Raw genomic sequence first — 115,343 nt, 5'->3', positions numbered from 1 at the left:
AAGAATGACTTTTGCCTCGTGGAAGTTAGAGACTGTCCAGCGCTGCTCAGCTTTGAGCCAGCCGATATCAATATTGGATTGCACGCCGGTATCTTTGATCACTAACTGTAAATACTGTGCCAGTAGTTTATCGTCTTCAATTGTGCCTAAGTCTGCGAGTGGGTGACTTGGATGACAGACGAGGTAGAGTTCTTGTTCACATAAGGGTTCGGATAAATACCCTTTAGGCGGTACCCCTGCACAGATTGCAATATCGACTTTACCCTGCAGAATGAGCTCTTGGGTGCCAGTGATCACAGAATCAAGCATGATGATGCGTGTGCCACGGCTGTGGGGCAGAAATGCATTGAGGGCACACACTAAACTTTCCATCGGATAGATAATTTCGCGGGCAAGCGTGAGTGTAGGTTCCCACCCTTGTTCGAGGTTACTCGCGAGCTGTTCTAACTCGTTGACGGCTTGGGTGACATGCCGTGAGCGGCGCAGCAGTACTTCGCCTTGCTGGGTGAGATAGGCTTTACGGCCTTTGACTTCGAGTAGTTCTATACCTAACTGATGCTGTAATTTGGCAACGGCATGGTTAAGTGACGATTGACTCTTGTTGAGTCTTTCGGCCGCTTGGGCATAGCCGCCATAATCGACCACAGCTTGCAAAATACGCCATTGTTCTAAGGTAGATTTAGCTCGAGTCATTATAATCTCAAAAAAACGATAGATTGAGGCTTATAGTGGCCACTTCTTACGACTTTTTCAATTAAATATCATAGAGTCAGTCATTCTCACGACATACTGCTAGCTATGTCGCGCTAAGTGACTGAGGGGATAGAGAGGCAAATCATGACGATTTGCTGTGTTTGCGCCCGACCGAGTCACAAACACATCCTAAGTATTAACACTTAAAACGCACAAGAGCCTGTGGACTCGAAAGCTTGATCGTCAGAATTACTAGCATGTTCCGAATCGCTATCTGAGAGCCTTTGGATCAGCGAAGCGCTGTCAACGGGCGCACCAATAATGGCATTCAATTGTTCACTTAGGTTTAAAGCGTCTTCATTGACGACTAACAAATTGAATAATTGAAGTTTGTCTTGGCAGCCTAATGTGGCTTGATCAATCAGCTGGGCTAACGATGCTTGCCAGAGTGATTGGTAGTAAAGCGGTCCTTCGTTGGCGATAGCATTAAAGCTATAGGGATAATCCTTGGTTTGCGGCCAATCTTGGCCAAAGCTGGCACTAAACTCTGCACCGATATCAGGATAGACTTGTGAATTTGTGACTTGGTAAAAGTTAACTGCAACCTTAGCTCGAAAAACTTTGAGCTGTTTCGAATAAGCTTTAGCTAATGTTTCACGCTCGTGTAAATAATCTTGTTCAAACTGCGGAAAGAGTTGATGGCGCAGCACTTCAGCTAACCAGAGACTCGCTACAAAATAGCTATCCTGACTCTGCCCCATGGCATTGTTGAGGTAGAAATGGCTCGCTTTAGCAAGGGATGCCACTGCTTCTGCGATGGATTCGGTTAACTGTTCAATGTCTTTGTAGTTACTCAGATGCGGCTTAAGATCCAACGCCTGTTGTCCAAATTGCTGGCCGAGTACACTTTGGCGCAATGTCTGCTGTTGACTACTTTGCTGTGGATTTTGGTTGTACGCCACATAGATTTCACCCAGCAATCTTTGCTGGTGGTAGACCCTGACAATATGCGGCCGATTAGGATCGGTTGGTGTTTTCTCGGCGTTGGCGGTTGCTATGGTCTCAAACTGTAAACCAAACACTTGCAGATAAGTAAAGCTGCGACTCAAGACGTCTGAGGTCTGCCATGTGGGGCCCTTGGCTGATGCTTGTTGTGACAGGGTACGTCCAATATCCCAGGGAGCCACTTGCAAATCTTGGGTTTGGCTATCGAGAAAGGCTTTGACCAACTCAGGGGATGATAACTGCTGCGAACTAAGCGCTAAGGCGCTGTAATCGGTAAAGCCTGCCGCAGTGGCGGCTTGTTGGCGCTGCTCTGCAATTCGCTGTAATGCCGTTTGATTGGTTTCACTCGCTCTGGCTTGGTAGGCTTGCCATACGTTTTGGCGGCATAGGGCGTTTTCCTGTGTCAGTAAGTAGCTGACGATAGTGTCCGAAAAATCGCTTTGCTTTTCACTGCTACGCTTCAGCTCGTCATTTTTATCCTCTTCTTTATGCAGATAATGTTGCTGCTGAGTCGGTTCGGGTTGGCATTGGCTGTCATTGAAGGCAAGACTAAATTGTTGACTGCCTAACCCTTGGCCTATGCTGGCCTGCGCTGTATGCAATTTCGCTTTTTCCTCGGCACTCCAATGCTGTTGTAGTAACTGTTTAAGCTGTTGGCTCAACAGTATTTGTTCTGCATTACCTTGGGCTAAGGCGTAAGCCAGTTGGCTAAATTCTGCTTGGTTGAGAAGTTGCGACAGGGTATCGGCGAGGTGTAACTGGCATTGGAGTAAGCCTTCGCGTTCTTCACTCGGTAAGTTAAACCCACGGTAATAGTTGAGCCTGTCGTTGATATTATTAAGCCCAATCGTCTGTTGCTCAAAAATAAGCGCGCGCTGGGCTAAGGTTAATTGCGCTGTTGTTAAGCGTGCGTTGGCGAAGGCAGATGCAAGCTCAATGTTTGGCAAACGCAGACATTGCTCCACTAAGAGGGGGACAGGACTTGGCGCCGCGTAGGCGGCATTTGTAGCATAAAGGCTCAAGCCAAGCAGGCTAACCAGTAAAGTGGGTTTTAACATGGGTTATGTGTTCTGCATTTGTGATTGAATGAGTTAACTTTGGCTTAGTATCTAATTGAGCTAGCTTCAAGTCATTGTTATGCATGAAACCCTGTTCCGTTATCGATGTCAACGGTAAGGGTGAGAGTCGCAAATGTATTGCTATTCAGGAAGGAGTCACAATGAGCGGCTGAACACTTCTATATTCCAGATAAACGAGAGGAATAGTGATCTTTCGGCAATTGATATCAGCCATTACCCACTCGAACATTGAGGACGCTATGGCTGATATTTGCTGGCTTCAGACTGAAAATGTCAGGTTAAATCTTGATTAGGTTGATTTTTCACTGCGATAATCGTGGCACGTTTGGGCGCAGGATAACCTTCAACTGTTTTGGTGATATCGTTAGGATCTAAGTATTCAACCAGTGACTCGTTGGGCATCCAGTCGGTACGGCGTTGCTCAGCAAGGGCGGTGACATCGGTATCGACACAACGTATGTCGGTAAAATCACACTTCTTTAACCAGAGCATGAGCGCGGCAACTGACGGAATGAACCATACATTATTCATTTTGCCATATCTATCTTGAGGCACGAGTACGGCATTTTCGTCTCCATCTATCACTAAGGTTTCTAGCACGAGCTCACCACCGGTGCGCAATTGATCACGCAGCTGTAACAAGTGATCTATAGGCGAACGTCTGTGATACAAAACACCCATGGAGAAAACTGTGTCAAATGCATCGAGCGGTGGCAGCTCTTCAATGCCAAGAGGTAACAAGTGCACAGGGTGATGTGTGCCCGCTAAACGTTTGACTGCTTCAAACTGACATAAAAACAACGGCGAAGGGTCGATACCGACGACACGTTTGGCACCTGAGCCCAACATGCGCCACATGTGGTAACCACTGCCGCAACCGACATCGAGCACAGTGCGGTTTTTCAGCGGCGAAATATGTTGCTTAACGCGGTCCCATTTCCAGTCACTGCGCCATTCGGTATCGATATGGATGCCATGAATGTGGAAAGGGCCTTTACGCCATGGCATAAACAGACGCAGTAGGTTTTCTAGCTTCTCTTTTTCACCAGGGCTGAGTTGCTCGCCGCTACCGACGGTCACGCTATCGATAAAATCTATTTGATCTGGTGCAGGATAGTGCAGCTTGTTGAGCACTTTTTCCCACTTTGGCAGGTTACCGTGTTTATGCTCCCGTTGCCATTGACCTAAAATGCTCGGTAGGGTTTCGAGCCAGTGTTGTAGATTCGAATCGGCGATTTGTTGGTAAAACGAGCTAAAGCTGATCACTTGATGGCCACCATAGAAGCAAAGTTAAAGCATTGGAACCAGAGACTAAAGTGACTGAAGCCTTGGCTGGTTAGGCGTTGTTGATGCGTGGTTAAGGTGTCAGGCTTCATGACATTTTCCAGCGCACTGCGTTTTTGGCTGATCTCAAGTTCGCTGTAACCATTGGCGCGTTTAAAGTCTAAATGTTGCTCTTCCAATAGGGTTTGGATCGGGGCATCTTCAAAGCGAATTTTTTCCGACAGCACTAAAATTCCGCCGGGATTCAGGCCTTGATAAATCTTGGCTATCAGGGTTTCTCTGTCTTCTGGCGGTAAAAACTGCAAGGTAAAGTTGAGTACCACCAGTGAGGCATTTTGAATATCGATATCGCGAATGTCACCGCAAACCAGATCGACGTCCGTATCGCTGACATAGGCATTCAGGTTCTCTTGGCAGCGTGCAACCATAGATTCGCTGTTATCAACGGCGATAATGCGGCATTGACGGCCTTGGATTTGGCGACGAATACTTAAGGTCGCGGCGCCGAGTGAGCAACCCAAATCGTAAATTTGAGTATTTGGCATGACGAAACGATCTGCAAAATCGCCTATGGTATTGATAATTTGCGTATATCCAGGCACGGAGCGGCGGATCATGTCACTGAACACGCCTGCTACACGGTTATCAAACTGGAAATCGCTAATATGCTCGCTCGCTTGAGCGTAGATAGTGTCTTGAGAAACGTTCATCTGAGATTTTTCATGGGAATTCAACCCAGCATTTTAACGAATCCGATCGATTAGCGGCAAGTCTCATACTGGTAATTTGCGATAAATTTTTGTCTAATACGCCATAGATAACAAAATCGTTACATGTACATCAAGTACTAAGGGCTCAACTTGAAGTTTGTGATCCACTTAATCGTGATCTTGTGCAGCTGTTTTTTGAGCATAACAGGGCAGGCAAGTCCATTGCCCGACGAGCCATTAATTGTGGTTATGGGGGAGGATAGCTTTCCCTATCAATATGTCGACAACGATGGTGAGCCGACCGGACTACTGGTCGATTTATGGAAAGAGTGGGCGAAACAAAGCCATACCCAAGTGGTTTTTGTGGCGCGCCACTGGCACGAGTCCCTTGATCAACTGCGGCAAGGTAAGGCGCAAGTGCATATCGGCATGGGGAAAACCCCAGAGCGTGAGCAAGAGTTCGACTTTGCTGTGCCCATCGCCGATGTTGGTACCTTTTTGTATCTGCATAAATCCCTGCAGGGCAAAAAGTCCATTAAAGAACTCATTCCCTTTCAAATTGGTGTGGTGGCGGCTTCATCCCACGAAGCGGAATTGCACCGTATCGAACCGCAGCTCGTGTTTAAACGTTACGAAAGTCGTGAGAAATTACTCGCTGGGGTTGCTGCTGGTGAGATTATGGTGTTTGCGGGCTTAGAAGGTTATTTGAAAGATCCCGCTTCGACCCAAGAGATTGCCGCGAATTATCCCAATACGGCGCGTATCCAAATTAAGGCGATGCAATTTGTTCCTGCGGTCAAAAAAGGCAATCTCGATTTAGTTGATAGGATCAATAAAGGTTTCACCGCGCTCGATCCGCACTTTATCCAGCAAACGGAGCGACGATGGCTTGGCTATCAACGTCAACAAGCTGGGATTGTTATTTCCATGCAACTGGGCGTCGAGCCTTTTGTGGACTTAGGGGTCGATGGTTTACCCCATGGCTTGTATGTGGACATGTGGCAACTGTGGTCCGAGAAGACCGGTATCGCCGTTGATTTTATTTCTGGCGATATGAACTCCAGTGTGGATGAGGTTCGCCGAGGTCTTGCCGATGCGCACATTGGTTATCCAGAGAGTGATGATGTCAAAACGGGGCTTAATCGGGCTTGGCACTTATATACAGTTAAGAGCCGCTTGTTTCTCTTTCAGCAGCAGTTGACCGATTTAGACAGCTTAAAAGGTAAACGTATTGGGGTGGTGCCGACGGCGCCTTATCTGGTGGAGTTACGTAAAGCCTTACCCCAAATGGCACTGCGCTATTACGACAATATGGATGCCATGGTCGCGGGCGCAAGATCGGGCGAGATTGTTGGCTTTGTGGCTTCGGGTGCATGGACATCCCATTATTTACTGCTCAATAAAGGCTGGTCTGACTTTAGCCAGTATCCCAATCTCGAATTTAGCACCAACATTTATGTGCTGACTCGCAGTGATGATCCTGGCCTGACGCAGCGGATCGCCAATGGCTTTAACAATATTAGCAATCAAGAGTTTGCCGATATTGAAAATAAATGGATGCTCAATCCCAAAGATCATGTTTTTACCCAAGCTGAGCGCCATGTCAGCCTAAGCCCTGCAGAACAGGCCTATGTGGAAAGTGTAGGCGAGCTTAAAGTGGGCTATTTAAAGCAGTGGCCGCCGATGGAGTTTATGGATGAGCAGGGCGAGTTTGCGGGGATCAATAGCGATATCGTCAAATTACTCAAGGAACAGCTCAAACTTAAGCTCACGCCCGTTGCCTTTGATGATTGGCATTCGTTAATCGACGCACTGCAAAAGGGCGAGGTAAGTTTAGCTGGTAGTGTCGCCCAAACGGCGGAGCGCCAGCAGCGTTTAGCGTTTAGTGAGGCATATTGGCCATCGCCGTGGGCATTAGTGTCGCAATTGGAGCAAGTCTCGGTATTCAATATTGCCCAGCTCGCAGGACAAAGGGTAGCTGTGGTCGAAGGCTATCATTTGGTGGCGCAATTGATGAGTCTTGAACCTTCACTCAAGTTAGTGATAGTGCCAAATACGCAGGCGGGATTGGCGGCGGTGACGAATGGCAATGCGGATGTGTTTATCGATAAAGTGGTGACGTTGGCGTCTGAACTTAAAACCAGCCACTACCCGACGCTGAAAATGTCATTGCTGAGTGATCTTGCCGATCAGCATAGCCATATTGGTGTTTATCCTCAGTTTGCGCCGCTGGTGCCACTGATTAACAAAGCCTTAGCCTTGATTGATGCTCAGCATCAGCAGCAAATTTATGCGCGTTGGGTGTCATTTTCTGTCGCGACAGAGAGCGCTAAATATCTGCAATGGCTGCGTTATATCGTATTTGGCGTGATCATTTTGTGCTTAGTGATGGTGGCAGTGTTGTTAGTGAATCGCCGCTTAAATCGTGAAATCACCCAGCGACTCGTCGCTGAAAAACGTTTGCTGCATGTGGCGAACCACGATGCTTTGACTCAGTTACCTAACCGCGCCTTGCTCGATGACAGATTAGCCCAAGCTTTGCTGTCCCATCAGCGCGAGCAAGCCCATTTTGCCTTGCTATTTGTCGATCTGGATGGGTTTAAACAAATCAATGATCAACATGGTCATCCCATTGGCGATGAATTGCTGATACAAGTTGCCCAAAAGTTAACCAAGGTTATCCGTGGCTCAGATACCGTGGCGCGATTTGGCGGCGATGAGTTTGTTATCCTGCTAAATCGTGTGCAAGATCTCGATGCTGCAACCCAAGTTGCTGATAATATTCTACAGGCACTGTCGAGCCCTTTGCTTATTCAAGGCGTCAGTGTCAGCATAGCGGTCAGTACGGGCGTGGTGATTTACCCCCGCGATGGTGATACTGCGATAGGCTTATTGAAAAAAGCCGATCAGCTGATGTACCAAGCCAAAAGTTGCGGCGGGCGTTGTTATCGCTCTGTTTGATGTTTTTTTGAACGCTCATGCTCAGATAGTGCGTTCGCCTCTAGTCAAGGGCGTAAAACTGTTTGATACTTCACCGCCTAAGTGTGAAGTACTTTGGTAATCGGCATTATTTTACTATAATGCCGCTTTTATCTCGTTTTGATTATTTCCAAAGCACCGGTTTCCGGATAAAGGATAGAGTTAGATGCGCAGTCATTATTGTGGAGACGTCAATAAGTCTCACGTTGGACAAGAAGTTACCTTGGTAGGTTGGGTTAATCGTAGCCGTGATTTGGGTGGCGTTGTCTTTTTAGATTTAAGAGACAGAGAAGGTCTGATCCAAGTGGTCTATGATCCAGACTTACCTGAGGTGTTCAATGTCGCCAGCACGCTGCGCGCCGAATTTTGCGTTCAGGTTAAAGGCCTCGTTCGCGCCCGTCCTGATAGCCAAGTCAATGGTCAAATGAAGACAGGTGAGATTGAAGTCTTAGGCCAAGCCTTGACGATCATCAACGCTGCCGATCCACTGCCATTGAGCATGGATAACTACCAGAATAACAGCGAAGAGCAACGTCTTAAGTATCGTTATTTAGATTTACGTCGCCCAGAAATGGCGCAGCGATTAATTTTCCGCGCTAAAGTCACCAGTTCTGTGCGTCGTTTCCTCGACTCAAACGGTTTCTTAGACATAGAAACACCGATCCTGACCAAGGCAACCCCAGAAGGTGCCCGCGATTATTTAGTACCAAGCCGGACTTATAAAGGTCAGTTCTTTGCCTTGCCACAATCGCCACAGCTGTTTAAACAGCTGCTGATGATGTCAGGCTTTGATCGTTACTACCAAATCGTAAAATGCTTCCGTGATGAAGACTTACGTGCCGACCGTCAGCCAGAATTTACCCAAATCGATATCGAAACGTCTTTCATGAGCTCTGAGCAAGTGATGGCGAAAACCGAAGAGATGATGCGTGGTCTGTTCCTTGAAATGCTGAACGTCGATCTCGGCGAATTCCCACGCATGACCTACAACGAAGCGATGCGTCGTTTCGGTTCAGATAAGCCAGATTTACGTAACCCATTAGAGTTGGTGGACATTGCCGATTTACTCAAAGAAGTCGAATTTGCGGTATTCTCTGGCCCTGCTAACGATGAAGAAGGTCGTGTTGCCGCACTGCGTATTCCAGGCGGCGCTGCACTGTCTCGTAAGCAAATCGATGATTACACTAAGTTTGTTGGCATCTATGGTGCTAAAGGCTTAGCGTGGATGAAGATTAATGACCTAAGCCTTGGCTTAGAGGGCATTCAATCACCTGTGCTGAAGTTCTTGAATGAGAGCATTGTTAACGAAATTATCAGCCGTACTGGCGCGCAAACCGGCGACATTATCCTGTTTGGTGCAGATCAGGCGACTGTGGTTGCTGAATCCATGGGCGCACTGCGTCTTAAAGCGGGCGAAGATTTTAACTTATTGCAAGGCGAATGGCGTCCACTGTGGGTGGTTGACTTCCCAATGTTTGAGAAAATCAACGGCAATTTCCACGCTGTTCACCATCCGTTTACCGCTCCGCGCGGCGTAACGGCGGCAGAACTTGAAGCTAACCCAGCAAATCGCGTTTCTGATGCTTACGATATGGTATTAAACGGCTGCGAATTAGGCGGTGGTTCAGTGCGTATCCACAACCAAGAAATGCAGTCTGCGGTATTCCGTATTCTGGGTATTACCGACGAAGAAGCTAAAGAGAAGTTCGGCTTCCTGTTAGAAGCGCTGCGTTACGGCACTCCGCCACATGCAGGTTTAGCGTTTGGTTTAGACCGCATCATCATGCTGATGACGGGCGCAAGCTCAATCCGCGATGTGATGGCGTTCCCGAAAACGACAACAGCCGCTTGTCCGCTGACTAACGCACCAGGATTTGCTAATCCGCAGCAGTTAGCTGAACTTGGCATTGCCGTGGTTGAGAAAGCCGTTAAAACCGAAGACTGATCTTTCGTAAGAGGGCTTTTGTAAATCGATCTTATGCAAATCGACCTTATTCAAGTCGACGTTATGTAACTCGTTTTGTGAAAGGCGATTGGCATTAGTCGATTGGCGTTAGTCTATTAGCATTAGTCCTTATCAGTTATTTTTAGTCGTACCGAAAACCGAGGCGCAAGCCTCGGTCTGTTTTAGTGAACCGTCATTTCTTTGCTTATCATATCTGTTAGTTCAATTCTAAATAGCCGTTATTCAATCCATTACACCTCGGCTCTTGATAAGCTATGCGATGACACCTCGTTAAGGAGACTTCCCATGGCAGGTCACAGTAAATGGGCCAACATTAAGCACCGTAAAGCAGCTCAAGATGCTAAACGCGGTAAACTCTTTACTAAATTCATTCGCGAATTAACCGTCGCAGCCCGTGAAGGCGGCTCAGATCCCGATTCCAATCCACGATTACGTGTCGCCATTGATAAAGCACTTGGCGGCAATATGACCCGCGATACGGTTGAGCGCGCGATTAAACGCGGCGCCGGTGAGTTGGAAGGTCAGCAACTCGAAACCATTCTCTATGAAGGTTATGGCCCAGGCGGCACCGCTGTGATGGTCGAAACCATGACGGACAATCGTAATCGGACTGTGAGCGGTGTGCGCAATGCGTTTAGTAAATCGGGCGGTAACTTAGGCACGGATGGGTCGGTTTCTTATCTGTTCACTAAGCGTGGGGTGTTATCCTATGCGCCGGGAACCGATGAAGATGCATTGATGGAAGCGGCGCTTGAAGCGGGCGCGGAAGATATCGTCAGCTATGATGATGGCGCGACTGACGTCTTCACCGATCCCGTTGATTTCTATATGGTGAAAGATGCGCTCGATAAAGCGAGTTTTGTGGCAGATAACGCTGAAATCGCTATGATAGCCTCGACGAAAGCTGAGCTTGATCTAGACACAGCCGAAAAATTTATGCGCCTTATTGATACCCTTGAAGATCATGACGATGTGCAAGAAGTGTATCATAATGCAGAAATCTCCGATGACGTGATGGCAAGCCTAGGTTAGATTGACTGTGAGCTGGATTTGGGCGTCAATCTAGACCAATTTCTGCTCGCACACGCTGACCTAGAACACTCGCTAATCCAGGAACTGAGACGAACATTCAGATCCCATATAAGGCATGTAATGGCAATTATTTTAGGTGTTGACCCAGGTTCACGGATCACAGGCTACGGCGTGATCCAATGTCAGGGGCGGCATCAGATTTACCTCGGCAGTGGCTGTATTCGCACTTCGTCTGAAGAGCTTCCTGGTAGGCTCAAGCAAATTTTTGATGGGATCACTGAAATTATTCGTCAGTATCAACCGGACGAATTTGCGATTGAACGGGTATTTATGGCAAAAAATGCCGATTCTGCGCTCAAGCTTGGCCAAGCACGTGGAGCGGCCATTGTCGCCGCCACGGTTGCCAATTTACCTGTGGCGGAATACAGTGCGACTCAAATTAAAAGTGCAGTCGTTGGCACGGGGCGAGCACAGAAAGCTCAAGTACAACACATGATCCAACAACTACTTAAATTACCCGCAGCCCCACAAGCTGACGCCGCAGATGCACTCGGTGTTGCTGTGTGTCATTATCACACCAGCCAGAGTTTAATCGCATTGAGTGGCCGGGCAACGGCAAGAACATACGGACGGTACAGATGATAGGTCGTTTACGGGGCGTGTTAGTTGAGAAACAAGCGCCAGAAATTTTGATCGATGTGAATGGTGTGGGTTACGAGTTGCAGATGCCGCTCACCAGCTTTTATGAGCTGCCTGAAGTTAATCACGAAGCTATGGTCTACACCCATTTTGTGGTGCGTGAAGATGCACAGCTTCTCTATGGTTTTATCACTAAGCAGGAAAGGGCGTTATTTCGCTTACTGATCAAGACCAATGGTGTCGGTCCCAAGCTCGCGCTGACCATTTTATCAGGCATGACAGCCGCAGAATTTGTGGGTTGCGTTGAGCGCGATGACATAGTGACCTTAGTGAAATTACCGGGTGTGGGCAAGAAAACCGCTGAGCGGTTACTGGTTGAAATGCGCGATAAGCTCAAGAGCTTGATGGAAGCCTCCGCAGGCTCAGAGCGTGAGTTTGTGCTGCAATCTAATTACTCTCCTGCGCCGACAGTCAATAGCGCAGAAGAAGATGCTATTTCAGCTTTAATTTCGCTGGGTTATAAACCACCGCAGGCGAGCAAATCGGTTTCTGCAGCCTACAAAGAGGGCATGGATTCAGAAACACTGATCAAAGCTGCCCTTAAGTCGATGCTTTAATTGAATGATGATAATTAAGATGAAAGCTGCGAGAAGGAATAATAATGATTGAGGCAGATAGACTCATCCAGCCGCAGATCCAAGCTCAAGATGAATCCATCGACAGGGCAATGCGCCCTAAAATGCTCGATGAATACACGGGCCAAGATGACACTCGGGCGCAACTTAAGGTGTTTATTCAAGCGGCAAAGAATCGTAATGAAGCCTTAGATCATATGTTGATCTACGGTCCGCCAGGACTGGGTAAAACCACCTTGGCTATGATTGTGGCGAACGAGATGGGAGTGAATATTAAGTCCACCTCGGGCCCCGTGCTTGAAAAAGCGGGCGATCTTGCAGCCCTCTTGACCAATCTTGAATCCGGTGATGTGTTGTTCATCGATGAAATCCATCGATTAAGCCCTGTGGTAGAAGAGATTTTGTATCCGGCGATGGAAGATTATCAGCTGGATATCATGATAGGTGAAGGGCCAGCAGCGCGTTCTATTAAGCTTGATTTACCGCCGTTCACTCTAGTAGGCGCTACAACACGGGCAGGTGCGTTAACCTCACCACTTCGGGCGCGTTTTGGGATCCCGCTGCGGCTTGAGTTTTATAACATCAAAGATTTAAGCACCATAGTCACGCGTTCGGCGCAGGTAATGGAATTAGATATTGATGCAGAAGGCGCATTTGAAATTGCGCGCCGTTCACGCGGCACACCGCGAATAGCCAACCGATTGCTGCGCCGCGTGCGGGATTACGCGCAGGTGAAGCATGACGGTGCAGTCACCAAGTTTGTGGCCGAACACGCTTTAGACTTATTAGATGTGGATAGTGAAGGTTTCGATTATATGGATCGCAAGCTATTACTGGCCATTATTGACAAGTTTATGGGCGGACCCGTTGGGCTAGATAACTTAGCCGCGGCCATAGGCGAAGAACGTGAAACCATCGAAGATGTGTTAGAACCTTTCTTGATCCAACAAGGGTTTATCCAACGTACGCCCCGCGGCCGAATTGCAACCGCACGGGCATACCAGCATTTTGAGTTGATCAAACCCGAATAGCCATCTGCTTGATAATACCGATAATGAAAGGCGACCTAAGTGGTCGCTTTTTTATGGGTGAAATTTACCTTTGCGTACAATTTGGGTGAAGTAAAAGCGACTCTTGAACAAAAAAGACTATGTTTTAAGAGACGTTCATTGTAGAGGATGTAAGGATTTTTGTGAGTATATATATATCGCTTTGTCATTATTAAGTTGTATCAATTGATGCAAGTATTACAGCCATTTTTAGGTTTTTCTTAATACAGAAATAATGATATCTACATAAATACTGATTATTTATAGCTAATTAGCTAAACCGATATTTATTAACAAATGCATCTGCTCGAAGTGTTTTTTGCACTATAAAAGGCCGATTTACTTATTGGAACTGCTTTTTACTGAGATTAACTTAACTTTACAAATAGGGTTTAGCTTATTAAATCCTCAAAATAAATAATCGATTTAGTTATCTTTTTAACAGACGCGTTATGCGGAATTGTTTGTAGCTATATTGTTTCCATTCAGTGTGTCGTAATGTTTATTTGCATAAATATTACAATTGATACTGGCTGTATCTTTCCTTAAGTGCTGATTTAGCACATTTATCTTAGGGTTTTAAGTGCCAGGTTAGCTAGTCATGTCTATAGCTATGCATTTTCAGCAATATTTAATCAACATTCTGTTCTAATTTGTGGTTATGGCTATTTTCGAAAGTGTGATCTGTATCACATTTATTGATACTCGATATGTTGCTGTGTTGTTATTTGTTAACAGTATTAGAAGCTGTTTATTTGTAATTACTAAGTCTTAATCCCTAGTAAAATGTATAACTTAAGTATTATAAAAAATAACATCTATAAAATTAAACATAATGCATCATATTTCTTAACAATAGCTTTCCGTTGGTTAATATTTTGAGCGTTGACGGAATTAAAGTGAATCCTCAGTATCGACTGCAACACTAGTACAGCAATAGTTGTACAAGCTGTAAGCATAAAAATAATAGTAAGACTAGGGAGCATTCATACATGATCAAAAGAACCAAAGTTGCGTCGGCTATTAACTTAGCTATCGTTGCATCTATCACTTCAGGTGCATTTGTTACGACAAGCGTATTTGCAGCGGAAGAAAAAGCAAAAGTTGAACGTATTGAAGTCACGGGTTCACGCATCCAACGCCAAGATATGGAAACAGCTTCTCCTGTGACCGTTATTGATGCAGCCGCGATTAAAGCAGAAGGTTTCACTTCTGTAGACCAAATGCTACAAGTACAAACCTCAATGGCAGGCGCTGCCGTTGGGTCGAGCACTAACAACGGTGCTGATGGCGTTGCGCAAGTTGATTTACGTGGTATGGGTTCACAACGAACGCTTGTATTACTGAATGGCCGTCGTATGGTGAACTCAGGTTCTGGTGCCGATAGTTCAGTCGATTTGAACTCAATCCCAGTGGCTATGATTGCCCGTGTTGAAATTCTGAAAGATGGCGCTTCTGCGGTTTACGGTTCAGATGCGATTGCTGGTGTAGTGAACATTATCACTAAGAAAGACTTTGAGGGTTTCCAATTAGACTTCAACGGTAGTGGCACTGATAAAGGCGATGGCCGTAATGGCGACGTAAGTGCATTATACGGTTTCAATACTGATGGCGGTAACTACACTATTGGTGCTGCGTTCTCTGATCGTCGTAGCGTCATTCAAGGTGATCGTGATTGGACTGAACCAGGTGCAAGTTCATTTATTCCAACGGGTACTTTAGGTGGCAAGGTTCAAGACGCTAATGGTAATTGGGTAGCACGAAGTACTGGTTATGACTTCACACAAGATAGTTATTATCAAACACCGAGTGAACGTCGTAGTTTATTTGCAAATATGACTCAAGAGCTAGGTAACGATGTTGTATTAACTGCAGATGCTATTTATACCAACCGTCGATCTAACCAGCAAATGGCTGCTCAACCTGCTGACATTATGCTAAATGTTTGTGGTGCAGCTGGCGTCGCAGCTGGTGCACCATGTGTAACACTTGATAGTGCGATGCTTGCTGCAGGTATTAAAGCCGATGATAAAGGTTTAGTGAACTATCGTCGTCGTACTAACGATGTTGGTCCTCGTATTTATACTCAAGATACCGACACTTGGCGTTTATCTGGTGGTTTAGCAGGTACCTTAGATGTTCATACTGGTATGAACTGGGATCTAACTTACACCTATGGTAAAAACCAAGCTAAAACAGCGGTAGATAACTCTATCAATGCATCAGACATGACGGCGTCAATTTACGCAAATCCAGATGCATGGTTTAGCGGTGCACCGCTAACGCAGCAAATGATTAATGAAGTTGGTTATTCTGAAAAAGCCAATGGTGGTAACGAGCAACAAACACTTTCTGCAGGTTTAAATGGTGAATTGTTTGACTTGAAAGCGGGTGCAGTTGGCTTTGCTATTGGTGCAGAATACCGTCGCGAAAGTGGTTTCTATAATCCAGATCCAGTTGTTGTTGCTGGGGAAAGTACTGCGGCGCAACAGGATCCTACAGATGGTAACTACAACGTTATCTCTATTTTCCAAGAAGTGAGCGTGCCTTTCACTGAAAAATTAACGGGTGAATTTGCGCTGCGTTTAGACGATTACTCTACTTTCGGTAAAGCGACGACTTGGAAGATTGGTTTAACCTACACAGCAACAGATGATTTAATGATACGTGGTGTGGCTGCTACTGGTTTCCGTGCACCAAGTGTGAGTGAATTATACGGCGGTAACTCTGGTTCATTTGATTACTTAGATGATCCATGGGGAAATGCTCAAGATCCACAAATCTTAGTAAATCGTACATCAGATTCAAATCTAAAACCTGAAGAATCAGAGTCTTACACCGCCGGCCTAGTCTATTCTCCAAGCTATGTTGATGGCATGTCAGTGACTCTTGATTATTGGCGTTTCAAAGTGGACAACGCAATTGCGCGTATGGACACACAAGCTGGATTAGATGCATGTCATAGATTCCAAACAACTGGTGATACTACTGGTGCTGCATCTTGTGAAATTTTCAATATTGGTGCGAATGGTGATTTAGATAACCTAACCAATGCATTAACCAACGTCGGAACACAAGATACGAGTGGTGTTGATTTCAATTTAGCCTATAGCTTCGAGCTGATTGGTTTAGATTGGAAAGTTAACAATGATACAACTTATTTAGTCAACTTCGAGCAGGATGGTAAGAAATATACTGGCACTATCGATGGTAACTTCGGTGCTTATGCTCGCGTTCGTAACAACTTTAGTCTTTCAGCTGGTCAAGATGACTGGAGTGTTATGTACTTCAACCGTTATATCGGCGGTATGACTGATTTAGCTGAAGGTACTGATGTAGATTCAATTTTGTACCATAACATTTCTGGTTCTTATCATATCAATGACATGACGACTGTCAGTTTAGGTGTTAAGAACTTTACAGATGAAAAACCAGTTACTGTATCTAATGGTAGTGATGGTGGTACAGTTCCAGAAGTGTACGACACTATCGGCCGTGTAATATACGGTGGTGTAACGGTTAAGTTCTAAGCTAAGTTAATACTCTTAGTGTTTAAAAAGCGCCTTAGGGCGCTTTTTTATTGCAGAGTAGAGCCAGATCAGATTCTTCAGTGGCTTACCATTATTTGACTCGTCATTTTTCAATAGCCATTCTTCGTTTAATCTTCCCCTAATGTCGTATTTTGTTCACAGTTTTCAACATCACATTTCTTAACGAATGTAATAGGCCTAGAGTCATTTCGATTCGCATGGTAATATAAATGATATAGATTCTCGTTTGGGTTTTAAGGATGAGTAAAATACTCTTAGTCGATGATGATCCCTTGTTTAGTGCTTGGTTGGCCGATGCCCTGGGCACGCAAGGACATGAAGTTGCATGTGCGGTGAATGGTGTCGATGGTCTGGCATGCATTGATCGTTTTGTACCCGACATCATAGTGCTCGATTTGGTCATGCCGAAAATGAATGGTTTTGAGCTGCTAAAAGCGCGGGAATGCTCAACGCCAGTATTGATGGTCTCTGCACGGGATAATGAAGACGATCGTATCACTGGCTATGAATTAGGTGCCGATGATTTTTTGAGTAAACCATTTAGCATCAAAGAGCTTTTTGTGCGCTTACGCGCCTTAGAACGCCGTCTTTGTATTAGTCAATCTCATCAGCCTCAAATGGCGACTGTGGCGGCGAAAGTGATTAACTTTGATGATATGAGTTATAGGATCACTATTGGCAGCCGTTATGTCGATTTGACTCAAACCGAATTTAAATTATTTAAATATCTGTTTGAAAGGAAAGGCCAAGTCATCACGAAACAAGAGTTGCAACGCTCAGTATTACAAAAAGATCTGGGCCGATTTGACCGCAATCTTGATATGCACATTAGTAACACTCGCCGTAAATTAGCCAACATAAGCTTGCCGCGTAACTTAATCAATACAGTGCGAGGCCAAGGTTATAGTTTTATGGCTTAACACCATCGTTTACTACCTTGTTAACGGCTAAGTTTGACGGATGTTTGGCGTGAAACTTGGTCAATAAAAGGTCGACTGCAACTGCCTTGACTGAATTTACTGGCTTTCGTTTTCCCCTTGGGATGTTTTGGTTTATCCTATCGGCCATATAATAAAATATGCCGCGTGCTATCAGTCGCGTGCCATTAACAGCCCTTAGCTTTAACAACCTATTAGGAATCATTATGCGGATCAGTGCCAACTTTGATGGCGGAAATATCCAAGTCGTCAATCTTGATAATAAAGACGATATTCAACTGGCTATTCGTCCCGATGCGGGCGGCGAGTTTTATCAATGGTTCAATTTTCGATTCGAAGGTGAGGTGGGTAACCATTACACCTTAAATATTATTAACGCGGGCACTGCTTCTTATACCAAGGGTTGGGATGGTTATCAGGCGGTGGCCAGTTACGACCGTCAACATTGGTTCCGTATTCCTACACAGTACAAAGACGGCAAACTGAGCATTAGCTTAGAGCTGGATTGCGATGCGATTCAAATCGCTTATTTTGCGCCATACAGCTATGAGCGTCACTTAGATTTACTCAGCAGCGCCCAGTTACACCCAGATGTCAATTTAGAGCATTTGGGCCTGACCTTAGATGGCCGCGATATTACCCTGATGAAAGTAGGGAATGGCGATCCTTCTAAACGCAATATTTGGATCACCGCCAGACAACATCCGGGCGAAACCATGGCTGAATGGTTAGTCGAAGGTCTAGTGAATCGTTTACTCGATAATGATTGTCCAACAGCGAAAGCGCTGCTCGACAAAGCCAATTTCTATATAGTGCCGAACATGAATCCCGATGGCAGTGTCAGAGGCCATCTGCGCACCAATGCGATTGGTATTAACCTTAATCGCGAGTGGCAAACGCCGAGTTTAGAAAAGAGTCCAGAGGTGTACCACGTCGTCAACAAGATGCAGCAAACCGGTGTCGACTTGTTCTATGATGTCCACGGCGATGAAGGCTTACCTTATGTGTTCCTCGCAGGTTGTGAGGGCGTGCCTGCCTACAATGATAAGCTGGCGCAGCTGCAAGCGGACTTCAGTCAAGCATTAACCTTAGCCAGTGCCGATTTCCAAACTCAGTTTGGCTATGACAAAGACGAGCCTGGCCAAGCGAATCTAACGGTTGCGTCTAATTGGGTCGCTCAGACCTTCGAGTGTTTATCCAATACCCTCGAAATGCCTTTTAAAGACAATAACAATCTGGCCGATCCTTTTGTGGGTTGGTCGCCAGAGCGCAGTATTTATTTAGGTGAAGCATCGCTTATCGCCATGCTCGCCGTTGTTGATAAATTACGTTAGGGCGAGGCTGATATGGCATTAATTGAATGTCCAGTGTGTCGCAAGCGGATGTCGAGTAAGGCGCCTTCATGTCCCCATTGTCAAGCGAGCACCAATGGTGACAATGAGTCTTTATCGCGCATTAGTCATATTCAAAAGTCCAGCAGCTTAATGAATCAGAGTTTTGTAGCTATGACCTTGTTTATTGCTGGTGTGGTGATTTGGTTTTGGGGTGGTGAACCTGCCGAAGGTATGCGGGCGAATATCGCTGGAATATGCTTTGTGTTTGGTTTTGTGGGTTATCTCATCACACGAGTCAGAATCGTGTTACATAAGCGGAAAAGTGTATGACAGATATTAATCAAGTGATCGATCAAATGCCCATTGAAGTCTATGAAAGGCTTCGTAGTGCAGCAGAACTGGGTAAGTGGGAAGATGGCACTGTGTTAAGTGAAGCGCAGCGTGAATCGACCTTGCAGGTCGTGATGTTGTATCAAGCTCGCAAGCTTGAGCAAACTGAGCATTTCACTATTGCCCCCGACGGTAAAATCAATGAACTGTCCAAAGCTGAGCTGAAAAAGCAATTCCGCGGTGAGTCAATTGCCGAGTTTAAAGTACAAGATTTGTAACTTACTCATTAGTTTGACGCCGTTTAATCTGAGTTAAAATCAAAAAGCCCATATTAAATGGGCTTTTTTGTTACTAGTGATTGAGCAATAAGGGAAATATTTAAAGACTATGGCGTTAATCTATGCTCAGTTCACCGACTAGATTTTGCAACATGGCCGCTTTTATCTCGGCTGGCTGCAAATTTTTAGATAGTAAATAATGCAGTTTTGCTAAGGCTGCTTCTATGGTCATATCGGCGCCACTGATCACACCCGCTTTAGCGAGCGCATTACCCGTGGCATAGCCGCCCATATTCACCTTACCTTGGAAACACTGGGTAAGATTCACCAGCACTATGCCACGTTCATCCGCTTGCCTTAAGGTTTTGAGTAAGGCAGCATCCTGCGGTGCGTTACCCACACCAAATGTCAGTAGTATGAGGGCTTTAACCGGCTGCTGCAGAATGTTCTCAAAAATCTGGGTCGAGATCCCCGGATACAAGGTCACTACACCGACAGGCTGCGGACTGATATGCGCCACTTCCAATGGGGTATCGTTGGCTACCGTGATTTTGCCTGCGCGTAGATTGATTTTGATCCCCGCCTCAAGCAGTAGCGGGAAGTTGGGTGAAGCGAAAGCATCGAAACCGTCGGCATGGGCCTTAGTCGAGCGATTGCCCCTAAAGAGTTTGTTATTGAAGAATAAACACACTTCCGCAACTGGATAATTCGCCGCTATGTAGAGTGAATTCAATAAATTGGTTTGGCCGTCTGAGCGTAGCTGGGCGAGGGGAATTTGTGAGCCCGTTACTATCACAGGTTTTGACAAGCCTTGCAGCATAAATGAAAGCGCTGAAGCCGTGTACGCCATGGTATCTGTGCCGTGAAGGATCACAAAGCCATCGTACTTATCGTAATTGGCTTGTATATCGTCGGCGATCATCTGCCAATCGGTTGGTGCCATATTGGAAGAGTCGATAAGCGGGCAGTATTCGTGGATGATGAATCTCGGCATTTCTTCATGGTAAAACTCAGGCATAGATTGCACGCACTGAGTTAGGAATCCCGCGACGGGAACAAAGCCGTTATCGGTCTTTTGCATACCTATGGTGCCGCCAGTATAGGCAACATAAATGGAGCGTTTAGTCATTCTTGTCGTTTTCTTAGCTTCAAGTGGCCGAATTATACGATTTTACTGACATAAACCCAATAAAAAAGCCCGGAGATCCGGGCTTTGTCTTTGTCATCATCTTGAAGTTGCGAGCTGCAACCTAGACGCTAGCAGATTTAGTTCATCATGTTGCAAGTATCACAGTAGATGTAGACGTTATTTGGATCATCAAAAGAGGTTAACGTTTTCAAACTGCTAGTCCACTGTTGTAGCATTTGCTCTAACATCGATGACTGACTTAGTGAGGCGGGCAGGTAGCTCGATACTGAGGCAAACATCTGCTGCATGAATTTTTGTTCGGGTGTCAGCTCTTGCTCGATGACGCGGGTATCAAATAGCGTCATATCCGCGAGTTTAGCGGCTTTAGCAATCGCCTCATCTAAATCACCCAGTTCATCGACTAAGCCAAGCTCAAGGGCTTTTTTACCGCTCCAAACACGGCCTTGGGCAATCTTATCGACTTGTTCTATGGTCATCTTACGTTCTTTGGCGACCAGCGAGATAAAGTCTAAATAGCCACGTTCAATATGACGTTGGATAATCGCTTCAACTTGCGGTGACAGCGTGCGCGTCACAGACAATCCCGCCCATTCCGACGTTGATACGCCATCGGTATGCACGCCTATGCTGGCCAGAGAATCTTCGAAGGTGGTGATCATGCCGAAGATCCCAATTGAGCCCGTGAGCGTGGTTGGCGTTGCGAAGATGTAGTCGGCACTGGCCGAAATCCAGTAACCGCCCGATGCGGCCAAACTGCCCATGCTGACGACAACAGGTTTACCAGCCGCTTTAAGTGCCAGTAATTCTTGACGAATTTGCTCTGAGGCAAAGGCGCTACCGCCAGGGCTATCGACGCGCAGCACTAAGGCTTTAACGTGTTTATCAAAACGTGCCTTACGTAACAGCTCGGCAGTGCTTTCGCCGCCAATTTGGCCAGCAGGTTGAGTGCCGTTCAGAATCGTACCGCTCGCCACAATTATGCCGACACTGTCTTGCTCAACAAAGCTTGGCAATGGCGTCACTAAGGTTAAATAATCATAAAAACTCACTTGCTTGAAACTGTCACCGCTGCTGGCCTTGCCCACGGTTTCTAACATGGTTTGACGAAAATCTTCCGTGGTCGCTAAGCTATCAACCCATTTCATGTTGATGGCCATTGCCGCAGAGTCACCATTGGCTTTATCGAGCTCGGCCAAATAAGTGGTTGCATCGGGTACCAGTGAGTTAGGCTCAATATTGCGATTGCCTGCGACAGTCTGGGTGTAGCTTTGCCATACATCCGCTAAAAGCGCACTGCTGGCTTCGCGAGCGGCGTCGGACATATCGTCACGCATGTAGGGTTCAACCGCAGATTTAAAAGTCCCTACGCGGAAAATATGCGCTTTAACTTTGAGTTTATCTAAGGCCGATTTGAAGTACTGGTTGTACATACTCAGGCCATCAAGCGACACGCCGCCTTGGGGATTGAGGTAAATAGTGTCGGCAAAGCTGGCGAGGAAATATTGATTCTGCTCGTAGTAATTACCGATGGCGACCACTTTTTTACCGCTTTCTTTAAAGCGGTTAAGTGCATCACCGATAGATTGCAGCTTGCTGATCCCGGCACGTTTCAAATCGGCTAGATCAAGTACTAGGGTACTAATCCTTTGATCTTGCGCGGCATTGTCAATTACATACAGCACATCGGCGAGCAGGATTTCCCCATCTGCGTTGGCATTTTGGCCTTGCTTGAATGCGGCTTCTAAGGGATCGACCTGTTGTTTCTGATCGACAATCGAGCCGGCCAGATTAAGCACCAGCGCTGAGTTGTCTTCTACTTGGATATCTTCGCTGCTGCCAATAGAAATAATGATGGCGGCTAAGATGCCAAAAAAGATCAGATTGAGGATCAGTTTACGCGTCCCGTTGAGGGTGTGCCAAATAAACAAACATATTCTCTTGAAAAACGATGGGTTAGCGGACATCTGTCACTCCTTTATAAGTCCAATCTGCCCATGCTAACTGAAAATGGCGCTACAGGCTAAACACAATTGTAAAGGATTTTGACTAATGGCCTCGATCCAACGGTTGAGCTTAGATTTGACTCAAGGTATGCTGATTTAAATCACTTGTTTTAAAAGGATGTTTGAATGTCGTTTCCCCATTTATTAGAACCCTTAGATCTGGGATTTACCCAGCTCAAAAACCGCGTGCTTATGGGCTCAATGCACACAGGTTTGGAAGAAGAAAAGGGCGGATTTGAGAAACTGGCAGCGTTCTACAAAGAACGCGCTCTGGGCGGCGTGGGTTTGATTGTAACGGGCGGTATTTCCCCCAATCTTCGCGGCCGCCTTACGCCCCATGCCTGTCAGCTGAGTTTTCCTTGGCAAGTCGGTAAGCATCGCGTGGTCACGCAGGCTGTACATGAGGCCGGCGGTAAGATCTGCATGCAAATTTTGCATGCGGGCCGCTACGGTTATCATCCTTTTTCCCAAGCACCGAGCAAAATTAAATCACCCATTACACCTTTTACGCCGTCTGCTATGTCTAGTCGCCAAGTGCGCTCGACCATTAAGGATTACGCCAGCTCAGCCGCTCTTGCCAAGAAAGCCGGTTACGATGGCGTTGAGGTGATGGGATCTGAAGGCTATTTGATCAATCAGTTTGTCAGTGCGCGCACCAACACCCGCACCGATGAATGGGGTGGTGCGTTTGAAAAGCGGGCGCAATTCCCGATTGAGATTGTTAACGCGATACGGGCAAAAGTCGGTAAAGACTTCATCATTATCTTCCGTTTATCTATGCTCGATCTGGTGGATAACGGCTCAACTTGGGATGAAGTGGTGCAGCTCGCCCAGTGGTTAGAGCAAGCTGGCGTGTCCATTCTAAATACCGGCATCGGCTGGCATGAAGCGCGCGTACCGACCATTGCGACGAGTGTGCCCCGCGGCGCTTTTGCGTGGGTAACTGAAAAGCTCAAACAATCTGTCTCTGTACCTTTAATTGCGACTAACCGCATTAATACCCCTGAAATCGGCGAGCAGATTATTGCTTCTGGTCAAGCTGACATGGTGTCGATGGCAAGGCCTTTTCTCGCCGATCCTGAGTTTGTCAATAAAGCTGCGGCGAACACACCAGAGCTGATTAACACTTGTATTGGCTGTAACCAAGCATGTCTTGATCATACTTTTTCCCTCAAGCGCGCAACCTGTTTAGTGAATCCTCGTGCCTGTTATGAGACTGAAATCAACTTCTTACCCACAGCCAATAAAAAGCGTATTGCGGTGATGGGCGCAGGTCCTGCGGGCATGGCATTTTCTGTTTATGCCGCCATGCGAGGCCATGATGTTGTCTTGTTTGAAGCGAAATCCGAGGTGGGTGGACAGTTTAATCTCGCCCGTAAAATCCCTGGAAAGGAAGAGTTTAACGAGACTATCCGTTACTTCATCAATCAAATTAAGCTGCATAAGGTGGAGCTGAGATTAAACACTCGCCTCGATGCCAGCGTATTGGCGACCGAAAAATTTGATGAAGTAGTGATAGCGTCAGGTGTTGTGCCGCGTGATTTAGTCTTACCCGGCTTTGATGACCCACGGGTGGTCGATTATCAAAAAGTGCTCTCGGGTGAAGTGACTGTCGGTAATACAGTAGCCTTGATTGGTGCTGGCGGTATCGGATTTGATATGGCGCATTACTTATGTGAGCGCCAATCTAGCACCTTGGACCCAGATAAATGGCTGCAACAGTGGGGCATAGATAAAACTTACCAGCATGCAGGCGGCCTAACTGAACCTCATTCCGACAATACTGATCATCGTAAGGTGTTTTTACTGCAACGTAAAACGTCGAAGATGGGCAAGGGCTTAGGTAAAACTACCGGCTGGATCCACCGTCTTGTGCTTAAGCAACATGATGTGAAGATGAAAACGGGCGTGAGTTACGACAAGTTTGATGATGCAGGACTGCATATTCGCGTGGGTGAAACCGCTGAAGTGCTGGCCGTCGATAACGTCGTTTTGTGTGCTGGGCAAGAATCGAATCGCACGTTAGTGGATGAGATGAAAGCGACGGGCCTGCCTGTGCATTTAATTGGCGGTGTCGATGTCGCCGCAGAACTTGATGCTAAACGGGCGATTCGCCAAGGTGCCGAACTGGCGATGCGTTTATAGAAAGTCGATAAGCCTTACGTTTTAAGCGTTAAGTATTCAATTTTAGATCCTGAAAGCCTGAACCTGTGTTCAGGCTTTTTTGTTTTAGTTTGTTTTAGGTTTTTTAGTGTGAATGTATTGAAAATAGAGGGAAGGGAAAATAGTGGGTTTTAAAACGTTTGGTATCTAATGGCGCGGATTGAATAAGGCTGTATTGAAAGGGGCTGTTTGTCTTAAAGCTACTCTTTGTTTAAAAGCTCATTTTTGTTTTAAAGCGATTTTGGGTTTTAACGCCACATCTTGTTTAAAGCAGCTTATTGAACAATCGAGTTTTGCCGTTATGAGTCTTCAAACACTGCCTGTTTTTGCGTGCGTGTGTCACTTGCTACATTTTGTGTTTGCTTTGGCTTAGCCAAACTGGCTTTATTCTGATGAGATTGACACGCATAGGTGACCACAGCTGTCCCTTCAGGTGATAGATCCAGCTCTAAATCTTCGATTGGTACACAGCAGCAGGGCAAACATTCATCATGTTTGAGTTCGGCTAAGGGTTCGTTTAAGTAGCTGACTTTTCCGCTGATGACGCGAGTTTTGCAGGCACCGCAGAAACCGTTGCGACATTCTGAGAAGATTTTGACTTTTTTGGCTTCGAGCGCTTGCAACAAGGTGCCTTGTTGCTCGGTAAAGAGCAACACAGGTTGACCTTGAAGGCGCACAATTGGCGCCTTCGCGAACAGATTTTGTGGCCGTTTTTTCGATGTCACTGTTGTAATGCCATTATTAACGTCACTGTTGAGCGTCTTAGAGATCGAAGTCGAGGAATTCATCGCCATCAACCGCTGAGTCGATTTGACCGACAAGGTATGAAGACACTTCCACTTCCTGAGGCGCGACTTGCACTGCATCGCTTTCTAACCAGTTTTTCATCCAAGGTAATGGATTGGTTATTTCAGGATAAGGTTGCGGCAGGTTCACCGACTTCATCCGTTGGTTCGTAATAAACTCAACGTATTGGCAGAGGATCTGTTCATTCAAACCTATCATAGAGCCGTCTTTGAACAGGTATTTTGCCCATTCTTTCTCTTGCTCTGCGGCCTTGAAGAATAAATCGAAGGCTTCCTGTTGGCATTCTGCAGCAATTTCACCCATTTCTGGATCGTCTTTACCGCCTTGCATGATGCTTAAAATATGCTGAGTGCTGTTTAAGTGCAGTGCTTCATCACGGGCAATCAGGCGAATGATTTTCGCGTTACCTTCCATTAGCTTACGTTCAGCAAAGGCAAATGAGCAGGCAAAGCTAACATAGAAACGAATCGCTTCTAGGGCGTTGACTGACATCATGCACAGGTACAAGGCTTTTTTCAGGGTACGAGTGTTGACTATGACTTCTTTGCCATCGATAACATGGGTACCCGCGCCGAGTAGATGGAACACTTGAGTCAGTTGGATCAAGTGATCGTAGTAAGCGGCGATATCGGTCGCACGGCTTAATATTTCTTTGTTCACGACGATATCGTCGAAGATCACTGAAGGATCGTTAACGATATTGCGAATAATATGGGTGTATGAGCGCGAGTGAATCGTCTCAGAGAAAGACCAAGTCTCAATCCAAGTCTCTAGTTCAGGTAGCGACACCAGTGGTAAAAAGGCCACATTGGGTGAGCGACCTTGAATCGAGTCGAGTAAGGTTTGGTATTTCAGGTTAGAAATAAAGATGTGTTTTTCATGATCGGGCAATGCACCGTAGTCAATTTTATCGCGACTGACGTCTACTTCTTCCGGGCGCCAAAAGAAAGATAACTGCTTTTCTATCAGTTTTTCGAACACTTCATATTTTTGTTGATCGTAACGAGCCACGTTGACCGATTGACCTAAAAACATAGGTTCACGGGTGGCATCGTTGGGTGTTTGACAGAAGGTAGAGTAGGCCATGGTGCTATTTTCCAATGGATAGGGATCCACTCAATCGGGATCCCTATACTTTTTATTTGTAAGAGCCGCGTTAACGTTAAAGACTAGATTTTACACGCGCCGCCGGCGCAACCGTCATCTTCTTTCTCTAAATTGGTGATGTCATCGTGTGAATCCGATGCACCATCGCGAGTGTTATGGTAGTAAAGCGTTTTCACACCTAACTTGTAAGCATTGAGCAAATCTTTCAGCAGGGTTTGCATCGGTACTTTACGGCCTTCAAAACGTGAAGGATCGTAGTTAGTGTTGGCTGAAATCGCTTGGTCAACGAACTTCTGCATGATGCCCACTAGCTGTAAGTAACCATCATTACTTGGCATTTTCCATAGTAATTCATAGCTATCTTTCAGCGTATCGAAATCAGGTACCACTTGTTTTAGCTGACCGTCTTTGCTCGATTTCACGCTGATAAGGCCACGCGGTGGTTCGATACCATTGGTCGCATTGGAGATTTGCGACGAGGTTTCTGATGGCATTAATGCCGACAGCGTCGAGTTACGCAGGCCATATTGCTTGATATCGCTACGCAGTGATTCCCAGTCTAAGTGCAATGGTTCGGCACAAATTTTATCTAGGTCACGTTTATAAGTATCGATTGGCAAAATACCTTGAGCGTACGTGGTCTCGTGGAATAACGGACACGCACCTTGCTCTTTGGCTAAGTTCATCGAGGCTTTCAGTAAATAAAACTGAATGGCTTCAAAGGTTCTGTGGGTCAGATCGTTCGCGCTGCCATCGGAATACTTCATGCCATTTTTCGCTAAGTAGTTAGCGAAGTTAATTACGCCTATACCTAAGGTACGGCGATTCATCGAGGCAAGTTGTGCTGCCTTGATAGGATAATCTTGATAATCCAGCAGATTATCCAGTGCGCGTACCGCGAGGTCGGCTAATGGCTCAATATCAGATAATTCTTTGATTGAACCTAAGTTGAGTGCTGACAGCGTACAAAGCGCGATTTCACCATTAGGATCATCGATGTTGTTCAATGGTTTTGTCGGCAGGGCGATTTCAAGACACAGGTTAGATTGTCTGATCGGCGCGACTTTAGAATCGAACGGGCTATGGGTGTTGCAGTGATCCACGTTCTGAATGTAGATACGGCCGGTTGAGGCGCGCTCTTGCATCATCAGTGAAAACAGCTCAACTGCCTTTATAGTTTTCTTACGAATACTGCTGTCTTGCTCGTATTGCACATATAAACGTTCGAATTCGTTTTGATCTTCAAAGAACGCATCGTACAAACCAGGTACATCTGATGGGCTAAACAGGCTGATGTTTTCGCCCTTGATCAGACGTTGATACATGACTTTGTTCAACTGCACACCGTAGTCTAAGTGACGGATACGGTTATCTTCAACGCCGCGGTTATTTTTCAATACCAGCAGAGATTCGACTTCTAAGTGCCAAATCGGGTAGAACAGGGTCGCAGCACCGCCACGCACGCCGCCTTGAGAACAAGACTTAACTGCGGTTTGGAAATACTTATAGAAAGGTAAACAACCTGTGTGGAAGGCTTCACCACCACGGATTGGGCTACCTAAGGCGCGAATACGACCGGCGTTAATACCGATACCCGCACGTTGACTGACGTATTTCACTATCGACGAAGCTGTCGCGTTGATTGAATCTAAGCTGTCACCACATTCGATCAGTACACAAGAGCTGAACTGACGTGTTGGCGTGCGCACCCCAGCCATGATTGGCGTTGGCAGCGAAATCTTAAAGGTCGATACCGCGTCATAGAAATCTTTAACGTATTTCAGGCGCGTTTCTTTTGGATAACGGGCAAACAAACAGGCCGCGACCAAAATGTAGAGGAACTGCGCGCTCTCGTAGATTTCGTGTGTCACACGGTTTTGAACTAAATATTTGCCTTCAAGCTGCTTTACCGCTGCGTAAGAGAAGTCCATATCGCGCCAATGGTCGATATAGGTATCCATCACGTCGAGTTCTTCGCGGCTGTAATCCTGCAGAATGTGCATGTCATACTTGCCAAGCTCAACTAACTTAGTCACGTGAGTATACAGTGCTGGCGGCTCGAATTGACCGAAGGCCTTCTTACGCAAATGAAACACCGCTAAACGGGCGGCGAGGAACTGATAGTCCGGTGATTCTGGAGAAATTAAATCCGCCGCTGCTTTGATAATGGTTTCATGGATGGCTTCGGTTGGGATGCCATCGAAAAACTGTAGGTGCGAGCGAAGTTCAACTTCAGAAACAGAAACGTTTTTTAATCCCTTGGCTGCCCAAGTAATTACGCGGTGTATTTTTTCGAGATCGATATTCTCACGATCGCCACAGCGTTTTGTGACTGTCATAGTGCTATTCATTTGGAGATAGGCCTTGGTTCTTATATCTATTTAGGTGAGCAAGTTCACCGTACGTATCCTTGTAAAACAATCAATAACCGTCCCTTAAATACAGCTGACTGGTGGAAAATAAGTCAATTAAGCGGCGAACTTCTAGTGTGTCTGATTGCTACCTATACACAAGATATGGTGTTTTAAATTATCTGGGATACAAGATAGTGAGGTTTGCCCCTATTTGCAAGTCTGAATTCAGGGGACATCTTGTGGATAAGTTGAGGATAAGCCTTAGCGTTAGTAACGACTAACCTTGAAGCTCAATTTCAGGTTAGCATGTCGCACTCATGGGGGATTTTTAGGCGATCTTTTCTTTAGATCGCGATCGCGCACAAGTGCCGATCTTTTATCCGCCGACCTTTCGCAGCCTGATTTTATTCGCAGGTAAAAAATCAAGCAAACACACATATGTGCGTCTGCATAGTCACTTTAGTAAAAGGTGTATCTTCGAGTGCAAAAGTGAAGTTTGTTAACCATTTTATGGGCGAGTTTTCAGGCGAATGCGTCGGCTAATGCCTGATGTAACTCAGTAGGGCTGGCAAAGTGCGCGTAGGCAGGCCACTGCGATGGCTTGTCGTTGACCCCCAGATAACCCCATAGGGCAACGCCACCTAACATGCCCGCTGCCTTGGCTGCGAGCAAATCTCGCTCAGCATCCCCAAGATACAAAATGTGCTCTGGAGCGCAGTTCAGTTGCTGAGCCCCTAATAACATAGGTGCTGTGTGGGGTTTTGGGTGTTTGGTCGAATCACCACTGATAATCACTGGCATACGCAAGTGTAAATTCAGTTTTCGCAATAAGGGACGGGTAAAGCGCGCTGGCTTATTGGTGATCACCCCAAACGGCAGCTGCATTAACTCGAGCCAGTCGAGTAATGCTGCAATACCTGCGAATAGCGCACAGTGATCGCCATTAATGCGCTGATAGTGGGCGAGCAGCCCTTGTTGAACTTGAGTGCGAAGATCATTCGCTGCATTGGGTATCGCCGCATCGACTAAGGCAAAACTGCCGTGGGATGCGGCGTAGCGCATGGCCGCTAACGGCTGCGCGGCGATGCCGACGTCTTGAAGACTTAAATTAAGGGCCTGCACCAGATCCGGCGCGGTATCGGCTAAGGTGCCGTCGAGATCGAACAGTACGCCTTTGATCTGTGCCAGACTCATATTAATCAACCTTACGCGTCGCTATCATGTAATTGACATCAACTTTAGGCGTGTATTTAAAAATGCCCGTCAGCGGGTTGTAGCTGATGCCTAATGCATCGGTACAGATCAGATCGGTATTGTCCACAAGTTCAATCAATTCCGAAGGCTTAATGAATTTTTTATGCTCATGGGTACCAACTGGCAGCATCTTCAGTAAATATTCTGCGCCCAGAATCGTGTGCACATAGGATTTAATGTTGCGGTTGATGGTGGAGAAAAACACAAAGCCACCGGGTTTAACCATGTCACAGCAAGCCTTGATCACAGATTGTGGATCGGGCACATGCTCCAGCATTTCCATACAGGTCACCACATCGTAATAGGCTTGATGATCTTGGCTGTGGGTCTCGGCGGTATTTTTTACATAATTAATGCTTACGCCGGTTTCGAGGGCATGTAGGCGGGCGACTTCTAAGGGCTCATCACCCATGTCAAGACCATCAACCTCGGCACCGATACGGGCCATGCTTTCAGATAAAATCCCGCCACCGCAACCAACGTCGAGCACTTTCTTACCGAAAATGCCGCCAGCAGTTTGATCGATATAATTTAAGCGCAGCGGGTTTAATAGATGCAGCGGCTTAAATTCACCGTTGAGATCCCACCACGTTTCGGCCATACGTTCAAACTTTGCGATTTCCTGTGGGTCCACATTGGTATTCTGATGCATGCTATTACCTGAAGTAGCTGTATTGTGCGGCTATTATAACGACTATGTTTGATAAACAAAGTGTTCGACTGAGCTAAGCCCTTGTGGTTGAGTGAATTTTCAGCAGTTTTCTGCTTTTATGTTAATTGTTGTGCTCCGTATCGACCTTTTACTTTATCCCTTTGACGATTTTTTCTCATCCTAAGCCACGAATTTCAACGCTTGTTTATCGCTCAAACGACCAAATTGACAGTGTTTTCATCTATTAAGCCACCAGACTCTCAATTCGATAATGATAGGTCTGGCGACATTAAATAACTGTGTTAGAATGCCAAATCACGTTTTTGGGCTAGGCAATGATACGGATTATACGTTGTCGGCTATTTTTCAGGGGAACGAGCAGTTTATGACTGATCTGGCATCATCTATTTCGCCAATTAATATCGAAGACGAACTAAAGAATTCGTACCTTGATTACGCCATGAGCGTTATCGTGGGACGTGCATTACCAGACGTGCGCGACGGCTTAAAGCCGGTTCATCGCCGCGTTCTGTTTGCCATGAGTGAATTGAAGAACGATTGGAACAAGCCTTACAAAAAATCTGCCCGTGTGGTCGGTGACGTCATCGGTAAATATCATCCCCATGGTGATTCTGCTGTTTATGACACTATCGTCCGTATGGCCCAGCCATTCTCACTGCGTTACACCTTAGTAGACGGCCAAGGTAACTTCGGTTCGGTCGACGGTGACTCAGCGGCGGCAATGCGTTATACCGAAATCCGTATGGATAAGTTAGCGCATCAATTACTCGCCGATCTTGAAAAAGAGACAGTGGATTTCGTCCCTAACTACGACGGCACTGAACAAATTCCCGCCGTACTACCCACACGCGTACCTAACCTGTTAATTAACGGTTCATCGGGTATTGCGGTCGGTATGGCAACCAACATCCCACCACACAACCTAACGGAAGTCGTGAAAGGCTGTTTGGCACTGATTGAAGAACCTTCACTGTCAATTGAACAGTTGATGGAATACATTCCTGGTCCGGATTTCCCAACTGCGGCAATTATCAATGGCCGTAAAGGCATTATTGATGCCTATAAAACCGGCCGTGGCCGCGCGATCATGCGTGCACTGGCGGATGTGGAAACCGAAGATAATGGCCGTGAACGCATTATCGTCACTGAAATCCCGTATCAAGTGAACAAAGCCCGTTTAATCGAGAAGATTGCCGAGCTGGTTAAAGATAAAAAACTTGAAGGGATCAGCGGTCTACGCGACGAGTCTGATAAAGACGGTATGCGTATCGTTATCGAAATCAAGCGCGGTGAAGTGGGCGAGGTGGTATTAAACAACCTGTATGCTCAAACGCAAATGCAGTGTTCTTTCGGGATTAACATGGTGGCCCTGACCAATGGTCAGCCTAAACTGTTTAACCTTAAAGAAATGCTCGAATGCTTTATTCTGCATCGCCGTGAAGTGGTAACGCGCCGTACCGTATTCGAACTGCGTAAAGCCCGTGAACGCGCCCATATTTTGGAAGCCTTAGCGGTTGCTCTGGCTAACATCGACCCGATTATTGCACTGATCAAAGCCTCACCCACGCCTGCGGATGCCAAAGTGAAATTGGTGGAGCAAGGTTGGGAATTAGGCCACGTTCAAGGCATGCTGGAAAAAGCGGGGGACGACGCCGCACGCCCTGAGTGGTTAGAGCCACAATATGGCATCCGCGACGGTCAATACTTCCTGACTGAGCAACAAGCTCAGGCGATTCTGGAACTGCGTTTACACCGTTTAACTGGTCTTGAACACGATAAGATCATCGCCGAATACGAAGAACTGCTCGAATTTATTGCGGGGCTACTGTTTATTCTGCGTAGCCCTGAGCGTTTGATGGAAGTCATCAAGGAAGAGTTAGAACTCATTCTTGAAGAATACGGTGATGCACGCCGTACCGTGATCAATGCTAACGAAGTCGATATGAGTCTTGAAGATCTTATCAACGAAGAAGACGTTGTGGTGACACTGTCGCATTTAGGTTATGCCAAGTATCAACCGTTAACCGATTACCAAGCTCAGCGCCGTGGTGGTAAAGGAAAAGCGGCAACTAAGGTAAAAGACGAAGATTTCGTTGAAAAACTGTTAGTTGCCAATACCCATGACACCATTTTGTGCTTCTCTGACTTTGGTAAAATGTACTGGCTTAAAGTGTATCAATTGCCATTAGCGAGCCGTACGGCACGTGGTCGTCCAATTGTTAACTTGCTACCTTTGGCTGAAGGTGAACGCATTACGGCGATTCTGCCAGTACGTGAATACGCCGCTGATAAATACATCATCATGGCGACTTCACACGGTACTGTGAAGAAAACCGCACTGACTGCTTATAGCAACCCACGTGCAAACGGTATTATCGCCGTTAACCTCAAAGACGGTGACCAACTGATCGGTGTCGATATCACGAACGGTGATGACGAAATCATGTTGTTCTCGAACGAAGGTAAAGTGGTTCGCTTTGGTGAGAAAGTCCGTGATTCTGAAACAGGCGAAGTGAAACTCGATCCTGAAACCGGCGAAGAAGTCTTGTCCTTACGTCCTATGGGCCGTACTGCAACGGGCGTTCGTGGTATCCGTTTAGAAGAAGGTCAAAAAGTTGTGTCGCTTATCGTACCTAAAGGTGATGGCGCGATTCTGACTGTGACTGAAAACGGTTACGGTAAACGGACGCAACTGTCGGAATACCCAGCGAAGAGCCGTGCGACTAAAGGTGTGGTTTCAATCAAAGTGAGCGAGCGTAACGGCGCTGTTGTTGGCGCAGTACAAGTGGGTCTGAATGACGAACTGATGCTCATCAGTGATAAAGGCACCTTAGTGCGTACACCAGCGGGCGGCGTGTCTATCATTGGCCGTAACACCCAAGGTGTGACCATTATCCGCACCGCGGGCGACGAGAAAGTGGTTGGCCTGCAACGTATCGACGAAATCCAAACTGATGAAGATGAAGTCGAGCTGGATGAAAACGGTTTACCGATTGTTCCTGTCATTGTCGAAGGCGAATTAGCCGACGAGGCGCTTGATGAAGAGCTGGATGACGAAGAAGAGTTGGACGAAGATGAAGACGAGCTTGCTGATGATGAGCAAGACGAAGAGTAATTAAGTGTCATATTAGCGAGCGTCCAATTGGACGCTCGTTTTTTTAATGGCGTTGTTAGTTGGTTGCATTGTTCGTTTTAAACATTGTTCGTTTGAAAATAGTGTCGTTTTATCAATACCTACATCATGGTTGGGATTAAGGAGAGTGTCAGTGAGCGCGATTTATAATTTCTGTGCTGGACCTGCAATGTTACCCGCAGCGGTAATGAAAAAAGCACAACAGGAATTACTTGATTGGAATGGCCAAGGCGTTTCCGTGATGGAAATCAGCCACCGAAGTAAAGAGTTCATCGCGCTGACCGAGCAAGCCGAGTCCGATTTACGTGAGCTGATGCAGATCCCTGCAAATTACCATGTGCTATTTATGCACGGCGGTGGTCGTGGGCAGTTCTCTGCTGTCGTGAATAATTTTCTCGGTGATCAGGGAAAAGCCCTGTATTTAGTCAGTGGCCAATGGTCATCTGCCGCGTTAGCAGAAGCGCAGAAACTGGCGGGTGAAGCACAGATTGATAGCTTGAATATTGTTGAAAAACACAATGGACTCAATGCGGTTGTCTTGCCTGATTTACATAAAATCGATGCCGATTATCGCTATGTTCACTACTGCCCTAATGAGACAGTGGATGGTATCGAAATTTTTGATGAATTAGACTCACCTTGGCCAATTGTTGCCGATTTATCGTCAACCATTATGTCACGTGAAATCGACGTCAGCCGCTACGGTTTGATTTACGCTGGCGCACAAAAGAACATAGGTCCATCGGGTCTGTCGATAGTGATAGTGCGCGATGACATGTTAAAACTGCCGAGTTTACCGCAGTCGTCCATTATGGACTACCGCCTAGCCGTCGAGCATGATTCAATGTTCAACACGCCACCAACCTTTGCTTGGTATCTCGCCGCTGAAGTCTTTGCTTGGCTGAAATCGACTGGCGGTATTTCGAGTATTGCGAAAATTAATCAACAAAAAGCGCAGATGTTGTATCAATGCATTGATGGTAATGCTTTCTACCGTAATGGTGTTGTTGCAGCGAATCGCTCACAAATGAACGTGACTTTCCAATTAGTCAACGAAGCGCTCGATAGTGAGTTCCTAAAGCAAGCCCAAATAGCTGGACTCGTTGCCCTCAAGGGCCATCGTATCGTAGGTGGCATGCGTGCTAGCCTTTACAATGCGATGCCACTCGATGGCATAGTTGCCTTGGTCAAGTTTATGAACGAGTTTGCGGCTAAACATAGCTAGGCTTAGCTATATAGTCACTCACTAGCTTGCGGCGCTTAGCGCCTAGGTTTTGCTGCCTGCACATAAACGTTATGTTTATTGAATGTTTATCATCTGCTAGCCATTCCAAGTTAGCTATCCAAAGTTAGACATCCCAAAGCGAATGCTCAAATGCATTCGCTTTTTTGTTGGCTGTAATTTATCGATTATTGGCGTTAAGCAAGATGACCTTGGGAAGAACCTTATATTAAAGATAACTTGGATTAGAGATGGCTGGGATTAGAGAGGGCGGTGTGCAAGCCTGTGAGCTGGCGCGCATTACTGGGGAATATTCTCAGCAATATGTTTGGTTGGTTGCATGCTATTGTTTATCATGCTTAAAAGTACGCGTTTGAGTGTGCATAGAAGATAAACCAATAGGATGTCACCGATGGATTTGGCCAAGCTTTCGCGCATTAGTATGAAGCATTTGATCACTTTGCATGTGATGCTCGATACCTTGAGCGTAACCGCCAGCGCCGAACGTTTATATTTAAGTCCCTCATCCGTCAGTAAAACCTTAAGCCAGCTCAGGGACAGCTTGAACGATGAACTGTTCTATCGTAACGGCAACTCACTGGTAGCAACCCCATTGGCAAGACGATTAGGGCCTAGCGTGCAGCAAATGATCAATGATATGAATCAGATCATGAGTCAGGATGCGTTTAACCCTGCACATTTTGAGGGGCGTTTTTCGCTTGCGATGCGCGAAAGTACCTTTGAGCTGCTGGCCGCCAAGCTCAGCGCCCATATTCTGAGCTTGGCTCCTAATATCCGCCTCGATATTTACAGCAAAGACAATATTGGTTTTGATGGATTGCTTAAAGGTACATTAGACTTTGTGCTGTTACCCCATGATCTGAGTCAACCTAATCCTCTTCAAGACGATCTGGTGTGGGAAACCTTGTTTAGCGATGAAATGATCTGCCTGATGAATTCATCCCATCCCTTGGCTAAACAGCCGCATATCAGCTTCGATGATTACCTGAGTTTTAGCCATATTGGCATTACAGACACAGATCTGAGCACGCCTTTTTTTGATATTTTGCTCGCCCAGCAATCTAAAAAACGGGCCGTACCCATTTCGGTCCCAGACTTTGGCAGTGCGGCGTTAATGTGCCATCACAGTGAGTTGCTCTTTACCTGCTCGCGCCGCTGGGCATCCATCGCTAGCCAAGCCAAAGGCTTAACGATTAAATCTTTACCCATAGAATATGGCAAAGTGGCTTACAGCCTAGTTTGGCATAAACAAAGCATGAAAGATCCCGCACTGCGCTGGCTTTATGAGCAAATTTTGCTTTGCAGTCGTTAAATATAGCAAGAGGGTAAGATTAGATTCATGACGCCTCGCTTTGCAAGCTTTGCGGCCAAGCGTTCAATATCGGTTTGTGTGCAGCTTGGCCAGGTTAACGCGCCATCGACGACGCCATGGTGGTGAAAGGCGTTTAACTTGACCCGTGTATCCGCACCTAGCTGAAGCAAATAGGTCGCCAGCGCTTCTATCTCTTGTTCATAATCCGTGATGCTCGGAATATGCAGCAATCTCACTTCATACAGTTTTTGCTGCTGCGCCAATAGCTGAATGGATTTGAACACGGCATGGTTGTCGCGACCAGTAATGTATCTATGGGTATCTTGCTGCCACGCTTTGAGATCCACCATGGCGCCATCTAAAAAGGGCAGCAGTTTATGCCAACCAGTTAGACTCAAACTGCCATTGGTATCGAGCATACAACTCAAGTGTGATAAAGATTCAGAGGCCTTAATCCCTTGAAACAACTCAATAATAAACGGTAGTTGCAGGCTCGCTTCGCCGCCGCTCACCGTAATGCCATTAATAAAGTGACGCTGTCTGTGCAGAATCCCTAGTATTTCTTCAACTGTGTAATGCGTGACCTTAGGGCTCGCTTGTTTCGGACACACTGCAAGACAGGTATCGCATTGGCTACAACGCTCACTATCCCAGCGAATGCGGGGCTTGTTATTGAGGTTTATCAATGTCAGCGCATTGTCAGGGCAGGTGGCGACACAATCGCCACAGGCATCGCACAATCCTATGGTATGTGGGTTATGGCAGTTTTTGCATTGATAGTTGCAGCCCTGCAGGAATAACACGAGCCTGCTGCCAGGCCCGTCAACGCAGGAAAAGGGCAATAGCTGACTGACTATTGCCTGTTTATTTATGGGCGGTTCATTTAACAACACAGGGGGGAGTGCTCATGGGCTATGACTCGTGCTTGGCGCTGCAATATCCCCGTATTAACTGCCGCTTCTGCGGCTAAGCCTGTGGTATTGAGGCGTGAGCCGCACTGCTTAAACGCTTCAATATCCGAGCGTTTTACCATATAGCCGGTCACGCGCATTAAATCATTAGAGGTAACATTGGCGGTAAATTCCCTAAAACCTAACTCAAGCGCGGCTTTACACAGCTGGAACATGGCTTGAGGATTGGATTTTACGGTTTCATCGATAGTCAAAATATCGCTAATCCCCGCCGTATAATACTGATGATGTTGCGCTAAAGCTTGAATGTGAGCGATGGGATTGGGCTCAGTACCATAGGGAATGCGAACGCCTGGGGTCACGTCTTTATCGATACTGATGCCGCCCTGTGAATGCAGCAGTGCTCGCCCATGGTAACCATGCGCGACGGGTGTGGATTTCACTATGGCATCGAGCGTGGCAGAAATACGATAGCCCAGCTGATTTGCATCCGTTTCATGGCCATATTCAAGACCATTGCTAGCTCGTTTAGTTTGCTTAACTTCTCCACTGGCTGTTAATGATTGCAGAATATTTACCGCTTCCGCCATACCGTAAATGCCAAACATGGGCGCAAAACGCGACTCATCAATCAATTGTTCTTTAACTAAAAAACTGTCAAAGAAGTGTGACTCTTGATGCAAAAATACCGAGCGCGCCTCGATAAGTTCAAAGGTGAGTGAGCAGTAATTTGGCAAGACAGCATCAAAAAAATCACTGATTGAAGTGGCCTTTAACGCGACCTCTTTAAGATTGAGCCGAACTAAGGTATTGGCGCCACCCGCTAACGGCAAGGCATTGTAGCAACTGACAATACCAAACCCACGTGCATCAAACGCGCTGGCATGCAGTGGATAATTCGCGATATGCGGCTTACTGCACTGACAAATATTGGTGGTGGCGAGCAGCAACAGTTCATCTGGCGTGATGCTTGGGTCGTACATAAAGGTCAAATTGGGGGCAACTTGTTGTAATTCGGCATCAATGCGCAGTAGGGTGCGGCAAACGATGTTATCGGTCGGACCAATATTCACGTGCATAAAGGCGTCTGGTAGCGTTCTGTCGAGCATGATCCAGAACAGTTTAAGTTTACGATATAGTACCTCTGCATCCATTCCCTCGGTGAAAGGCATTAATATTTCATCCAGCTGACCTAGATACACTGGAATGTTAGTCACCGATGGCACGTGGTGATAAAGGATGGTTAAAGCATTGAGGGCTTCATCTAAATCCTGCGCCGGTGAAAGCTCTAAATATTCTGAACCTTGCTTTAGATAGCGGGCATAATCTGGCAACACATAGCGTGGTTTAAAAGGCGCATGGCCTTCAAAAATATCGCAAATAATACCGTCATTCATCGCGGCTTTTACTTCAGTCGATATCGGCATGTAGGGCAAGCTCGCCTCAGCCTCCAACGCCAAATAGTTGGATTTTTGCTTAGGTGAAAGCTGCGGGTTGGTGACGATTTGCACTAATTTATCTTGTAATAACATGGCGGAATATCCACAAGTTCTATGATGACCACTAATCTACTGGGCAGGTCTGGCTTTAAAAAGTGAAAATAGCCGCAGCCCTGATTGATGAAATGGAAATCCGCCGACCGAGGTCACAACTTGCGATTTATTGCATTAAACGACTGTTTTTTTTAAACGCGAGAAAGTAGTTTTTACCATTGAAAATAAAAGCTTGAACAGTGAGATTTGGCGTTGCTTGATAAGGTTTTGGGAATTTAGAACCGAAGGGAAGGTTTGTTAGCTCTGATGCAGTGGGATAATTGCAAAGCTTTAAGTTTGTAAGGGGGAAATAAACTCTGCTGAATCGTAGCAATACAGCAGAGTGGACTGTTCAGATAAACTCAGCCGTGCTTAGAGCACTTTAGCGATCGATTGGGCTAAGTAATCGACGTTATCTTCACTGATCCCAGCAATACTGATGCGGCTTGAACCGACCATATAAATGCTGAATTCTTTTTGCAGGCGCGCCACTTGCTCTGGATTCACCCCGAGGAAGGAGAACATGCCTTTTTGGCGGGCGATAAAGCTAAAGTCACGGTCTACGCCATTGGCTTTAAGTTTATCCACTAAAATGGCGCGGTTGCCGTTAATGCGATCGCGCATTACTTTCAGCTCATCTAGCCATTCTTGGGTTAATTCTGCCGATCCTAAAATCGTCTCAACAATCGCGGCACCGTGGGCAGGTGGCATAGAGTAGAGGCAGCGAACCACATAAAGCAGCACAGATTGCGCGACATTGGCGGTATTGGCATCTTTGGCAATCACAGAACACGAACCGATACGCTCACGGTATAAACCGAAGTTTTTCGAGCATGAGCTGCAAAGGATCATATTATCGACCGCTGCCGCCATTTGACGCACGCCGTAGGCATCAATATCAACGCCATCACCAAAGCCTTGGTATGCCATGTCAATCAGTGGGGTAAAGCCTTGCTCTTTTGTCAGGGCAACCACTTTATCCCATTGTTCTGTGGTTAAATCCATTCCGCTCGGGTTATGGCAACAGGCGTGGAATAACACCACATCATCTGGACTCACTTGCGATAGGGCAGCAAGCATCTCATCAAATTTCAATGATTTGCTATCGTAGTCATAATACGGATAGGTTTTAACGGTAATGCCAGCCGCTTCGAACAAACCGACATGGTTAGCCCAAGTTGGGTCGCTTACCCATAACACCGCATTCGGGTTGCAGCGCTTGATAAAGTCGCCGGCCACGCGCAGTGCACCAGTACCACCGGGTGTCGATACAGTGCGGATACGATTGGCTATTATGGCACTGTGACCAGCACCAAAGGCGAGTTCAGTCATCAAGGTGTTGAATTGTGGCGAGCCGGTTGGACCGATATACACTTTGGTGGTTTCGGTATCGAGACGGAATTTCTCGGCTTTTTTCACGCAGCTCAGGATCGGGGTCACGCCTGTAGGGTCTTTATAAACGCCCACACCTAAATCAACTTTTTGTGGGTGGGTGTCTTCGCGGTACTGAGTCAACAAGCCAAGGATGGGATCTGCTGGCATTGCGATGAGTGAGTTAAACATAGCTCCATCTACCTTTCTGGTTATAGTGCAAACGTGATTGTTTGTATCAGATATGCGTTATTTATCGTTTGGGGCTTAGAATAGCGCGGAAAGGTAACGTATTTAAAGTGAAAACTGTGATTACACGCCAGTTATCTTGGCAAAAAAGCCTGCCAAAAATACGATTAAATCCTAAATTAACCGCTTAAATTTTGCGTTTTTGTTATTTTTACACTGAACTCAGTAAATAATCTGACCAAAATGCCATTTTTCTCGAAAAAACGGTTGAATCCTTAGCGACAATCGGTAATTTTATAACGACGAAGCACCAACAAGGCCCCAATCTCCTTTTATTTGTAATCTTAACTTGACGCTGTGTAGCGTGAAGTTGCCATTTTGCGTATTCAGTCCGCGTGATCGTGATGATGACGCCCTATAGAGAAAGAAGATTTATTCATGAAGCAATTACGTCTTGAACCTGTTGTGCAAGTCCGCGGTGAGATCAATATTCCGGGCTCAAAAAGTATTTCAAATCGTGCCTTATTATTGGCCACCTTAGCCCAAGGCACGACCACGCTTACCAATCTGCTCGACTCAGATGATATTCGCCACATGCTGGCATCCCTCAAGCAGTTAGGGGTGAACTACCGTTTATCGCAAGATAATACTGTGTGTGAACTCGATGGCTTAGGCGGTGTGATTTCCTCAGAATCCGCACAGGAATTATTTTTAGGTAATGCGGGCACGGCAATGCGCCCCTTGTGCGCCGCCTTAACCTTAGGCCAAGGCGAATTTACCCTAACAGGCGAGCCGCGCATGGAAGAGCGCCCGATTGGCGACTTAGTCGATGCCTTAAGGCAACTCGGTGCCAATGTCGTTTATCTTAAAAATGACGGTTTCCCACCGCTGACGATTAATGCAACGGGTCTTAATGGCGGCGATGTTGAGATTGCGGGTGATTTATCGAGCCAATTTTTAACCGCCCTATTGATGGTGGCGCCGCTTGCAAAGGGCAGCGTGAATATCCATGTCAAAGGCGAATTAGTTTCTAAGCCGTATATCGATATTACGTTGGCCCTGATGGCGCAATTTGGCGTAACTGTCATCAACCATGACTATGCCCGTTTTGAGATTGTTGCAGGCCAGCGTTATGTATCACCGGGTAAAGTGCTGGTCGAAGGTGATGCGTCATCGGCATCGTATTTCCTCGCCGCTGGAGCGATTAAGGGCGGTGAAGTCAAAGTCACCGGTGTGGGCCGTTTAAGTATTCAAGGCGATGTGAAATTTGCCGATGTGCTTGAAAAAATGGGCGCTGATATTGAGTGGGGCGATGACTATATTATCGCGCGTGGATCTCAATTAACGGCGGTTGATTTGGACATGAACCACATTCCCGATGCGGCCATGACCATAGCTACGGCCGCGTTATTTGCTAAAGGCACTACGGTTATCCGCAATATCTACAACTGGCGTATTAAAGAAACCGACCGTTTAGCGGCTATGGCGACGGAATTACGTAAAGTAGGCGCCGAGGTGGAAGAGGGGAACGATTACATTAAAATCATCCCGCCTGCAGTGATTAACACCGCCGAAATTGATACCTACAATGATCACCGCATGGCTATGTGCTTTTCGATGCTGGCCTTTGCTGATTGCGGTATTACCATCAATGATCCTGATTGCACTTCTAAAACATTCCCCGACTACTTTAAGCAGTTTGCGAGTCTGCAAGGCTAAGTCCGTTTGTTTCGTTATTGTAACAACAAGCGATGTCAAGAATAGTCAGCCGTATTTGCGCGGCTGCTAATCTTCATAAAAAATCCACGGATTTTGTTTGTCTTTTGTTGTACAATGCTGCGCGCTCATTTTCGGGGGCTCACTTGATGAACTCACGGATGATGGTTATTTTTTGCGGAGGAATGTATGTCTGAACGGGCTCCTGTAGTCACAATCGACGGCCCAAGTGGTGCTGGCAAAGGTACAATTAGTCAATTATTGGCTCAGCATCTAGGTTGGCAACTACTTGATAGTGGTGCTATTTACCGAGTTCTTGCGCTCGCAGCAATTCATCATAACGTTGAACTGGAAAATGAAGAATCGATCACGCTGTTAGCGGCACATCTCGATGTGAAGTTTTTAACAGGCAATGATACCGATCCGGTTCAAGTGATATTGGAAGGTGAAGACGTCACCACCGACATTCGCACTCAAGAGTGCTCGAATGCCGCTTCGAAAGTCGCCGCGTTTCCACGGGTGAGAGAAGCCTTATTACGACGTCAACGGGCCTTTAAAACGGCGCCAGGATTAATTGCCGATGGTCGCGACATGGGAACTGTGGTTTTCCCAAGTGCGCCGGCAAAATTATATTTAACCGCCTCAGCTGAAGAGCGTGCCCAAAGACGCTATAATCAGTTGCAGGACAAGGGCTTCGATGTTAATATCGAGCGCCTTTTAAGTGAAATTATCGAACGTGATGACCGCGATATGAATCGTCCGGTGGCTCCTTTAGTCCCCGCCGAGGACGCGCTCATTATCGATACAAGCGGAAAGGGTATTGATGAAGTGTTAGCGCTTGCGCTTAACTTTATCAACCAAAAATTATCCGACACTAACTAAGTTAGCCCACCGGATAGGTATTCGTATTATGGATGATACGGATAATTTGACTGACTCCACGTCTAGGACGGACAGTGGTTTAATAAAGAAAGTAACCTAAACATGACTGAATCTTTTGCTGATCTATTTGAACAATCCCTTCAAACTCTGGAATTCCGTCCAGGTTCTATCGTTCGTGGTACTGTTGTATCAATCAAAAACGGTATGGTACTGGTTGACGCGGGTCTGAAGTCTGAAAGCCCAATCCCAGCTGAACAATTCAAAAACGCTCAAGGTGTTTTAGAAATCGCTGTTGGTGATGAAGTTGACGTAGCTCTTGACTCTGTTGAAGACGGCTTCGGTGAGACTCAACTGTCTCGCGAAAAAGCGAAACGTCATGAAGCTTGGATCGTTCTGGAAAAAGCTTATGAAGATGCTGAAACTGTAATCGGTATCATCAATGGTAAAGTTAAAGGCGGTTTCACTGTTGAATTAAACGGTATCCGTGCCTTCTTACCAGGTTCTCTAGTTGACGTGCGCCCAGTTCGCGACACCGCTCACTTAGAGTACAAAGAATTAGAATTCAAAGTTATCAAGCTAGACCAGAAGCGTAACAACGTTGTTGTTTCTCGTCGTGCAGTTATCGAATCAGAAAGCAGCGCTGAGCGTGATGCACTGTTAGAAAACCTGCAAGAAGGTCAAGCAGTTAAGGGTATCGTTAAGAACCTGACTGACTACGGTGCATTCGTAGATTTAGGTGGTGTTGACGGTCTGCTACATATCACTGATATGGCGTGGAAACGTGTTAAACACCCATCAGAAATCGTCAATGTTGGCGATGAAATCAACGTTAAAGTACTGAAGTACGATCGTGAGCGCACTCGTGTGTCTCTAGGTCTGAAACAACTTGGCGAAGATCCATGGTTAGAAATCAGCAAACGCTACCCAGAAAACACACGTTTAACTGGTCGCGTTACTAACCTAACTGACTACGGTTGCTTCGTAGAAATCGAAGAAGGCGTTGAAGGTCTGGTTCACGTTTCTGAAATGGATTGGACTAACAAGAACATTCACCCATCTAAAGTGGTTAACTTAGGTGATGAAGTTGAAGTTCTGGTTCTGGACATCGATGAAGAGCGTCGTCGTATTTCTCTAGGTCTGAAACAATGTAAGACCAATCCATGGGATGACTTCGCAACTCGTTACAACAAAGGCGACAAGGTTTCTGGTAAGATCAAGTCAATCACTGACTTCGGTATCTTTATCGGTCTTGACGGCGGTATCGATGGTCTAGTTCACCTGTCTGACATTTCTTGGAACGGTACTGGCGAAGACGCAGTTTCTGAATACAAGAAAGGCGATGAAATCCATGCAGTGGTTCTGTCTGTAGATCCAGAGCGTGAGCGCATCAGCTTAGGTGTTAAGCAAACTGAAGATGATCCATTTAACGCATACTTGGCTGACAAGAAGAAAGGTACTATCGTAAACGGTACTGTTTCTGCTGTTGATGCTAAAGGTGTGACTGTTGAACTGGCTGACACTGTTGAAGGTTACATCCGTGTAGCTGACATTTCACGTGAGCGTATCGAAGATGCATCTACTGTCTATAATGTAGGTGATGCAATCGAAGCTAAGTTCATGGGTGTTGACCGTAAGAACCGCTCTATCAGCCTGTCAATCAAAGCGAAAGACGAAGCTGAAGAGAAAGAAGTAATGGCGACTCTGAACAAACAAGATGACGCTGTTATTAGCAATGCAATGGCTGAAGCGTTTAAAGCAGCTCGTAAATAATCGCCTGTTGTTTGGGGAGACTTCTCTCCCCATTAGGCGACTGTGTTTGGCTTGATAATAGGGGATAGCTAGGATGACGAAATCTGAACTTATCGAAAAACTCGCCACCAGGCAGTCGCAGCTGTCGGCGAAAGAGGTTGAAGGCGCAATCAAAGAAATGTTGGAGCAAATGGCAACAACATTAGAAAGCGGTGATCGTATTGAGATCCGTGGCTTTGGTAGTTTCTCGCTTCACTATCGTGCACCGCGGACTGGCCGTAATCCAAAGACTGGTTCATCAGTCGATTTGGAAGGTAAATACGTCCCGCACTTTAAGCCAGGCAAAGAACTGCGCGAGCGTGTTGACGCCGTTAATGTGTGATTGACCGCATAGTAAAAAGCCTCCGTTAGGAGGCTTTTTTGTATCTATTGCAAGGCAATGCTGGTCAGCTTAGTGAATTTCTTGGATAATCATTAAATTGAAACGCGTTTAGGGAGTGCAGCGTGAAATCATTTGTAGCAACTGTGCTTGTGGCACTGTTATTTATTCTGGCGTTGATCTTTGGCGCGCGTAACGAACAAGTGGTGACCATCAGCTATTTTGTCGCACAGGGTGAATATCGTTTACCTGTTGTGCTAGCGATCGTCTTTTTTGCTGGTTTCATCTTGAGCTGGTTAGTTGCAAGCTACTATATCGTGCGCTTGAAATTGAGCTTAGCGACAACGAGAAAGAAACTAAACCAAGTGATGGCTAAAGCCCCTCAGGATGTAGACGCCTAATATGCTTGAGATACTCTTTCTGTTGCTTCCCATTGCCGCCGCCTACGGTTGGTATATGGGGCGACGGAGCATAAGGCAGAATCAAAGCAATCAACGTAAACAATTGAGCCGGGACTACTTTACTGGCCTCAATTTCTTACTGTCGAACGAATCGGATAAAGCCGTTGATTTGTTTATCAGTATGCTAGATGTTGACGATGAAACCATAGATACCCATCTGTCACTCGGTTCGCTGTTTCGTAAGCGAGGCGAGGTCGACCGCTCCATTCGTATCCATCAGAATTTAATTGCCCGTCCAAACTTAGCCAATGAGCAGCGCGACATCGCTATGATGGAGCTGGGTAAAGATTATCTGGCCGCAGGATTTTACGATAGGGCCGAAGAAATCTTTATCAACTTGGTTAGCCAAGACGATCACAGTGAAGAGTCAGAAACTCAGCTCATTGCTATCTATCAAGTGATTAAAGAGTGGCAAAAAGCCATTGATATCACTAAGCGTCTAAGTCGTAAACGTCAGCAAGTCTTAAAGCCGTTAACGGCGCATTTCTATTGCCAGTTAGCCGATGAAGCCAGCGACGATGCACAGAAGATTAAACTGCTGCAACAGGCGCTGAAGCAAGATCCCCAATGCGGCCGAGCGTTATTGACCTTAGCGAAAAAATACCTCGATATTCAAGATTATGCCCAGTGCAAGCAAATGCTGCTGCAACTGAAAAAAGCCGATATCGAGCTTTTTGCCGATGCAATCCCCACGGCCAAACAAGTTTATCGCGACACACAAGACAAAGAAGGCTTCCAAGAGTTACTGGCGGGCGCCATGGCCGATGGCGCGGGTGCTTCTGTAGTTGTCGCCTTAGCGCAGCACATGATAAGTCTGGATGAGATTAAAGCGGCAGAGACCATGGTGCTCGATGCCCTATATCGCCATCCGACCATGAAAGGTTTTCAGCACTTGATGCAAATGCATTTGCGTCAAGCAGAGGAAGGGCAAGCCAAGCAAAGTTTAACTATGCTAGAGCAGCTCGTTGAGCAACAAATTAAATTCCGTCCAAGCTACCGTTGTAAAGAGTGTGGTTTCCCTTCCCATGCACTTTACTGGCATTGTCCTTCCTGTAAAAACTGGGGCAGTATCAAGCGGATCAGAGGCTTAGACGGCGAGTAAATAAGATAATATCTATAGTTAGTGTAACTCTGTTGGAGAGATGATGACGACTAAACCTATCCTCGTAGCGCTTGATTACGATAACAAAAACCACGCTTTACAACTGATAGAAAAACTCGATCCCAACATGTGCCGCCTTAAAGTCGGCAAAGAAATGTTTACCCTGTTTGGCCCGCAACTGGTGAAAGATATCCATGATCGTGGCTTTGATTTGTTCCTTGATTTGAAATTTCACGATATTCCCAATACTGTCGCTAAAGCCGTGGCCGCAGCCGCAGAGCTGGGTGTATGGATGACGAACGTGCATGCCAGCGGTGGTTTAGCCATGATGGAAGCGGCCAAAAAGGCCTTGCTGCCATACGGCGACAAAGCGCCTATGCTGATCGCTGTGACGGTATTAACCTCCATGAGTGATGATGATCTTAAATTACTCGGCATCAATGTGCCTGCATTTGAACATGTTCAGCGTTTGGCGAAGCTCACGCAGCAAGCGGGACTTGATGGTGTGGTGTGTTCCGCCCAAGAAGCGACAGCGTTGAAATCGCTGTTAGGTCAGGATTTCAAACTCGTTACGCCGGGGATCCGCCCAGTAGGTAGTGATGCTGGCGATCAACACCGGGTGATGACGCCACCTCAAGCGATAGCAGCGGGCTCAGATTACCTAGTGATAGGCCGTCCGATCACCAAAGCCGCCGATCCATTAGCGGCATTGCAAGCGATTCACCAATCATTGGCATAGACGTTTCAATAGTAGTCTCAATCGCGGTTTGACCGTCGTTTGAATAAAAAAGCTTGGAATCGCTCGTTAGTAACCTTGATATGATGGATAAAAATTGAAATAGTATCTTGAATGACAATATAACATAATTAATCACACCCTGAGTGCATATCTCACAGTTCACGGAGAACGCCCATGTTTAACTATCAAGGTAAGAATGTTGTCGTTGTTGGTGGTACCAGTGGGATAAATCTCGCCATTGCAGTGGCGTTCGCACAGGCTGGCGCCAATGTCGCAGTCGCGAGTCGCAGCCAAGATAAAGTTGATGCTGCGGTATTGCAGCTGCAGCAGGCCAATCCTGACGGTATTCATTTAGGTGTGAGTTTTGATGTGCGCGATCTTAGCGCCCTTGAAGTCGGTTTTGATAAAGTCGCTTCTGAGTTTGGTTTTATCGATGTGCTGGTAAGCGGCGCGGCGGGGAATTTCCCCGCCAGCGCCGCAAAGCTTTCGGCTAATGGTTTTAAGTCGGTAATGGACATTGATTTGCTCGGCAGTTTTCAAGTGCTAAAGCAGGCTTATCCTTTGCTGCGTCGCCCCAATGGCAATATTATCCAGATTTCGGCGCCGCAGGCTTCAATTGCTATGCCCATGCAAGTTCATGTGTGCGCGGCAAAAGCGGGCGTGGATATGCTGACGCGAACCTTAGCGTTAGAGTGGGGCAGTGAGGGGCTGAGAATTAATTCGATTATGCCAGGCCCCATAGCTAACACTGAAGGCTTTAATCGCCTCGCACCCAGCGCCGCATTACAGCAGAAGGTTGCCCAATCCGTTCCATTAAAACGCAACGGCGCAGGTCAGGATATCGCCAATGCAGCATTATTCTTAGGCTCTGAATTGGCGTCCTATATTACGGGAGTTGTGCTGCCGGTTGATGGCGGTTGGTCACTTGGCGGCGCCAGTATTGCGATGACAGAGCTTGGCGAATTGGCCGCAAAAATGTAGTTTGGTTTTAGATGTTTGATATTCAAAATCGAGAACTTTGATTTTATATAGATTAAGTAGGTAATGATCCATGGCTAATGCATTACAAGAGCAGCTACTCAAAGCAGGGCTTGCCAGTAAACAAAAGGTTCGCGACGTTAAGACCCAAAAACGCCGTGATAAAAAATCACGAATAGATGATGGCTCCAGTGCTTTTAAGCAAGAAGTGGCCGAGCAAAAACGTCTGCAGGCGCTAAAAGATAAAGCGCTGAACGAGCAACGTTTTGCAGAGGCATCAGAGCGTGGACAGGTGCGCGGTTTAATCACAGAGTTCACTAAGTCTGCGATTAAGATCCCAGCTTATGCTGAAGTGAAATTTAACTATACTCTTGATAATAAAATCTATTCTTTATACATAGATGAAAAACTGCAGGCAGAATTGCTCAAAGGGCAGTTAGGCATAGTGCGTTACGAAGATAAGAGTTACTTAGTGCCACATAAGTTAGCCGAGCGAGTGAAACTGCTGGTGCCGCAGTGGTGTGGTTATCTGTGGCAACAGGATGAATCTAAAGCTGTGGTGGTTGAAGATGATCCCTATGCGGATTATGCGATCCCAGATGATTTAATGTGGTAATAAGCACAAGCTTGTGAGCTAACGCTGCGACAATCCTGTGGTAAAGCTTATAAAATAGAGACCCTTAAGTTCAAGCTTAAGGTTTTTTTTATGGGTTGAATTTATACTTTGCTCACGTACCTCCATATTATTCGCGGCTGTATTTGTAATGAGATTGTTTTCTACAGTGAACTGGTATAAATTAAAACAACTGTTTTAATCCTACGTTTAAGAGTCTACCAATGAACCCTTATCAAGCCCCGTTGACGGATATGCGTTTCCTACTGGAACAGGTATTTGATGCCCCAAACACTTGGGCACAATTGCCTGAGATTGCTGAAATGGTCGATATTGACACGGCCAATGCCATTCTTGAAGAAGCAGCCAAGATCAGCAGTCAGTTGATCCATCCGCTGAACCGGACGGGCGATGAGCAGGGCGTGTTACATCAAGATAATCAAGTGATTACCCCTGATGGCTACAAAGCCGTTTATGAACAGTACTCGCAGGGCGGTTGGATTGGTTTGTGTGGCGATCCTGAATTTGGTGGCATGGGCATGCCAAAGATGCTGGGGATCTTAGTCGACGAAATGGCTTACAGTGCCTGTAATGCATTTACGCTTTATGGCTCGTTAACTGCGGGTGCGGCTTTATGTATCAATGCCCACGGCAGCGAAGCATTAAAACAAGCTTATTTGCCTAAGTTATATTCCGGCGAATGGGCGGGTGCTATGGATATGACAGAGCCGCAAGCGGGTTCTGATCTGCGTAATATTCGCACTCGAGCTTTACCGCAGGATGATGGTAGTTATGCCATTACGGGCAGCAAGATTTTCATTACGGGTGGCGATCACGATTTAACTGAAAACGTCATCCACTTAGTGCTTGCCAAGCTACCGGATAGCAAAGGGATTTCACTCTTCCTAGTGCCTAAAATATCGGTAAATACCGATGGCAGCTTAGCGAATGCGAATGGTGTATCAGTCGGTTCTATCGAGCACAAGATGGGCCTTAAAGGTTCAGCAACGTGTGTGATGAACTTTGATAATGCACAAGGTTTCTTGATTGGTGAACCCAATCGCGGTCTCGTATGCATGTTCACTATGATGAACTACGAGCGTTTAGCGATTGGTATACAAGGTCTGGGCAGTGCTCAGGCGGCGTATCAGATGGCAGCTGATTATGCTAAAGAGCGTAATCAAGGCGTTGCCGCTGGCGGCTCGCCGACGGGCAGTGAATCTGATCCTATTATCGTCCACGGCGATGTGCGCCGTATGTTGTTGACCATTCGAGCGATGACAGAAGCGGGCCGTGCTTTGTCTGTGTTTACTGGGCAACAGCTAGATTTGGCCAAATATGCTCAAGATGAAGTTAAAGCCAAAGCAGCGCGTTATGTGGGTTTATTAACGCCAGTCGCTAAAGCCTTTTTAACCGATCGCGGTCTTGATGCGACGATCATGGCGCAGCAAGTCTTTGGTGGACATGGTTATATTCGTGAAACGGGTATTGAGCAATTAGTCCGTGATACCCGTATCGCACAGATTTATGAAGGCACCAATGGCATTCAAGCCATCGATTTCCTCGGCCGTAAAGTCACGGGCGATAATCTTGCCGCATTAAACGAATTTGTCGCTGACTTGAAAGCACAAATGCGCGCATTTACTCACGTTGATGCGGTGAAAGTGGCCGCAGTATGCGCACGTTTAGATGCATTAGTCATAGTCGCTGAGTCGATTAATGAGCACAAAGTCGCTCAACCTGCGCTTATCAATGCTTGCGCGGTCGACTTCTTAGATGCCTTTGGTTACACCCTTTATGGTTTCTACTGGTTGGCTATGGTCGATAAGGTCACGGACCATGAAGATAAAGCGTTCGCCGAGCAGAAAGCCTATTTAGCTAAGTTCTATTTTGATAAGTTACTGCCTAAAGCGGATTACCATATCGCTCAAGTTAGATCCGGTGATGCGACCACTATGGCGATGCCTGCAGAGTTGTTTTAATTATGCTTCGATAGATTCGTTTAAATAGAAACGAAATAAAAACGAGAAAAGCACTGATGACTCAGTGCTTTTTTGTTTTATGTCATGCTATTTCTACTCGGCAGTTTTTAATCTTGGACCGAGTGAGCTGCGGTACTAAGCGCTGCTGTGGTGGGGGATGGCACTTGCAGCACTGAAATCAATTGCTTGAGAAACTCGGCATTAAACGATGGTTTATGCTGATGTTTAAGCTCGGGACTCATGCCATTCTCAAGCACCACAAACAGGGTGTCACTGTGCTCAGGCAAACGGATAAAGCCCGCTAAGTTAGACACGCCTTGCATCGAGCCTGTTTTAGCAAAAATTTGCTGTTTCAGCGGCGACTTGTTGTAACCCATGCGATACCTTAAGGTGCCGCTTATTCCTGCTTGCGGCAGACTGGTCATTAACGAGCTAAAGCGACTGTCCTTATGGATGAGTGCCAATACCGCCGCTAACTGCTGGGCATTGAGCAAGTTATAGCGTGACAGCCCTGAACCATCGACAATGTTAGCGTTACTCAGATCGACGCCTAACTCCGTTAAAATCCGCTGCATGGCTGCCGCGCCATTAGTAAAGCTACCTTGGGCATTGAAATAACTTTTGCCAAGCTGTTTAAACAGGCTATCAGCAATCAAATTATCCGACTTGAGCAGCATAGTATCGAGCAGTTCAGGCAGTGGCGCCGAGCTATGGCTGGCAATCAATTTTGCCTTTTTGGGCAAGCTAGTGCCGAGCTTAACTTTACCCGCCAGTGACATTTCGCCTTTGAGCAGCGAGGTGAGGTTATCTTGGGCAAATTTGAACGGATCGCTGACCGCAATCGCCAGTCCAATCGCTTCACCGCCCGGATAACAACCACGCAGATGATAGTTGTTTTGGCCTAGTCGCACCAAATCGAGTTGGCAAAACTCACGACTCGCCTTTGGATCAAATACCGCATCGCTGCTGACTTTTATCCCATAACTTCCCGTGCGCAGATTTACCCGCGAAGGTGTATTGGCCGTGCTAGGGTTAAACTGACCGTAGACGCAGTTCTGATTGATGATATAACTCGACACAGGCGCGGCAAAACAAATGCCTAAGTCATCCCAAACCCAACCAGGGGCCTGCATTTGCTCTTGTTTATCGCCGAGCAAATACAGATGTCCATCAATGCGATTAATGCCTTGTTTCACGAGACTGGCAAAAATGGCCTTGAGATCGGCTTGGGTCAGCGTCGGATCGCCACTAAAACGCAGGTATGCACTGCCAGCGATATGGCCCTTGTGTATTGGTGCATCCGTCCATAATTCAGTGATATAACGAAAATCAGGCCCAAGCTGAGCCATGGCACTCACAGCTGTAAGTAGCTTCTGCGTGCTGGCAGGAATAAACAGCGTCTCAGCCTGTTGGCTAAAGATCACTTGATTGTTAGACATGTCCATTGCCAGCAGTGCAATTTGCGAGTGACGAGGGCTGATTTTGCTGACCGCTTGGCTAAGCGAAGTGGTTCGGGTCTCTATCGCTCCAGCGTCGATGTATTCAGCGCGGGCGAGATTGTGGCTCGCCGTTAGAAGTAGGCTGGCATACAGAGTGGTTTTCAGTAACGTTTCCATGTTAGCGATTGACCATTTTTATTAAGAACATCATGGGCCTTCTGGTTAAGTTCGATGCAATGTGGGGCTAATCCTCACTGCTGCTGTCATCCTTTTCCATCAAGCGATATAAACGTAGGGTAACAAACAATACCAGTCCGATAAACAGTGGCAGGATCAGTAATCCCAACTGGGCTTTAAAATGGAAAATACCCCAAGCAAACAGCAGTGTCAGCGCTAACGTCAGCAGAATTTTTTTGTTCATGGTCTTCGTCTTTTATCGTGTTGGTTTCATCGCAAATAGGCGTTTTAGTTTACGCTAAATCACTGGGTTCGGGGTAAACGAAATAGGTTTGAAGATTATTTTGTGATTTGGCAGACATTTTAGCGGATCTTCAGTAAAACCTGCGATGGTTTGTATGGGCTTGTCACGTTAAACATCACTTAATCCACGGACAGTCCGATTAATATCGAACCGTTAATATTCACACTTTTACATTGCCCTTAACATGATATGTGTGCCGAAAAACAGCCCTTAAATGTGGTTGTAATCCTAGCCTAAAAGATGCGATTTTTAGCTAAATAGTGGCGCTACGGCGGGATTACATCGCGTGAGGTCAAATTACCAGCAAAACCGCGAGGTTTCAGGAGGCTTTTGGGAGAAAAGTCTTGCCGAGACGAGGTGAAGTCGGTAATTTCTACCCCTTACGATTTTAGGTTCTTAGGTAACAACTAAACCATGCCACATATTAGTATGCGCGGCTTACCACAAGCGGTCGTTGCAGCGTTCAGCCAAACATTACTGCAGTCATTGGCGGATATATGTAAAGGTAATGCAGAGAGTTTCACGTTAGATTGGATCCCAAGCATCAGTTTTCGAAATGGAAAAATTGATCAACGCTTCGTCCAAGTTGAGTTACTCTGGTTCCCTAAGGACCCTGATATCCATCTTAAAGTAGAACAAACGATCAGGCAGGCAGTGACAGAGGCCTATCCAGAGTTAACACATATTGCTGTGATGTTTTTATCATTGAACCCCAGTGCTTCCTATCGGGGTGGTCAGCATGATTAAAGGAGGATGCCTTGCTAGATAAGCTTGGTGGAATAGCCGTTCAACCCGAGGCTTTAACGTGGTTGCTCACGCCATGCCGTTTCAAGGCAGAATTACTCGCTCGTATCGCGAGCGCCAAGCACAGTATTTATATTGCGGCGCTGTATTTAGAAGATGACGAAGCTGGCCGTGAAGTATTACAAGCGTTGATGGATGCTAAAGCGGCAAATCCAGCGCTTGATGTCAAAGTATTAGTGGACTTTCACCGCGCAAGACGCGGCTTGATTGGCCATAAAGGCGATAGCGGTAACTATTTGATGTACCGCAGAGTGATGGCTGAAGCCGAACATCCCATCGATATCTTAGGTGTCCCCGTTAAGTCCCGTGAATTTATGGGCGTACTGCATCTTAAGGGCTTTATTATCGATGATGCGGTGATCTATAGCGGTGCCAGTCTCAATAATATCTATTTACAACAAAATGATAAGTACCGTTTCGACCGTTATCACTTGATTGAGTCGGCCGAATTAGCCCGCAGTATGCGCGCGATGATCCAGAAAAACATCATTGCTGATCCTGCTGTGTGTTCGTTAACCCAAGACGCTGAACAAGAAGTACTGCCGCCTAAGACGGACATGCGCAGCTTTAAGCTGAGATTGTCTGACGCTGAATATCAGTTTAAGGAAACCCGTGATGGCAATCGCATCACGCCGTTACTTGGGTTAGGCCGCAAGAAAAACTTGCTCAATAAAGTGGTTGTCGCCTTGGTGGAAGAGTCAAAAGACTCTCTGTTTATCTGCACGCCCTATTTTAATCCGCCTTATATTTTAGTGCGCGCCTTGGCTAAGCATTTGCGCAATGGCAAACGCATTGACATCGTAGTGGGCGACAAGACGGCTAACGATTTTTATATTCCGCCTGAGCAGGATTTCTCCACTATAGGTGCCTTGCCCTATATGTATGAGCAATCATTGCGTAAGTTTGCTAAACGCCAACAGTGGGCGATTGATAATGGCCAGCTGAATATCCATCTGTGGAAACACGGCATCAACAGTTATCACCTCAAGGGCATCAGTGCCGACGGCAATAAGCATTTGATCACAGGCTCTAACCTGAATCCAAGAGCTTGGGCGCTGGATCTTGAGAATGGTTTGTTGATCCAAGATGAAATTGGTTGCTGGAAAGCTCAGTTTGAAGCCGAGCAGGCGCATATTCTTGAGCACACACAGCGGTTATATCACTACAGCCAAGTGGATACCTTGCAGAGTTATCCTGCACCTGTGAAGAAGATCATGACCCGAATTCGTCGCCTTAAAGCCGACTTTTTACTGCGCCGCATTCTGTAACGCTGGGTTCTATAGCACAACGTATTTGCCAATATTTCTGTTTAAGTACAGTTTGTTACCGATTAAAAAAGCCCACGTCAATGTGGGCTTTTTTGTTAAATTGCGATAATAGATTTTGCTTAAGCTAAGAACGCTATCGCTTCAATATTTCGGCATTAAATCTATGGTTCTAAATCTATGGTTTTAAATCTAGGATCTTAAATTTAGGGTATTAAATCTGTGGCATCAAATTGTGGTGAGTGTCATTTTGATCTCTGGCGTAATACAAAGACAAAATCACTAACACCACCATGACAGCGCTTAATAAACCTATGCTCAACTGGCCGCCCATAGGCACTAAAGACATAGTCAATGCGGCAAGTCCGGCACCAAAATTTTGTAATCCTCCCAGTAATGCCCCTGCAATTCCTGCTTGACGTGGAAATGGCTCTAAAGCCGCCGAGGTCAGGGTAGGGAATAGCATACCAGCGCCACTGAAGAATAAAATCGATCCAACCAGTAAACTCCAACCGACGACTAAATTGAAAAGCCCCGGGATCAACATGAATAAGGCGCCAGCGCCAAGCAGCGCAACACCTTGATAGATAACTCTTTGCGGCTTATTTTGTCGACCTGCGATCAGCGCGCCCAATAAATAGCCTGGAATCGGCGCCACAAAATAACAACTGACCATGAAAGGCGTCAGCCCAAGATATTGGCCATAGAGAACGCCGGCAATGGCTTCAAACGCCGCAATACCCGCAAAGGTTGCGATCAATGAAAATAGATAAGCTCGAAATGCTCTATGGCGCAGGACATGCCGATAGGATGCGATAACGGCTTGATGTTCCCGCTGCGCCTTAGGTAACGATTCTTTAAAGGCGAATATCAATAACAGCCAGACCACGGCACCGAATCCTGCTAACACCCAGTACACGGCTTGCCAGTCGAAGTAGGCCGCACTGGCGCTACCGATAAATGGTGCCAGTAAAGGTAAAAACACTACGGCCATAGAAACATAACTATTAAATTTAACCAGTCGGTCGCCAAAGTAATGATCGCGGGGAATACTTCGGCACAATGCGCCCGCGCTGGCTGTGCCTAGTCCTTGAATAAGGCTCGCGACAATCAGTTGGTTAAAGCTTGTGGCGTTAGCCGCAAACACTGCACCTATAATAAAAATTGCGATACCCACGACGAGTGGCATTTTACGGCCAACGCGGTCTGACACTGGGCCATATACAAATTGAAAAATTCCGTAGGAGAGTAAGTAACAAGCCATCACTGCTTGTAGCTGACTAGCGTCTACATTGAGCCCGAGTGCAATTTGCGGAAGGGCAGGCACAAAAATCGTCTGCGCCATTTGGCCGCAGGCGACCATAAAGACAATCATTAACAGTAAACTAGACTGACTCGCCGCTGGAGCGATATCGTGATGAATAGGAGAGTGTGGCATGCCTGACATGATAGTTCCGAAAAAGGTCACTTTAGGTATTTGCGCGCATCTTACTCCCTAAAAGCGTAACTTCAAGTGTCAATCATATTGATTTGATGAAATATTTTTTAATGCGACGCATAAGTTTTTCTCTTCATTTTTAGCTGTAAAGCTAAACTTACGTAGGGTTATTTGTCTGTTAATTAGGTCGAATAATTGCAAATGGATTAATACTCAGATTAACCCTGCACTGCCTATTTTCTTACATGGGAGTTTGCTTAAAAATAGTGGCTATTAAGAGATTGGAGGTAAGCAAGTGGATAAGGTGCCTAATGTAAGGAAGTCACGCTAAAAATATATTGGTAAGAAACAAATAAAAAGGAGATAGCGAATCGGGCTATCCCCTTATTTCCCTTAATGCTAGATAGTCGCTACCAGCATGATGCTATTTTTGTAATTTCTCTATGCCAGTTAAAATCTGATACCCCACAGTCACCCGAGGCGGTACAGGATAATTTTTATTGCTTAACAATACTATGCCAAGCTTTTGTGCGGGAATAAATGCTGCATAAGCGGCAAAACCGCCGGTTGAGCCGGTTTTATTGATCCACACATTTTGCTGCGGCGCGAGGGGCGGCACTATGGGTTTAACGGGTGTGCTGCCAAACACGACTTCCTGAGTATGACCCATAAGTATTTTTTCAAGATCAATAGGATAAGAGTAATGCTCCCAAATCATATCCTGAGTCATCATGCCCACATCAAAGTATCCCGTGTGGGTCTCATCGAGTGCCGTTTGCAGTGGCTTAGCTAGCGGGTGCATTTGCATATTGGCCTCCACAAAATGCAGCAGATCCGTGGCTGTGGTTTTTACGCCATAGGCTTCATCTGCTAATACACCAGGATTGACCCGCACTGGCATGTCTTGCTTATTGTAGCCTTGGGCATAATCAGCCATTTTGCTGCTCGGAACTTGGATATAGCTGCTGGTCATACCTAATTGTGGAAATAGTGTTTGCTCAAGAGCTTGTTGAAACGTTTTATCTAAACTCTGTGCGGCAATCATGCCGAGCAGGCCAATGCTCGGATTGGCGTAATTCCTGTGCGTCCCTGGGGCAAATGACGGTTGCCAATGCTTAAGATAATCCATTAATTCCGCGTTATTCGTGACCTTGTCGGGCACTTGCATCGGCAGATCTCCCACAGTGTGAGTCGCTAAATTGATGAGACTAATCTCGTCAAAATGGCTGCCTTTTAATGCAGGAACATAATCACTGGTCATATCCGTGAGTAATAACTTGCCTTCGATTTGTGCGTAGTTCGCCAGTGTCGCGGTAAAGGTTTTACTGATAGAGCCAATCTCGAACAGAGTATGTTCAGTCACACTTTGCCCTGTGGTTATAGAACTGACGCCATATTGGTAAAAATACTGTTTACCATCAAGGGTAATACCAATCACAGCGCCGGGAATGCCGTATTCGGCCATCAGAGGTTTAACTGCGGCATCTACAATTGACTGGATGTCTGTGGTATGAACTGTTTGTGCTGCTGCGATATTGGAAAATAGCGTTGCAGTGAGCAGTACAACGCTTAATAACGGCATGGAAGCGAGCAGGGGATGTCGTTGCATAATGGGCCTTTCATCGAAATTGCATTTATAGAGTCGAGATTGAACTCGATATTACGGCAATTCCTCATAAAGTTAAGCCCTTACTGATATTTAGCATTATTTTCCCTCTGAAGGTAACTAAAGCGTTAACTTCGCTAACCCTGTGTTAAAAGCGATGTGGTGACATTGAGTTTGGCATTACAGCTGTTGCGCCCTTTACGGCCAAGGGATAAACTGCGCCACCGCGAGAGAAAAGTGCTGAATAACTTAGCTGCAATCCCTAATAAGTTTGAAAGAGAATCGGTTTTATGGCTTTAGCCCCACATGCAGTGCACCATTTATATCAGTACCGTAAGTCTCTATCGACTAAGCCCTTTGGTGCCCGTGGTAAAAAACTGATCCGCTGTCCATTATGTCTTTTAGGTGAGCAGTTCTGTACCTGCGCGCTGCGCCGTCAGTTACAGACTCAAGCGAGTTTTCTGCTGATCATGTACAACGATGAAGTACTAAAACCAACTAACAGTGGGCGCTTGATTGCGGATCTTATCCCAGATACACACGCCTATATTTGGTCGCGCACTGAACCTGAAGCGGCATTACTTACCTTACTCAATTCGCCGCAATATCAACCCTATTTAGTGTTTCCTGCCCAATATGCGGAGCAAGGACAAACGGTACTAAATCAGGTACCTATGTCGATGTTAGCCGAAGGCAAACGGCCGTTGTTAATCATGCTCGATGGCAGTTGGCGTGAAGCGATTAAAATGTTCCGTAAGAGTCCATACTTGCATTCTTTACCACTGCTTTCCTTTGACCCAGATACGCTGGCAACCTATGCATTGCGTAAAGGCAGCCATGACTTTCAACTTGGCACCGCCGAGGTGGCATCATTAGCTTTAGGGGCGATTGGTGAAGCGGCTAATGGCAAAGCCTTAAGTACATGGTTTGATTTGTTTGTCGAATCATCATTACTGGGTCGTAATCGTCGTTGCCGCGAAGATCTTCTGCCAATCACAGATTTTACCGATGCCTTTGAACTAGCTTTTGAACAGGCCAATAACGGCAAGCGTTAATTCATCTTCGAAATGAATGTGTATTTAAGTATTTAAGTCAGCTATTATCTTAAATAAAAAAACTCCCCTCAGGTAAGGGGAGTTTATATAAGCGTATATATTCTTTGGCAATAACGTTTTATTTACGCTTCGACCAATGCCGATATATCCACAGATAACGACTTATACAGCGACTTCTTTACCATCTAATTTTCGAATAACCACAGTGGCGGCGCGAGGCCGTAATGTGATTCCGGCTGGTGTTTGTTCAGCGGCATTAGACGAATAAGGCCAGTTACCTGGGTGCTGAATGTTAGCAAATACCGAAGTGTAATCTGGGCTAATGGCAAAACCTGTCACTTCACAGTCGTTGGGGCCGACAAAGAAACGCTTTAATTCCATTTGATTATCGGCGGTTACGCCTACTTGTTTCTCTTGGCCATCTACCAGTGTTGAAGGCACTATTGCGAGCATTTGATCGTTAGTTTCTTCGGCAACTTCCTTGGCGCCGTTGTCGGTTTGAACCCACAAGATACCGCGTTTATCAAAGGCTAAACCATCTGGGCTGGCAAATTGATTGAGATCGGTTAAGCCTGACAAGTTGGTCTCAGCATTGCCATCGCTGGGAGAGCCAAAAACAAAAATATCCCATGTAAATTCAGTCGCTTTGTCACCTTCATCCCAACGGATAATATGGCCGAAATAGTTTTTCAATCTTGGGTTGGCAGGATTCGCTTCGGTACGTTTTGAGTTGTTGGTCAGGGTCAAATAAGCAGAGCCTGTGAACGGATCGACCGCGCACCACTCAGGTCGGTCCATAGGTGTTGCGCCGACTAAATCCGCTGCGCCCGCGGTGTTTAAAATAATCTCGGCCAAAGTTGCGAAGCTATCGCCTAGGGTTTTGCCGTCAGTGGTTTGGCTATCTAACGTCAAAGGTAACCAAATACCGCCACCATTTTCATTGAATTTAGCCGCGTATAAAGTACCTTCATTCATGTACTTATCGCCTGTTTGCAGGCGGTTGCTGCTGTCAGCATCCTTTGCATCCCAGGCCGCATTTGAAACAAATTTATAGAGGTATTCGAATTGCGAATCGTGGCCAGAATAGAAAACGACTGGCTTGCCTTCGGTTAATTTACCAAAGGTACAACCCTCATGGCGGAAACGACCAAGAGCGGTACGTTTTACCGCGCGAGATGTGGCATTGTACGGGTCAATTTCGACAATATAACCGTGGCCGTTTGCTTCATTACGGTAGTCATCCTGAGCACTTGCGCCCTTTGGCGTGACATCAAAACGGGCAAATTCATCGAGGCGTTCTTCATCATGACCCGCAAGATCGTCCCAACCATAACGAGTGCTGGTTTTACTGATCCCGATACGACTCTGATCGGCGGTTAAGCTACCACGGTTAGCAAAATAACCAGGCCAATTTTCTTCACAGGTCAGGTAAGTACCCCAAGGCGTGTAGCCATTGCCGCAGTTATTTAAGGTGCCACGTGCTTGGCTGCCATCGGGAGAGTAGCGGGTTTCGAGTAGCGAAGAGTAGGCCAGAGGGCCGCTGATATCCATCATAGTTGCGCCAGTGAATCGACGGTTATGACCATCATTACTGACGACTTCCCATTGATTATTCAGCAGTTTTATACGTACAACCGATACGCCGTGAGCGTTAATCTCTTTGCGTACTTCATCAATAATAGTGCGAAGACCAGAAGTGGGGTCAAACGTCTGGCCCGTAGGATGCAAAGCATCTTCATCAATGTATTCGTGGTTAATGCAGAGTAGGCCGTCATCACCCGCATCGTTTAATGGGAAGAAATGCATACCATCGTGGTGCATGCCCACTGAGTTCGCTTGGTCATCGGCCGTGTTACTGCCATCACTTTTCCATGGCGACGCTTTTGCGTTTAATGGCGTGCCCCAAGGTGCTAACACCTGCGCTGTGTAACCTTCTGGCACGACAACCGCATCTAAGCGAGAACCCGCAACCGATGTAAAGTTAAGCTTGTCACTACTTTTAGTCGGTGGCACTGGCGTGACTGGATCGACAGGTGTAGGAACAGCTTCATTGTCTGAACCACAAGCGGTTAAGCCAACACTGGCAAAAGCAGTCATAGCGCTAATGCCTAGACCACTTTTTACGAAATTACGGCGAGATAAATGCTTATCCAACACTTGATTAAAGGGTTCATTATTACTTTTATTATAAAGTGTAGGATCAAAGGTGGCCTTACTCATATTTTACTCCGGCTAGTACGATGAATTAAATTTCGTGCCTAAGGCTAAAGTACCAATATGACAATAAAGCTTATTTTATATTACAGGAATAATTTAAAGAGAATCCAATCGATATGTTTGAATAATGTTAGAACTGGCGTGATGTGTTTTTTAAGATAACAAGGCATAAAACTTAAAATAACATTAATTAGACTTATTGCTCTAATTTGAAGCTTGAAATAAATATAAAATATGAGTTGATAGTGAAATCATTATCAACTCATAGGATTTTCTCAGGTTAATATTCTTAAAATAAAAAGTTTAAATTATTTATATGCTTAGAAAACGATATTTATGCGGTTAGTTTTCCGATGAGTCGATGCTGTTGACACTTAATCTTTAACAGTTAAGTGTTAATCTTTAGGTTTTAAATAATGACGAAGTGAACGCGGATCGGTATGTCCGGTTCTGGCCATGATGTACAAATGATCTTTATTATTTTCATGGAGTTGTGTCACGCAACCACTACGCAAACTGTGGGCACCATAAAATCTGGCGGGCAATCCTGCTTTAGTACAATATTTTTTTATGATGCGATAAATATCATCGCCAGTAAGGAAACCACTATTTTTATTCAATAATGAACTCGCTCCGGAATGTCGGTCCTTCATTTGATACGGCCGTAAATTTTTTCCATCACGGGAAAGCGATCTAAATAAATGTCCGTCTTCAATATTGGCTAGCGATAACCAATTTTTTACTGCATCGAGTGCTGCAAAGGGTTCATGATCTGGCAGGTCTTTCCATTCACGTTGGCCTTGCTGATTACTCTTCGAATAGGGCAGGCGCACTTTTAATTTGTTACGCAGAAAACTGACATACTGAACTTTTATATCTGCCAGTTCAGAACGACGAAACCCACCTTGTAATCCTAATTGAATAATCGCTTTGTCCCGCGCTCGGGTTAATGGCTGCACTTGTTCATCGATAGCTTGGATCAACATTTCCACTTCATCATACATAATGGGTTGTTGATCATAGTCACTCACATGGCGAGATTGATTTCTGCTCAAACCGCGCATTACTCTCATCACCAGTGGATGTTCGGTGGGCGAGTGAAATCCCGCTTGAATATGATGATAGCGAATTGCTGCTAACCTTGTGGTTAATGTTTGCATTGAAAGTTGAACGCCAGTGCTTTCTTGGATCAATTCTTTTTGATGACCAATAAATGAAATTATGCTTCGTGGATCTGCGGGCAGAACCTGAAGTTGGTGCTCAGCACAATAACGGCTAAATACACTGAAGCTCGTATTATAAACACGGCGAGTGTTAACTGAAATTTCGTATTCAGTTTCTTCGGCGGCGCTTAAATAATCACTTCGAACCGATTGTGGTAGGAAAGACTCTTCAAAAAAACGTGGCTGTTCAGCACGGTTATTATGGTGATGATCTGATCCTGTCACTCTTTCATTCGATACATTGGTGTTATTTTGAGCATTACTATTTGTCCGGATCATTTTAGACATGCCGTTGAAGTCACCTGATATTGAATTAAGAAGGCGTAATTATACGCAAATTATAGCTATATCTACCAGTGATAATCGTCATTATCACTGGTAGAGTACTTATTTGTTTAAATAATCCTCTTTTATCAGAGAAGGGGGAATTAAATAACATTAAGCTGGATTGTTTGGTTTAAAAAATAACCAAGACAAACCCGTTATTACAATGGTGATTAATTCAGCAGAGTTATAATAAGAGCCAAATTTAGTATGAAATTTGTACTTTGTATATGAAATAGTTTTGAACTCGGTTGGCCACAGATGTGCAAATTAAAAGAATGGTGTAACCATTTTATTTGCCATTCTTGAATAGAAGGCCGTTAAACTAGGCTTGTATGTTGGGTGAAATTTAAGCGAATAACGACAACCGCTTATCTGGTTATTGAGGTGATATGCATTGAGCTATTTCAGTCTAGGGTAAAATGAAGCATAAGGAATCGATCATTAATCAATAAAATGGTTTAACCATATATTAATACTTGTCGATTTGTACTAGCATGAGTTCCCATTTATTTTATCCGCATTGAACGCATGCTTAACTGAAGAAACGTATTTATGGAACCGCAAGCTTGGATATATCAACAAGACAAACCAACCGCAGGCAGAAAATTATTATTGCTTGAGGAAGCAGAATTGATTTTTGCCTTACCCTTAATTTATCGCCTTATCAATCCTGAAGCCGTCGCATCTAAACCAGATTGGTTTTGTGGCGCTGAGTTACAAACGGTTTTATATACTGAGTTGGTGACGCAATTAAATGAATTAGTCCGATTACGCAAAAAGGCACAGCGACTCGACAACGAGCTCATGAAGGTAAATAAAATGCTCAATCAGTATTTTACTGATTTGGGTTGGCGTATGGTTCGTAAAGAGTTATCACAAATAAAAAAACGTCAGAAAAAGTCTCATATAGAGGTAAGTAGGGATATTATTCTGAGATTAAAGCGTTATATGGAGTCTCAAAAGTTGGACAGTTTTGATCAGGCAATAGATAACTTATTGTCGGAGCATGATGCTGATAACTCACAAAATCATTTACAGCACTCAGATGATATTGTTGACAATATTATTAGCGTCGAGATACGTGATCAATAATCGCTTAAATGAGCAAGTTAGCCGTGACTTATCTGTGCAGACACGTAAAATTGCTGTTAAGTTTAAAGGGATATTTTTAGTTTAGGATTAAGTAACATGGGGCATCAGAAATGAGTGTAAGCATTGCAAATGAAAGGAAAATTGCTGTCCTGTGCCGAATTGAACCTGGCTGTCTCGGACCAGATGGTGTGGATCACATTGAGGCTTTTTGTGCTTTGGCCCAAAAAGCGATGCAACATTTCGACGTCGATGTTGGTACTTGGTTGCTGATCCCAAGATACGATAAAACCTTGGAAGAGATGCAATACAGTGTTGCCAATAAATTACTTTCTCGCGAACAAGCGACTAAGTATCTTGTCTCTATCGGACGTGATATCGATAGTTTTGAAGAAAGATTTCACGATAAACTCACCTCGCTGATTAATTTATACCTTGCAAGAAAACCGTAAACTGAAGGCTTTGCTTTGCCGAGATTAACCTCAGCTTTAGCCTCGGCGCATACGTTAGCCATAGCTCAAATTTCTAAAGCCATTTTTATTTTCGCATTCAATTTTTTATAAAAATGGCTATTTACTTCTCATAAAATCAATATATTAACCATCATTCTTCATCTGCGGCATCATTGATTCCAATTGATAAACTCAGCGTCAAAACTCAGTTGTCGGTAATTAACTCCGTAAAGTAGCTCAAAATTTGCTAGACTAGTCGACTCACTTAATGCTGAATCTTTTTCTTGCGGTATACCCAATTTTTGGGGTGGTAAGGATGAGTGTAAAGGACGGTTGATGTTTAATTCCATTCCAGAAACTAATCCATACATTAGTTTGTTGCAGCGGGATTTCGGGTTTTCTGAATTTCGTTCTGGCCAAGCGCAAACGATAACCCAACTGTTGGCGGGGAAGTCGAGTTTGGCTATTTTTCCCACGGGTTCTGGTAAATCCCTTTGTTACCAATTTACAGCATTGCAATTACCCCATTTGAGTTTAGTGATTTCACCTTTACTCGCCTTGATGAAAGACCAGCTGGAATTTTTACAATCTAAGGGAATTCATGCGGCCAGCATAGATTCAACCTTAAGTGCTGAGCAAAGTCAGCAAGTGATGGCTGATGCGCGTTCTGGCAAATTGAAAATTTTAATGGTGTCGGTTGAACGTTTCAAAAATGAACGTTTTCGGCAATTTATTCAATCGGTTCCGCTGTCAATGCTGGTCGTTGATGAGGCGCATTGTATTTCAGAATGGGGCCACAATTTTCGGCCCGATTATCTTAAATTGCCCGACTATCGGCGTGAGCTTGAGATCCCATTAGTACTGTTATTGACGGCCACAGCGACACGTAAAGTGAAACTGGATATGGCCAAGCGCTTTGATATTGCGCCTGAACACATAGTGCAAACGGGATTTTATCGACCCAATTTAGATTTGACTGTTCTGCCTGTATCAACGCAAGAGAAGAATGCCTTACTGGTTCAGCAGATAGCATCATTCTCTGGTGCCGGCATTGTGTATGTGACTTTGCAGCAAACCGCCGAAACGGTCGCTCGACTTTTGAGCCAACAAGGTATAGTCGCCAGTGCCTATCATGCTGGATTTGAAGATGAAAAACGTCAACAAATTCAAAATGATTTTATGCAGGATAAGCTGCAAGTGGTGGTGGCAACCATTGCTTTTGGCATGGGAATCGATAAGAGTAATATTCGTTTTGTGATCCACTACGATTTGCCTAAATCTATTGAAAACTACAGCCAAGAAATTGGCAGAGCTGGGCGTGATGGTGCGTTATCCCATTGTGTCACCTTGGCCAATCTTGACGGGCTAAATACCGTTGAGAATTTTGTGTATGGCGATACGCCGGAGCGAGAAGGTATCGCACAAGTCATTGAGACTATTCGACTTGAACAAGATTCCGGTCAGTGGGAATGTCAGCTCAATGGCGTGTCGACGGCGAGTAATATTCGCCAGTTACCGTTAAAAACGTTACTTGTGCAGCTAGAAATTTTAGGTGTGGTTAAACCGTTATTCGCTTACTACGCTGACGTTAATTACAAGTTTTTGGTCGACAAACACGCCATTCTGAGCCGATTTAATCCCGAGCGGCAGGCGTTTTTGACACAGATTTTTAATCATACGCAGATGAAAAAAATATGGGGCGCGTTAGATTTTGATGCCTTGTACAGTGCAACGGGTCATGAGCGCAGCCGCGTGTTAGCCGCGCTGGAATATTTAGCTGAACATCAGTTGATTGAATTAGAAACTAAACGAATTACCGATGTGTATCGGGCGGATGTTGCCGCATTAGCGCGTCCCGAACTCACCGATGAGCTGTACCATTATTTTATCGATAAAGAGCAGAAAGAAATTGCGCGAATCGCGCAGTTAGTCCGCTTTTTTGAACTTGAGACGTGCTTAAGCCACAATTTATCCCGTTATTTTGATGATAATGAGACGCCAGCGGTCTGCGGTCATTGCAGTGTTTGCCGCGGCAATATTGCTAAGTTGCGCTATTCGACGGAACCAACTTGGCCGACAGATCAGCAGATATTGGCTGATTTGCGTGAGTTGAAACATCATTTAACGGCTAAAGGCATTGATGCTTTGTCACTCGATACCTATTGTCGTTGCCTCGCAGGCATGTCGGTGCCTTTGGTGAGTCGTTTTCAAGTGCGTAAGTTAAGTGGCTTCGGCCGCTGTGAAAAATTGAGATATGCTGAAATTAAACAGAAAGTTGAGTCACTGTTGTCGCAACTAGATGATAAAAGAGTTGAACATGAATAAGGCCGTAAAAAAGATGTTAGCCACCCATGAACATTTAGTTCACTCTGAAGGTGTGACTGTGGTTTCCCATATGCAAAGGGAAAAGGCAGAGTGGGTACAACATACTGTTATGATTGAAGATTGTGATGTTCCGTTTAAATTCAGACGGGTGAAAAAATATCGTAATCTGCAAGGGCAAAAGATCAATGTCATCTATTACCCAGAGACAGAAACTGTGGCGGGTTTTGAGATAGAAATCATGCAAGTTGTTAGAATTAAACGATTCTAGTTAATGTTCTTCGAGTCTTTGCTTTTATCAATCAGCAAAGACTCGAAGCGCATTCGATTGATGACTCGAGCGTTAAAATCGTGCTACTTACTTGGAATATTGATAGGTTGAATCCACTTTCCACGTTCTGAAACGCAGTTCCGCGCCTTCTGGTAGATAAAATACCTTAGGTAAACGACTGTCGTAGCGCATTTTCAGTTCACCCGGAATACGTACAAAATCCTCTTTCTTCGCCAGTTCGAAACAGGCCATCATAGTGCTCGGCCCTTCAGCGATTTCATCCACTTGATAGTAGTTATAACCCCAACCTTGTACTGTCAGTTCCTTCAATTCCCCGTTTAATCCATGCTTATTGCAATCGACCATTTGAGTCTGGCCAATTTGGATTTCGATCATGTAGTCATCTTCGTTTTCTAACTTAGGCAAACTCAGGATGTGCTGCACCATACCGGCCGCCGGAGCAGGGAACATCTTAGTCGCTTCCTGTGCGCTGTAATCTTTTGGGTCAAAACGTTGAATGCTGATCATAGGCGCATCTAATCCTGTTGGGTGCGGCGGGCTGACTGCCGCAGCATTGAATGACAATAATGCAAATGCAAGGGGAACAGCGCTAACGCTAAATAAGGTCTTCAATTTCATCTTGTTTCTCCTAATCGAACTGAATGGATGTCGACAAGTTTGTCGTTGTTCTGCCCCTATAAACGCAGCAGAAGCAAGAAAGGGTTAAATTATTCAACAAAAAATCGATTTTTACCCAAATAATTTTTATCCATCTGAATAATAAGGCTGCAATAAAGCCAATCTTACTCTGCTGACTCAGCTGTTTTCACACATAAATCAAACGCTAATCCATTAAACCTTGCCTGATATCCTTTGCCTAGTCTAGTTGCCTATCTTAATTCACATATCTGCGTCTCGACTGATGACAGTAATACATGTGAATTATGGGGATCCACATACATGCTTAAAAGTTTGAAAACGGTATATCTTGATAAATAGTTAATTTGATCTTCATATATTTTGATTTTCAAACTATAATTCAGGCAACACGTTTTTTATCATTGATTGCGATGGACATGGAGTAGGAATTACACAATGAAATCAACTACAGCCGAGCAAGCGACAGGGCATCAAGCTTCAGCCCACCGCCAAGGGCACTCACTGGCCCAGTGGCAACACTCCCATGAGTTTTCGAGTCAGAACCGCGATGGCGAAAAGAACACGCGCTATGTACTGTATTTAACTGTGATCACTATGGTGGCAGAAATTGCTGCCGGAACCATTTACGGCTCTATGGCATTGCTCGCCGACGGCTGGCACATGGGCACCCATGCCGCGGCCTTTATGATCACACTGTTTGCCTATTCCTATGCCCGTAAACACGCTAATGATCCTGCTTTTGCTTTCGGTACTGGCAAAGTGAGTGTGCTTGGCGGTTACACCAGTGCAATAGCCTTAGGTTTAGTGGCATTGGTGATGTTGATTGAATCGGGAATGCGGCTGATCAGTCCTGAGCAAATTCATTTCAACGAAGCTATTTTTGTGGCCGTTATTGGTTTAAGCGTCAATATACTGAGTGTGTTTTTACTTAAAGATCATCATACCCACGATCACGGGCACGCTCATGGTCATAGTCACGGGCATGGACATGATCATATTCACGACCATGATCATGAAGACGAACATGCTCACGCGAATCATAACAGCCAAGCACACACCCATGACGATCATGCCCATACAGCACATTCACATGATGCGGAGCCGCGACCGCACCATGACTCACATGCACATGATGAAAGTCATCATGATCATAGCCATTGCCAACATGATCATGAGCACAAGAGCCAGAAGGCCCACGGTGGCCATGATCACAACCTACGCGCGGCCTATTTTCATGTATTAGCCGATGCGTTAACGTCAGTGCTCGCCATCGCTGCCTTGTTGTTTGGTAAATACATGGGACTAACTTGGCTCGACCCGATTATGGGGATTGTCGGCGCTGTGATTATCAGCCGTTGGTCTTGGGGACTCATTCAGCAAACCAGCCCTATTTTGCTGGACGGCGGCGTTAAAGCATCATTACAACGTAAAGTCACGCAAACCATTGAAGCTGTAACAGATCATCAAGTGGCCGATTTACATCTTTGGCGAGTGAGCGCCGATCACCATGCTATTATGGTGTCCATCGTGTCCCATTCACCGAAAGATGTCAGTTATTTTAATCAGTTACTGTCACAATTTCCTGAGTTGGCCCATATCACCATTGAACTCCATACTTGCCGTCAGCGCGAGTGTATAGCTAAGGAAGCCTAAATGACTGTTGAACATCATTCCTCATCAAACCTGCATGCAAGTGAGGCACATTTGCCTGCTGCACAATCAACAGCTGGACATTCAACGGCCGCGCATTCAACAGATCATGCATTAAATCATGTGATTATTGAATTTTATGAAAAGCTGTCGTCATGGGAGCACGCCATTGTACGTGACAAAGGTTTTAGTCTGTCGCAGGTGCACACGATTGAGTTACTTGGCGTGCATGGCGCCATGCGGATGAAGGAATTGGCGGACAAGATTGGCGTCACGACCGGCACATTAACGGTTCAAATCGATAAAATGGTAGAGGCACAGTGGGTCGTGCGTCGTCCCCATGAAACCGATCGCCGGTCGATTCTGGTGGAGTTAACTGAGAAGGGCCAAGCCTTGTTCCTTGAACATGATGCTTTGCATCTACAACTCACCACAGATCTCACCGCAAAAATGAGCAGTGAGGAACGAATCGTGCTGCTTAATTTGCTGTCACGCATGAATAACGAGTTTTAGTTTACCCTACGTCATCGACTAAAAAGCGTCCCTCGTGGACGCTTTTTTATAGCACGACATCTTTAAAAACGCGATTCATTCTAGATTAATCATCTGCTATTACAGTACCTTACCTTTTGTTACATTCTTGTTGGATTAATAGTTGAACTGGATATTAATTAAGGTAATGTAAGGGCAGATCTCAAGATGGACTTTGTATAAAAGGAATAGAATGAATAATAAATTACTGCCTTGGTGCATTGCAGGAGTGCTCGGAATGAGCGGTCAACTTCACGCAGAAGAAGATAAATACATTTGGTTGGAAGATGTTGAAGGCGCTAAGCCAATGGAATGGGTGAAAACCCAAAATGCCGCATCTGCCGCCGAAATTAAAGCGTTTAAAGGTTTTGATACCTTAGTGGCGAACAGTCTCGCCATCCTAAACGATAAAGAACGCATTCCCTACGCCACCCATATTGGTGACAAGTTATATAACTTTTGGAAGGATGATACCCATGTGCGCGGCATTTACCGTCGTACCACAATGGAAGAATATGCCAAAGCCGATCCTAAATGGGAAACCGTGCTCGATATCGATGCCTTAGGTAAAGCAGAAGCCGTCAATTGGGTATTTAAGGATATTAGCTGTCAGTATCCCGAAAATGAGCGCTGTTTTGTCTCATTGTCTCGCGGCGGTGCTGATGCGGTGGAAGTACGTGAATTTAATCTCAACACTAAATCCTTTGTTGCTGCCAAAGATAAACCATTCTTTTTAAAAGAAGCCAAATCGAGTCTGAGCTGGATAGATAAAGATCACGCCTTTGTCGGTACAGATTTTGGTGATGGTCAAAGCATGACGGACTCTGGATATCCACGGGGCGTTAAACTGTGGCAACGCGGCACGCCACTCGAGCAAGCTAAGCCTGTTTTTACTGGCGATAAGGCTTCAGTTGCAGTTTCTGGCTGGGTGTTATTTGATGATAAAACGCCGCTGAGTTTAGTCACCGAAGCGCATACTTTTTATACCGCCAGCCAATATGTGTACCAAGACGGTAAACTTATTGGATTGCCTTTACCGCAAGATGCTGAGATTAAAGGTTATTTCAAAGGTAAGTTATTCATTGAGTTAAAGAGCGATTTAACCAATCAAGACGGTAACTTTAAGCAAGGCGCGGTCGTGTATGCCGATGTGGCGGATCTTATCGCTCAAAAAGCCAAGTTCAGTTTATTTGTAAGCCCGACTCAAACCGCATCGATAGCGCAGCTCAGTTTTAGTAAGAGTGCAATTTTCGTTAATTGGCTCGATAACGTGAAAAGCAAATTAGTGCGTTATGAGCAAGACGAAAAGGGCGCTTGGCAAAGTACCCAAGTCCCATTCGAAGCGAATGGCGCCTTGACTGTAATGGATGTTGAGCAAGACAGTGATGATTTCTTTGTGAATTACACCAGTTTTCTTGAACCTTCAACTCTCTACACTGTGAATGCTAAAACCCTAAATCCGCAGAAAATTAAAGGTATGCCGCAACAGTTTGCGGCGGATAAGTTTAAAACCGAGCAATACTTTGCGACGTCTAAAGATGGCACTAAAGTGCCTTATTTTGTGGTGATGGCTAAGGATCTTAAGTTAGATGGCACTAATCCCACGCTACTTTACGGCTACGGCGGGTTTGAAGTGTCGCTGCGTCCATCTTATTCGGCCACCATTGGTAAGAATTGGTTAGAGCAGGGCGGCGTCTATGTGTTATCCAACATTCGTGGCGGTGGCGAATACGGCCCAGCTTGGCATCAAGCAGCGTTAAAACAAAATCGTCATAAAGCCTATGAAGATTTTGAAGCCATTGCTGAAGATTTGATTGCCCGTAAAATCACCTCAAGCAAACATTTAGGTATCCAAGGTGGCAGCAATGGTGGCCTGTTAATAGGCGCGGCATTTACCCGCAGACCGGATCTTTATAATGCTGTCGTGTGCCAAGTACCTCTGCTTGATATGTTTAGATTCAATAAGTTATTAGCAGGTGCTAGCTGGATGGGCGAATACGGTAACCCAGATATTCCTGAGGAATGGGCGTACATTAAAACCTACTCTCCGTACCATAATCTGCATAAAGACGTGCATTATCCCAAGGTCTTTTTCACCACTTCTACCCGTGACGACAGGGTTCACCCAGGTCACGCCCGTAAGATGGTCGCTAAGATGAAAGACATGGGGATTGATGTGTTGTACTACGAAAATATAGAAGGTGGCCACGCCGGCGCTGCAGATAATAATCAAGCTGCGGAACTTAATTCAATGGCGTTTGCCTACTTACTACAGCAATTACGATAATCACCGCTGGGTTAACATAAGTTGTTAACAAGTTGGTGACAAAGCCGAGCAATGCCCTAATAGGTTGGGGAGCAAAAAACGGTCGAACTGATTGAGGTTCGGCCGTTTTTTTAACTTTGTTTTTTAATTGTTAACATTAACCACAGATAATTTGAGCCATTGCCGAGAGCTTGCTACTATGGCGAAAAAATTTGACCGTTACAGCCTAAGATTACCTTAAGAATTGTAAGTTAGTCTCGGCATACAACTAATTTGAGTGAGAGCTATCAGTGCTAGCAAGATTTAAGACTCTATCGGTGAATCGATTCACTTTTATCACAGCGTTATTTTACGTTTGTATTTTCAATATCCCACTATTTGGCATCATTAAAAAAGGCATCGAAAAACAACCGGATGTCGATCCAATCTTCATCGCTACTATGCCGTTGTTTTTAGCCTTTGCCCTCAGTTTTGTGTTTTCCTTATTTACGGTGAAGTACCTCGTTAAGCCGTTTTTCATCATACTTACCTTGTTGTCATCGAGTGTGTTCTTCGCCGCCTATCAATACAATGTCGTGTTTGATTACGGCATGATAGAAAACACCTTTCAAACCAATCATGCTGAAGCGCTGATGTATGTGAATTTTGCTTCGATAATGAATATGGTACTGACAGGGATTTTACCTGCGTATCTTATCTATAAGGCCGATATTCAGTACCAGCCTTTCTTCAAAGAGTTACTGCATAAAGTGCTGTTTATGCTGGCGATGTTGGCGGGACTCGGCATTATTGCTTTCTTTTATTTCCAAGATTATGCCGCCTTTGGCCGCAACAACGACGAGCTAAAACGTTATATAGTGCCGACGTACTATATTGGCGCTGCGTCTAAGTACATTAATGTGCATTACTTACAAACACCGATGGAATATCAGCAGCTTGGCCTCGATGCTAAGAATGTCAGTACTAATCCTAATGGTAAACCTAACTTGCTAGTGCTTGTGGTCGGTGAAACCGCGCGTTCGATGAGTTATCAGTATTATGGTTATGACAAGCCAACCAACGCCCATACCCAAGATCAAGGCTTGATTGTCTTTAAAGATACCCATTCATGTGGCACGGCAACCGCTGTCTCCCTGCCTTGTATGTTTTCACGCATGGGACGGGAAGATTATGATTCTCGCCGCGCCTATGCCCAAGATACTGCGGTTGATGTGTTGAACCATGGCGGAATTAAAGTGAAGTGGTTTGACAATGACTCTGGTTGTAAAGGCGTGTGCGACCAAGTTGAAAACATTACGATTGATTTGAACAGCGATCCTGAGTTGTGTACTGGCCAATATTGTTTTGACCAAGTGTTACTCAACAAATTAGATGAAACCTTGTCCACTGCAGAACGTAAAGATACCGTGATTGTGTTGCATGTGATTGGTAGCCATGGACCAACGTATTTCTTACGTTATCCACCTGAGCACCGTAAGTTCACACCGGATTGTCAGCGTAGCGATATTCAAAACTGTAGCCAAGATGAACTGATTAACACCTACGACAACACCATTTTATATACTGACTACATCATCAGCGAAGTAGTGAAAAAGTTACAAAATCAGCAAGATAAATTTGATCCAGCCATGTTGTATCTCAGTGATCACGGCGAATCGTTAGGTGAGAAGGGCATGTATTTACATGGCGCTCCTTATAGCATTGCGCCAATCGAACAGACGAGTATTCCTATGCTTGCTTGGGTATCTGAAGATTTCAGTAAAGATAACCACTTAGACATGGCCTGTTTAGCAGATCACGCGGCGAAGGGCGGTTTCTCCCATGACAATTTATTCGACAGTCTTTTAGGCCTAATGAATGTCAAGACCGAGGTATATCAGCCTAAGTTAGATATCTTTGCCAGTTGCCGAGGTTAATCAACCCATTAACTCATCAATATTGAGTCGCGAGCATTATCGTGCGACTCAATGTTATCTTGTGACTCAATGCTATCTTGTGACTCAATGCTATCTTGCTACTAAGTCTGATCGACTGACCCCAAGTTATTGAGTGATACCTCGTTAGTTTGGTGTCGTCAATTCAAGTTCTAACTTAAAAGGGGATGGCAACATCCTCTTTTCTTTTGTCGCCTATCATAATAATTGATTTCCCCCATATCCAAATCGAAGCACTTGAGTTAACTTAATGCATACAAAAACATAACAAGTCTATGGTTCGCGATTTATGCCTTCTACTGCAGAAAATAAAGAGCTTGATTCTGCCGCGCAAATTTTGCGTTTGGCCGTACCGCAAATGTCTGTCCTCGATATCCCAGTCACACCTGAAAACTACACTGTTTGGTATGAATATTTTGCAGGGACAAATCTCGATTTAAACCGTGCGATTGATGGCTTTCTGGCAAATTCAGTCTCTTTTACTAAGGAGGTCAATACCAGCCTGTATAAGAACTTTATTCAAGAGCAGTCACCTGAAGTGATTGAAAATGTGCAGATTGAAACGCAAATCCTGATCAATAGTTTGTTAAGTAAAATTAGCCAACTGAGTCAAGGTACCGCAGCGTTTTCAGGTTCATTAGCTGAGTTTGGTTTGCGCCTACAGACAAATCCCGACATTAATACTTTAAATGAGCTGGTTGATGGTGTGGTCGATGAAATGCAGATGCTGCTCATCAACAACCGTGAGATGGAGCAAAGCCTGTGCACCATGGGCCAAGAAGTGCAAAATCTTAAATCGGAAATGGAAAACCTGAGTCTGGCGGCGATGACGGACCAATTAACCTCGCTGCACAATCGCCGTGCCTATGAACTGAGTATTCAAGATCAAATCTACCTTTCCCAAGATCATCAAACCCGTTGCAGCCTTTTACTGATCGATATCGATAACTTTAAAGCCTTTAACGACACTTATGGCCATTTAACCGGCGATAAAGTGTTAGCCTATGTCGCATTAGCCTTAAAACAATGTGTGCGAGGGGATGACTTTGTGGCGCGCTATGGCGGCGAAGAGTTTGTGGTGGTGTTGCCTAACACTCATTTTCACGATGCATTACAAGTGGCTGAAAATCTTCGGGAACGTATCTCTGAGCGCCGCTTAACCATAGGAAAAGACAAAAAACTTTCCCTTGGCGCCATTACTGTTTCGATTGGCCTTGCTTCATTGCAGCAAGGCGACGATGCCGAAACTCTATTTAGTCGCGCCGATAAGGCCCTGTATCAAGCCAAGTCCGAAGGCCGTAACTGCGTCAGGGGATAAAATAGATAGGGTTTAAATAGATAGGGTATAAATAGATAGGTGATTTTCGGCTGAGTTTTGCTGGTTCAGTCACCATAAACAGCTTTATTTTGCTGCGTTTATTCAGCCAACGGTGCACAGCCTTGGCTCATTACCAATACACTTCTCAAGCATCTGACATTTTAAGTGATTAATCGATAAGAGTCAGTTGCATAAAAATTGAACTTTGTGGTTGTACTGTGGATTCCAGCAGAGATGATAACAAAACGCCGCAAATCATTGCGGCGTTTTTGTTAGTCAGGAAAAGGCTATTTATCAGTGGGAGACTTTAAATCCATATGCATTTTGATCAAATGCTCCTCCATATCGAAGGTCACCTTAAAACCAAGACTCTTGGCAAGGCTAGCCATATTCCGATTCTCGAACATGGTAAAGCCGGTGAGCACGGGCGTATCATTGGCTTGATAATACTTAATCAGTTTTTCGAGCAACAATTTACCTAAACCTATACCTTGATGATCGCCGCGCACAGCCATGGCAAATTCGGCCTCAGTATTGTCGGGGTCGATAGACGCCCGTACCGCACCTAAGGTGATGTCATCGCCATCTGGGCCTTTGGCCGTGGCGATAAAAGCCATCTCACGGGCGTAATCGATTTGGGTTAATACCGCCATTTCTTCATGGGTCATTTTAGAGCGCACCCCGAAATAGCGTTTGTATCTGTCTTCATCGGAGAGCGAATTATCAAAAGCCAAATGCTTGGGTTCATCTTCGGGCAGAATCGGCCTTAGCATTACCTTAAGGCCATTTTTAAGCTCGGCAACTTCTTCTAATTCCTTCGGATACGGCATGATGGCCATCCGTGATGAACTGTCGGCATTGGCATCGTGCAAACGGATATTCACATCGAGCAGCGTAATGTTTTCACCCGCGGCTAATACCGGGTTTAAATCCAAAGAGGCGATTTCGGGGCAATCGATAATGATGTGGGATATTTGCGTTAGCATCACGCACAGGGCATTCATGTCTAAACCGAGCGGTAAATGCCTGTCCTTCAACTTATGCGTCTTTAACGCTTGGATCACCATGTAACGCGCCAGTGCCATATTCAGTGGCGGCAGGGCAACGGCGGCGTCATTAGTTGGATCCCATTCTGAGCCACCTTCACCCAAACAAATCGCTGGACCAAAGACGGGATCGCTTATCACGGCCACGCGGATTTCCTGAGCGCCAGCGGTCAATGCCATTTTTTGCACTATCATACCTTCGATAATGGCTTCAGGATTGGCCTGATGCACCCTTTGGGTAATGGCACTCGCGGCGTGGCGGATATCTTCGGCTGAAGTTAAATTGAGCATCACCCCGTGCACATCGGACTTATGCAAGATGTTCGGGGATTGCACTTTTAGCGCTAAGGGATAGCCCGCTTCATTCGCAATGGCCACCGCTTCATCGGCATCTTTCACAAACCAAGTGTCTATGGTGTTAAGCCCATAGGCGCGCAAAATAGGGCTGGCCTCATGGGTTTCGAGCACTGATTTTCCTTTCGCTTGAGCCGCTTGCAATAATTTACGCGCCGTGTGGCTATCTGTCGGAATATTGTCGGGGATCGATTGCGGTACTTCTTGCAGCAGTTTTTGGTTACGGCGGTATTCAACCATATGCATAAACGCACCCACGGCGCCTTCGGGCGTACGATAGGTGGATATGCCGCCCTTAGTGAAGCGTTTTCGTGCCTGATAGGCTGAGTCTTCGCCGCTCCAGTTGGTCAAAATATTAAGGCGATTCTTTTTCGGATGCGCATGGATCACGCTAATCAAGGCATCGGCGATTTCAACGCTTTCACCCAGCGCCGAAGGGGAGTGCAATACCAAAATGGCATCCAGCTCATTGGAATCCATCAAGATAGTCAAGGCTTTAGCATATCGCGACGCGTTTGCATCACCAATGATATCGATAGGGTTTTGCCTTGACCAAGTATTAGGTAACACGGCTTCTAATTTGGCTATGGTGTCATCTGATAACTCAGCCAATTTACCGCCGCGCATAATGAGTTCATCTACCGCTAACACTGCGGGGCCGCCACCATTACTAATTATGCCTAAGCGTTCACCTTGCAGGGGATTGGAATGCGCAAGGCTTTCAACCGCGGCAAACAGTTCAATTAAGTCGTTAACCCGCAGCATACCGGCGCGGCGAAATGCGGCTTCATATACAGCATCATTACCGCCAACACCGCCCGTATGTAATTTTGCGGCGCGGGCCCCTTCGGCGCTGCGGCCAGATTTGATCACTAAAATCGGTTTATTGCGTGAAGCGGCTCGAGCGGCTGAGAGAAAATGGCGTTTCTCATTCACAGAATCGATATAAAGCATGATGGCACTGGTGCGACTGTCGCGGCCAAGGTAATCGAGCAGTTCGTCAAAGTTAATGTCGGTGGCATCACCTAGCGAGATAAAGGATGAAAAACCAATGCCTTTGTTATTGGCCCAATCGAGTACCGTTGTACAAATGGCGGCCGATTGAGACACAAAGGCAATTTTACCGGGTAGGGCGCTGGCGTGGGCTAAACTGGCGTTTAATCCTAATGGTGGCAGCAACATCCCTAAGCTGTTTGGCCCCAGAATGCGCATCCCATAACGTTTGGCATTTTGCATGGTCAGGTTGAGCAGACTCACGCCGTCTTCGTTAACTTCCTGCGCCATGCCCGACGCCATAATTATCGCAACTTTACAACCAAATTGCGCCAGGGTTTCAACGATGGCGGGCACACGGCAGGCGCGGGTACAAATAACCGCTAAATCGGGTTTGATGGGCAAAGATTCGATATTGGGATAGGCAAGCACGCCCATTACTGCCCGATATTTTGGGGTGACAGGCATGATAGGACCCGAAAAACCACTGGAGAGCAGGTTTTTCATCAGCACATTACCCGCACGCTTTTCGGTATTCGAAGCGCCGATAATGGCTACGGAAGTCGGTTTAAATAAGGAGTGTAATGTACGTTGACTCATAAGCGATTCCATCCCAATCAATGACGCTTCCAGTGTAACCTAGGGTATGAGTACTGCCCAGTTTAAGTTTCGGGTTCGATTAAGGTAAGTTTATTAGCAAATCATGAATTTACAGCCATTTACTGAGAATCTGAGCCCAATTCTGTGGATTTATCCTGTGATAACTGCATTTTCCGCATTGCGACACGTAACAATGTGAAAAATTTCACTTTCATGTTTGAAAATTGCTTAGTACCAAACTACTTTTTAATCACTGTACAATTATTGTGAAATCCATATGACATACAAGGATGGGGTCGTTGCGTTACTTGCGGCAGGCGTTGGATATTTACTGGGTTTAATCACTTTATTGGCTATCGGGCCGATTATATCCGTGTTGATTATGTTGCTTTGGCAATTTTATCAGCACAAGCAAATGCAATCAGTCCAACTGCATGATGATAAGTCCTCAGACACCCAACTTGCCACCGACTGGCAAGCCCACATCAGTCTGTATCAAGAAACGATCACCACACTCAACAGTTGTGAATCTAACATTGACAGCGTACTTGCGGTGCAGGGCGATGCAGTTAATTTACTGGGCGAGTCGTTCGATGGCTTAGGGCGATTAATGACGGAGCAAACTGGGTTTATTTCAGCGCTTGTCCAAAGCACTGATGATGCAGAGCTATTCCATTCAGACCAAATGAAGCAATTCGCCAATAATACCTCTCTGACCTTAGAGCGCTTTATCCAATCCACCATTGAAATGTCGGCATCTACTATGGAGTTGTTGGAAAAAGTCAATCTCATCTATGAGTCTATGCCCCAAGCAATGAAAGCCTTACAGGATATAGACCGGATTTCTTCCCAGACCAATTTACTCGCCTTAAATGCGGCCATTGAAGCGGCGCGGGCGGGTGATGCAGGCAGGGGATTTGCAGTGGTGGCCGATGAGGTGCGGGCTTTATCTACCCGCAGTGCTGGTTTTAGTGAAGGTATTCAAAAGCAGCTTAAATCGATTCAAGTTCAGATTGAGCAATTAACCGTACACGTGAGTAAAGTTGCCGCACAAGATATGACCTATATTATTGATGCAAAAAAGGATATCGATACTGCACTAAGGCAGATTATCGTCAAAGCAGAGAAGGATTCTCAAGTGATTGCACGCATAGATTCATCAGCACATGAACTCGAACAAGCTATCTCAGATACGATCCGTGGCTTGCAGTTCAGTGATATCACCTCCCAAAGCCTGATTTACACCAATCAATCCTTAAGTCATTTAAAAGAGTCCCTCAATCGCGTCGCCAACATGTCGCAACAGGAGTTTGGTATTGACGGCGATGATATCACGACACAAATGAGTCGCCGGCGTCAGGAGACGCACAATCCCGTATCAAGGGATCAAATTACCTGTGGTGAAATTGAACTCTTTTAAATAGGGATATCATAATGTCGAATATTCAAACGATTCCATTGCCAGAACGCTTTGATTTCTATTATCACAAAACATTTACGTACAGTTATCAAAGCATCATAAAACTGGAAGGTATTAATCATATTATTCTCGATTTTAGCCGAGTGCTTTATTTGGATAGTTCTGCTTTAGGTATGATGGTATTACTACATCGTAAGGCACAGGAGCTACATATTTCGACCTCTATTAAAGGTGCACATGGTCAAGCCGAGGAAATACTCAATATTGCTAACATGCAGAAACTCTACATTATAGAGAATTGCTAGTCATGAAATCATTAATAGCAAAGAAGAACTATATATTAGTCATCGATGACGATGTCATAATGAGCCAGACAATTAGTGACTTTATTCATGAGAAAGGTTACCACGTCATTGTCTGTAATAATCTTGAGGAAGCATTCTCAGAATTGTCACAATATAAGATTGACCTTGTACTGATTAACTTTTGGCAGCCAGATGGTACAGCTCTAATTTTACTTGAACATTTAAATGAAGAAAAAATAACAACTCCAGTCATAGTGATCAGCAATACTAAGGAACATCAATCCGTATTAGAATGTTTTCGAATGGGCGTATTAGATTTTGTTGTTAAGCCGATTAATCTTGAGATATTTTGGTATAAAGTCGAGTGCTTATTAACTCGGGTTAAGTTACAGCATGAAGTTAAGTTACAAAGAATTGAACTTGAAAAAATGCTGTATGAGAAAGCCAGAGAAGAAAAAATGGCTAGGAACTTATTCGAGCACTTAGTCAATATTGATAATACCCAATTCGAGTTTGTTCGTACTTTCTGCCAGGCAAGTGCCAATTTTAGTGGTGATATTATCCTTAATGGTATGGCCCCCAATGGCAATTTCTTCCTAATTCTAGCCGACTCTACAGGTCATGGCCTGAGTGCGGCCATGCCCATTATGCGTGTTGCGAGCACATTTAGAGCTATGGTTTCAAAGGGGTTTTCTTTAATTACACTGATCTACGAGTTGAATGCCAAGGTTCACCGTGAAAATCCAGAAGACAGATTTGTTGCCTGTATTATTTTGGAAGCCGATTTTAATCGTAATAAATTACACATTTGGAATGGCGGTATGCCTCCTCTGTATATTCAGTCCAATGAGTGCGACAACTTATCCCATAACGCGATTGAACAATTTAAATCAACCAATATGGCGCTGGGTATATTGCCGCCACACACTTTTATTGCTGATGTTTTCACCGTTGATTTACCGCTTAATGGACATGCTTGTTTATTTAGTGATGGCTTAATTGAGCAATACACCCGTGAGGAGCGCCCATTTGGTATCGATAAATTAAAAGAGCTGTTTATTAATCTATCCGGTGGGCTTACCCATTATTTAAATGAAAGCATGCATGAATACTGCTCTACTGAAAATATTGCAGATGACATTACTATTTGCACCTTAGATTTTGAGAAACTAAGCAGTTGGCATCAAAGCAGAGACGTCAGTCGAGCACAATCTATTATGGATGGCGAGTTTCACTGGGATGTCAGTATTGCCGGTCCTATGTTGCTGAGCGCTGACTATTTAAGCTCGTTAAATCAATTTTTAAGCATATTTGGTTTTGCCACTCATTTTTGTCAACGGGTTTTTACTGTGGTCGCAGAGTTATTTAGCAACGCGATTGACCATGGTGTACTAAAATTAGATTCTCGGCTAAAAAACGATCCAGAAGGCTTTGAATTGTACCATAGTATTAGGGAGAGCTTTGCTGACAGACTTACATTAAATGATTGGGTGAAAGTGAGTATTATCTGGTGCTCATCGCAAAATGAGTTACATATAAGTGTGAGTGACAGTGGGAAGGGTTTTGCGGGTGATGAAAACATCATTGCAGACATTCCTCAATTGTCTGGTCGTGGTCTATCACTGGTGAAAACATTATCTAAGACCTACGAATTAGTATCACCAGGAAATATAACGAAAGTCATAATGGAATAGCGCATGAGTAAAAAAATATTAGTGGTTGATGATTCCGCTGCGATTCGACAAATGGTCGAAGCGACCCTTAAATCGGCTAGCTACCAAGTGGTACTGGCAAAAGATGGTCGTGAAGCTCTCGATATCTGTAACGGGCAAAGATTTGATTTTATTCTGACTGACCAGAATATGCCGCGAATGGATGGGCTGACCTTAATTAAATCCTTACGTGCTATGTCGGCATTTATGCGCACTCCGATCATTATGCTCACGACGGAAGCGGGCGATGACATGAAGGCGCAAGGAAAAGCGGCAGGTGCAACTGGGTGGATGGTAAAACCCTTTGATCCTCAAAAGCTGTTGGCTATTACGGCTAAAGTGCTGGGTTAACTGCAACGGGGTGCGCTATGTCCATCAATATGGCCGAATTCCATCAGGTCTTTTTTGAAGAAAGTCATGAACATCTTGAAAATATGGAACAATTGCTATTGGCATTGGACCTGGCTTCTCCCGATCCTGAAGAACTGAACACTATTTTCCGTGCCGCCCACTCGATTAAAGGCGGCAGCGGTATTTTTGGTTTTACCGCACTCACCAGTGTCACTCATGTTATGGAAAACCTGCTGGATAAAACGCGCAAGGGTAACTTCCAGCTCACCTCATCCACCATCGATTTACTGCTGAGTACCGTTGATACTTTATCCCATATATTGAGTCTGTATCGCGAAGAAGATCCTATTGATTGGCAAGAAGTCGAGTACAGCAAAAGCCAATTAGTCGCAGCGTTAAATGGCGAAGCTTTTAGCTCCTCGGTTGCAGTACGCAATGGCACTGATACTGTGAATCCTTCAATCACGCCAAACGTTAAAGCCGTGCCCGTGGAAACAGAGGAGTCACAGGATTTTGGATTTTTCGAAGATGAAATGGCTCGCGATATCGCTATTGAAGGTGAATACTTTGGCTTTTTTGATGAGGCTTTTCAAGCCGAAGAAATCAGCGCACAAAGTGTCATAAATGATGTCAGCAATGCTGAGAAAGCGGCAGACCCACTTGGTGTCATAGCTGACGATGATGAATTAGGCTTTGGTTTTTTTGAGGCATTAACCCCCGAATCCTTCGCCAATGAAATCGAGTTATTGAGCTCAAAGCCTGTGGCACCTCAGGTTGCTGAACCCGTCACCCCACGAGCCAATCAAGCTAAAGTCATCGCAGATAGTAGCCAAACTAAACGCGGCATATTTAAAGAGAAGGATAAAGAGAGCGCAACTAACTCTAAAGCGTCCTCTGCTGTCAGTGTTCCCACCAGTGCTTCTGTCAATCCTAGCTCGCTTGCAGCACCTTCTTCAAATGCAACAAGTCCAAATACGGCATTCAGTTCATCCGCTATTTCCCAAAATACGCCCCAAGAAGTGAAAGCTGCGACTAAGAAACCTGCTGCGTCGGCCCAGGATGCTACTTTAAGGGTCGAAACCTCCAAAATAGATACCCTGGTCAATTTAGCGGGCGAGCTGGTGATCACTCAGTCCATGCTAACGCTAATTGGCAATGAAATGACGGGCGATTTAGGCGAGCGGCTGAAGACGGCACTCAATGAGTTGGAACGCAATACACGTGAGATGCAGGAAGCCGTTATGTCGGTACGTATGCTGCCAGTCTCATTTGTATTCAACCGATTCAATCGTTTAGTGAGAGATCTTTCTGAGCAACTGGGTAAACATGTCAATCTCGTTATTGAAGGTGGCAACACAGAAATTGATAAGGGCATGATTGAAAAGCTTGTCGATCCGTTGACCCATTTAGTACGCAACAGTTTAGATCACGGTATCGAAAAACCTGAAATACGGCTCGCAGCGGGTAAATCAGAAGCAGGCGTATTATCCCTAAAAGCCAGCCAAAGGGGCGGCAATATTGTTATCGCAGTGCATGATAATGGCGCGGGGTTAAACCGAGAACGCATTATTCAAAAAGCGCGGGAAAATGGTTTGCAAGTGGCTGATAACAGTAGCGACAAGCAAGTTTGGCAATTGATTTTTGCAGCAGGATTTTCAACCGCGCTTGAAGTCACTGATGTATCTGGCCGCGGTGTCGGTATGGATGTGGTGCGTCGGAATATCGAAGCCTTAGGTGGACGCATTGATATTGAGTCGGTTGAGGGCCAAGGTTCAACCTTTGAAATTCAATTGCCACTCACGCTCGCCATTGTAGATGGTATGAGTGTGTCTGTTGGCAATCAGATCTATATTTTGCCTTTAGTGCACATCATAGAATCCATTCAGCCACAAACGGAACAACTTAAATTTCTCGCTAAAGAACGGCTCTTAAAAGTACGTGAAGAGTACTTACCTCTACTTAATCTTTATCAACTGATGGAGATTGAGCCCAATGCGAAGAGCCCAGAAGAAGGCATAGTGGTATTGCTGGAAAGTAACCACAAGCGCTTTGGCCTGTGCGTTGATGCCTTAGTTGGCCAGCAGCAAGTGGTGATTAAAAGTCTTGAAAAACATTATCGTAGGATCCCCGGTGTTTCCGGCGCCACCATTATGGGCGATGGTAGCGTCGCGTTGATCCTCGATGTCGAATCGCTCGCATTGCACATTAAAAATTAAGGAAATAGCCATGGAGAGTCGATCAACTATGACCGCCAAAGTGGAATACAGCACCCATGACGAGGTGGAGTTTTTGAGTTTTATGCTCGGTGAAGAGCACTATGCCCTCGACATTATGTCTGTGAAAGAAATCCGCGGTTATGAGTCAGTCACCAAAATTGCCAACGCCCCCAGCTTTATAAAAGGCGTGATTAATCTACGCGGTGACATAGTGCCCATAGTGGATTTACGGATGAAATTTGCTGTTGGAGCAGTCACATATAACGAATTCACTATCGTCATTATGCTCAACGTATTCGAGCGTATTGTCGGCATAGTGGTCGATGCCGTCTCCGATGTGATTAAGCTATCAGCGGAGGAAATCTTACCCGCCCCAGAATTTGGAGTGGCGTTCGATAGCCGCTACCTTAAAGGCTTAGCCACGGTCGAGGATAAGATGATCATTTTAGTAAATATTCAGGCTCTGATCAGCAGTGATGAGCTGGGTCTAATTGATGCAAATAGTCTGACTGATCAGGAGTAACAATAATGAGTATCTTCAAATTTTTTGGCAATGATGAAGCGCGTGAACAAAGGGATGAAGAGCGTCAGCGCTATTTTCAGCTACTCGATAATAGTGGCAATAGCTTCATGATTGCTGACAGTCAGCGCAATATCATCTATGCGAATAAAGCCGTTGTCCGTTTGCTGCAAGAGGCCGAGGACGATATTCGTAAAGAGTTACCCCAATTTTCGGTCGCTAAACTGATCGGCAGTAATATTGATATTTTCCACAAAAATCCAGCGCATCAACGAAATCTATTAGAACGTTTGACTCAGTCCCATACTGCACAAATCACCATTGGCAAGCGTACCTTTAGGTTGATTCTGACGCCAATTATCACGGCTGAAAATAAACACTTAGGCACAGGTGTTGAGTGGATAGATCGCACCGAAAGTATCGAAGCTGAACGAGCAACTCAACGCATTCTTGAAGCGCTCAATAATACCAGTACCAACGTTATGATAGCCGATGCTAACCGTACGATCATTTATATGAATCGCTCGGTCGAAACTATGCTACGCCATTCTGAAAGTGAGATCCGTCAAGCCTTACCGCACTTTTCCGTGGATAAAATCCTCGGTAGTTCGATGGATATCTTCCACCGCAATCCTGCCCACCAGGCGAGTTTACTCGATAAATTAGACCGCAAATATGAATCGCTGATTAAGGTCGCTAGCTGCCATTTCCGTTTAACCGCTAGCCCCATAGTGTCTAAAGAAGGCGAGCGTTTAGGGACTGTGGTTGAATGGCTCGACCGCACTATTGAAGTGCAAACTGAGCAAGAAATTTCCCGCATTGTGACCGCAGCAGCAGCGGGAGATTTCTCCCAAAGGGCGGACACAGACGGCAAACAGGGCTTCTTCCTGATGCTGGCGAACAACTTAAATTCGCTAATTGAAACCTCGGACCGTGGGCTACAAGATGTGGCGCGCGTGCTAATGGCGCTCGCGGATGGCGATCTCACCACCCGCATTTATAACGACTATGAAGGCACCTTTAATGATTTGAAAAATTACTCAAATCAAACGGCTGAAAAGCTATCCTTCATGATCCAAGATATCCAGCGAGCGGCGGATACCATCAATACCGCCTCGGCAGAAATAGCCCAAGGCAACGCCGATTTATCCAGCCGCACCGAAGAGCAAGCTTCGAGCCTAGAGCAAACCTCGGCCAGCATGGAGGAGCTCACAGGTACAGTGAAACTCAATGCAGATAACGCCAGTCAAGCCAATGCCTTAGCCTCCAAAGCTTCGGAAGTCGCGGTGGACGGTGGTGAACTTATCCAGCAAGTGGTACAGACCATGGCATCGATTAATGAATCGGCGCGTAAGATTGCCGACATCATTGGTGTTATCGATGGTATTGCATTCCAAACCAATATCTTAGCGCTTAATGCCGCCGTTGAAGCCGCGCGGGCGGGAGAACAAGGGCGCGGCTTTGCTGTGGTCGCATCAGAAGTGCGCAGCTTAGCCCAACGTTCGGCCAATGCCGCTAAAGATATCAAGGCATTGATCTCAGATTCCGTGTCCAAAATCGAGAGCGGCAACAGCCTCGTCGGTAAGTCCGGTGATACCATGAAGGAAATCGTCATCGCCATTAAACGGGTGAACGACATCATGGCGGAGATAGCCTCAGCTTCCAATGAACAAGCACTTGGCATCGATGAGATCAGCAAAGCTGTGGTGCAAATGGATGAAATGACCCAGCAAAATGCTGCCTTGGTTGAAGAAGCGGCCGCTGCTGCTGAAAGCATGCAATCTCAAGCGCAACAATTATCAGACAGTGTTGCCAGCTTCCGCGTAGATGACGATGAACAGCCGCATGTTGTTCAGCCCACAAAGAAGAAAAAGCTCACGGCAAACACCACCTCGCTGACGGTTGCTCGTATGCCCGTTAAAGCAAAAATGCCCATGTCAAAATTGAAAAAAGTGGATCATGATGAATGGGAAGAATTTTAATTGAGCGAGCTTAAATCGTTGGAGCGGGAGTTTGCCTATACCACGGCGCATTTTAATACCGCGCGGACGACGCTGTATCGGTTTTCAGGTATTAAACTTGCCGATAGCAAGGATGCTATGGTGTACAGCCGTTTAGTGCGGCGGATCCGGACACTGAAATTGTCCGGTTTTTCAGCGTACTTTGACTATCTGCTCGCACAGGAAAGTGAACACCAAGAATTTATTAACGCATTAACCACCAATCAGACGGCATTTTTTAGGGAGCCACATCATTTCGAGATTCTCAGGAAGTACTTATTGGAACATCCTGATACGAAAAGAATTTGGTGCGCAGCCAGTAGTACGGGTGAAGAGCCTTATTCGATAGCTATGGTAGTGGCTGAACACTTTGGCAACTTTAATACCCCCATTGAGATCATTGCCTCCGATATCGATAGTGGCGTACTGCATAAAGCCGAACAAGGTATTTATCCCCTAGAAAGAATTGAAGCGATCAGTGAGATACGTAAAAAACGATTCTTCCATCGAGGAAAAGGAGCTCAGTTTGGTAATGCCAGAGTTGTGCCAGAGCTAAGGCAGATGATCCAGTTTACCCGCATCAATTTACTCGACTCATTTTGGCCGTTAAATACGCCAATCGATGTGATTTTTTGCCGAAATGTGATGATTTATTTTGATAAAGAAACCCAGGAAGTCATTTTAAAGCACATGATGAACTCCCTGAGTGAGGATGGACTTTATATTGCGGGACATTCGGAAAATTTTAATATGTTTCCGCAGATTATAACGGCGGTTGGACAGACCACTTATCGAGCAGCGAAAGGGAGTTCGAGTGCTAAAACCTAATATCGAATATGCCGTTACAGAACCGAATCGCTACCATGATAGTCATTTTGGTTGCGATGCGGTGAAGATCTTACCCGGCGAATATTTTGCCACCCGTGAAAATACCATGATAGTGACAGTGCTTGGCTCCTGCGTGTCAGTGTGCTTGTATGATCCTAAGCTCAAAATCGGCGGGATGAATCACTTTTTATTACCAAGCGATAACAGTAATAGCACTGGGGTGCTCGCCGACTCTGCCCGCTACGGTGTGTATGCAATGGAACTGTTATTAAATGACTTACTAAAACTCGGTGCACGTCGAAGCGCAATTGAGGCAAAGGTATTTGGTGGCGGCAACATGTTGCAAGGTTTTACACTGCATAACATTGGTGAGCGCAATGCTGAGTTTGTAATTGAATATCTTAATACGGAAAATATCCCGATTATTGCCGCCGATTTACTCGATGTGTATCCACGTAAGGTGTATTTCTTTCCCCATACGGGCAAAGTGAAAGTGCGCAAAATTAAGACCATGCACAACAGCACCATTCTTGACCGGGAAAGTGAATACCGCTTACGGGTTCGTAATCTCCCCACGGGCGGCGACGTTGAACTATTTGGTGATTAAGTTATGACGATCAAAGTGCTCGTTGTTGACGATTCCGCGCTGATGCGCAGCCTGCTCGGTAAAATGATTGAGGCTGATCCTGAGTTGTCTCTGGTTGGGCAAGCTGCCGATGCCTATGAGGCCAAGGATATGGTGAATCAATTTCGCCCCGATGTGATTACCTTAGATATCGAAATGCCCAAAGTGGATGGCTTAACCTTTCTGGACCGCTTGATGAAAGCCAGACCCACAGCGGTAGTGATGATTTCTTCGTTAACCGAGCAGGGCGCTGATGCGACCTTTAATGCCTTGGCCTTAGGCGCGGTGGATTTTATCCCTAAACCCAAATTAGATTCTCCCCAAGGTATCCATGATTATCAGGATTTGATTTTAGATAAGATCAAATCTGCCGCGAAAGCCAACATCATCAAGCCGCAGAAATTTGTTGAGCCAGTTCGGCCAGTGTCGAGTAAGCGGCCGGTATTGGCCAATACAACCCTAACCCAGCATCTAGTTGCGATAGGCGCCTCTACAGGCGGCACCGAAGCCATTTTGTATGTGTTACAGCATTTACCTGCGGCTATGCCACCGATAGTAATCACCCAACATATGCCAGCGGGTTTTACCCGCACTTTTGCCGAACGCTTAAATCGACTGTCACGGATCACTGTTAAAGAAGCGGAGCACGGTGAGCGACTCTTACCCAGTTATGCCTATGTTGCCCCTGGCGATCATCACCTTGAGATCATCAAAGTGGGCGGCAGCTACAAAGTGAAATTAACCCAAGATGAAAAGGTCAGTGGCCACAGGCCGTCGGTCGATGTGATGTTTAATGCACTGGCCCAATGCGCCGCGCCTAATATCAGCGCTATGATATTAACCGGCATGGGCAAAGATGGCGCCGAAGGTATGGTGGCGCTGCATCAAAAAGGCGTCACCACCTTTGCCCAAGATGAACAAAGTTGTGTGGTATTTGGTATGCCAAGGGAAGCGATAAAGTGCCGCGCGGTGGATTATGTGGTGGAGTTGTCGCAGATGCCGAGCAAGCTTATCAACCATTTAAGCTCACTGTGATTGCTGCTTTTAACGTGCTTTAAAAGTAATCATCAATATGGCGGTGAGCCAAACGAATGACATTACGGCCAGACTCATGCACCGGATGAGTGAATGGCGTTCAATCCTGCTCACTTGGTGAAAACACTAATTGATTTCGGCCTAAACGTTTCGCCTCGTATAAGTGCTTATCCGCCAGTAACAGACAATCTTGAAACTCCTCACATTCGTCCGAGAACACTAAACCGCCGCTGAGCGTCACCTTAAACTCGACGCCATCTTCGACAAAGACGATATGGCTAAAGCTCTCGCGGATTGCATTTAACTTAGCGATCGCCAGTGGTTTTTGCATATCTGGCAGCACTAACATAAATTCCTCGCCGCCATAGCGACCGGTAAAGTCAGTTTGCCGTAAGGACTGTTGTAGAAGATGGGCAAAGGCCAGCAACACCTTATCACCGCCGGCATGGCCATAGGTGTCGTTCACTTTTTTGAAGTGATCTAAATCGAACATGGCGATACAAACCTGAGAGTTAATTCGCCTCGCCACGTTATAGCAGCGCCTCGCGGCAACCAGAATCTGGGTATGGTTTAACAATCCTGTTAAGCTGTCGCGGCTTGCCGAACTGCGAATATCATGGCCACGTTGGGCGCGTGATATCACTTGCGCGACAAATAAGCTCGGCGCAGTTTGCTTTGAAATTAAGTCATCTGATCCCGCTTGTATGATGCTGACTTTATTCTGCATCGTATCGTCAGAGCTCAACACGAGAATTGGGCTAGAGGTGTATTTATCCAGTTGGCGTATCATCTTTGCCAGTTCAAGCCCGTTCACCTCAGGCATGTATAAATCAAAGATGAACAAATCAGGCTCAAACTGCTCAAGGGCAGGCAAAACTTGCTCGGCGCTCGATAACCCTTTCACCATCAAACCGTGACTGCGTAACAGGCTTGAAAAATAATCCACCATAGACTGTTGATCATCCACCAGTAACACCTTCAAGGGCTGCTTCTCTGACATCTTGAGAGATTGATGGATTTTGCGCACCAATAAAGTGGTTTCCGCAGGTTTGACAAAATATTCGCTGACATTGGCACGAATGGCCAGCAACCGCATGTCAAAATCCCCGCGCGAGGATAAAACAAACACTCGGGTATTGTTCTTTTCAAACTCAGTGGCGGCTTCGAACAAGGCCTCTTCAGTCCAATCGGGGAGAATTAAATCCAATAGAATAAGATCGAAGGGCGTTTCATTTTGCACCACCAGAAAGCTCGTGAAATTCAAAAAATGCTGCACACTAAAACCGAACTCTCGCAGTTGCTTTGTGATCATCGCGCCAACATTACCATCGTCTTCTATGATGGCAATATGATGATCATGCCGCGCCTTAGCAGGTTTATAGGGGCTTTGCTGCATTTGCGCCTCTACCACAGGCGGCGACGGTTGACCGCGCATATTGTTTTGCAACAACTGGTGGAAGAGGGTATCTAAGCCTTTGATAGTAGGAAGTTCGGGAGCTGGCGCATTGAGCAACCCTTTAAGCTGCAACTCAAGTTTATCGACTATGTGTTTGGTATCCGACAATCCAAAGGTCTCGCTCGATCCTTTTAAGTTATGCACCTCACGATACACAGCCGACAACATGTGTGTATTCCAATTTTTACGCAATGAAATCCACAGGGTAATGATTTGTTTCTTTTTATCCGGCAGTGCATGTAAAAACTGTCGTTTAAGTTGCTCTAACGAATCTTCAAAACTCATAGGCAATAGATATCCTAAATGATTGAGCCATAGGCCTTTATCCCGATGTCGTCACAGCCCGAGACGATGAAACCCTTTTACACTAATACTAAAATTGACTCTGTTCTCCACAGAAGGATGCAATAGATTCAATCAATTGCGCGTATTTTCTCTCTGACTAATAGAGTGTAAACCACTGCAAAAAAAACGACGGAGAAATGTAGAGATGTCGCCTCCCTAAATAGACTTCCTTTTTAAATTGCCAATATTCGCGTTGTGGCATAAAACGAAAAAACGTAAAATATTTTATGTAAAACAGCAGGATAATGATGACGTGTATTTTGTATCAAAAGCGATTGTGATAAGTTAGCCTCATTAAAAACAATCACTTGTTGCAAAAGGATCGTTGTCAGTGAGCATAGCATTTTATAATGACCACGCCGAAATACTCGCGGTACAGTATTTGTCTAAAACCTTTGAAGAAGTGCATTCAAGTTGGTTACATCATCTTTTACCTCTACTCGCCAAAAATACACTGTCGATATTGGATGTGGGAGCGGGCTCAGGGCGGGATGTGCATTATTTAGCCAAAAAAGCACAGGGCAAAGAGACGCAAATTTTTGCAATCGAACCTGCTATTGCTTTAGCGAAAATGGGGCAGGTGTTAACGCGGGATCTACCCGTTCGTTGGATTGAGGATAGTTTACCTCAGCTACAAAAAGTAGTTGGCCTAGCACAACAGTTCGATCTGATTTTACTCAGCGCTGTGTGGATGCATTTATCTCCCTCTGAGCGCCCACATGCACTGGCAACACTCTCACGTTTACTCAATTCAACGGGACTTTTAGTCATCAGTTTGCGCCATGGTCCAAGCCCCGATGCGCGCGTTATGCACCCCGTTAGTGCTGATGAACTGCTCACATTGGCTGCAGATTGCCAGCTACAACTTTTAGATTCGAGCCAAGATGAGACTGACAAATTCGGTCGCACACAAGTGCATTGGCAGACGCTAGTTTTTACATCCAAACTGATGCCAAGCGTAAATGCACCTGAAGCAAGCGTTATTATTCAGGAGCGACTGAATGCCGATTGATGCGAGAAAACAAGTTGAATTTATTAGCTATTTACAACGTCTTTTAGTAGAGGGTGATTTCGTTGCAACATACAAATTTGCCTTACTGCATGCGATCGCAGATGTCTGCATCGAACGGCCATTAATACTTAATGCCGATCCTGAACAGAGAACCGCCATCAGTATTGATGAGCTGGTAGAAAAGTTTATTGAACTCTATTGGCAACACTCTTTACCTTTTGGTGCCGTTAATGCGCATTTTGTTCTACTTCAAAATAATGGAAAGCAATCAGCCTTAATCAACAGTTTGATTGAGCTACGTAATCAAGGCGTTAACAGTTTATCCCAGTTAAAAGCGCATCTTAGTTATCCAGCTTTATTGCGTAAAACACGCGCTACCTTTAAAGAGGGTCCGTTATGGCGCTTACAAATTTTGTCCCGAAGCGCAGATTGTTTTCTTTATCCCCATGATAAAATGAAAAATTACATTGAGTTAAATCCGGGCATAGCATTTTGCTTCAGGCGATTTCACGATTTAGTGGTGTCATTGGCTCGTACTCAATGGGTGCAGAAAGTCGCCGAATTTCCCGCAAATCAGGTCGTTATTGGCAATAAAGGCAATTTAAGCGAGTTTCTATTTGGCAGTGACCGACAGACGATCACTCACGCCAGACCTGTACTACTTGATATCCAAAAAGGCCAATGCTTCTATTGCCATAAGTCATTAAAAGAAACTGGCGAAGTGGATCATTTTATTCCTTGGACACGATATCCTAATGATTTAGGGCATAATTTTGTCCTCGCTCATAGCAGTTGCAATAACAATAAACGCGATCATCTTGCCGCTCAGCACCATAAAGATAACTGGTATGAGCAAAATATTATCCAGCATGGCCAAGCGTTGCACTCTGAACTCAGCCGATATTTCGTCTGTGAGAGTGATCGCTCTGAAGCCATTACGACTTGGGCTTATCAGCTTGCAGGACAAAATCGCTCGCCTCTATGGCTCGATAAAAAGACCTTTGTGCCTTTTAACGCGACAGATAATGACTTATCGAGCACAGCAATTTAGATATTGAGGAAAACGGGCGATGGATAGCCGATTTAAGCGTAGTTTTTTGATGTTGTTCATCATGGCGATTTTAGCGCTACTGATTGATCATTATCATGGTCGTTGGTTTCGTGTTGAGTTTTCCCAAGTATTTGCAGAGCTAGCTCAGCCGTTGCAACAAGTTTGTATAAAACAGAATTGGCAATGGTGTTCAGCGAGCTCTATGCCATTAATGACTCGTGTTAATGATCTGCCTAATATTAAGCAGCAAGTAGATGAATATCATGGTGAAGATCAGTACCTAGGTTGTGATTTGTTGACTGTGCAAGAAGGACGCATTGCACAACAAAAAGTGGGGGAGGTTTATACTTGGGTTGATGAGAATGGCATAACTCATTTTTCTGATATAAATCATGCATCAGCTGAGAGTAAGTTAACTCAATATACTGAACCTAAATACAATTTCGAATTGAACATTGATTCCTTAGTCAGTACTCCACCGCCATTTTTTAGGGACCGACTGACCAGCACTATCAATCAAATCGATCAAATTTATCGTCAATATCTACCCAAGCGCACCCTACAGCCCATTAAGGTTAACTTGATGCTTGGAGGCAATTTAACTGCCTATAATAAACTTAAAAGACAGTACGCATCCACGGTAGGTGCAAGCCAAGGATTTTATTCAAGTCAGCATAATTTGGCCGCAGTTTGGCACAGAGAAGATGCTCAATCGTTTCGTACTGCAATTCACGAAAGCGTTCATGTCATTAATGCGGGTCAATTTGGTCATACTCCGCGCTGGTTTAATGAAGGCATGGCGGAATATTTTGAATCGCCCGCTTTTCTAGCAACGATTGATACAAATAATCGTTATGATGCCATCATTCAAAACAATTCCAGCCGAGGTCACTCATATCGTATCGTTGACGAATCTATTTCTTTATCAATGGGATTGAGTGAACTATTAACGGCTTCAGACCATGATTGGCAGGGGCAAAAACAAGCTGCGTTATACCAGCATGCTCACAGTTTTATGGCTTTCCTCTTTAGCACTCGCCAAGGTCGAGTGACCTTAAAGCAGCTTTTGCTGCAGTTGAGTGAGCAACGCTGCCAAGCTAAAGTAATCGATGAACTATTTACACGTTATCCTGATGGTATTAAACAACTGGATCATGATTGGAAAACGTGGCGTTAATTCAGTTCAAAAAATCTTAATTATCTATTTTTAAAGGAAAGGTATGACAGAGTTACTAAAGGGATTATTTCACTTTTATTGATAATACGTGTCTAGTTTTGGAGGTTCGATGATGAAATCGATTTTCTTACTGCCCATATCTGTGCTTGTGCTGATAGGTTGTAAAGGCGGGTTATCTCCCACTTGATTATGGGATTTGGGAACAACATAGAGATTTTTATTTTAAGTCAATTCAAGCAGGGTTGGGTGGGGATTATCAACATATGGCTCGTTTGGTAAACGATGTGCTCAGCGCTAAAAACGAATGAAGTTTAGGCTAAGGTCAAATGACTGAAACGACTTTTTTTGGCCTTCAATTTTGCTTCAACTTCAGCCGTAGTTTTACCCGTCTCAATAGCGGTTGAACTGGCCACAGCGCGATAGAGTCGATTTTGAGTCACTTGTGTGTTTTTTGATTTAGTTTTCATCGGTTCAACCTCAATTAAGTGCATGAATTATAGCACTCTAGATAACGAATAGACAGCTGTGTATCCAAGGCCCAAAGCAGCAATACTTCATGTTTTACCAATCATATCGCTCTTTAGATATCGATAAAAAGTCGTCAGTAGGTTCTCCAATGACGACTCTTTTAATCAAGCTGACATAGCCGATTAAGGTTTATCAAAGCACAACATTACGCGCTTTTTCTTGCTTCCATTTCAGCTTGACTTGAAAGGTACTCATCGAAGGTACCTTGGAAGTTAATCACTTTTTTATCTTTAATATCAATGATACGTGTTGCGAGCGATGATACAAACTCACGGTCATGGCTGACGAATATCAAAGTGCCTTCAAAGTCTTTCAATGCATTATTGAGTGCTTCGATGGCTTCCATGTCCATGTGGTTTGTCGGTTCATCCATGATCAGCACGTTGATGTCTTGCATCATTAACTTACCGAATAACAAGCGGTTTTTCTCTCCGCCTGAACAGTTACGCGCTTTCTTGTTCGCATCATCTTCGGTGAACAGCAAACGGCCTAACATGGCGCGTACCATAAGATCGTTATGCTTGGGTTGGCGCCACTGTGACATCCAATCCATCAGCGTGTAGTCATTATCAAATTCGTCACTGCTGTCTTGCGGGCAGTAGCCGATTGATGCGTTTTCTGACCACTTGATCACGCCTTTATTGTGTTCTAGATCATTGACTAAGCAGCGTAGGAAAGTGGTTTTACCCACGCCGTTTTCGCCGATAATCGCTAATTTTGCACCGGCTTCGAGGATTAAGTCGCCACCTTCGAATAGCAGCTCACCATCAAACCCGTGGGCCAAATCTTCAAGGATCAGTGCTTGGCGATGCATTTTCTTGCCAGCATCGAAACGAATAGAAGGGTGGATACGGCTTGATGATTTCACTTCATCAAGCTTGATTTTGTCCATTTTCTTCGCGCGCGAGCTGGCTTGTTTTGCCTTAGATGCGTTGGCACCGAAGCGGTTAACGAAGTCTTGTAGCTCTTCGATTTCAGCACTTTTCTTGGCGTTACCCGACAATAATTGTTCGCGCAGTAATGCCGATTGTGCGAGGAAGTATTCGTAGTTACCTGGGTAAATGCGCAATTCGCCATAATCGATATCCGCCATGTGGGTACAGACGGCATTTAAGAAGTGCCTATCATGGGAAATAATGATCATGGTGCATTTACGTTTGTTCAACTCGGTTTCTAACCAGCTAATGGTATGGATATCCAAGTTGTTGGTAGGTTCGTCGAGCAGCAGAATATCTGGGTTGGCAAATAGCGCTTGGGCTAACAAGACCCGCAATTTCCAGCCCGGTGCCACTTGTTGCATTAGACCGTAATGGAAAGATTCTTCAATACCCGCTTCGAGCAGAATTTCACCGGCGCGACTTTCAGCGCTGTAACCATCCATTTCGGCAAATTCACTTTCAAGATCGCCAACGCGCATGCCATCTTCTTCAGTCATATTCGGATTGGCGTATATGGCATCGCGTTCCTGTTTGACTTTCCACAGGGCAACATCCCCCATGATCACCGCATCGATAACGCTGTATTGTTCAAAGGCGAACTGATCTTGGCTCAGAGTACCGACTTTTAAGCCGGGCGTGATAGACACATTACCAGAGGTTGGCGCTAACGCTCCGCTTAAGATCTTCATAAAGGTCGATTTGCCACAGCCATTCGCGCCGATCAAACCATAGCGGTGACCATTGCCAAATTTCGCTGAAATGTTTTCAAACAATGGCTCTGGGCCAAACTGCATCGTGATGTTCGCGGTAGAGATCAAAGGAGCTTTCCTAGGTATTTGCTAACGGGGATTGTGACAAACAAGCCTCAAAATGAAACATGCGCTTCACCCACTCTAAGCCAAAATAGTAAAGTGGGGATAATAAGGTCGCGGAGTATACAGACTAAGGGCTAAATATGCGAGCAAGTATGTGATGCGCAGCGATAAATCGAGCCGTTTCAGTTGCGTTTATTTGCGGATAGGTGAAGGCGTGAGTTTATAGCTGTTTGCATGATATCGCAGATATGCCGAGCTAAACTGCCAGCTTGCGGTATTATTTCTTTGTACTAAAGCCGACGCCAAACCTTGCTAGCGCAAATAAAAGAAGGCGTTTAGCGTATTTACCGTTATTATTCCAGCAGTTTTGTCGAGCAGCAGATTTTACGGCTAAAATTTAATGGCTCAGTTTGAAGGCTTTAGGACTGTAAGACCTAAATGTCGCGAGTTTTGTAGCGAATTAAGTCACTCGTTTAACCACTCAATACCGTAAACTAATACCTTAAAATCAGCCAATTGGGCTGGATTTGGAATTCCCATGATAGAAGAGCAACAGAACAACCCATTACACGGCCTTAAACTCGAGACAATGATCACTGAGTTAGTCGATTTTTATGGTTGGAAAATTTTATACGCGGCATTAAAGCTAGGCTGCTTTAACACTAACCCGACCATTGAGGCCTGTATCATTTTCCTCAAAAAGACCGAATGGGCGCGGGAGAAAGTGGAAAACTTCTACTTATACCGATTCAAGCGTATGCCTAAAGCCGTCGGTGAGCAGTTTGATCTTAAGCCACGTGAACGTGGTTTTGCCTCGGGTATTGTCCCGCGTAAACCGATGGAGCTAACATTAGCCTCTATCGCTGAAATGCAAGCCAAAGCCAGCGCCGAGTACGAAGCGGGCAACCGCCGTCCAAATTCTGGCAAGCGCTTTGGTAATGACGTGGGTAAAGGCGCTGGCAAAAAAACTGCGGGTGGACGGGGAACGGGTTCTGGCTATGGTTCGTCCAATAGCAGCTCACAGCGTCGCAGCGAACCCAGACATGATTCAAGAAATGATTCAAGAATGACTGAGCGTTCAGGACCAAGCCCATCGACGGATGATAACGATCCTTGGGGTACTAAGCGCAGTTAATTCGATGTTAGTCGCCCTGAATGAAGTTATTGTTTTAACTGTGTGATAGACGATTTAGGCGGGTGTAAACGAAAGAGGGTAGCCGTAGTTCTCGGCTAACCTCTTTTTTTGATTAATAATTCAATTTATTGAATGCTGGTTAGCAAATTATCGGGGGTTATTATTTTGAATTTGCATATTCCCTGCATAAATAGTTAACCCCTTTAATTTTCGTTCGCGTTCCGCTAAGTGCAAATAGCTACCTGCATAACGCATTATTCGCAGTGGCATTTCAAGCAGCAAATTGGCCCTATTGCATGTCGAGTTGTTTGGCTATGCTGCTCCAAGGTAACCATTTAAACGCTTGGTTGGCATCGGGTAAGTGGTTGTGACCATCCTGTACCACCAGCATTCCCTGTTGCCAAACACCATGGCCGACGGGCAAATGCGTGACAGCCAGCCCATCGGTTTCTGAAGCGCCGTCTATGCTGGTTTCGCGGCCATTCTCCATGCCGTTTAAGTTCACCCCAATGCGGAAACGCCCCACTTGGGTATAAGGCGCGCTTGCTTGATAAAGCAAATAACTGTTATTACCTTGGCTTGAGACCACCAGCAAATCTTGTTTTTTGCCTTTAAGGGTCGCACCTTGATACAGAGAAATCCCTTCAACATCGGCGACTAAATCGCCTTCGGCCTTAATGATCAATTTGCCCTCTGTACTGGCATCTGCTTTGGCATTAAAGCGCCAAATGCCTTTATCCTCTTCACCGATAAACAGCGCATGTTGCGCTTCATCGACCACACAACCTTCAACTTGGCTTGGGGTGTGAATATCCCGCACTAGTGTGATGCTTGGCCCATTTTGTTTCCAATCAACACGATATTGGGCGATGCGGCCAGATTTCTCGTTAGCGAACACGTATAAGGTTTGCTCGTCTTGATACAAACACATGCCGTAAATATCCGTCATGTTGGTTGCTTGATTTGGGTATTCAGTAATCTTGCCTGCGGCGTCGATTTCATAAAATGCCAATTTGTCACCATCGCGCAGCGTGGCAACGGCAATATCACGTGACTTTCCACCAAGTTTGACCCGTTGGCGCAGATCGACATTGTTGATCCTGCCCGATGGCAGCGCTTGAACTTGCTCGCCGCTCATATTAAAACTCAATAAACCCCAACGTTTGTTGGTGCCAAGCACCAGACTTTTTTCGGGGTCAGTAGGATGCACCCAAATGGCGGGATCATCCATGGTATCGCCCGGTCTATCGGATGGCGCGCTCTCAACCCAAGCGGGGATTTCTACAATATTTTCCGCAATTGTTGTTGGCCTCGCTTGTGCATCGGCGGCTGTGTTAGTACTCGGCAAGGATGTGGCGAGTAACTTTTGGGGTGGCACTTGTGTCAAGGCTTGTGGCAAAGCTGGTGACAAGGTTTGCTCAGCAAAAAGATAGCGGTCGTTTTTATCATCATAGAGAGCAAACGTCGCAGTTTTTGCTTGGGCTGATGTGTTCGCGTTTACAGCAAGGCTTAAGCGCTGTGCCTTGGTTATCGCTTTTAGCTCGGTTTTATCGTTGGTTTTTGTCGATGGCGCGCTAAAACTCAGTATTTCAGTGCCTTTGTCGTCCATCACCTTGCCGTTTTTATCACTGAGTAGCAATTGAGCGTTCAGCAGGTTTAAGCCGGTGATGTGATTATCGAGCGCGGGGAAGATGAGCTTAGCACTGGTATCGGCAAACGAGCTGGCATCAAACTGCCATACACCCGCTTCGGGCTCACTGACATACAGCGTGTCGCCGTCGATAGCGCAGTCCGTGCTGTTAACCGGAATCGATTGGCTGCGCATTAGCTTAGGTGAGAAATGCGCGGCATTACCCAATAGCCACTGCTCGCTCTTACCACTTTCACCGCCAAACCACGCGTAGACATTGCCATCCTGAGTGCGGGGCTGAATACAGATCCAATTGATCTCGAAATGACCCATGGGCAGCAAGGGCAAGATGTTGGTCGTCGGTTTGCCATTGATTTCTTTGAGCATAATAGGTCGCACGCGGTCGGCTTTGCGATCGAGCGTTAAGGCATAGGGATCGCTAAAGGCGAGTAATTCAAAGTCACCTTGCACCAGTAAACTCGCAGCAGGCAAGGGCGCTTGTGCAGTCGTTTGCATGCCTTGCTGCGTTTGTGTCATCGAAACGGTTTGTAACATCAGTCCTTGCTGTTCGCTGACAAAGAGCCAGTGAGACATAGTGTTATCGCTCTGTTTGTCTTGATTAAAGATGAGTGGCTGTGCTTGGCTGCCCTTATGGCCCGCTATGGTTTGAACAGCGACGCTGATGGTGTTTGCCATGGCAGTCAAGGGCGTATGACTGGCGATAAGGCCGAGCAATACGGCGGATGATAGTAGAGTTTTTTTCATATTTTGATTCGCTAGTATTCTGTTTTATCAGATTTTTATTAAATTTATCATCGACACTTGTCAGCAAACTTCGCAGTACATTTCTCAGCCCATTTTTAGCCAAAAAAGTCTACTCACAAGCTTGTTACTACCCTAAGTGCCGATGAGCGCGTTAATAGTTAGTGTATTGCAGGCCTAATTGGAAAGTGCGGCCATAGGCTTCGTACTGGGCGTTATAGTCGCTGTGACCTGCGTAGCTGTAATAGGGCTCATCGGTGAGATTCACACCTTTAAAATACAGTGTAAGGCTGGTGGTAATGTGCGCCTTTGCGACAAAATCCCATTGCAAGTGAGCGTCTTCATAGAGATCGAGACGTACATCATCAAGTTCAGATACTTCTTGCAAGTATTCCGATTTATAGGCGGCAGATAACCACACACTGGCGTAAGTGTTCTCATAACCTAAGGACAGGTTCGCGGTGATATCCGACTGACTTGGCATCGGAATATCGCGGCTGTTCTCTGCGCCGTCATCCAACCAACTGATGCTGGCGACGGAATCTGTATAGGTCAGGTTAGAGTTGAGTACGAGTCCGTTAAAGGGTTCGGGTAAAAAGCTAAATTCCTGTACATAACTGAGCTCAATCCCAGAAATGTGGGCACTGTCGCCGTTAATGTAAGTCACTGCGCTATGGGCATCGACATAATCATCTCGTCCAGCTAAGTCGGCTTTGTAGATAAAGTTATCAATGTCCTTGTAAAACAATCCCGCCGACACTAGGCCAATATTGCCAAAGTAGTGCTCAATGCTCAGATCTAAGTTCATTGATTCCAGCGACTTAAGATTTGGATTACCAAAGGTTAAATCGATATCGCCGTCATCTTCTTCACGCAAATAACCTGGCGCTAATTGACCAAACGTCGGGCGCACTAACGTGTTGGTCCACGCGCCGCGCAGCACTGTATTGTCAGAATAACGGTAGGTGAGATGCAAGCCGGGCAGCCAGTGGTCTTCATCGCTGGTGTTATTAATATCGATAAACTCGCCGCTAACACCATCAAAACCATGGCCCTTAGAATCCCATTGGTTTTGCTCGAACCTTAGCCCTGTGAGTATCCGCAGTTTGCCGATATCTAGGTGACCCATAAGATAGGCGGCGTTAACATCTTCAGTAATATCAAAGTCGTTGATGGTCGATTCGATTTCATCTCGGTTACTGTTGGCATCTAAGCTATTCACTAGATCCCACACGGGTGAAGCGTTAATACCCGTGCCAAAGCGGCCGAGACTGTAATCGACTTCATCACCTGAGTATTGGCTCAGTAACAGGGCATCATCGCTAACGCCTTGGTCGGCAAAGTCACTGTAAATCCACACTTCTTCGCGATTGGTTTTATCGCGGCGGCTGAGTTTTAGCCCCGTTTTCACTTCGGCAGGGTAGTCACCCAGACTCAGTTGGCGGCTGAGGTCGAATTGGGCGCTGTTAATGGTGTCTTTGGCTTTCGATTCGGCTAACTCGATTTCGTCCAGTTCAAAATTATCGGTTTGATAATAGCTTTCGGGCGCGATTATGTGCGGTCGTTTGGTATCGCTAAAACCTGTGTCATCGATTTTGGCGACAAAGTCCGCGCCGGCAATATCCCGTGGCTTGTCGGCACTGGCCGTACTGTGGCTTGCTTGATAATCGAGGGTCCAGCGCTCAAAACGGGTTTCTCCGCCAAGGACATAGGAAGTGATGTTTTGGTTCTCGGTACGCGACTTAAGTGAGCGAGTGGTTTTACCTTGGCTGAGTTCGCCTGCTTGCCGCGGCGATTTCCATTTCGTCTTGGCGCTGTTGCGGGTTTCGGTGTCGTCAAACTCACTGTAAAGCGTGCGCAGGTATAAATCTGTGTCATCGCTTGGGCGATAATCAAAGTTCACCCCTATGCCTAAACGCTCACGATTGATTTGGTAGTCACGATGATCGACTGACTCGAGCGCTGCATTGCCGTAACCTGTTTCATCGGGGAAATCCCAATTGCCGCCCGTTTCGACGTTATCCGAGCCAAAGTCGCGGTTGTACCAGCTAGCGCCGATGGCGATACCTAACTTTTCACCAATGACATCGCTGTAACTGGCGGCCAATTTGGGATTAGTGTTGTCAGTGAGAGAATCTTGGCTGGCTTCAGCGCTTAAGTTAACGTAGGTATCTTCGCGATCGAACGCCGACAGGCTTTTGACTTCAATCGCGCCGCCCAGCGCATCGGCGTCCATATCTGGGGTTAAGGTTTTACTGACTTCAACCGATTGCAATAAATCCGATGGCACCACGTCGAGCGCCACGGCGCGGCGATCACTCTCGGGCGATGGCAAACGCGTGCCGTTCATCGACACTGAGTTATAATCCGGCGCCATGCCGCGTACCCGTACAAAACGGCCTTCGCCTTGGTCACGTTCAATAGAAAGCCCCGGCACGCGTTGCAGTGATTCGCTGATATTACTGTCGGGGAAATTCCCCAGCACGTCGGCGCTCACCACATTGAGCACGTTATCCGCACCGCGTTGACGGTTCATCGACTTACTCAAGGCGCCTTGCTGGCCGACCACCATAATGTGTTCAACATCTTTGCTGCTGAGGCTAACATCCTGCTGGGTGGTTTGCTTATCAGCAATCTGGACCTTGTGCTCCATAGGCGTAGCGCCGAGGTAGTTGACCACCAGAGTGTAATCGCCGTCATTAATGCCGACAAAGAAGTAGCGACCATCACGGCCAGCCTGTTGGCTCAGATTTAGCTCTTTGAGGGTGACGCTCGCGCCAGCTAAGGGCTGCTGGCTAGTTTTGTCACGAACCTGACCTTCGAGTTTACCCACGGCAAAGACATTGGCGCTGGAGCCAGCGGCCACAATGGCAAGGGCGATGGCCGATAACGGCGTGCGAAATTGCATATTAACTTCCTATTATTTTGTTGGTACGCGAGTGTTATCCGTGACGGCCAGTTACCCTCGGTCGCTGCATCGCGACATGAGTTGCAACATGAGTTGCGACATGGCATCACGGATTTGAATCTGTGTTTTTAGTCACTGGAAACATTCAATAGCGGCAACGTTAGGGCAGGTTAATGTCAGATTTGTGACGGGATTTTGTAAACGGGGCAAACTTGCCCTCAAACGCCGCTTAATAGCGACTTTTTGCGAGAGCGTGAGCTAAAAAGACGCTTATCACAGTGGGCTTAGCAGCAAAAACACTAGGGAAGGGCTTGTGTATTTAAATGTTCTATTACTGATTTAAATGTTTTAAACCAATTACTTGCATGAGTATTTAGTGTGAGAGTCCGTAAAGGTGAGCAAGCGTTGCCAGTATAATAGCCGACAAATAGCCGTAAAATCCCAAAGTGGTTGAGCTAATTTGCCGCAATCACGCTAAACCGTACGTCACCTTTTTGTCATAAAACTGGGTTAGCTTGCGGTGCCAATAGGGTGAATTCCCACTCCATTCTGCACAACAAAATCAAAAGGTGAGCCCTTGCATTATCCCGTGAAATCGCTGCGACTGGCCTGTGTGTATGGCTTAAGTCTGTTGATCATCTTTATCGTGCCGCTACTGCTGTGGCAGAACACGCCTGCGAAAGCCATTCCTCAAGTTGATTGGCTCGATATCGCCACCGAAGGAGCCTTGTTTGTGCTGGGCATGTGTTGGTTGATGGTGATTGTTTCGGCTCGTCCATCGGGGCGCGTAACCAACTTACTGGTGGTAGGTCTGGCAAGTTATTGTTTAGGTTGTTATTTAGATTTACTCGATGAAATTTTTATCGTTAAAACGCTGCCCGTGTATAACTGGTTTGAAAAGATGCCAACGCCGATTGGTCTACTCATTCTAACTTGCGGGCTTTGGCTGTGGCGTGACGAGCAAGCCGTAGTAAATCGCCAGTTACAAACCCGCGAGCAATTCTATCGCCAACACCATCTGACCGATGGCCTAACCTTATTGAACGATGCGAAAGCCTTCGAGCACCACTTGCTAAAGCAACTGGCGCAGCAGCAACCCTTTGGGCTGATCATGCTTGATATCGATTATTTTCATCAATATAACCAACTTCAAGGTGCAAAAGAGGGCGATAAACTGTTATCCGATGTCGCCCAGTGGTTAAGTACCCAGCTAAGAAGTCAAGATTTGGTCTGCCGTTATGCTGGCGATCGTTTTATCATTTTGCTCAATGGTGCAATCGCACCTTGGGTCAGTACCATGGCGGAGCAGTTACAGTATGGCATTACAGCACTGGGCTGCGAGGTTTCAGTGGTGTGGGCTTTGCCATCTCCCAAGATGGTTGTGGATAAACTGAGCAGTGAACCAACAAAACGACCGCTTAAGGATGAAGCGCAGGCATTACTCAAATTACTCAATGAAAAAATGTCACAGCAAAAGTTAAACCGTCAGCCATCAAACCCGCAAACCACGACAGTCAGCGCGTTTCATGAGCCGCGATAAATGAGAGCCCTAGCCACTTGGCAAGATAAGTGTATCGACAGCCAACTGCTGGTGGCGAGCCTTGTGGGCTTATTTAAGCAAAGGGGACTGGATTGCGACAAATTACTGCGTGGTACGGGGATTTTCAGTGCAGATATCCGCAAACCTGGCCATAGCATTAGCCCGAAACAATTACTCAGACTGGTGGATAATGGTTTATCACTGTGGCCAAGTGGCGACTTAAGCTTTTTACTTGGGCAATTATGGCTACCATCCCAAAGTGGCGCGCTAACTGCGGGGATGTTATGCGTGCGGGATCTCAATGAACTTGGGTTATTTTGGTATCAATTTCATTGGCTCACTCAGCCTTGGTTACAGTGCTGGCGTTGGCAGGGTGACAAAGAATGGCATTTTTTACTGAGTCTCGATTTAGGCACTCAGCGGCATACACAGTTCTTTATTGAGTTAAGCCTGTCGTCATTGGTCGCCAGTTGTAAACAATTGATGGGGCAGGGTTGGCATGGCAGCATGAGCTTTCCCTACGAGACGCCACAGAATATCGCCCAATATTATAAGTACTTCGGCACAGACATTAGTTTCGATGCGCCGCTGTGTCGAGTCTCGATGGCAAAAGCCTTTATGCAGCAACCGCTGTTATATGCGCAGCAGATCGCCAGCGTTGAATCACAAGCCACACGCCATGCTGTGACTCATGCTGTCATTTCGCGCCAAAGTCACTTTCAATCGCCGCGCTACACACTGTTTGCCAGTGAATATAGACTCGGACTGGCGGCGGGCATTCGTTTGTCGCTGATGCGGGATAACTTAAGTTTGCCAGAAATGGCAGAAAAACTAATGATGAGCCCAGCGACCTTAAAGCGTCGCTTGGCCGAGATGGATTTAAGCTTTGGCCAACTCGCCGATGAAACCCGTTTAATCAAAGCGCTTTATTATTTAGCCACACCTTCGCAAGACGCCCACACGATTGCAAACTCACTGTCATTCAGTGACGCCAGTAATTTCAGGCGTTCTTTTAAACGCTGGACAGGCCAATTGCCCACCTATTTTCGCAGCTGGCTGGCTTAAGCCACTACAAGAAATATCACTTCTCATTGTCTCTTCATTTTGACCACTAACTTAATACAGGTCCTTTGTTGTTAGTTAATATAAAAGTGAACTTCTATTCAAAAAAATGCATGACAGTTAGGAGAAAACCCGAGACTACATCGCTTATTTTGCATATTTAAAACATAGATATTCATGTAAGCACGGAACAAGGATGCATATGCTATGTTGCTATTTTCCAAGAATTTAACTTTAGGGGTAAAATAAGGCTGAAGCGGAATACTTAAAGACATAAACTCGCGAGTTTTAGAGTGATCCCTGCTAATCTGTGATTGAGCCTATTTAATGTTATCGCTAGGAATGCCGATGGATAAGAAACCCCTTGAATTGGTTTACCCATTTTTAACGGAAGCTTTGCGGCTGAGCGAGAATGGTCTAGCAGTGTTAGACAAACATAATCATTTTATCTTTTATAATAATACCTTTGCTAAAATGTTTGGTTTTGTTGAGCAAGACATGGTCGGCAAGCATTTTGATGACATGATGCGCTTTGCCTTTACCCATAAACAGGGACCGAACATTGAACATGAAACTATAGAGGAATGGCTCGAACTGATTCATACCAATCAACGTAAATCAGCTTTTCGACGTTTTGAAGTGGATCTGGTCGATGGCTGCTGGTTACAACTCTCGGAACAGGTTTATCACAATGGCGATATGGTGATTGTTTGCACGGATATCACCCAGTTAAAACAGGTCGAATTTGCCCTTAGGAATGCGCAGACTGAATTAAATCGCCTCGCGCTCACCGATGAATTAACGGGGATTGCCAACCGGCGGCACTTTTTTCAGCAGTTAGAACATGAAATCAAACGCTTGGGTCGTTTACAATTGCCATTATGCCTAGTGATGATGGATATCGATAATTTTAAACTGGTTAATGATCGCTACGGCCATCAAGTCGGTGACAAGATATTGCAACATTTTACCCAATTCATCAGCACTCGAACGCGTCCCTACGATATTTTTGGCCGCCTCGGCGGTGAAGAGTTTGCACTGCTACTGCCAGAAACCACGGTTGATACCGCTCAAAAAATCGTAATGCGTATGATGTCATCCCTTGCCAATGAGGACATTTCTGCAATCGTGGCTGATTTTCAATATCAATTTTCAGCAGGCGTCAGCGCCTTAACCCCTGTGATTATTCGCCATAGCATTGATAATACTACTGATATTGCAGATGTGGAGCAGGTTGAATTGCCCGTGGGAACCGGAAGTCAGTGTCGCTCGGATGCTGAAAAGCTGGTGGCCGAGGCCGATAAAGCACTCTATCACGCTAAAACCCTCGGGCGGAATCGTGCGGTAATATGGGACGAGGTGATGTTACCTCGCCACAAGCCCAGCTAAACAAAGCATTCGACATTCAGTGCATTAGTACTCAATGGAAACTGTGTTAATCAATCAGCAATATACCCGCCATGGACCCGATTACCGATTTGGTGAGCAGGTGACATTTCTTGATGTTAAACAAACCTTTGGTTTTAGTCATGTACGTGTTGGCCGCTGGGTTACGCGGGATGAATCGCGCCTTGCTGCGGATCTGGTGTTTGATTCGCTCGCCGATCTGGCCTTTATCTTAAAGTTGCCACCTTTGACGTTAGGTCTGCGCGAAACCGTGAGTCTGGCTTTTGGTCATGGCGGTCAAAAAGGCGTTCAGGCCCATTATGCGCCCGCGACTCGGGAATTGGCCTTGGCAAAAAATGCCGGCGCTGGCGCTTTGGCCCACGAATTTTGGCATGCGTTTGACCACTATATTGCCGCTAAGTCCTTCAAATCTTCGTCTAAGCGGTTTCAATGCGCGAGCGATCTTTGGTTGTCGGATCTGCCCGTCATAGAACATCCACTGAATGCACGCTTATCAGAGATCTTCAAGGTAACGTTTTTGAGTGGTGATGGCGATGAGCCCCATGATTATGTGCGCCGAGCGATTGCCTTAGACAAAAAACATGGCATGCAGTACTTCGCACGGCCAACTGAAATGATGGCGCGGGCATTTGAAGCCTGTATTGAATCCTATGATGCGATTTCGAATCCGTATTTAGTGTCTGGGACACGCTTTTCAGCAATGGCAAAGGAGGGCGCTTATCCCGATGAAGCCCACCGAAAAGTGATTTTTAACGCTTTGATCAATTACTTCGAGCCACTAGGAATGGCATTGAGTAAACATCCGCTTGGCTGATTATAATCTTTTGAAAGTACGTCAAAATACGGTAAATGGCAGTGTGATGCGAGTACAAGCTTGGTTGGCAAGTCGACAAATTCGAAGCTGATTTAACTATTCAACGGTGAGTGAAGGTGTGAGTCGTGCCGTTTTGCTTAGTCGAATGTGTTTGCCAGCAATAGGCCAAACTGTGGCGGATAGCATCGAGATATTGGGACGCTTGAGTATCCATTAAATACCAGTAGCTGGGTTTTGATTCTGGCATGTGATTAAAAAATAATGCTTCGGCATTGATGACTTGTTTTAAATCCGCATATTTCAGCCAAACGTCGATAGGCGTATGAGCCAGCGTAATCAACCAATCGAGTTGTATGTGTTTTGCGGAATGTGGCATATCTGCTGATGGGGTTGATTCTTGTAAACGCGCAAGTAAATCAAAAGGATTGCCCGTTTTCATCATCATTGAAGTTTGGGAACCACGCGCTTTATTGACTGCCGCTAAGTTTGCTAAACAAACTGCTGGCAAGGTGAACTCCGGCCAGTCAAGTGTGGGCGCGAGCGTCTGCGCAATCCGCCGTTCGCCTAACCAGTTATGCACCATACAAGGTAAGTGGTCTTCAGGCGGTAAATCATTGGGCCTTGCTAAACTCGGAAACAGCGACATCCGCTGCACTTGCACATGCTGAGATAACTGCTGCATCAACACAATTGTGGTTAGGCCAGATGAAGGCCAACAGCCAAGCTGAGGCGTTAATTCAATCGCAACTTGTGTCAAAGCTTGGGTAAGCAAATCACTTTGCGGGTGACCTTGTACCACAAAAGCATATTTTGATTCTGCAAAACCGCCATTAGCGATATTCACTATCTGATTATTTTGGTTACTTTTCTCATGCCATTGAGTGCCGTTAAAGATAAATGTCGTGCCCGTAGTCGCAGGCTGCCAATTGCCAGAAGCATTCCCAATAATGGTCACTTGCTTGAAGGCAAGTTGATGCGCCAACGTGTGAAGATCGACCCGCGAATGTGGCATCTGTAAATGCTGGTGCATATGGGTATGAGACTTAGGCATAGGCTGAACATCTGTTTCACGGGTTTTAAATGGACTTCATTGTAATAGATATCTCCCTGAGCCCAAAGGCTTAATCCGTTATCGTTTACCGGATGATGTTTTAACACATGATAGTGCTAACTTAGGGATGCCGCGCATAAATGCGATGCGCGGTATCCCTAATGAGTAAAATGATCAGAAATTGTAGCTCAGACTAAGTTCGACATTTCTTGGCTCGCCGAAGAAGCCTTGATCGTAGAAATCGATACTGGAGTAGTACTTTTCATCAAACACGTTTCTAATATTCAAGCGGACAATTGCATCGTCAGTAATTTGATAACTCGCCATCAAGTTGGTAATGAAGTAACTGTCTTGTTCAGAGCTTGCGCCGTTAGGACCTGCATTTTCTACATAGATCTTGCTCTGCCAGCTTAAGTTACCACCCAATGTGAGATCTTCGAGAGCACCATTAAAATGATAAAGCGTAGATAATCGCACTAGGTTTTTAGGCAAATGCGTACCAAAGGCTTCACCATTGGCTTTTTCAGAGTCACTGTAAGTGTAACTGAAGTACAGATCCCAATCTTCTGTAGGTCTCCCCGTTAACTCCATTTCGAAACCGCGGTTACTGGTACCATCCACTGCACGCATTGGAAAGCTACCATCTGGAAGTGGATCTTTAAAATTAGGATCTCTTTCTGCCACATTTTCTTTTTGAACTTTAAATACTGCCACACTGGCGGTGAGTCTTTCGTCGAAGAAATCAGCTTTACTACCAAGCTCAATGTTATTGCCAGTTGTCGGATCTAGGCGTTTATTATTGGCATCTTTTGCGTCTTGGGGCTGAAAAATTTCGGTGTAACTGGTATAGAGCGAGACGCTGTCAGTGATGTCATACACGAGTCCCGCATAAGGGGTGATGACATCATTGTGCTCATAACCTGGGTCGATTTTGTATTGACTAATACGACTCCCCAGTAACAGAGTCAACTGATCATGCAAACTGAGTTGAGTGGCGATATAGGCGCCTTTCTGGATCTCTTCAGTCTCTTGAGTGGTAGGTGTCGATGGGTAGTTTGGTTCTGCAATAGAACCATCCCACTCAAAGAAGTTCCCTACGCTTAAAACATCGGTCGTGTAGTAAGAATCTGCGCTAATATCTTGTTTTGAATAGAGTAGACCAGTTGTCAGTTTATGTTCTCGACCAAATAACTCGAATGGACCAGAAGCAAATAATCGCGCTGCATCCTGCTTACGAGTTGATTGGTAGATCATGGGCGACGCACCCATACCTAAACCTGTGGTTTTATCTGGGGCACCATACAAAAATAACAAGTGGCCATCCATCTTGTCTTCGCGATGTTCAATGTCGAGTTTGAGCTCCCAATTATTATCGAAGCTGTGTTCTAAAGTAGAGAAAACGTTTGTGCCATGACGCTTCCAACTGGACCAAGATGCCGCAGTGGTTGTTGAACGGGGAAGGTCATTGGCTAGGCTGCCATCGGCATAAAACAGTGGCAGCGCACCCCAAGTGGAGCCTTTAGGATCTCGGTCACTATAATCCGCTCCTAAAGTGAATAAAGTACTGTCGCTTAATTGTGCGGTTACGACGCCATATATTTGCAGGTTTTCATCCTCTGCAAGATCGGTAAAACTGTCTGATTTCTCATAGGCTGCGGCAAATCGAGCTTGTACGTCGCCTTCATCTGTTATGTCGACTGAACTGTCGCCTTCAATACGATAACTATCCCATGAACCTAGTTTGGCACTGAAATAACCACCAGGTGACGACTTTGGACGTTTGCGAATGAGGTTGATGGCTGCTGAGGGTTCACCTGCTCCAGTTAATAATCCCGTTGCACCTCGCACCACCTCTACACGATCGAAGATAACGGTATCAGTTGAAGCATCATTAAAGAAACTGGAGTAGTTAACTGGTACGCCATCAAATTGAAAGTTAGTGATAGGATTACCGCGGGCACTGAAAAAGTACCGATTAGTTTCAATTTTCTGGGCCGAAATACCCGGCGTTAAAAACATTAAGTCGGCGACATTATTCAGAGAAAAACTCTGAATAAACTCTTGATCTATAATCGTCACCGACTGTGGTGTATCTCGCAGTGTTAAAGGTAAACCCGTTGCAGTGGCCGCCTTATCTAAACGGCTTCCTTTAATACTGATCACTTCAATATTGGCGTCTGATTGTATCTCTTCTGCGTACAAACTCGGGGCTAACAACAGGCTCGAAATGAGCGTAGCTAATAACGTTTTATGCATCATGATTCCCCATCAAAGTATTTTGTGACCGGCATTCTAATTGAAAACAATTACCGGTACATCGTATTGATAACAATTTGCATTACCTTTACACTCTCGAAATTCGATAAGTGTTAGGAAAGTCACAAATGGCGAAGATCAGTAACCGATTCTGGTTTATGTTGCACGGTTGGGTGTCGCTCCCAATATGGTTGTTATTTTGTTTTATCTGTTTGACGGGCACGATTGCGGTATTAAGTCATGAGATCACTTGGCTCACGAATCCTGCATCAAGAGCATTGAATCCTAATGATTTACCGGAGAAACCTGTCAGTGAGTTGATGACTATTGTCGAGACAGCCTACCCAAGTGCGGGGGTTACTGGCGCTATGACTTTAGAGCCATATTTGGTGAATGTGGTGATGTTCAGTGACGCGGATAAACCCTTTGCCATGGCCTATGTAAATCAATACACAGGTGAGATCCAACAGATCAATGAAGGTATTACCTTTATCGGCTTTATCAGATCGTTACATGCGTGGTTACTATTTCCCTGGCAAAGCAGTTACAGCCTTGGCTATTACCTCGTATGTTCGATGGCGCTGTTCATGCTCGCATCTTTAGTTACTGGCTTGATTGTTTACAAACGTTTTTGGCGGAGTTTTTTTGCTCCTAAGCTGCGACTCAATCAAGGAAAAAAGACGTTATTAGCGGATTTACATAAATTGTCTGGCGTCTGGTCTATTTGGTTTATCGCCATCATGGCCGTGACGGGGTTATGGTATTTAACCCAAGCCATTTTTTGGCATGCGGATATTGATATAGAACCCCATGCGCCATTAGTCGCGGCAGAACAATTGCCCTTCGTCCAAAAGAGTGACATGAAGCCAGCAGTGCCGAATGTGTCACTTACACAAGCCTTAACGTTAGCGCAAACACGCTTTCCAAATTTTCAGCCAAGTTATGTAATGCAACCAGAGCACAATCGAGACATGTATCATCTGAGCGGTAGCGGCGATCATATTTTCTACGATCAGTATTCATACAACCTCAGTATTAATCCTTGGACAGGGGAGGTTGCCAGTGCCACATCACCCGAGACTATGACGGGCATGCAAACCCTAATGCATATTGCCGATCCTCTACATTACGGCACCTTAGGCGGTATTTGGACAAAAATCATTTGGTTTATTTTTGGATTAATTCTATCGGGTATGTCGATTACAGGATTTATGATGTGGGGATTACGCAATCTGCGGGCATTTAAAAATGCAAGCGCTCAAAACACAGCAACTGAAGTCCTAGAGGAGGGATGTTAATGGCTGTTACTAACTCAAGCTTCTGGCTAAGAAATAAGTATAAACTCAGTGGGTTAATTCTACTCCTACCGATATTATTTCTATATCAGTCGTTAACACCCACATTTCCTCCTGCATGGAAGGCTCAGCAGTTGGGCGAGTTTACCATTGCGCCTTTACCCTTAGACCTTAACGCGCCTTACGTGCATCATGATGATTACGTAAAAGATTTTATGTTGGTTTTTGAAAAAGGAGATATAGCCAATATACGCCAAGGCTACGCCAATATTGGAACTCAAGCTTTGCCTATCGCAGACTTACAGCGCAGTGAAAATGGCATTATACACGGTAATAAGCATGGCCAGCATGTGCACGCGATTTCGTCAAAAACCTTAACGTCGAACGAAAGTCTGTGGATTTCGATTGAGAATTGGCAAGGTGAGTGGCAAGTCGGCAAATGGCCGCTGCCCGCCGATATACTGGGTCAATAACAAAAATCACCTCAAAACAGGTTTGAAAGCTAAAGCCCAAATAGCAAAGACGACCTCTTAGACTAACAAGCTAAGGGGGCGTTTTTTAAAGGTTAAGTATCTAAGGTTAAGTATCTAAGCTTAAAGGCTAAATAATCATTCTGCTTGCTGTGCGCTTTCAGTTTAAATGTCAGGTTTCAAGTGCATTAAACACCAAATTATATTGTCCTTCGTGAGTCAATCACGAAAATGTTATCCTAATCACTAAAATACAAATGAAAGTGATTCGCAATAGTGTTACCGTATTGCTACTCTAAATAAACTATCCAACTAACTATGCAATTTAATTTACTTCCTCTTGCGGCGGCTGTTGCTTTGGCCTTAAACCCTTTACTGGTTTTAGCCGAGGAGCAGTCAACTCCTGATCTCCAAGACCAGAATATTGAAAAAATCACTGTGATGGGTAAATACACTGTCAGCAAGACTATCGATACCGCCACTGGGCTTGGATTGTCGTTGATGGAAACGCCGCAGTCAGTGTCGATTTTAACGGCTGAACGAATTCAAGATCAGGCGCTTAATACCGTCGTTGATGTCGTTAATAATGCTGTCGGTTTATCGTCATCTAAAACTGACAACGTGCGTAATGGTTTCAATGCTCGCGGATTTTCAGTGCAAAATTACCAGATTGACGGTGTACCTTTATCTTGGAGTTTAGGTGGTGATGCCGGCGAAACCGTTTCTGATGTATCCCTTTATGAACGAGTTGAAGTGGTGCGAGGGGCAACAGGCTTACTCACAGGTGCCGGTGATTCGTCTGCTTCGATTAATTTGGTACGCAAACATGCCGATAGCAGCGACCTGAAGGGTTATGTCGATGTAGCAACGGGCAGTTGGGATAAAAAACAGATCACCGCAGATGTCTCTAATGGCCTCAATGAAAGTGGTAGTGTACGTGGTCGCATGGTCGCTAAATACGTCAATAGCGATTCATACCAAGAGCTTTATCAAGACCGCAAAACCATTCTTTACGGTGTTATCGATACTGATATCACAGATAACACTATGTTGCGCGTGGGGGGCAGTTACAACAACAATAACCCTAAAGGCGCCATGTGGGGAGCATTGCAAGCCGTATACAGCGATGGCACTCCTACCGATTGGGATGTTTCTGCTACAACGGCAGCAGATTGGAGTCGCTGGGAAACCACCAACGTAAACTATTTTGCCAACCTCAATCATTATTTCAACAATGGCTGGCAACTGGTGGCGACCTACAACCGTATGGAGTATGAAACTACGACTAAAATGATCTATATGTCTGGTTTGCTTGATAAAGAAACGGGGGCAGGATTGAGTGGTCAGCGTTATCACAGCCACGGTGAGAGCAACTCTGATAATTTCGATTTGCAGCTGAAAGGGGATTATCAACTGTTCAATCTGGAACATGATTTTGTCGTCGGTGCCTTATACAGTAAACAAAAATCCTATACGGATACTTTCGAACCCATTCGCGATAACATGAGCGGTTACGATAACAAGCCCGTAGATAACTTTTACGAATGGCAAAACAATGCATTTGCAGAGCCTGAATGGTCAACGGACGCCAATCGCCAGCTTAAAATGGACACTGAGCAGAAAGGTTTTTACGCTGCAACCCGTTTCACCATTACTGAAGCCTTAAAAATCATTGCTGGCGGCCGGATTTCGAGCTGGAATCGTGAAGGAGTGAGCTACGGCACTGATACCAACTTTGGTGATGATGGGGTGTTTGTACCCTATGTCGGTGCCTTATATGACATTAGTGAGCAACATCGTGCCTATGCTAGGGTCTGTTGATCTTTGCTGTGCAAATGTTGCTCAGCAATACATCGGCAGCCACATTAACATAAACGCCAGTGACACCATACTGGCGTAATTTCTTGCTAGCTTGTCATATCTTGTTGATATTGCTCGATAGTGCTTAATTCTTCCAAAAGCATTCTCCACTAAATGTCGATACCGATATAAGCACCAATCGACTCTTTCTTGAGGTGTATTCTTATAGCGGC

86 protein-coding genes and 2 pseudogenes (1 of these 88 running past the window's edge) are annotated in these 115,343 nt (G+C 45.5%); 58 read left to right on the top strand and 30 right to left on the bottom strand.

The annotated features are described in order from the left end of the window. The 4 genes from Q4Q46_RS13390 to cmoA form a co-directional block, all read right to left on the bottom strand. Positions 1-693 carry the 5' portion of a LysR family transcriptional regulator gene (locus Q4Q46_RS13390; RefSeq protein ID WP_311906196.1) on the bottom strand. 216 nt of this gene lie to the left of the window's left edge, so the window shows 693 of its 909 coding nt (coding positions 1-693); it begins with the start codon at positions 691-693; the stop codon falls past the left edge of the window. Between the two features lie 203 nt (positions 694-896). Further along, a complete protein-coding gene (locus Q4Q46_RS13385) occupies positions 897-2,756 on the bottom strand; it encodes a peptidase M3A (protein WP_311906195.1) in 1,860 nt (619 codons plus the stop codon). A 294-nt stretch (positions 2,757-3,050) separates the two neighbouring features. After that, positions 3,051-4,043 (bottom strand): tRNA 5-methoxyuridine(34)/uridine 5-oxyacetic acid(34) synthase CmoB, encoded by a 993-nt coding sequence (gene cmoB / locus Q4Q46_RS13380; protein WP_311899294.1) that lies wholly within the window; start codon positions 4,041-4,043, stop codon positions 3,051-3,053. Further along, positions 4,040-4,771, bottom strand: a complete 732-nt coding sequence (cmoA, locus tag Q4Q46_RS13375; RefSeq protein ID WP_006081747.1) for a carboxy-S-adenosyl-L-methionine synthase CmoA — start codon at positions 4,769-4,771, stop codon at positions 4,040-4,042. Before cmoA ends, cmoB begins: the two co-directional genes overlap by 4 nt. Positions 4,772-4,921: 150 nt before the next feature. Between cmoA and Q4Q46_RS13370 the strand changes: the two genes are divergently transcribed. The 11 genes from Q4Q46_RS13370 to Q4Q46_RS13320 all read left to right on the top strand — a co-directional run bounded on the left by Q4Q46_RS13370 (position 4,922) and on the right by Q4Q46_RS13320 (position 19,502). Further along, complete coding sequence (locus tag Q4Q46_RS13370; protein ID WP_311906194.1) at positions 4,922-7,732, top strand: transporter substrate-binding domain-containing protein; 2,811 nt, start codon at positions 4,922-4,924, stop codon at positions 7,730-7,732. Between the two features lie 184 nt (positions 7,733-7,916). Beyond that, positions 7,917-9,695, top strand: a complete 1,779-nt coding sequence (aspS, locus tag Q4Q46_RS13365) for an aspartate--tRNA ligase (RefSeq protein WP_115334536.1) — start codon at positions 7,917-7,919, stop codon at positions 9,693-9,695. Positions 9,696-10,001: 306 nt separating this feature from the next. Next, positions 10,002-10,748 (top strand): YebC/PmpR family DNA-binding transcriptional regulator, encoded by a 747-nt coding sequence (locus Q4Q46_RS13360; RefSeq protein WP_311906193.1) that lies wholly within the window; start codon positions 10,002-10,004, stop codon positions 10,746-10,748. A 120-nt stretch (positions 10,749-10,868) separates the two neighbouring features. Beyond that, the gene (ruvC, locus tag Q4Q46_RS13355) at positions 10,869-11,390 is read left to right on the top strand and encodes a crossover junction endodeoxyribonuclease RuvC (RefSeq protein ID WP_006081743.1); all 522 of its coding nucleotides are present in this window, start codon (positions 10,869-10,871) and stop codon (positions 11,388-11,390) included. Then, positions 11,387-12,004: a Holliday junction branch migration protein RuvA gene (ruvA, locus tag Q4Q46_RS13350; protein WP_106650592.1), complete on the top strand. Its 618-nt coding sequence runs from the start codon at positions 11,387-11,389 to the stop codon at positions 12,002-12,004. Before ruvC ends, ruvA begins: the two co-directional genes overlap by 4 nt. A gap of 44 nt (positions 12,005-12,048) precedes the next feature. Beyond that, positions 12,049-13,053: a Holliday junction branch migration DNA helicase RuvB gene (ruvB, locus tag Q4Q46_RS13345; protein WP_006081741.1), complete on the top strand. Its 1,005-nt coding sequence runs from the start codon at positions 12,049-12,051 to the stop codon at positions 13,051-13,053. Between the two features lie 1,010 nt (positions 13,054-14,063). Then, positions 14,064-16,601, top strand: a complete 2,538-nt coding sequence (locus Q4Q46_RS13340; RefSeq protein WP_311906192.1) for a TonB-dependent receptor plug domain-containing protein — start codon at positions 14,064-14,066, stop codon at positions 16,599-16,601. A 260-nt stretch (positions 16,602-16,861) separates the two neighbouring features. Continuing rightward, positions 16,862-17,542, top strand: a complete 681-nt coding sequence (gene ssoR / locus Q4Q46_RS13335; RefSeq protein ID WP_311906191.1) for a response regulator transcription factor SsoR — start codon at positions 16,862-16,864, stop codon at positions 17,540-17,542. Between the two features lie 224 nt (positions 17,543-17,766). Continuing rightward, positions 17,767-18,894, top strand: a complete 1,128-nt coding sequence (locus Q4Q46_RS13330) for a M14 family metallopeptidase (protein WP_311906190.1) — start codon at positions 17,767-17,769, stop codon at positions 18,892-18,894. A gap of 12 nt (positions 18,895-18,906) precedes the next feature. Then, the gene (locus Q4Q46_RS13325) at positions 18,907-19,224 is read left to right on the top strand and encodes a hypothetical protein (protein ID WP_006081737.1); all 318 of its coding nucleotides are present in this window, start codon (positions 18,907-18,909) and stop codon (positions 19,222-19,224) included. Further along, a complete protein-coding gene (locus Q4Q46_RS13320) occupies positions 19,221-19,502 on the top strand; it encodes a YeaC family protein (protein ID WP_012089294.1) in 282 nt (93 codons plus the stop codon). The genes Q4Q46_RS13325 and Q4Q46_RS13320 overlap by 4 nt, the downstream gene beginning before the upstream one ends. Positions 19,503-19,617: 115 nt before the next feature. Here Q4Q46_RS13320 and ansA read toward each other — a convergent pair whose 3' ends face one another. Together ansA and sppA are read right to left on the bottom strand one after the other, a co-directional pair. Next, on the bottom strand, positions 19,618-20,631 hold the full coding sequence (ansA, locus tag Q4Q46_RS13315) for an asparaginase (RefSeq protein WP_311906189.1): 1,014 nt from the start codon (positions 20,629-20,631) through the stop codon (positions 19,618-19,620). Positions 20,632-20,768: 137 nt separating this feature from the next. Continuing rightward, positions 20,769-22,616, bottom strand: a complete 1,848-nt coding sequence (gene sppA / locus Q4Q46_RS13310) for a signal peptide peptidase SppA (protein WP_311906188.1) — start codon at positions 22,614-22,616, stop codon at positions 20,769-20,771. A 165-nt stretch (positions 22,617-22,781) separates the two neighbouring features. On the opposite strand from sppA, the gene Q4Q46_RS13305 reads away from it, so the two are divergent. Then, on the top strand, positions 22,782-24,800 hold the full coding sequence (locus Q4Q46_RS13305) for an oxidoreductase (protein WP_311906187.1): 2,019 nt from the start codon (positions 22,782-22,784) through the stop codon (positions 24,798-24,800). Between the two features lie 317 nt (positions 24,801-25,117). Here the strand turns inward: Q4Q46_RS13305 and yfaE are convergent, their stop codons facing one another. From yfaE to ubiG, 5 genes are all read right to left on the bottom strand, one after another. Continuing rightward, on the bottom strand, positions 25,118-25,543 hold the full coding sequence (gene yfaE / locus Q4Q46_RS13300; RefSeq protein ID WP_311906186.1) for a class I ribonucleotide reductase maintenance protein YfaE: 426 nt from the start codon (positions 25,541-25,543) through the stop codon (positions 25,118-25,120). 37 nt (positions 25,544-25,580) lie between these two features. Next, the gene (gene nrdB, locus Q4Q46_RS13295) at positions 25,581-26,711 is read right to left on the bottom strand and encodes a class Ia ribonucleoside-diphosphate reductase subunit beta (RefSeq protein WP_006081731.1); all 1,131 of its coding nucleotides are present in this window, start codon (positions 26,709-26,711) and stop codon (positions 25,581-25,583) included. Between the two features lie 83 nt (positions 26,712-26,794). Next, the gene (gene nrdA, locus Q4Q46_RS13290; RefSeq protein WP_220590317.1) at positions 26,795-29,083 is read right to left on the bottom strand and encodes a class 1a ribonucleoside-diphosphate reductase subunit alpha; all 2,289 of its coding nucleotides are present in this window, start codon (positions 29,081-29,083) and stop codon (positions 26,795-26,797) included. A 525-nt stretch (positions 29,084-29,608) separates the two neighbouring features. Further along, complete coding sequence (locus Q4Q46_RS13285; RefSeq protein WP_311906185.1) at positions 29,609-30,280, bottom strand: HAD family hydrolase; 672 nt, start codon at positions 30,278-30,280, stop codon at positions 29,609-29,611. A 1-nt stretch (position 30,281) separates the two neighbouring features. Beyond that, the gene (ubiG, locus tag Q4Q46_RS13280; protein WP_006086768.1) at positions 30,282-30,992 is read right to left on the bottom strand and encodes a bifunctional 2-polyprenyl-6-hydroxyphenol methylase/3-demethylubiquinol 3-O-methyltransferase UbiG; all 711 of its coding nucleotides are present in this window, start codon (positions 30,990-30,992) and stop codon (positions 30,282-30,284) included. Positions 30,993-31,377: 385 nt separating this feature from the next. On the opposite strand from ubiG, the gene gyrA reads away from it, so the two are divergent. The 3 genes from gyrA (at position 31,378) to Q4Q46_RS13265 (ending at position 36,701) form a co-directional block, all read left to right on the top strand. Continuing rightward, a complete protein-coding gene (gyrA, locus tag Q4Q46_RS13275) occupies positions 31,378-34,128 on the top strand; it encodes a DNA gyrase subunit A (RefSeq protein ID WP_311906184.1) in 2,751 nt (916 codons plus the stop codon). Between the two features lie 151 nt (positions 34,129-34,279). Continuing rightward, positions 34,280-35,371, top strand: coding sequence for a 3-phosphoserine/phosphohydroxythreonine transaminase (gene serC, locus Q4Q46_RS13270; RefSeq protein ID WP_311906183.1), 1,092 nt, complete (start codon positions 34,280-34,282; stop codon positions 35,369-35,371). Positions 35,372-35,780: 409 nt separating this feature from the next. Beyond that, positions 35,781-36,701 carry a LysR family transcriptional regulator gene (locus Q4Q46_RS13265; protein ID WP_311906182.1) on the top strand — a complete coding sequence of 307 codons (921 nt, stop codon included), beginning with the start codon at positions 35,781-35,783 and terminating at the stop codon, positions 36,699-36,701. Here Q4Q46_RS13265 and Q4Q46_RS13260 read toward each other — a convergent pair. The 3 genes from Q4Q46_RS13260 to Q4Q46_RS13250 all read right to left on the bottom strand — a co-directional run bounded on the left by Q4Q46_RS13260 (position 36,698) and on the right by Q4Q46_RS13250 (position 40,707). After that, positions 36,698-37,558 (bottom strand): YjjW family glycine radical enzyme activase, encoded by an 861-nt coding sequence (locus Q4Q46_RS13260; RefSeq protein WP_311906208.1) that lies wholly within the window; start codon positions 37,556-37,558, stop codon positions 36,698-36,700. The genes Q4Q46_RS13265 and Q4Q46_RS13260 overlap by 4 nt on opposite strands. A gap of 26 nt (positions 37,559-37,584) precedes the next feature. Then, a complete protein-coding gene (locus Q4Q46_RS13255; protein ID WP_311906181.1) occupies positions 37,585-39,144 on the bottom strand; it encodes a YjjI family glycine radical enzyme in 1,560 nt (519 codons plus the stop codon). Positions 39,145-39,516: 372 nt separating this feature from the next. Then, the gene (locus Q4Q46_RS13250; protein ID WP_311906180.1) at positions 39,517-40,707 is read right to left on the bottom strand and encodes an amino acid aminotransferase; all 1,191 of its coding nucleotides are present in this window, start codon (positions 40,705-40,707) and stop codon (positions 39,517-39,519) included. A 435-nt stretch (positions 40,708-41,142) separates the two neighbouring features. On the opposite strand from Q4Q46_RS13250, the gene aroA reads away from it, so the two are divergent. The 10 genes and pseudogenes from aroA (at position 41,143) to Q4Q46_RS13200 (ending at position 51,305) form a co-directional block, all read left to right on the top strand. Beyond that, positions 41,143-42,423 carry a 3-phosphoshikimate 1-carboxyvinyltransferase gene (gene aroA / locus Q4Q46_RS13245; RefSeq protein ID WP_311906179.1) on the top strand — a complete coding sequence of 427 codons (1,281 nt, stop codon included), beginning with the start codon at positions 41,143-41,145 and terminating at the stop codon, positions 42,421-42,423. Between the two features lie 186 nt (positions 42,424-42,609). Continuing rightward, the gene (gene cmk, locus Q4Q46_RS13240) at positions 42,610-43,302 is read left to right on the top strand and encodes a (d)CMP kinase (protein ID WP_006081720.1); all 693 of its coding nucleotides are present in this window, start codon (positions 42,610-42,612) and stop codon (positions 43,300-43,302) included. A 99-nt stretch (positions 43,303-43,401) separates the two neighbouring features. After that, positions 43,402-45,072 (top strand): annotated as a pseudogene (rpsA, locus tag Q4Q46_RS13235) (30S ribosomal protein S1); the annotation flags it as partial. 73 nt (positions 45,073-45,145) lie between these two features. Then, entirely contained in the window at positions 45,146-45,433 is a 288-nt protein-coding gene (gene ihfB / locus Q4Q46_RS13230) for an integration host factor subunit beta (RefSeq protein ID WP_006081718.1), read from the top strand. 122 nt (positions 45,434-45,555) lie between these two features. Then, positions 45,556-45,831, top strand: a complete 276-nt coding sequence (locus Q4Q46_RS13225; RefSeq protein ID WP_006081717.1) for a LapA family protein — start codon at positions 45,556-45,558, stop codon at positions 45,829-45,831. A 1-nt stretch (position 45,832) separates the two neighbouring features. Next, complete coding sequence (gene lapB / locus Q4Q46_RS13220) at positions 45,833-46,993, top strand: lipopolysaccharide assembly protein LapB (RefSeq protein WP_006086760.1); 1,161 nt, start codon at positions 45,833-45,835, stop codon at positions 46,991-46,993. Positions 46,994-47,036: 43 nt separating this feature from the next. Beyond that, positions 47,037-47,732: an orotidine-5'-phosphate decarboxylase gene (gene pyrF, locus Q4Q46_RS13215; protein WP_011846776.1), complete on the top strand. Its 696-nt coding sequence runs from the start codon at positions 47,037-47,039 to the stop codon at positions 47,730-47,732. Between the two features lie 174 nt (positions 47,733-47,906). After that, entirely contained in the window at positions 47,907-48,713 is an 807-nt protein-coding gene (locus Q4Q46_RS13210; protein ID WP_311906178.1) for an SDR family oxidoreductase, read from the top strand. A gap of 70 nt (positions 48,714-48,783) precedes the next feature. After that, positions 48,784-49,326 (top strand): DUF2058 domain-containing protein, encoded by a 543-nt coding sequence (locus Q4Q46_RS13205; protein WP_006081713.1) that lies wholly within the window; start codon positions 48,784-48,786, stop codon positions 49,324-49,326. Between the two features lie 221 nt (positions 49,327-49,547). Next, a complete protein-coding gene (locus Q4Q46_RS13200; protein ID WP_311906177.1) occupies positions 49,548-51,305 on the top strand; it encodes an acyl-CoA dehydrogenase family protein in 1,758 nt (585 codons plus the stop codon). Positions 51,306-51,412: 107 nt separating this feature from the next. Here Q4Q46_RS13200 and dacB read toward each other — a convergent pair whose 3' ends face one another. Together dacB and Q4Q46_RS13190 are read right to left on the bottom strand one after the other, a co-directional pair. Further along, positions 51,413-52,921 carry a D-alanyl-D-alanine carboxypeptidase/D-alanyl-D-alanine endopeptidase gene (dacB, locus tag Q4Q46_RS13195; protein WP_311906176.1) on the bottom strand — a complete coding sequence of 503 codons (1,509 nt, stop codon included), beginning with the start codon at positions 52,919-52,921 and terminating at the stop codon, positions 51,413-51,415. Positions 52,922-52,988: 67 nt separating this feature from the next. Next, the gene (locus Q4Q46_RS13190; RefSeq protein WP_311906175.1) at positions 52,989-53,165 is read right to left on the bottom strand and encodes a hypothetical protein; all 177 of its coding nucleotides are present in this window, start codon (positions 53,163-53,165) and stop codon (positions 52,989-52,991) included. A gap of 474 nt (positions 53,166-53,639) precedes the next feature. Between Q4Q46_RS13190 and Q4Q46_RS13185 the strand changes: the two genes are divergently transcribed. Both Q4Q46_RS13185 and pssA read left to right on the top strand, forming a co-directional pair. After that, on the top strand, positions 53,640-53,972 hold the full coding sequence (locus tag Q4Q46_RS13185) for a DUF1904 domain-containing protein (RefSeq protein ID WP_006081709.1): 333 nt from the start codon (positions 53,640-53,642) through the stop codon (positions 53,970-53,972). Between the two features lie 11 nt (positions 53,973-53,983). Next, a complete protein-coding gene (gene pssA, locus Q4Q46_RS13180; protein ID WP_259211938.1) occupies positions 53,984-55,297 on the top strand; it encodes a CDP-diacylglycerol--serine O-phosphatidyltransferase in 1,314 nt (437 codons plus the stop codon). Positions 55,298-55,508: 211 nt separating this feature from the next. Here the strand turns inward: pssA and emrD are convergent, their stop codons facing one another. Both emrD and ampC read right to left on the bottom strand, forming a co-directional pair. Continuing rightward, positions 55,509-56,741 carry a multidrug efflux MFS transporter EmrD gene (emrD, locus tag Q4Q46_RS13175; RefSeq protein ID WP_311906174.1) on the bottom strand — a complete coding sequence of 411 codons (1,233 nt, stop codon included), beginning with the start codon at positions 56,739-56,741 and terminating at the stop codon, positions 55,509-55,511. A 415-nt stretch (positions 56,742-57,156) separates the two neighbouring features. Further along, positions 57,157-58,341, bottom strand: a complete 1,185-nt coding sequence (gene ampC, locus Q4Q46_RS13170) for a class C beta-lactamase (RefSeq protein ID WP_311906173.1) — start codon at positions 58,339-58,341, stop codon at positions 57,157-57,159. A gap of 287 nt (positions 58,342-58,628) precedes the next feature. Here ampC and Q4Q46_RS13165 point away from each other — a divergent pair, with 287 nt between their 5' ends. Then, entirely contained in the window at positions 58,629-59,393 is a 765-nt protein-coding gene (locus Q4Q46_RS13165) for a tRNA-uridine aminocarboxypropyltransferase (protein WP_106650563.1), read from the top strand. 162 nt (positions 59,394-59,555) lie between these two features. On the opposite strand, the gene Q4Q46_RS13160 is transcribed toward Q4Q46_RS13165, so the two are convergent. Continuing rightward, positions 59,556-61,613, bottom strand: coding sequence for a PhoX family protein (locus tag Q4Q46_RS13160; RefSeq protein ID WP_311906172.1), 2,058 nt, complete (start codon positions 61,611-61,613; stop codon positions 59,556-59,558). Between the two features lie 392 nt (positions 61,614-62,005). Beyond that, positions 62,006-63,121 carry a tyrosine-type recombinase/integrase gene (locus Q4Q46_RS13155; RefSeq protein ID WP_311906171.1) on the bottom strand — a complete coding sequence of 372 codons (1,116 nt, stop codon included), beginning with the start codon at positions 63,119-63,121 and terminating at the stop codon, positions 62,006-62,008. Between the two features lie 591 nt (positions 63,122-63,712). Here Q4Q46_RS13155 and Q4Q46_RS13150 point away from each other — a divergent pair. From Q4Q46_RS13150 to Q4Q46_RS13135, 4 genes are all read left to right on the top strand, one after another. Beyond that, positions 63,713-64,252 carry a hypothetical protein gene (locus Q4Q46_RS13150; protein ID WP_311906170.1) on the top strand — a complete coding sequence of 180 codons (540 nt, stop codon included), beginning with the start codon at positions 63,713-63,715 and terminating at the stop codon, positions 64,250-64,252. A gap of 110 nt (positions 64,253-64,362) precedes the next feature. Continuing rightward, the gene (locus tag Q4Q46_RS13145; protein WP_311906169.1) at positions 64,363-64,701 is read left to right on the top strand and encodes a hypothetical protein; all 339 of its coding nucleotides are present in this window, start codon (positions 64,363-64,365) and stop codon (positions 64,699-64,701) included. 336 nt (positions 64,702-65,037) lie between these two features. Then, positions 65,038-67,026, top strand: coding sequence for a RecQ family ATP-dependent DNA helicase (locus tag Q4Q46_RS13140; RefSeq protein WP_311906168.1), 1,989 nt, complete (start codon positions 65,038-65,040; stop codon positions 67,024-67,026). Continuing rightward, positions 67,019-67,294, top strand: a complete 276-nt coding sequence (locus tag Q4Q46_RS13135; RefSeq protein ID WP_006081699.1) for a hypothetical protein — start codon at positions 67,019-67,021, stop codon at positions 67,292-67,294. Before Q4Q46_RS13140 ends, Q4Q46_RS13135 begins: the two co-directional genes overlap by 8 nt. Before the next feature lie 87 nt (positions 67,295-67,381). Here Q4Q46_RS13135 and eco read toward each other — a convergent pair whose 3' ends face one another. After that, positions 67,382-67,933, bottom strand: coding sequence for a serine protease inhibitor ecotin (eco, locus tag Q4Q46_RS13130; protein ID WP_311906167.1), 552 nt, complete (start codon positions 67,931-67,933; stop codon positions 67,382-67,384). Positions 67,934-68,389: 456 nt separating this feature from the next. On the opposite strand from eco, the gene dmeF reads away from it, so the two are divergent. The 5 genes from dmeF (at position 68,390) to Q4Q46_RS13105 (ending at position 75,653) form a co-directional block, all read left to right on the top strand. Beyond that, the gene (gene dmeF, locus Q4Q46_RS13125) at positions 68,390-69,607 is read left to right on the top strand and encodes a CDF family Co(II)/Ni(II) efflux transporter DmeF (protein WP_311906166.1); all 1,218 of its coding nucleotides are present in this window, start codon (positions 68,390-68,392) and stop codon (positions 69,605-69,607) included. Next, complete coding sequence (locus Q4Q46_RS13120; protein ID WP_311906165.1) at positions 69,608-70,117, top strand: MarR family winged helix-turn-helix transcriptional regulator; 510 nt, start codon at positions 69,608-69,610, stop codon at positions 70,115-70,117. Between the two features lie 211 nt (positions 70,118-70,328). Then, positions 70,329-72,422 (top strand): prolyl oligopeptidase family serine peptidase, encoded by a 2,094-nt coding sequence (locus Q4Q46_RS13115; RefSeq protein WP_311906164.1) that lies wholly within the window; start codon positions 70,329-70,331, stop codon positions 72,420-72,422. Positions 72,423-72,691: 269 nt separating this feature from the next. Then, positions 72,692-74,317: a phosphoethanolamine transferase gene (locus Q4Q46_RS13110; protein ID WP_311906163.1), complete on the top strand. Its 1,626-nt coding sequence runs from the start codon at positions 72,692-72,694 to the stop codon at positions 74,315-74,317. A gap of 307 nt (positions 74,318-74,624) precedes the next feature. Continuing rightward, a complete protein-coding gene (locus tag Q4Q46_RS13105; RefSeq protein WP_311891325.1) occupies positions 74,625-75,653 on the top strand; it encodes a GGDEF domain-containing protein in 1,029 nt (342 codons plus the stop codon). A gap of 287 nt (positions 75,654-75,940) precedes the next feature. Here the strand turns inward: Q4Q46_RS13105 and Q4Q46_RS13100 are convergent, their stop codons facing one another. Next, a complete protein-coding gene (locus Q4Q46_RS13100; RefSeq protein WP_311906162.1) occupies positions 75,941-78,646 on the bottom strand; it encodes a GNAT family N-acetyltransferase in 2,706 nt (901 codons plus the stop codon). A 277-nt stretch (positions 78,647-78,923) separates the two neighbouring features. On the opposite strand from Q4Q46_RS13100, the gene Q4Q46_RS13095 reads away from it, so the two are divergent. From Q4Q46_RS13095 to Q4Q46_RS13050, 10 genes are read left to right on the top strand one after another with little or no spacing between them, the layout of a single operon-like run. Continuing rightward, positions 78,924-80,066 (top strand): methyl-accepting chemotaxis protein, encoded by a 1,143-nt coding sequence (locus Q4Q46_RS13095; protein ID WP_311906161.1) that lies wholly within the window; start codon positions 78,924-78,926, stop codon positions 80,064-80,066. Between the two features lie 14 nt (positions 80,067-80,080). After that, on the top strand, positions 80,081-80,371 hold the full coding sequence (locus Q4Q46_RS13090; protein WP_011846801.1) for an STAS domain-containing protein: 291 nt from the start codon (positions 80,081-80,083) through the stop codon (positions 80,369-80,371). A gap of 2 nt (positions 80,372-80,373) precedes the next feature. Beyond that, positions 80,374-82,065 (top strand): SpoIIE family protein phosphatase, encoded by a 1,692-nt coding sequence (locus Q4Q46_RS13085; RefSeq protein WP_311906160.1) that lies wholly within the window; start codon positions 80,374-80,376, stop codon positions 82,063-82,065. 3 nt (positions 82,066-82,068) lie between these two features. Continuing rightward, positions 82,069-82,434 (top strand): response regulator, encoded by a 366-nt coding sequence (locus Q4Q46_RS13080; RefSeq protein WP_311906159.1) that lies wholly within the window; start codon positions 82,069-82,071, stop codon positions 82,432-82,434. A gap of 17 nt (positions 82,435-82,451) precedes the next feature. Further along, positions 82,452-84,650 carry a chemotaxis protein CheA gene (locus Q4Q46_RS13075; protein WP_311906158.1) on the top strand — a complete coding sequence of 733 codons (2,199 nt, stop codon included), beginning with the start codon at positions 82,452-82,454 and terminating at the stop codon, positions 84,648-84,650. Between the two features lie 10 nt (positions 84,651-84,660). Continuing rightward, entirely contained in the window at positions 84,661-85,173 is a 513-nt protein-coding gene (locus Q4Q46_RS13070; RefSeq protein ID WP_311906157.1) for a chemotaxis protein CheW, read from the top strand. Positions 85,174-85,178: 5 nt separating this feature from the next. Continuing rightward, positions 85,179-87,152 (top strand): methyl-accepting chemotaxis protein, encoded by a 1,974-nt coding sequence (locus Q4Q46_RS13065; RefSeq protein ID WP_311906156.1) that lies wholly within the window; start codon positions 85,179-85,181, stop codon positions 87,150-87,152. Further along, positions 87,153-87,998: a CheR family methyltransferase gene (locus Q4Q46_RS13060; protein WP_311906155.1), complete on the top strand. Its 846-nt coding sequence runs from the start codon at positions 87,153-87,155 to the stop codon at positions 87,996-87,998. After that, entirely contained in the window at positions 87,985-88,605 is a 621-nt protein-coding gene (gene cheD, locus Q4Q46_RS13055; protein ID WP_311906154.1) for a chemoreceptor glutamine deamidase CheD, read from the top strand. Before Q4Q46_RS13060 ends, cheD begins: the two co-directional genes overlap by 14 nt. Before the next feature lie 3 nt (positions 88,606-88,608). Further along, entirely contained in the window at positions 88,609-89,658 is a 1,050-nt protein-coding gene (locus tag Q4Q46_RS13050) for a protein-glutamate methylesterase/protein-glutamine glutaminase (RefSeq protein WP_311906153.1), read from the top strand. 100 nt (positions 89,659-89,758) lie between these two features. Here the strand turns inward: Q4Q46_RS13050 and Q4Q46_RS13045 are convergent, their stop codons facing one another. Further along, the gene (locus Q4Q46_RS13045) at positions 89,759-91,399 is read right to left on the bottom strand and encodes a diguanylate cyclase (RefSeq protein WP_311906152.1); all 1,641 of its coding nucleotides are present in this window, start codon (positions 91,397-91,399) and stop codon (positions 89,759-89,761) included. Positions 91,400-91,790: 391 nt separating this feature from the next. Between Q4Q46_RS13045 and Q4Q46_RS13040 the strand changes: the two genes are divergently transcribed. The 3 genes from Q4Q46_RS13040 (at position 91,791) to Q4Q46_RS13030 (ending at position 94,699) form a co-directional block, all read left to right on the top strand. Beyond that, a complete protein-coding gene (locus tag Q4Q46_RS13040; RefSeq protein WP_311906151.1) occupies positions 91,791-92,471 on the top strand; it encodes a class I SAM-dependent methyltransferase in 681 nt (226 codons plus the stop codon). Further along, positions 92,461-93,522 (top strand): HNH endonuclease, encoded by a 1,062-nt coding sequence (locus Q4Q46_RS13035; protein ID WP_311906150.1) that lies wholly within the window; start codon positions 92,461-92,463, stop codon positions 93,520-93,522. The genes Q4Q46_RS13040 and Q4Q46_RS13035 overlap by 11 nt, the downstream gene beginning before the upstream one ends. A gap of 61 nt (positions 93,523-93,583) precedes the next feature. Beyond that, the gene (locus Q4Q46_RS13030; RefSeq protein ID WP_311906149.1) at positions 93,584-94,699 is read left to right on the top strand and encodes a DUF1570 domain-containing protein; all 1,116 of its coding nucleotides are present in this window, start codon (positions 93,584-93,586) and stop codon (positions 94,697-94,699) included. A 311-nt stretch (positions 94,700-95,010) separates the two neighbouring features. Here Q4Q46_RS13030 and Q4Q46_RS13025 read toward each other — a convergent pair whose 3' ends face one another. Both Q4Q46_RS13025 and Q4Q46_RS13020 read right to left on the bottom strand, forming a co-directional pair. Next, positions 95,011-95,166, bottom strand: coding sequence for a hypothetical protein (locus Q4Q46_RS13025; protein ID WP_173913200.1), 156 nt, complete (start codon positions 95,164-95,166; stop codon positions 95,011-95,013). Between the two features lie 206 nt (positions 95,167-95,372). Then, the gene (locus tag Q4Q46_RS13020) at positions 95,373-96,983 is read right to left on the bottom strand and encodes an ABC-F family ATPase (RefSeq protein ID WP_106650538.1); all 1,611 of its coding nucleotides are present in this window, start codon (positions 96,981-96,983) and stop codon (positions 95,373-95,375) included. A 535-nt stretch (positions 96,984-97,518) separates the two neighbouring features. On the opposite strand from Q4Q46_RS13020, the gene Q4Q46_RS13015 reads away from it, so the two are divergent. Continuing rightward, positions 97,519-98,115: a VF530 family protein gene (locus tag Q4Q46_RS13015; protein ID WP_311906148.1), complete on the top strand. Its 597-nt coding sequence runs from the start codon at positions 97,519-97,521 to the stop codon at positions 98,113-98,115. A gap of 289 nt (positions 98,116-98,404) precedes the next feature. Here Q4Q46_RS13015 and Q4Q46_RS13010 read toward each other — a convergent pair whose 3' ends face one another. Together Q4Q46_RS13010 and Q4Q46_RS13005 are read right to left on the bottom strand one after the other, a co-directional pair. Further along, entirely contained in the window at positions 98,405-100,510 is a 2,106-nt protein-coding gene (locus Q4Q46_RS13010) for a phytase (protein ID WP_311906147.1), read from the bottom strand. 151 nt (positions 100,511-100,661) lie between these two features. Next, complete coding sequence (locus Q4Q46_RS13005; RefSeq protein ID WP_311906146.1) at positions 100,662-103,415, bottom strand: TonB-dependent receptor; 2,754 nt, start codon at positions 103,413-103,415, stop codon at positions 100,662-100,664. A gap of 577 nt (positions 103,416-103,992) precedes the next feature. On the opposite strand from Q4Q46_RS13005, the gene Q4Q46_RS13000 reads away from it, so the two are divergent. The 4 genes from Q4Q46_RS13000 (at position 103,993) to Q4Q46_RS12985 (ending at position 108,238) form a co-directional block, all read left to right on the top strand. After that, positions 103,993-104,955 (top strand): diguanylate cyclase domain-containing protein, encoded by a 963-nt coding sequence (locus tag Q4Q46_RS13000; protein ID WP_311891310.1) that lies wholly within the window; start codon positions 103,993-103,995, stop codon positions 104,953-104,955. Next, positions 104,956-106,020 (top strand): AraC family transcriptional regulator, encoded by a 1,065-nt coding sequence (locus Q4Q46_RS12995; protein WP_311906145.1) that lies wholly within the window; start codon positions 104,956-104,958, stop codon positions 106,018-106,020. Between the two features lie 345 nt (positions 106,021-106,365). Then, positions 106,366-107,406, top strand: coding sequence for a sensor domain-containing diguanylate cyclase (locus Q4Q46_RS12990; protein WP_311906144.1), 1,041 nt, complete (start codon positions 106,366-106,368; stop codon positions 107,404-107,406). A 43-nt stretch (positions 107,407-107,449) separates the two neighbouring features. Then, positions 107,450-108,238, top strand: coding sequence for a CLCA_X family protein (locus tag Q4Q46_RS12985; RefSeq protein WP_012197192.1), 789 nt, complete (start codon positions 107,450-107,452; stop codon positions 108,236-108,238). Positions 108,239-108,338: 100 nt separating this feature from the next. On the opposite strand, the gene Q4Q46_RS12980 is transcribed toward Q4Q46_RS12985, so the two are convergent. Together Q4Q46_RS12980 and Q4Q46_RS12975 are read right to left on the bottom strand one after the other, a co-directional pair. Beyond that, a complete protein-coding gene (locus Q4Q46_RS12980) occupies positions 108,339-109,289 on the bottom strand; it encodes a hypothetical protein (RefSeq protein ID WP_311906143.1) in 951 nt (316 codons plus the stop codon). A gap of 174 nt (positions 109,290-109,463) precedes the next feature. Beyond that, positions 109,464-111,545 carry a TonB-dependent siderophore receptor gene (locus Q4Q46_RS12975; protein WP_311906207.1) on the bottom strand — a complete coding sequence of 694 codons (2,082 nt, stop codon included), beginning with the start codon at positions 111,543-111,545 and terminating at the stop codon, positions 109,464-109,466. A gap of 128 nt (positions 111,546-111,673) precedes the next feature. On the opposite strand from Q4Q46_RS12975, the gene Q4Q46_RS12970 reads away from it, so the two are divergent. The 3 genes and pseudogenes from Q4Q46_RS12970 to Q4Q46_RS12960 form a co-directional block, all read left to right on the top strand. Next, positions 111,674-112,843, top strand: a complete 1,170-nt coding sequence (locus Q4Q46_RS12970; RefSeq protein ID WP_311906142.1) for a PepSY-associated TM helix domain-containing protein — start codon at positions 111,674-111,676, stop codon at positions 112,841-112,843. Next, entirely contained in the window at positions 112,843-113,313 is a 471-nt protein-coding gene (locus tag Q4Q46_RS12965; RefSeq protein ID WP_106650528.1) for a PA2404 family protein, read from the top strand. Before Q4Q46_RS12970 ends, Q4Q46_RS12965 begins: the two co-directional genes overlap by 1 nt. Positions 113,314-113,628: 315 nt before the next feature. After that, positions 113,629-115,119: pseudogene (locus Q4Q46_RS12960) on the top strand (TonB-dependent siderophore receptor); the annotation flags it as partial. Positions 115,120-115,152: 33 nt separating this feature from the next. On the opposite strand, the gene Q4Q46_RS12955 reads toward Q4Q46_RS12960, so the two are convergent. After that, positions 115,153-115,343: transposase (locus tag Q4Q46_RS12955; RefSeq protein ID WP_263185794.1), on the bottom strand; the 191-nt coding region annotated here is incomplete at its 5' end.

Source organism: Shewanella vaxholmensis (assembly GCF_031932135.1).
Taxonomy (GTDB): Bacteria; Pseudomonadota; Gammaproteobacteria; order Enterobacterales; family Shewanellaceae; genus Shewanella; species Shewanella hafniensis.
This window is presented reverse-complemented; position numbering and strand designations above follow the sequence as displayed.

What these genes read in the sequence shown, in the direction of transcription:
- Q4Q46_RS13385 (WP_311906195.1), bottom strand. Translation starts at nt 2,756, where the DNA reads ATGTTAAAACCCACTTTACTGGTTAGCCTGCTTGGCTTGAGCCTTTAT.
- cmoA (WP_006081747.1), bottom strand. Translation starts at nt 4,771, where the DNA reads ATGAACGTTTCTCAAGACACTATCTACGCTCAAGCGAGCGAGCATATT.
- aspS (WP_115334536.1), top strand. Translation starts at nt 7,917, where the DNA reads ATGCGCAGTCATTATTGTGGAGACGTCAATAAGTCTCACGTTGGACAA.
- Q4Q46_RS13360 (WP_311906193.1), top strand. Translation starts at nt 10,002, where the DNA reads ATGGCAGGTCACAGTAAATGGGCCAACATTAAGCACCGTAAAGCAGCT.
- ruvC (WP_006081743.1), top strand. Translation starts at nt 10,869, where the DNA reads ATGGCAATTATTTTAGGTGTTGACCCAGGTTCACGGATCACAGGCTAC.
- ruvA (WP_106650592.1), top strand. Translation starts at nt 11,387, where the DNA reads ATGATAGGTCGTTTACGGGGCGTGTTAGTTGAGAAACAAGCGCCAGAA.
- ruvB (WP_006081741.1), top strand. Translation starts at nt 12,049, where the DNA reads ATGATTGAGGCAGATAGACTCATCCAGCCGCAGATCCAAGCTCAAGAT.
- Q4Q46_RS13340 (WP_311906192.1), top strand. Translation starts at nt 14,064, where the DNA reads ATGATCAAAAGAACCAAAGTTGCGTCGGCTATTAACTTAGCTATCGTT.
- ssoR (WP_311906191.1), top strand. Translation starts at nt 16,862, where the DNA reads ATGAGTAAAATACTCTTAGTCGATGATGATCCCTTGTTTAGTGCTTGG.
- Q4Q46_RS13330 (WP_311906190.1), top strand. Translation starts at nt 17,767, where the DNA reads ATGCGGATCAGTGCCAACTTTGATGGCGGAAATATCCAAGTCGTCAAT.
- Q4Q46_RS13325 (WP_006081737.1), top strand. Translation starts at nt 18,907, where the DNA reads ATGGCATTAATTGAATGTCCAGTGTGTCGCAAGCGGATGTCGAGTAAG.
- Q4Q46_RS13320 (WP_012089294.1), top strand. Translation starts at nt 19,221, where the DNA reads ATGACAGATATTAATCAAGTGATCGATCAAATGCCCATTGAAGTCTAT.
- ansA (WP_311906189.1), bottom strand. Translation starts at nt 20,631, where the DNA reads ATGACTAAACGCTCCATTTATGTTGCCTATACTGGCGGCACCATAGGT.
- sppA (WP_311906188.1), bottom strand. Translation starts at nt 22,616, where the DNA reads ATGTCCGCTAACCCATCGTTTTTCAAGAGAATATGTTTGTTTATTTGG.
- Q4Q46_RS13305 (WP_311906187.1), top strand. Translation starts at nt 22,782, where the DNA reads ATGTCGTTTCCCCATTTATTAGAACCCTTAGATCTGGGATTTACCCAG.
- nrdB (WP_006081731.1), bottom strand. Translation starts at nt 26,711, where the DNA reads ATGGCCTACTCTACCTTCTGTCAAACACCCAACGATGCCACCCGTGAA.
- nrdA (WP_220590317.1), bottom strand. Translation starts at nt 29,083, where the DNA reads ATGAATAGCACTATGACAGTCACAAAACGCTGTGGCGATCGTGAGAAT.
- Q4Q46_RS13285 (WP_311906185.1), bottom strand. Translation starts at nt 30,280, where the DNA reads ATGAGTCTGGCACAGATCAAAGGCGTACTGTTCGATCTCGACGGCACC.
- ubiG (WP_006086768.1), bottom strand. Translation starts at nt 30,992, where the DNA reads ATGCATCAGAATACCAATGTGGACCCACAGGAAATCGCAAAGTTTGAA.
- gyrA (WP_311906184.1), top strand. Translation starts at nt 31,378, where the DNA reads ATGACTGATCTGGCATCATCTATTTCGCCAATTAATATCGAAGACGAA.
- Q4Q46_RS13265 (WP_311906182.1), top strand. Translation starts at nt 35,781, where the DNA reads ATGGATTTGGCCAAGCTTTCGCGCATTAGTATGAAGCATTTGATCACT.
- Q4Q46_RS13255 (WP_311906181.1), bottom strand. Translation starts at nt 39,144, where the DNA reads ATGTTATTACAAGATAAATTAGTGCAAATCGTCACCAACCCGCAGCTT.
- Q4Q46_RS13250 (WP_311906180.1), bottom strand. Translation starts at nt 40,707, where the DNA reads ATGTTTAACTCACTCATCGCAATGCCAGCAGATCCCATCCTTGGCTTG.
- aroA (WP_311906179.1), top strand. Translation starts at nt 41,143, where the DNA reads ATGAAGCAATTACGTCTTGAACCTGTTGTGCAAGTCCGCGGTGAGATC.
- cmk (WP_006081720.1), top strand. Translation starts at nt 42,610, where the DNA reads ATGTCTGAACGGGCTCCTGTAGTCACAATCGACGGCCCAAGTGGTGCT.
- ihfB (WP_006081718.1), top strand. Translation starts at nt 45,146, where the DNA reads ATGACGAAATCTGAACTTATCGAAAAACTCGCCACCAGGCAGTCGCAG.
- lapB (WP_006086760.1), top strand. Translation starts at nt 45,833, where the DNA reads ATGCTTGAGATACTCTTTCTGTTGCTTCCCATTGCCGCCGCCTACGGT.
- pyrF (WP_011846776.1), top strand. Translation starts at nt 47,037, where the DNA reads ATGACGACTAAACCTATCCTCGTAGCGCTTGATTACGATAACAAAAAC.
- Q4Q46_RS13210 (WP_311906178.1), top strand. Translation starts at nt 47,907, where the DNA reads ATGTTTAACTATCAAGGTAAGAATGTTGTCGTTGTTGGTGGTACCAGT.
- Q4Q46_RS13205 (WP_006081713.1), top strand. Translation starts at nt 48,784, where the DNA reads ATGGCTAATGCATTACAAGAGCAGCTACTCAAAGCAGGGCTTGCCAGT.
- Q4Q46_RS13200 (WP_311906177.1), top strand. Translation starts at nt 49,548, where the DNA reads ATGAACCCTTATCAAGCCCCGTTGACGGATATGCGTTTCCTACTGGAA.
- dacB (WP_311906176.1), bottom strand. Translation starts at nt 52,921, where the DNA reads ATGGAAACGTTACTGAAAACCACTCTGTATGCCAGCCTACTTCTAACG.
- Q4Q46_RS13190 (WP_311906175.1), bottom strand. Translation starts at nt 53,165, where the DNA reads ATGAACAAAAAAATTCTGCTGACGTTAGCGCTGACACTGCTGTTTGCT.
- Q4Q46_RS13185 (WP_006081709.1), top strand. Translation starts at nt 53,640, where the DNA reads ATGCCACATATTAGTATGCGCGGCTTACCACAAGCGGTCGTTGCAGCG.
- emrD (WP_311906174.1), bottom strand. Translation starts at nt 56,741, where the DNA reads ATGTCAGGCATGCCACACTCTCCTATTCATCACGATATCGCTCCAGCG.
- ampC (WP_311906173.1), bottom strand. Translation starts at nt 58,341, where the DNA reads ATGCAACGACATCCCCTGCTCGCTTCCATGCCGTTATTAAGCGTTGTA.
- Q4Q46_RS13165 (WP_106650563.1), top strand. Translation starts at nt 58,629, where the DNA reads ATGGCTTTAGCCCCACATGCAGTGCACCATTTATATCAGTACCGTAAG.
- Q4Q46_RS13160 (WP_311906172.1), bottom strand. Translation starts at nt 61,613, where the DNA reads ATGAGTAAGGCCACCTTTGATCCTACACTTTATAATAAAAGTAATAAT.
- Q4Q46_RS13155 (WP_311906171.1), bottom strand. Translation starts at nt 63,121, where the DNA reads ATGTCTAAAATGATCCGGACAAATAGTAATGCTCAAAATAACACCAAT.
- Q4Q46_RS13150 (WP_311906170.1), top strand. Translation starts at nt 63,713, where the DNA reads ATGGAACCGCAAGCTTGGATATATCAACAAGACAAACCAACCGCAGGC.
- Q4Q46_RS13145 (WP_311906169.1), top strand. Translation starts at nt 64,363, where the DNA reads ATGAGTGTAAGCATTGCAAATGAAAGGAAAATTGCTGTCCTGTGCCGA.
- Q4Q46_RS13140 (WP_311906168.1), top strand. Translation starts at nt 65,038, where the DNA reads ATGTTTAATTCCATTCCAGAAACTAATCCATACATTAGTTTGTTGCAG.
- Q4Q46_RS13135 (WP_006081699.1), top strand. Translation starts at nt 67,019, where the DNA reads ATGAATAAGGCCGTAAAAAAGATGTTAGCCACCCATGAACATTTAGTT.
- eco (WP_311906167.1), bottom strand. Translation starts at nt 67,933, where the DNA reads ATGAAATTGAAGACCTTATTTAGCGTTAGCGCTGTTCCCCTTGCATTT.
- dmeF (WP_311906166.1), top strand. Translation starts at nt 68,390, where the DNA reads ATGAAATCAACTACAGCCGAGCAAGCGACAGGGCATCAAGCTTCAGCC.
- Q4Q46_RS13120 (WP_311906165.1), top strand. Translation starts at nt 69,608, where the DNA reads ATGACTGTTGAACATCATTCCTCATCAAACCTGCATGCAAGTGAGGCA.
- Q4Q46_RS13115 (WP_311906164.1), top strand. Translation starts at nt 70,329, where the DNA reads ATGAATAATAAATTACTGCCTTGGTGCATTGCAGGAGTGCTCGGAATG.
- Q4Q46_RS13105 (WP_311891325.1), top strand. Translation starts at nt 74,625, where the DNA reads ATGCCTTCTACTGCAGAAAATAAAGAGCTTGATTCTGCCGCGCAAATT.
- Q4Q46_RS13100 (WP_311906162.1), bottom strand. Translation starts at nt 78,646, where the DNA reads ATGAGTCAACGTACATTACACTCCTTATTTAAACCGACTTCCGTAGCC.
- Q4Q46_RS13095 (WP_311906161.1), top strand. Translation starts at nt 78,924, where the DNA reads ATGACATACAAGGATGGGGTCGTTGCGTTACTTGCGGCAGGCGTTGGA.
- Q4Q46_RS13090 (WP_011846801.1), top strand. Translation starts at nt 80,081, where the DNA reads ATGTCGAATATTCAAACGATTCCATTGCCAGAACGCTTTGATTTCTAT.
- Q4Q46_RS13085 (WP_311906160.1), top strand. Translation starts at nt 80,374, where the DNA reads ATGAAATCATTAATAGCAAAGAAGAACTATATATTAGTCATCGATGAC.
- Q4Q46_RS13080 (WP_311906159.1), top strand. Translation starts at nt 82,069, where the DNA reads ATGAGTAAAAAAATATTAGTGGTTGATGATTCCGCTGCGATTCGACAA.
- Q4Q46_RS13075 (WP_311906158.1), top strand. Translation starts at nt 82,452, where the DNA reads ATGTCCATCAATATGGCCGAATTCCATCAGGTCTTTTTTGAAGAAAGT.
- Q4Q46_RS13070 (WP_311906157.1), top strand. Translation starts at nt 84,661, where the DNA reads ATGGAGAGTCGATCAACTATGACCGCCAAAGTGGAATACAGCACCCAT.
- Q4Q46_RS13065 (WP_311906156.1), top strand. Translation starts at nt 85,179, where the DNA reads ATGAGTATCTTCAAATTTTTTGGCAATGATGAAGCGCGTGAACAAAGG.
- Q4Q46_RS13050 (WP_311906153.1), top strand. Translation starts at nt 88,609, where the DNA reads ATGACGATCAAAGTGCTCGTTGTTGACGATTCCGCGCTGATGCGCAGC.
- Q4Q46_RS13045 (WP_311906152.1), bottom strand. Translation starts at nt 91,399, where the DNA reads ATGAGTTTTGAAGATTCGTTAGAGCAACTTAAACGACAGTTTTTACAT.
- Q4Q46_RS13035 (WP_311906150.1), top strand. Translation starts at nt 92,461, where the DNA reads ATGCCGATTGATGCGAGAAAACAAGTTGAATTTATTAGCTATTTACAA.
- Q4Q46_RS13030 (WP_311906149.1), top strand. Translation starts at nt 93,584, where the DNA reads ATGGCGATTTTAGCGCTACTGATTGATCATTATCATGGTCGTTGGTTT.
- Q4Q46_RS13025 (WP_173913200.1), bottom strand. Translation starts at nt 95,166, where the DNA reads ATGAAAACTAAATCAAAAAACACACAAGTGACTCAAAATCGACTCTAT.
- Q4Q46_RS13015 (WP_311906148.1), top strand. Translation starts at nt 97,519, where the DNA reads ATGATAGAAGAGCAACAGAACAACCCATTACACGGCCTTAAACTCGAG.
- Q4Q46_RS13010 (WP_311906147.1), bottom strand. Translation starts at nt 100,510, where the DNA reads ATGAAAAAAACTCTACTATCATCCGCCGTATTGCTCGGCCTTATCGCC.
- Q4Q46_RS13005 (WP_311906146.1), bottom strand. Translation starts at nt 103,415, where the DNA reads ATGCAATTTCGCACGCCGTTATCGGCCATCGCCCTTGCCATTGTGGCC.
- Q4Q46_RS12995 (WP_311906145.1), top strand. Translation starts at nt 104,956, where the DNA reads ATGAGAGCCCTAGCCACTTGGCAAGATAAGTGTATCGACAGCCAACTG.
- Q4Q46_RS12990 (WP_311906144.1), top strand. Translation starts at nt 106,366, where the DNA reads ATGGATAAGAAACCCCTTGAATTGGTTTACCCATTTTTAACGGAAGCT.
- Q4Q46_RS12980 (WP_311906143.1), bottom strand. Translation starts at nt 109,289, where the DNA reads ATGCCTAAGTCTCATACCCATATGCACCAGCATTTACAGATGCCACAT.
- Q4Q46_RS12975 (WP_311906207.1), bottom strand. Translation starts at nt 111,545, where the DNA reads ATGCATAAAACGTTATTAGCTACGCTCATTTCGAGCCTGTTGTTAGCC.
- Q4Q46_RS12970 (WP_311906142.1), top strand. Translation starts at nt 111,674, where the DNA reads ATGGCGAAGATCAGTAACCGATTCTGGTTTATGTTGCACGGTTGGGTG.
- Q4Q46_RS12965 (WP_106650528.1), top strand. Translation starts at nt 112,843, where the DNA reads ATGGCTGTTACTAACTCAAGCTTCTGGCTAAGAAATAAGTATAAACTC.